The organism is Roseobacter sp. CCS2, assembly GCF_000169435.1.
Taxonomy (GTDB): domain Bacteria; phylum Pseudomonadota; class Alphaproteobacteria; order Rhodobacterales; family Rhodobacteraceae; genus Yoonia.
Window position 1 is genome coordinate 56,705 of sequence record NZ_AAYB01000006.1, and the last position, 98,848, is coordinate 155,552.

A 98,848-nucleotide genomic window follows, 5' to 3' on the forward strand; every position below is an offset into this window, starting at 1 on the left:
TCGGATCGACGCCACTGATCTCACTTGTGACCGTCGTGCTGGCAATCGAATACGGCTGCCCTTCACGCAGATTATACGTCACCAGATAAGCATCACGTTCACGCGTCAGTGACACATCGACGTTCTGGATCACGAAATCAATAAAACCACGCGAGCGATAAAAATCAGTCAGCACTTCCCGGTCCTGCGCCACACGCTCTGGCGAGAACGTATCGCGACCCACCAAGGCACGGAAGATACCCGCCTCTTTGGTTTCCAGCACGCGACGCAAGCGCCCTTCGGAATAAGTGCGGTTTCCGATAAACGTGATGCGTTCAATTTCGGTAACCGCAGATTCGACGACTTCAAAAACAAGATCGACGCGGTTTTCAGACTGCGGAATAATCCGTGGTGTGACGGTCGCGTTGATCCGGCCTTGCCGTGCATAGGCTTCTGTAATCGCGGCGGTATCAGCCTCGGCCTGCGCGGGCGTGAAAACCCGGCGGGGCTGTGATTGCACAAGGGACAACAATTCTGCATCGCGCAGACGTCTGTTGCCTTCGATGTTGATGCGGTTGATGGTCGGATATTCAACTACCCGGATCAGCAATGTGCGCCCTTGTGGCACCAGATCGACGCTTTCAAACAAACCGGATTCGCGAATGTTCTGCCCTGCGGCATTCAACGCGGCGGTTGATAACCCGGCACCGGGCTGCAACCCGCCAAATGTCAGGATCGTCCTATCGGCGACACGCTGATTGCCTTCGACGTTAAAGGTATTGAACGCGAAATTCTGCGCGTTTGCAGCACCTGCCGCCAAAACCACAATGCACAGCGCCATCCAAATCGACCGCACGCTTGCACCAAACTGCGCGAAATTGCGCCCCACACCTGTCTTCATTTTGACCGCCCGTGTTTATACCACCGTTGCGCATTTGAGTATCGGCAATGCGCGGGGATGTCAAAAAGACTGACGGTCTATTTTACCCTAGCGTCAATCTTATTTTACGGGCATAGAATTGTGTCATTCAGGATCGTGAACATCATCAACGACAGGATCAAAGACAGGCCCACAAACATAAAGACCTGCACCGCCCGGTCGCTAGGTTTGCGCCGCGTGACCGCCTCGTAGGCATAAAAGACAAGGTGACCACCATCCAAAACGGGAATCGGAAACAAATTTATCAGTCCAACCGCAGCCGATAACGCGCCGATAAACCAGATAAAGCTTTGCGCGCCCTGCTCTGCCATCGACCCGCTGGTTTCCGCGATCCCGACAGGTCCTGACAGGTTACAGGTTGAAATCTGACCGAACAAAATATGCTGCATCGCTGACAATGATGTGGTGACCGTATTCCACAGCCCTTCTGCACCCAGCCGGGTCGCCTCTACCACACCGACGCTGACTGTTTCTTCGTCAAAAAAGATTGTGCCGGTGATCCCAATCAACCAACGGGTTTCAAAGCCACCCTCCGGCGTTGGCAGATCAACGCGGCGCGGCGCGATTGTCTTGGTCAGCGTTTCACCATCGCGCCAGATTTCAAATTCCAGCGGCGCACCATCTGCGGCCAGAACAACCTCTTGCACCTGCGTGAACGCAAAAATGGTGTCCCCGTTGATCGCGGTGATCACATCATTGATCTTGATATCAGCATCATCCGCGGCCGACCGTGGACTGACACTCGCAACAGCCGCCGGGAAATAATACGGGCCCTTAATTGTCAGTTCGTCACCATCGCGCAGCACGGTGTAGTCCAGCCGCTCTTGCAGCGGCACGAAATCTGACATTTGCCCTTCGCGGTCAGGATCGTTGAACAGCACCCCTTCGACGGCAACCATGACGTCCCCCTGGCGCAGATCAGATGCATAGCTGGCAGGCAATGGTCGCGGCTCACCAAAGGTAAGTGGTTCTGCCGACCGGCCCTGATACATGATCGAGCCTGCAAAGATCGCAATCGCCAGAACAAAGTTAAAAACCGGGCCTGCGGCAACTGTTGCCGTCCGCGCCCAAAGTGGCGCACCCATCATTGTGCGGCGCATATCTACCTCGGACACGGCACCATCACTGCCGACACTGGCCGCGTTCGCATCGCCCATGAACTTGACGTAGCCACCCAAAGGCAGTGCTGCGATCTGCCATTTGGTGCCGCGCTTATCCATGCGGCTGTAGATCACGGGCCCAAAACCAAGCGAAAACACATCCGCGTGGATGCCGCACCAACGCCCGACGATGTAATGCCCATATTCATGAATCGCCACGATCACCGACAGCGCGACCACAAAGGCCACGATCATAAAGGCGAAATTGCCGAACATCGGCACAAACTGCATCAGATCCAAAGCGTTATCCCAATTGGCTAAAGGTTTCGGCGGCGTAAATGCGCGCCACCCTGTCTGTCTCTAATACGGTATCTAGGGTGATCTGCGCGTTTTGCAGCCCACCTTGTGATGACATTTTGTCGAGCGTCCTAGAAACCACCCGCGACATATCCAAGAACCCGATGTCACCGGCGATAAACCCATCCAATGCGCGTTCTTTGGCGGCATTAAACACGGCACCCGATAAACCGCCCTCTTCCATAACCCGTTTGGCGATGCCAAGGGCGGGATAGCGCGCGTTGTCAGGCGCTTCAAATGTCAGGCGCCCGATCTTGGCCAGATCAAGCCGTTCGACAGGCAGCGTCTTGCGTTCTGGCCAATGCAGCGCATACCCGATCGCATGACGCATATCAGGCGGGCCGACATGCGCCATCAAGGCACCATCGTTAAAGCCCACCATCGCGTGGATCAGGCTTTCGCGATGCACAAGCACCTCGATCATATCAGGCGGAACGTTGAAAAACTCTTTTGTTTCAATTAGTTCCATGGCCTTGTTGAACATCGACGCGCTATCAATCGTGATCCGCTGCCCCATATCCCAGTTGGGATGGCTTGATGCCTCGGCCAAGGTTGCGGTCGCCAGTTTTTCAATAGGCCAATCGCGGAACGCACCACCGCTAGCGGTAATGATGACGCGTTCAACCGCGGCCATATGTTCGCCCACAAGGGCCTGAAACACCGCCGAATGTTCACTATCGACCGGCAATACCGTCGCGCCATGCGCTTTGGCGCGGCCCAACAAAAGCGGGCCTGCGGTCACAAGCGATTCCTTGTTGGCCAATGCAAGCGTCGTGCCGTGCGACAAAGCCTCTAACCCCGGCACCAGCCCGGCCGCGCCGACAATCGCTGACAAGGCCCAATCCACCGGACGCGCAGCCGCCTGTGCAATCGCATCCGGCCCAGCGGCAACCTCTACATCCGTATCAGCGAGCAAGTCTTTCAGATCGTTGTAACATTCAGGATAGCAGGTCACAGCCAAATCGGCATTCAACCGGCGCGCATCAGCGGCCAGTTGCGCCAGGTTACGCCCCCCCGTCAGTGCCACGACATCATAGGCGTCATGGTCCCGCGCCACCAGATCAAGCGCACTTTGCCCGACAGACCCTGTCGCCCCGAAAACCGTGATCCGTCTCACCAAACGACCCCGGGCACATCAGCGATATCAGCGACAATAATTAGGAAAAGCGACGCCCCCAACAGTGCGTCAAACCGATCAAACAACCCACCATGGCCAGGGATCAGGGTTGAGCTGTCTTTGACACCCATGCGCCGTTTCAACGCGCTTTCTGCGATATCACCCATCTGGCCAGCAAAGCTAAGCACCATAGAAATCAGGATGATCCAGACACCGGCGTTTGTGAAAAGTGTGAACACAAAACCAACCAAAGCGGCGCCAACCCAGCCGGCAACTGTGCCGCTCCAGGTTTTTTTGGGGCTGATCTTGGGCCAGAACTTTGGACCACCAAAGGCCTTGCCAGCGAAATACCCAAAGATATCGGTCACAATCACAACAGACATCAGCCACAACAGCCAAAAGAACCCGAAATCCATGCGAAAATGCACCAAGCCCCAGCCGGCCAGCTGAATGCCCAGAGCGAAGATAAAGAACGTCTTTATCTCTGTTTTAAGTTGCGTCACCCCAATCACTGGCACGATCAAGAACAACAGCAACCCCAAGGCAGAGTCTTCGGCCAATTGCCCCGACATGACTGATGCCACCAACGCGGCAAGAAGCATGCCTTTGGTTGGTTCGTCGGGGCGGATCATCATCCACAATTCCCAGACCATCACTGCGGTGACGAAAACCACCATCATCTGAAACCAGACGCCACCAAGGATCACGCCGATTGCACCCACAAACACCATGGCAGCGCTTGAGATCAGGCGCACCGTCAGGTCGTCCCATTTTGCAGGTGGTGGTACGGGGGTATTCATCGTCAGGCTCGCACTGCTCCGAAACGACGTTCGCGCGTGCCATAGCTTTTCAGCACTTTTGCAAACTCCGCCGCCGTAAAGTCAGGCCAGAGCGTGTCAACGAATTCGTACTCGGCATAGGCTGATTGCCATAACAGAAAGTTGGAAATACGCGCTTCGCCACTTGTGCGGATCACCAAATCGGGGTCAGGCAGCACATGGGTATCAAGGAAACCGGCAAGAGTTTCGGCATCAACATCTTCATGGGTCAAACGCCCCTGTTCAACCTCATAGGCCAGACGTTTGGCCGCGCGCGTCACCTCATCCCGACCACCATAGTTCAGGGCAACGGTCAGGTGAACGCGGTCATTATCGGCGGTGCGCAACTCCAACTCGTCCATCAGCGACACCAGTTTATCATCAAGACGGATACGATCACCGATAAAGCGCACACAAACACCGCTTTCATGCAGCTCTTTCGCTTCACGCTCTAGATAACGCCGGAACAGCGCCATTAGTCCGGCAACTTCACTTTGGGTGCGCTTCCAGTTTTCGGTCGAAAAGGCAAAGATCGTCAGATACTTCACACCCAATTCGGGGCATGCTGTCAGCACATCGCGAACGCGCCGTGCGCCGGCATGATGGCCAAACAGGCGCGGACGTCCGCGTTGTTGGGCCCAACGTCCATTGCCGTCCATAATAATGGCAACGTGGCCCGGTGTGGTCTTGGCGTCTGCGTCTTTGGGCATGGGTGCCCTTTCCTGCTTGGCTTAGACCTGCATGATCTCTGCTTGTTTGCTCTCAATCGTTTCGTCAACGATTTTGATATGGGCGTCGGTCACTTCCTGTACCGTGCTTTCCCAGAACTTTTGGTCATCCTCGGACAGACCGTCGGTCTTGGCCTTCTTGATCTTGTCCATCCCGTCGCGACGCAGATTGCGGATCGAGACACGCGCGCTTTCACCATATTGCCCTGCAACTTTGGTCAATTCGCGGCGGCGTTCCTCGTTCAGTTCCGGGATCGGCAGCATGATGATCGTACCGTTGAGTTGAGGATTGATCCCTAACCCGCTTTCACGAATAGCTTTTTCAACTTTTCCGACCAGACCTTTGTCCCAGACATTGATCGTGACCATCCGCGGCTCTGGCACGTTGACGGTGCCAACCTGGTTGATGGGCGTCATGGATCCATAGGCATCCACCATCACCGGTTCCAGCATGGACCCAGATGCGCGGCCGGTTCGCAAAGACGCAAGTTCAACCCGCAGGTTTGCAATAGCGCCTTCCATGCGGCGGGTCAGATCATCGGTATCAAGTTCAAAATCGTCAGACATATTCTCTTTGCTCTTCCTCACCGCGATGAACCACGGTTTTCCCCGTTTTAGGCCATAGGGTTAACAATGTATAGTCGGGCAAATCTTAATGAGTCATGCAGATAATATGCAGAAACGCATTGCTGGGCTATAAGCGCCAGTATCGCAGCTGACGTGCCCTGATGTTCAGTCTTTCACGATTGTATACGTGCCCTCACCCGCCAAGATGCCTTGGAAACCACCCGGTTCATCCAGTGAAAAGACGATAATCGGCAGATCATTGTCGCGGGCCAATGCGATGGCGCTGGCATCCATCACACCCAGATGCTTTTGCAGGACCTCATCATAAGACACCGTGTCATACCGCACGGCATCGGCATGTTTGGCGGGGTCTTTGTCGTAGACACCGTCAACCTTGGTGCCTTTAAAGATCGCTTCGCAGTTCATTTCACTGGCACGCAGCGTGGCGGCGGTATCGGTCGTGAAATACGGGTTGCCGGTGCCTGCTGCAAAGATACAAACCCGCTTTTTCTCAAGGTGACGTACGGCGCGGCGACGGATATAGGGTTCAGCCACTTCGTTCATTGTGATGGCTGAAATAACACGGGTATGAATACCCAGTTCTTCCAAGGCCGACTGTACGGCCAATGCGTTCATCACCGTGGCCAGCATGCCCATATAATCGGCAGTTGTTCGCTCCATCCCTTGGGCAGAGCCTTGCAAGCCGCGAAAGATGTTGCCGCCGCCGATCACCATGCAAATCTCAACCCCAAGATCGTGGACCGATTTCACTTCGCGGGCGACACGTTGCACTGTCGGCGGGTGCAAACCGAATGAGGTGTCCCCCATCAGCGCCTCCCCCGAGATTTTGAGCATGACACGTTTATATGCTGTTTTCTCAGTCGCGCTCATGGCCCACCCTTTTGTATATATGAATTACGGCGCAATCTGTCTCAAATTGGTAATAGTTTCAATGCCACAATCGCCACAAACGGTCGGTTCGGCGTTGACCAGTACGAATGCCGCGCCCTATGGTCGCCGCAGCAGATTAACGAATTTTTAACCATTGCGCATCGCGCGCCAGATACCAGACCGAAGGAACGACCATGAATCGCGTGACAAAGACATCTCTTCTTCTAATTGGCACTATTGGCCTGGCCGGATGTGACGGCGCGTCCGAGGCTTTCGAATTTGACCCAACCTTCAATTCCTTTGCAGAGATTAATGCAGCCCTTGCACCTGATGTTTCAGCGGCCGCAGAAAAAGACGGCACGTTGACCAGCTTTGCCAACAGCAACATCTCTGACAGCGATGACTTTGACACGTTGACCACCGGATCCGTGACCTACAATGGCGCGATCATCGCAGAACAGACCAGTGATGCGGGCACGTTGATTGGGCAACTGCAAATCACCGCCGACCTAGACACAAATGCCCTTGATGGCATCGCAGGCAACTTCTTTCACAGCGAAGATGGCGAAGTCGGCGGTCGGATGTTCGGCAGTTCAACGTTCACACAGGATGTCGGCAGCGACGGCGACCACTTTGAAATGCAGCTATCAGGTAACCTGGAGCAAGGTGGAACCGCGTTTGATGCAACTGTCGATCTGACTGGTAATTTCTTTAATGATGGCGATTCCGTTGGTCAGGTTGCCGGTGATGCCGATTTCGAATTCGCCGGAGGTGGGCCAGAGTATGAACAAGGTGCCTTCCAAGGGTCGCGCTAAAACAACAGCGCGCCCACCCAGCCACCGGCGATGACCGGCAATGCGAAACCCCATGCGGCGGCGCACCTGCCGATCACACCTGACCGCCCGGTATTAATCGCCGGGCCAACGGCCAGCGGAAAATCGGCACTTGCGCTGCATATCGCACAGACCCAAGGCGGGGTGATTATCAACGCTGATGCGCTACAGGTCTTTGATGGCTGGCGCATTTTGACCGCCCGCCCTGATGACGCGGATCTGGCCATTGCGCGGCACGCGCTTTACGGGCATGTGCCGTTTGATGCTGACTACTCTGTCGGGCACTGGCTGCGCGACGTCACGCCCTACCTTGATGGCCAGCGACGGCCAATCATCGTGGGTGGCACCGGCTTGAACTTCAACGCCCTCACCCAAGGCTTGGCCGATATTCCGCCAACGCCAGACAGCATTCGCGCGTCGGCCAACGCCCTTAGCCTGTCAGAACTCCTTGCCGCTTTGGATGCGGACACGGCCAGTCGCATTGACCGGCAAAATCGCATGCGGGTCCAGCGCGCATGGGAGGTGCTGAAAACAACCGGGAAAAGCCTGGCTGCATGGCAGGACGACACCCCGCCGCCGTTGCTATCGACCACCGACGCGGCCTGCATCACCCTTGATGCACCCAAAGACTGGCTGAATGACAGGATCGCGCGTCGCTTTGACGTTATGCTGGACCACGGCGCGCTGGACGAAGCCCGCGCCATGCTGCCGCACTGGAACCCCAACCATCAGTCTTCAAAAGCAATCGGCGCACCCGAACTGATCGCCCATCTGCAAGGTGACATGACGCTCGCGGACGCACGCGACGCGGCCATCATCGCCTCGCGCCAATATGCCAAACGCCAGCGCACCTGGTTTCGGGCCCGGCAGAAGGATTGGCATCATATCCCTGCCGATTGCCCTGACTTATCTGCAACACTGCGATTCGCGGATTTGCCAGAGGCTTGATCTCAAACGGGTTTTTGCACAGGCTTGCTAAAAATCAACATTGAGGCAAGTTGATGAATATGATGACACCACAAGAACCAGCCCTTGCGCTGGCAACTGTCAGCTATTGCGGACCAGCCGCGCGATGGCGTACCGAGGCCATGCGCAGCCATGCAACCGGGCGGCTGATCCATATCACCAAAGGTCAAGGTCGGATCACCGTCGCCGGGCTGACCAATGGTTATGGGCCCAACAACCTGATCTATATTCCGCCCCACACGATGTTCGGCATCGAGGTCGGACCAACGGTTTTTGGCCAAACACTCACCTTGCCGGATGTGACCGGCTGGCCCGATACACCGTTTCACTTGCGGCTGCTGGACGTTGATCCACAAAAAGAACTGGTTACACTGATCGAGGCAATCGAACGCGAGCTTCAACCCAATGGTGATTTGCGCGCGGCGAATTGTCACTTCGGACTGCTGAGTATCTTCGTTGAACGGCAGTTGGGCAACCGTGATCCAGCCCAAGCCGATGCACGGCGTCAGACAGCCGCCGCACGACTGGTCGCAAAGTACACCGGCATGATTGCCAAAGATGTCAGGTCCGATCGCAGCGTTGCCAGCTATGCGACCGCTTTGGGTGTCACACCAACGCATTTGACGCGCAGCTGTCGCAAGACCTGTGGGCGTTCGGCCCTGTCTTTATTGAACGATCGGGTATATTTTGAGGCGTGCACCCTGCTGCGCGACACACAGATCCCTATTCAGGATATCGCCCTTCGTCTTGGCTTTGGTTCACCGGCTTACTTTACGCGTAGTTTTCAAGAAAAGTCGGGTCAGGCACCACGGGATTTTCGGCGCAAAAGTGCAAGTTTAACGCGGTCGTGATACGCCTTGAGTGCTGCGCCGCAGCATCAAAGCGCTTTGAATGTGACACGCGCCGATGTCGCTTTTTGGCGATCTTCATGTCGCAATTGTCATACGAATTGTGAAACGTCCGGTTGACCTCTGTCTAAAAATTGTGCCGAATGGCCCGCGGACAGGGGATGGTCTTGCACGTTAACGAACGATTGGCAGTGTTCACCCCTTTGCAACAACTAGTAATGTGTCACAGGGAGAAACGAATGACGCACTCACAAAAACCAATCCATCCGGCAGCGTTGATGTATGCTGAGGAAGCGAAAGCGGGCAAAATTGACCGCCGCGAATTCCTCGCACGCTCAACCGCGCTTGGTGTGACAGCGACCGTAGCCTATGGGCTGATCGGTGCTGCACAACCAGCACACGCCGCTGGGCACGCACAGCAAGGCGGCACAATCCGCATGCAGATGGAAGTGCGCGCACTGAAAGATCCACGCACCTATGACTGGACGCAGATTGCGTTCTTTTCGCATGGTTGGCTGGAATATCTTGTTGAATATAACAATGACGGTTCCTTCACACCCATGCTGCTATCCAGCTGGGACGTGAACGACGACGCGACAGTGTACACATTGAACGTCCGTCCGGGCGTGAAATGGAACAATGGCGACGACTTTACCGCTGCTGATGTGGCCCGCAATATTGAAGGCTGGTGTGACAAAAACATGGAAGGCAATTCCATGGCTGGCCGTTTCGCGATCCTGATCGACGACGCCACCGGCATGGCCGTCGAAGGCGGGATCGAAGTTGTTGACGACCTGACAGTCCGCCTGAACCTGCCGGGTTCCGACATCTCGCTGATTGCGGGTATGGCAGATTATCCTGCGGCCATCGTGCCTGCTGACTTTGATGCAGATAATATGACCGGCAATCCTGTTGGCACCGGCCCTTACCTGCCTGAAAGCCTTGAAGTGGGCGTTAAAGGTGTGCTGGTTCGTAACGAAGGGTTTGAGTGGTGGGGCTATGCCGAAAACCGCGGCGCCTTCCTCGACCGGATCGAATATATCGACTACGGCACAGACCCATCCGCTTGGGTGGCTGCTGCGGCGGCTGACGAAGTTGATATGTTCTATGAAACTGTTGGCGACTTTGTTGAAGTTGTGGAAAGCATCGGTTGGGAACGCTCTGAAATCGCATCGGCGGCCACAATTGCCATCCGTCCAAACCAACAGGCGGAAGTTGATGGTATGCAGCCATACGCCGACAAGCGCGTGCGCCAGGCCATTGCGATGGCCGTTGATAACGCTGTCTGTCTTGAACTGGGGTATTCCAATCTTGGTTCTGTTGCGCGTAACCAACACGTGGGCCCAATGCACCCTGCATGGGCAGATGTGCCGGGCATGCCATACGATCCAGAAGGCGCGCTTGCCCTGCTGACAGAGGCGGGCATGCAAGACTTTGAAATGGAAATCGTGTCGATTGACGATGACTGGCGCAAGAACACAACTGACGCTGTTGCCGCACAGTTGCGTGATGCGGGCTTTAACGTCAAGCGGACCATCATTCCCGGTTCGACCTTCTGGAACGACTGGACGAAGTATCCGTTCTCTTCCACCAACTGGAACCACCGTCCGCTGGACACCCAAATTCTGGGTCTGGCGTATCGGTCTGGCGAAGCTTGGAACGAAAGCGGCTTTTCAAATGCAGAGTTTGACGCGCTGCTGGCCGAAGCCAACTCAATCGCGGATGCAGATGCACGCCGCGAGGTGATGGCAAAGCTGCAAGCGATCATGACCGACGAAGGTGTGACGATCCAGCCATACTGGCGTTCGCTTTACCGCCACGCCAAGCCGGGCATCGTCGGCTGGGATATGCACATCGCATACTTGCCGCAGATGTATAAGGTCGCGCTCGCCGCCTAATCTGACACAACAAAGGGCCGCCCCGCTTGGGCGGCCCTTTTACTGCCGATGTGGACCACCGGAAAACCGGGGCCGCAATGTAAGTTTATAGTCAGGCAATGTCCTGACGCTGCTCACCAACAGGGGCCTTTATGGGACTGTTTATTTTGCGCCGCCTTGGGGTCATGCTCCTCACGGCACTTTGCCTGACATTTATCGTGTTTTGGCTGACGAACCTTGCACCGAACCTTGAAAAACTTGCCAAAACCCAAGGCAACGCCCGCATGTCGGACGAAGCTGTGGTCAGCTGGCTGGGAAACCGTGGTTATAGCCAAGCCTTGCCGATCAAATACGGCCAATGGCTCGGTGTTCTACCCGGTTATGTGATTGAAGGCACGGATGGCGAGGTCCGCGCACGTTGCGCAGAACCGGGTCAACCGATTGAAGAGGCATCCAGCTTTTGCGGCATTCTGCAAGGGGATTGGGGCTATTCCACGGTCTTTAAGGACGAGGTTGGCAGCATCATCGCCACCCGATTGGGCCTGACCGGCAAACTGATGTTCTGGGTTATGATGGTGATGGTCCCCGGCGCATTGATTATCGGCGTGCTGGCCGGCATGCGCGAAGGCTCCCGGACTGACCGCAGCCTGTCCACCGTGTCCATCGTATCCACCGCGACGCCCGAATACGTATCCGGTGTTGTCTTCATCTCGGTCTTCGCGACCGCGACCTTTGGCATGCAATGGTTCAAAGGCACGGCAACTGGTGCGATGGATGATGCAACGTTTGAGAATTTCTTTCTACCCGTCATCACCATCGCCCTTTACGGCATGGGGTATATCGCGCGGATGACGCGCGCCTCAATGACCGAGGTGATGACCGCGCAATACATCCGCACAGCCCGCCTGAAAGGTGTCAGCTTTCCCAAGATCGTCATGAAGCACGCCCTGCGCAACGCGCTGATTGCCCCGTTTACGGTGATCATGTTGCAGTTCCCGTGGCTGTTGAACGGTGTCGTCATCGTTGAGACCCTGTTCAACTACAAGGGCTTTGGCTGGGTGCTGGTGCAGGCCGCCGGCAATAACGACATCGAGCTTTTGCTGGGTGTTTCCATCGTTTCCGTCTTCGTGGTCCTTGTGACACAGCTGATATCCGACATCGGCTATGTGTTCCTGAACCCACGCATTCGCATTTCTTAAAGGGAGGCTGAACCTATGGAAGCTCTCACATGGACAGGCAGCCTCGGCACCATCCTCAATCCTGCGCTTATGGTACTGCTGGCCCTGCTGGCCGTCGCAATCGTGGCGCAACTTATTCTGGGGTTCTTCGCCCCGGCGCAAACATTGCAATCAAACCCTGACGGGACGATTGCAGCAACCACCGGGCCTTTGGGGCTGGCGGAAACAGGTGTGAAATACACCTTCTTTGGCGTGCTGGCGATTGTCATCGCCTATATCGTCGTTCCGCAGGTCATGCCCTATGGATCAGCCGGGATCGTCGGCGAAATCTCAAAACGGTTCCTGCCGGTCTGGATTTCGCTGATCGCGCTGTTTGCTGTTTCAATCATCTACAAACGCAAGCTGGGTCTTTACGGTAAACTGTTTGACAGCACTGTCGGCATGATCGGCTTTGGGCTGGTGATGTTTTGGGTGTTCACCGCATTCTTTGTCGCCGTTTTCGACATGATCGCGACGCATGATTATCTTACTGTTGTGTCCGGCCTCAAAAACAAAGGCCCCGGCGTGCCGGTTCCCGAAGGCACGGCAGGCTTGATCCCGCATTATCTGCTGGGTGGCGACAACCTTGCGCGTGATATCTTTAGCCGCGTTGTGCGCGGATCGGTCTTTGTGATTGCGATTGCGCCATTGGCCACGATCTTTGCCTTTATGGTGGGCATCACGCTGGGCCTGCCTGCGGGTTTTTATGGCGGTAAGCTGGATACGTTCCTGTCTTTTGTCGCGAACCTGATCCTCGCCTTTCCGGTCATCCTGCTGTTCTACCTGCTGGTCACGCCAGAGATTGTGGAAACAGGTATCCCGTCCTACATGGCTGCGTTCCTGTTCATCTTTCCGCTGATCTTCTTCGGTGTGCTGCTGAACTCACGCTACTATACGCAACCGGCCAAACGCACAGCGATCTTGGTGCCGGTGTTGGGTATTTTGGGCTGGCTCTATCTGTCGGTCATCAACCAAAGAGGCACGGTCATCGACTTTCTGCCCGCATGGATGGATTTGTTCGATATCTCGATCCTTGTGGTCTTCGTCTCGGTCGTCTTCGTCAACGCGCCGACCGTCTTTCGTATCGTGCGCGGCCTGACGCTGGATTTGCGCACCCGCGACTATGTTGCCGCCGCCCAAACCCGTGGCGAAGGCGCGTGGTACATCATGCTGTGGGAAATCCTGCCCAACGCACGCGGCCCGCTGATCGTCGATTTTTGCCTGCGCATTGGCTATACGACCATCTTGCTGGGCACCTTGGGCTTCTTCGGTCTGGGCCTTTCGTCAGAAAGCCCTGACTGGGGGTCAACCATCAACGAGGGCCGCAAGCTGTTGTTGATTTTCGCACACCCTGCCCTGCCACCAGCCGCTGCCTTGTTGAGCCTTGTCTTGGGTCTCAACCTGCTGGCCGATGGCCTGCGTGAAGAAAGCTTGAAGGATTAATTCGATGACTGACCAACCTATCCTTGAGATCGACAAGCTTTCGATTTCCTTCTTCACCCGGCTACGCGAAATCCCCGCCGTGATGGATTTTTCCGCCAACGTGATGCCGGGCGAGGCTTTGGGCCTTGTCGGCGAATCCGGGTGCGGTAAATCCACCGTCGCATTGGGGATCATGCAAGACCTTGGCGTCAATGGCCGCATCGTTGGCGGGTCCATCAAGTTCAAAGGCCGCGACCTGTGCACAATGACACCGGAGGAGTTGCGCGACATTCGCGGATCAGAAATCGCGATGATCTATCAGGAACCCATGGCGTCGCTGAACCCCGCGATGCGCATCGGCAAGCAACTGATGGAAGTGCCGATGATCCACGAAGGTGTGGGCGAAAAAGAAGCCTACGCGCGCGCGCTCGAAGTCGTCACAGACGTGAAGCTGCCCGACCCCGAACGGATGCTGCAAAGCTATCCGCACCAGCTCTCTGGCGGTCAACAACAGCGTATCGTCATCGCAATGGCGCTGATGTCAAAACCGTCTTTGTTGATCCTTGATGAACCGACAACAGCGCTTGACGTGACGGTCGAAGCCGCCGTCGTAGAACTGGTCAAAGACCTTGGCAAGAAATACGGCACCTCGATGCTGTTCATCAGCCACAACCTTGGGCTTGTGCTGGAAACCTGCGACCGCATCTGCGTGATGTATTCGGGCGAAGCGGTGGAACGGGGCAGCATCGAAGACGTCTTTGATGAAATGCAGCACCCTTACACGCAGGCCTTGTTCCGTTCGATCCCCCTGCCCGGCGCTGACAAAAACGCCCGGCCCTTGGTGGCCATTCCGGGCAACTTCCCCTTGCCGCATGAACGTCCGCAAGGGTGCAACTTCGGCCCCCGTTGCGACTATTTTGAGGTTGGGCGCTGCGACGCGGGCTTTATCCCGATGGAGGCCGTTCCCGGCAATGACCGCCATCAATCACGCTGCCTGAAATTCAAAGAAATCGACTGGCAGGCCCCGATCGACGCCGGGCCACAAACCGCCAAACCGGCACCCGGTCAGGTCGTTCTAAAAATGGACAACCTGAAAAAATATTACGAGGTGGCGGCGAATGCGCTGTTTGGTGGTGGCGACAAAAAGGTCGTCAAAGCCAACGAAACCCTTAGCTTTGAGGCGCGGGAAAGTGAGACGCTGGCGATTGTGGGGGAATCCGGTTGCGGGAAATCCACCTTCGCCAAGGTCCTGATGGGGTTAGAGACAGCGACCGAAGGTGAAATCCTGCTCGACAACAAATCCATCGGAAATACCGCGATTGAACAGCGCGACACCAAAACCGTCGCCGATATCCAGATGGTCTTTCAAAACCCCTTTGACACCCTGAACCCATCAATGACTGTGGGTCGCCAAATCATGCGCGCGCTTGAGATTTTTGGCATCGGCGAAAATGACTATGAACGGCGCGAGCGGATGCTCAACCTGCTTGACCTTGTCAAACTGCCGCGTGCTTTTGCCGACCGAATGCCACGGCAACTTTCTGGTGGTCAAAAGCAACGTGTCGGCATTGCGCGTGCCTTTGCGGGCGATGCGCGCATCGTTGTGGCCGATGAACCTGTTTCAGCGCTTGATGTATCTGTGCAGGCGGCGGTCACCGATCTGCTGATGGAAATCCAGCGCGAACATAAAACCACGCTGCTGTTCATCAGTCACGACCTGTCCATCGTTCGCTATCTGTCGGATCGCGTCATGGTTATGTATCTGGGGCATGTGGTTGAATTGGGCAGCACCGATCAGGTGTTCTCACCGCCTTATCATCCCTATACCGAAGCGCTGCTATCAGCCGTGCCCATCGCCGATACCAGTGTAAAGAAAAAGCACATCGTCCTAGAAGGTGATATCCCATCTGCGATGAACCCACCCAGTGGCTGCCCATTCCAGACGCGCTGTAACTGGAAATCAAAAGTGGCTGGCGGGCTTTGTGAAAAAGAGGTCCCACCGGTGCGCGTGCTGTCTGAGGGTCATCAAATCAAATGCCACCTTAGCGACGCAGACTTGGCCGATATGGAACCTGTTATTCAAATCGCAGCTGAATAGCGGAACCTTTTGGCGATGAAAGACTTTGTTCCGTAAGCAACACAGGAACAAAGCTGATGTCAAATAGCCGCTTGGATTGGGCCGTGCCCGTAATGCGTGCCGGTTATGCCGGTCGCGGTGTGACTTACACGACCATCGCGGCATTGTCGCTGTGGACGATATGGCAAGGCGGATCAGCACAAGGCACGTCAGAGGCGCTGAAAACGATTGAAACAACGCCCTTTGGCAGTCTTTTGCTTTGCATTATTGGTTTAGGTCTTTTGTTTTACATGCTGTGGCGGCTGCTGGACAGTATTGCCGATCTTGAGGACGAAGGCCGCGACGCAACCGGCCTGATCGCACGCATTGGCATGGCCGTGACCGGATTGCTTCATGGTGTGATCGGTGCTGCGGCATTGTTTCTTGCCTTCGGATCAAGCAGGCAAGACGGCGGCGAAAGCCATATCGTGTCCATCACGCAAACGGTGATGTCTGTACCATTTGGGGTTTTTGTTGTTGGACTGGCTGGTCTGGCAACAATAGGTGCCGGGCTATATTACTTGCACAAGGCCTGGTCGCAATCCTACCGCGAAAAGCTTGTCGCCAATCATTTTACAACGCATTGGAATGCGGCATTGCGGTTCGGCGTTGCAGCCCAAGGTGTTGTCGTGACCATCATTGGCATCTTCCTAAGCTATGCGGCGTGGACTGCAGAACCCGCAGAAGCAGGCGGCTTGGGGCAGACCTTTAGCTGGCTATCGCAACAAGTCTATGGGCAGATCTTTGTCACACTGCTGTGCGTGGGGCTGTTGAGCTTTGCACTCTTTCTTTTCGTCAACGCAGCTTACCGCGTTGTGCCACGACTGGCTGATCCTGGTATCAAGACGGTTGCTCAGAAACTTAGTTAGCGCCCCAGATTACCTGCACATAATTTTGCGTCTCGGCAAAAGGCGGCACACCGCTGTACCGTGCAACGGCCCCCGGCCCTGCGTTATAGGCAGCCAGTGCCAGCGGCCATGATCCAAATGCCTCGTACTGTGCGCGCAAATACCGTGCACCACCTTCAAGGTTCTGCACGGGATCCAGCGGATCAACACCCAAGGCACGTGCTGTCGCGGGCATCAGTTGCGCCAATCCCAACGCCCCTTTGACGGAACGCGCAGAGGCATTCCAGCCGCTTTCCTGCTCAACCAGTCGCAAAAATAACCCGGCAGGCACACCGTGCTTGGTTGCCGCCGTTTGCGCCAGCCGCATGAATGGGCCACGGTAGTTGCCGGTATAGGTTGGCGTCATGGTAAAGCCTTCGCCACGTGGCGGCTGCAAACGCACCGAATTTTGATATTGCGCGGCAGCACGCCCATCCAGAACCGACGTTTGGCTTTTCAACAGGCCTGACCGCGACATGGTTGAAACCTGTTCGTCCGCCAAGACAGGATGCGTGATAAGCGCGGCTGTCAAACTTGCTGTCAGGATCAATCTGGTCACGTCATGCTGCTTTCGCTTGTTATGATCCGTCATACTTAGGCCTTTTCTAACGATCCGCCAAGCCTGCCTCTGGAAACCTCCCGTTAACCTTGTTACGCCATGTATCGAGAGCCGATTAAACGGCAAAGTAGAATCGTCGGAGGTGCCATTATGGCCGGATCAGTGAACAAAGTTATCATTATCGGCAATCTGGGGGCCGACCCCGAAGTGCGGACATTCCAGAACGGTGGCAAGGTGGCCAACCTGCGCATCGCGACCTCTGAGAACTGGAAAGACAAGAACACCGGCGAGCGTCGGGAAAAAACCGAATGGCACACTGTCGCGATCTTTCAGGAAGGTCTTGTGCGTATCGCCGAACAATACCTCAAAAAAGGCTCCAAGGTTTATATCGAAGGCAAACTGCAAACCCGCAAATGGCAGGACCAGTCCGGCCAAGACCGCTATTCCACCGAAGTTGTGCTGAACGGCTATGATGGCACGCTGACCATGCTAGACAGCCGCAACGAAGGCGGCGGTGGCGGTGGCGGCAACTATGGCGGCGGCGGTGGTTATGGTGGCGGATCATCGGGCGGTGGTTACGGCGGCGGCGGCAGCAGCGGCGGTGGTGCGCCATCGGGCGGCGGTGGCGGCGGCGATATGGACGACGAAATCCCGTTCTAAGTGCGATGGTCGTTTCACCCGAAGCGCAAATCCTGATCCTGGTCGGCCTGATACTGGCCGTCACTTATCTGGGCATTTTTCCGACGCTTCGGGAAAAGACGCTGAACAAGTTGATGCTGATTGACTTTGGCTTGAATGTGCTCGCGCTGATCGTTGCGGGCGCATGGTTCTGGGGCACAGGCGTACAGTTCACCTTACTTTTTTATGAGACCAATTGGGCGATCTTCACAATCGTTTGCTACGCAGTCATCGAAATCCCGTTGTTTCTGCGATTTGCCAAGGCACATGGTATCCGGCTTGATGGCCGCGACGACGATGGCCCCGAATGACCGGCCGCGTTGCCATCAAACCGCTGTCGATCACTGACAGCAGCGCAGCTTTGACACTTTACAACGAGCTGACCTTTGGTCCAAAGTCACAAAACCAAGCTGCATTTGCCAGTGTGATTGCCCATTCCGGAACAACCATCTATGGCGCATTTGATCAAGATGCGTTGGTTGCCATGCTCACCCTGCATCTGTTGCCGAACGTCACATGGAATGCCCGGTCTTATGCATTGATCGAGAACGTGATCACAACCGCCACCCACCGCAAACGCGGCATAGGCAAGCAGTTGATGGAACACGCCATCGCACAGGCCTGGGCGGCAAATGCGTTCAAAATCATGCTGATGACGGGCCAAAAACGTGCGGCGACGGGTTTTTACGAATCCGTTGGTTTCAGCGCGGAGGACAAGACCGCAATGGTAATCAGGCGACCGGACACCTAAGCGCGCAAAGCGTCGTCCAGCACAGCCAACACCGCCTCTCTCGGCACGTCGGACGTCATAAACGCCTCGCCAATTCCCCGCGCCAGAACGAAACGCAACTTGCCATCAAGCACCTTTTTATCCTGTCCCATCAGGTCAAGCAGGCCTGCCGCATCTGGCAAATCGCCTTGGATATCCCGAATATCCACCTTCATGCCCATATCCCGCAAATGCGCACGCACGCGGCTTGGGTCCTCTTGGCTGCAAAGCCCCATACGTGCTGACAGCTCAAACGCCAGCGCACAGCCAATGGCCACACCTTCGCCATGCAACAGCCGGTCGGAATAACCAGTTGCGGCCTCTAGCGCGTGACAAAATGTATGGCCAAGATTCAAAAGCGCGCGGTCCCCCAGCTCAGTCTCATCGCGCTGCACAATATCTGCTTTCATCTGACACGATCGGGTCACGGCACGCACGCGGGCGTTCATATCACCGCCAGCCAAGGCGGGGCCTTCGGCCTCTAACCAGTCAAAGAAAGCGGCATCACCCAAAAGCCCGTATTTCACGACCTCACCATAACCCGACAGAAAATCGCGCGGTGTGAGCGTGGCCAAAAGCGCCGTATCGGCCAGCACAAGGCTGGGCTGATGAAACACACCAATCAGGTTCTTGCCTGATGGCGAATTGATCCCGGTCTTACCCCCAACAGAACTATCAACCTGCGCCAATAACGATGTCGGAATTTGTACAAACCGGACACCGCGGCGCAAAATCGCAGCGGCAAAGCCTGCCAGATCACCAATCACGCCGCCGCCAAAAGCGACAACAATATCACCGCGTTCAACCTTTTGCGTCAGCAACCATTCCACCGAACGTTCCAACTGCGCCCAGCATTTTGTGGCCTCGCCCATAGGCAAAGCCAGCGCGTCCGAGGTCAAGCCAGCATCTGAAAACGCGGTTTGCAACGGCGCCAAATGCAAAGCCGCCACATTTTCATCTGTCAGAATACAAATATGACGCCGCCCCCCCATGGCCGCGATATGTGTGCCCGCCTGCGCCAAAATATCGGGACCAATCAGGATATCATAGGCGCGCCCCGGCAGATCAACATGGACTTTTGCGGTCATCTATCTGGTCTCCAGAATATCGGGGCGGCTGGCAAGTTTATCGCGCACCATATGCATTGTTTGGTCAATGCTGGCGTGGTTTTTGACACCGATCTTAAGCCCGGCAAGGTTATAAACCGGCGTGCGTTCGTTATAAATCTTCATCAGCGTCGCCTTGGGGTCGTCTGTTTGCAGCAACGGGCGGGTATCTTTGTGCCTGACCCGGTCCCATAAAATCTCAATATCCGCGTCCAGCCAAACGGCCACGCCCATTTTTGCGATGGCGTCGCGGTTTGCCTCGGCCAGAAACGCGCCGCCACCGGTTGATACAATGCCCGGTGGCCCAGACAACAACCTGCGCAGCACTTCCGCCTCGCGTTTGCGAAAGAACTTTTCGCCGTCACGCGCGAAAATCTCGGCAATGGTTGCAGCGGCGGCTTCTTCTATCGCGGCGTCGCTGTCAAGAAACGGCACATCCAGCGCAGCCGCCAAGGCCCGCCCGATAGCGGTCTTGCCAGATCCCATCATGCCGACCAGCACAACGGTCCGCTTCAGGCGATATGGCTGCCCTTCGGCCATGAAAAACTGCCTTTCTATTCGGCCAACCAGCGCCGAACGCGAAAATTAATGAATGAATGCCGTGATCTTGCACGAAAGGCCATATATAATCCCTTCAACAAGTGGGAAATAACCCACATATTGAGGCTGAGATTTAAGGATTGGGGCAGGCTATGTGGCGGTTCATCAAGGCGCTATTGTTTTTGATTATACTCGCGGGGATAGGTCTTGTGGCTTATGCCTATGTCGGACCATTATTTTTCCCCGGCGACTTCGCCGCCCCCTCAGAAGAGGTAACGCGCCCTGTTACGCTGGAAACAAACTAAGGCACTTGGGGCCGCGCTTTGCTTAACGGGCACATTGGTGTCCGCGCAAAGCGAACCCCAAGGTGAACCACTGTCAGCGATCGACTGGCTATCGCGCAGCGTGGAAATGGCCCCGCTGTTTGAACCACCATCCGTGGGCAACGCAACGTCGCCGGATGTAACAGTCACACCGCTGGATCGCCCTTCCAAAGACCCTATTGGTTTGCTACCGCCCGAAGTCACCGGACTGCCGCGTGACATCTGGTCGGCCAGCGAAGAGGCCGTTCTTGTTGATTTGGTCCGCGCAGAACGCGTTGATACCCTGCCCGCGCTGCAAGAGTTCCTTAAAGTGCTGATGCTGGCCGAAGCGGATCCGCCGTTGGACGCAGCCGGTGAAGGGGCGCTATTTCTGGCCCGTGTGGACAAATTGCTGGACTTGGGCGCCTTGGAGCCAGCCCAATCTTTGATCGAACAGGCAGAGCCGGATACTGGCCCGCTGTTTCGCCGTTGGTTTGACGTGGCCCTGTTGACCGGCACCGAAGACAACGCATGCGAAGCAATGCGCGACACCCCTTCCATCGCCCCCACATTTTCGGCACGTATCTTTTGCCTTGCCCGCAACGGTGACTGGCCTGCGGCGGCACTTACCTTAAACACCCACCGGGTGTTGGGCGACATCACCCCGCAGGAAGAGGCGCTGTTGTCGCGCTTTCTTGATCCTGAACTTTACGAAGGTGAACCTGCCCTGACGCCCCCTGCCCGCGTCAGCCCCCTCACGTTCCGCATGCATGCCGCGATTGGTGAACCGCTGATCACGGCAAACCTGCCTTTGGCCTTTTCGCATGCCGACTTGCAATCAACTGCCGCATGGAAATCGCAGCTTGAAGCGACAGAGCGGTTGGCCCGCCATGGCGCGGTGTCGGAAAACGTTGTGCTGCGCAACTATACTGCGCGCACCCCCGCTGCCTCTGGCGGGATCTGGGACCGGGCCGAGGCGATCCAACGGTTTGATGTGGCCATGACGGCGGGTGACGCCGCAGGCGTTGCCCGGACATTGCCAGCCGCCTGGGCAGCAATGCAGCAAGCCCGCGCCGAAATTCAGTTTGCCAAACTATATGGGCAAGCCCTGCAAGACCTGCCGCTGTCAGGTGAGGCAGCGGTTATCGCCTTTGAAGTTGGGCTGTTGTCACCTGAATATGAGGCCGTTGCGATTGCCGCAGAAGATGCCAACGCAGGTTTCGATCCTTTCCTGATCGGCATTGCGCGTGGCACCCCTCAGAACCTTCCGGCCAATTCGCAACGCACACAGGCCATTCAAGAGGCATTCGACAGCACACCACCGCCGTCTGAGCTGCAGAATAAGGTCGAAGAAGGTAAACTCGGCGAAGCGTTGCTGCGCGCGCTGGCACTGTTTGAGGCTGGGTCAGACGGCGATTTGCGATCTGTCACAGACGCGCTCAAACTGTTGCGATCCGTCGGCCTAGAGGATGTGGCGCGGCGTGCCGCACTTCAACTGATGATCCTGGACCGGGCCACATGAGCCAGACCAATCAAACCATGGCCCGCTGGGTGCAGGTTTTTCTCGAAGCGCAAGCGGCTGAACTGGACGCCACGACAAACACGCAACTGGCCTATGCGCGCGACTTGCAAGATTTTGCGGGTTGGTTGGGCCCCAAGGGGCTGCATTTCAGCGATGCTTCGCGCGATCACGTGGAAAGTTATCTGATTGATTGTGAGGCCGAAGGGTTAGCCAAATCCACCCGCGCGCGGCGCTTGTCGGCGATCAAGCAACTGTATCGTTTTGCCTTTGAAGAAGGCTGGCGCGATGACAACCCTGCGATCCAGATCAAAGGGCCGGGGCGCGAACAACGGCTGCCTAAAACCTTATCTATAGAAGAAGTCGACCGTCTTCTGGACGCCGCCCGCAACACCCCAAAAGAGGCATTGCGCAACGCCTGTCTGATGGAATTGCTCTATGCCACAGGCATGCGCGTGACCGAATTGGTCAGCCTGCCGGTTTCAGCGGCCAGAGGTGATCCGCGTATGCTTTTGGTGCGCGGCAAAGGTGACAAGGAACGGCTGGTGCCACTTTCACCCCCTGCCCGCGCAGCGCTCGCAACTTACCTTACCGCCCGCGACAAGGCCGAGGACGCAGGCCGCAAAGACGGCAAGCCTGCCTCTAAGTTCCTCTTCCCTTCACGCGGCAAATCCGGGCATCTGACACGACACAGGTTTTTTGGGCTGATCAAGGAATTCGCAGTTGCTGGTGGTGTCTCGCCCGCCAAGGTCACGCCGCATACCTTGCGCCACGCCTTTGCCACGCATCTGCTGGCTGGCGGTGCCGATCTGCGGTCGATCCAGACGATGCTGGGCCATGCCGATGTGGCGACGACAGAAATCTATACGCATGTGCTTGATGAACGCCTGAAAGAGCTTGTGCTGGATCACCATCCCCTTGCAAAAGCAACCAAACCTTGAAGCTGACACTTAGACCCTACATAAAACGCATGATTTTGCCTGAAAGCACCTAATGGAAACCGCATCCCTCGACGCCGCATTCTGGGTAACCGCCGGCGCCATCTTAGTTCTCCTTGTCCTCTCGGCCTTCTTTTCCGGCTCTGAAACGGCGCTCACGGCTGCCTCCCGTGGCAAGTTGCGTTCCGCAGCAGACAAAGGGTCAAAAGGGGCAGATCGTGCGCTGACGATCACCGAAGACAACGAACGGCTGATTGGTTCGGTCCTGCTGGGCAACAACGTCGTCAATATTCTTGCGACATCACTGGCTACCGCAGTCCTGACCAAGCTTTTTGGTCAAAACGGCGTCGCCGCGGCCACGCTGATTATGACCTTGCTGGTTTTGATCTTTGCCGAGGTGCTGCCCAAAACACTTGCCATCACTTACCCTGAAACGGTCGCCTCTCGGGTGGCGCGCCCGATCGGGTTGGTTGTGATTTTCTTTTCACCGATTGTTGCGGCGGTGCGTTATCTTGTGCGCGGTGTTTTGTTCGTGTTCGGCGTCCGCACGGACCCTGACAGCAACATCCTTGCGGTGCGCGAAGAAATCGCCGGCGCGCTGTCGTTGGGCCATTCCGAAGGTATCGTTCAGAAAGAAGACCGCGACCGTATCCTGGGCGCGCTTGATCTGAATGAACGCACGGTCGAAGAAATCATGCTGCACCGTTCCGGGATCGAAATGGTTGATGCCGCCCTGCCCCCGCAGGACATCCTTGCCCAGATTTTGCAAAGCCCATATACACGCTTGCCGCTTTACAGCGATGATCAGGAAAACATCGTCGGTATGATCCATTCCAAGGATTTGCTGCGCGCGATGCATAAACTGCTTGGTGGTGGGCCGGAAGACGCACAGGGGCTTGCCGCCTTTGACGTCACCAAGGTGGCCATGCCGCCGTACTTTGTGCCTGAAACAACGACGCTTGATGATCAAATGCGCAACTTCCTGAAGCGTAAAACGCATTTTGCGCTGGTGGTGGATGAATATGGTGCACTGCAAGGTCTGATCACGCTCGAAGACATCCTCGAAGAAATCGTAGGCGAAATTGCCGATGAATTCGACACCCACGAAGAAGAACAGATCGCCGCGACCGAAGATGGTGCCTATATCGTTGACGGCGTGATGACGATCCGCGACCTGAACCGCGCGCATGACTGGAACCTGCCGGATGATGAAGCCAACACCGTTGCCGGTCTGGTGATCCACGAGGCGCAGTTGATCCCTATCGAAGGGCAGGTCTTTTCGTTCCATGGCTTCCGATTTGAAGTGATGTCAAAAGACGAAAACAGGATCGCGACCTTGAAGATCAGAAAGCTGTAAAGCCCGGTCTTGCGATGGATGCTGTTGAGCGGACGGAGATCGCCCGCCTCACACCGAACAGCCTGTGGTCAACCATCTATCAAAATTTACTCTTATTTTGGCCGCATTCATTCTTCAGACGAGAGACAATAAAGTCATGAAGCAAGCATTGATTTAATATTTCTCGGTCATGTGATCGACGATGCAAGCGTTTTCGAAAGAGGAAAAGAAATTGTTGGATTGGGTTAATACAAAGCGCATCTTTACCGGCGCGGTGATGGCGACACTGGCGCTATCGGTATCTGCGACGGCACAGGACGTCGTGCTTAAAATGGAAAACAATGCTGGCCCCGAATTGACCGGGACACTTCTTGAAGTGACTGAGACATCTTTCGTGATTGATTCAACACTGGGACCAATGCGCGTTTCACGTGATGTCTTCACTTGCGTTGGTGCGGTCTGCCCAGCAGAAGGTTCCACACAAATAAGCGCTGTTGGACCTATCGTTTGGGACGTTTCATTGTGGGGTAGCCGCCGGGCATTCACCGAACATGTTGAACGTCTGGCCGAATTGGTGGACGAAAAAACAAGCGGTGAGTTCACGCTGAATATCTCATATGGCGGTCTGTCACCAAGCCGCGAAAACCTTGACAACATCTCAATCGGCACTTTTGAGATGGCACAGTTTTGTTCAGGCTATCACCCCGAAAAAACGCCGATGCTGTCAGTGCTCGAATTGCCATTCTTGGGCGTTTCTTCGCTCGAGCAAGAACTGGAACTGTCGCTGGCCGTCTACGACCATCCCGCAGTGAAAGCGGATTTGGCCCGTTGGAATGCCACCTTGCTGATGCCGTCACCGCAGCCGCAAAACAACATTTTGGGCGTTGGCCAACCCCCCATGTCGCTTGGCTCTTTTCGTGACATGACCATCCGTTCAACTGGCGGGATCGGTCTGGCGATTGAAGCGCTGGGTGCTCAATCCATTACAATACCAGCCCCCCAAGTCAGCGAAGCACTGGCAGATGGCAGCGTTCAGGCTGTGGCGTTCGCACCGCACGCACATATGGCATTCAACACCGTCGAAAGTGGCGTCTGGTGGACATCCAACCTCAACCCCGGCACATCGAATTGTCCTGTGGTCGTGAACACCGACGCGCTGAACGGTTTATCAACACCCAACCGCGTTGCGTTGCTGTCGTCTGTGGATGAAGCGCTTGATCACTATATCAATCACTATAACGGTGTGACAATGGCAGCCTGGGGTCCCGCGTTGAAAGAGAACTTCATCATGGAACTGGATATCAATGATGAAATTCTTGCTGCAATCGACCAAGCTGTCGCTGCACCTGCCGCGCAAAACTGGATTGCACGTAACCGTGCAGAAGGGCGTCCGGCACAAGAAATCTATGATCTTGTGACATCAATCATCTCAGAATGATCAATCATCGCTTGGCCAGCAAAAGCTGGCCAAGTCAGACCTGTGTCGTGGCTAACCATTCACGGGTTAAATCCATTAAAATCAGCGTCCCTTAAAGAAGCTTCCCAGAATACCGCGCACCAGTCTGCGCCCGGTGGTCCCCTTCAACTCCTTAACAACAACGGATGCCAGCGCACCGCCAAAACCACCACCCGACGACTTGCGCGCGGTGGTCGTTCTGCGCGAACTACGGCCACCTTCATAACGGCGTGCGGCCTTAAATTCGCGCTCTTTTTCTTCTAAACGTTCTTCTTCGACCTCGGCCTCTTCTGCTGCTTTCGCCGCGGCCTCCGCCCGTTTCGTCAGCATCTCGAACGCGCTGTCGCGATCGAGCGTCTTGTCGTATTTACCTGCCATGTCAGAGGCGGACATGATCGCTTTGCGCGTGGGGCCATCAATGGGTCCCAGCTGTGATGATGGCGGGCGGATCAACGTCCGCTCAACAACCTGCGGAATGCCTTTACGATCAAGGAACGACGTCACCGCCTCACCGGTGCCGACCTCTTGAATGGCGGCGGCTGTGTCAAAGGCCGGGTTGTCACGATAAGTTTCGGCGGCGGTTTTCAACTCTTTACGGTCTTTGGCGGTAAACGCGCGTAACGCGTGCTGCACACGGTTGCCCAATTGGCCCAGCACATCATCAGGAATGTCGCCGGGATTTTGCGTTACAAAATAAACGCCCACCCCTTTTGATCGGATCAGGCGCGCGACCTGTTCGACCTTATCCACCAGCGCCTTTGGCGCATCGTCAAACAGCAGATGTGCCTCATCAAAGAAGAACACCAGCTTGGGTTTATCGGGGTTGCCGACCTCGGGCAGTTCTTCAAAAAGCTCTGATAAAAGCCACAGCAGGAAAGTCGCATAAAGACGCGGACTGCCCATCAGTTGATCCGCGGCCAGAATATTAATCTCGCCCCGCCCATCGCGGGTGCGCATCATATCGGCAAGGTCCATCGCAGGTTCACCAAACAGCGCTGTGCCACCTTGGTTTTCCAACACAAGCAACTGCCGCTGGATCGCGCCAATAGAGGATGACGCGACATTGCCGTAACGCAAAGACAATGCCTTGGCATTCTGGCCAACCCAAACCAGCAAGGCTTGCAGATCTTTAAGGTCCAACAGCGGCAGACCTTCTTCATCCGCCACGCGGAACGCCACGTTCAGCACACCTTCCTGCACATCCGTCAGATCCATCAGGCGTGACAGCAAAAGTGGGCCCATCTCGGCCACTGTGGCGCGGATCGGGTGACCCTTTTCGCCGAAAAGGTCCCAGAACGTGACCGGAAAGCTGTCGTATTGCAGATCAAGACCAATGGTTTCGGCACGCGACATGAACGGTTCATGTAGCTTGAAATCGGGTGATCCGCTGACTGCAAGACCAGAAAGGTCGCCCTTTACGTCGGACAAAAACACCGGCACGCCCGCAGCCGAAAATCCTTCGGCCATGATCTGCAAGGTAACGGTCTTACCTGTACCCGTCGCCCCGGCAATCAGCCCATGACGGTTCGCCTTGTCCAGCAAAAGGTTTTGCGCTGCGCCATAGCCTTCACCACCGCCGCCAATAAAGATATTCTCAGACATGAAACTGCCATCCCCCACACATATTTTCCAAGCAAAATACATTGTTAACCAGTTCATGCCACAATAAAGCGCGTCCAACCGCAGTCTTTGCCGCGGATGGGCATACGACCTCCCTGTTAGACTTGCCGTGCCTTCGGGCACGGTTTTTTTGCCGGAACGGCGTGGCCTGCATCACCAATTTGTCAAAGGTTTCCGGTTGACGCCTTGTTTGGCTTTGCGTAGCTTCCGTGAAAATAGTCGGCCAAGTCCGGCAGGGAGAACATGGAGAAGGGCCACTTGCGGGCCCTTCTTCGTTTTTTGACCCCCGCAAAAATGTGAGCGAAAGACAGCGCAAAGGCTGGTTTTTTGCGCTGACACACCCAGCCGCACATGGTAAGCCGCCGGAAAAGCCAAAAGGACAAGACCTATGCGCCGTATCCTCATCACCCTTTTTATCGTCGCCATGCTCGGCCAACCAACCGTCACGCTCGCTCAGGAAACGACGGAAGACACCGAAGCACCCGCAGCAACGGATGATCTTGCACTGGGGCAACCCGTCGGCCCGCAGGTGGGTGAACCTTATGTACGTGATGAGTTCGGGGACTGGGCCTTACGCTGCATCAAGGCAGAAGACGGCGTGCCTGACCCCTGCAATCTTTATCAACTTCTCAGCAACGCTGACGGCGTGGCCGTTGCCGAGTTTAACCTGTTTCCACTACCCGAAGGCCAGCAGCGTGCTGCGGCAGGTGCCACGATTGTTGTGCCGCTTGAAACCCTGTTGACCCAGCAATTGACCATTGCGGTTGATGGGCAGAATGCGCGCCGGTATCCGTTTACGTTCTGTAATCGTGCCGGATGCGTTGCCCGGCTTGGGTTCACACAAGAAGAAGTGGACGAATTGAAGCGCGGCAATGCAGCAACCATTCGTTTGGTGCCCGCAGCCGCCCCCGACGAAGAAGTTGTGCTAAATGTCTCTCTGACAGGGTTCACTGCTGGATTTACGGCGTCAACCGAAGCCGAAGCCGAGTGATTGGCGTTGGTGCTGCGCTTAATGTTTGCGCAGCGCCAAGACCGCATTCAAACCACCAAAGGCAAAAGCGTTTGACAACGCCACCTCAATATCCGCATCGCGCGCGATATTGGGAACAACATCAAGTGCGCATTCAGGGTCCGGTTCTTCGTATCCGATTGTGGGGGCCACGATGCCGTCTTTCAGCGCCATGATGCAGGCCAACAGCTCAACAGCGCCCGTCCCGCCGATCAGGTGGCCATGCATGGATTTGGTCGAGGATATCATCAAATTGTCCGCATGCGCACCAAAGACATCCGCCACGGCCGCACATTCGGTCTTGTCATTCGCGGCGGTGCCGGTGCCATGGGCATTCACATAGCCCACCGCCTCTTTCGGCAGTTTGGCATCGTTGATAGCGCCCGCAATCGCCCGCGCGGCCCCTTGTTTGGAAGGCATCACGATATCAGATGCGTCGGATGACATCGCGAACCCAACCACTTCGCACAATATCGCAGCCCCCCGCGCTTTGGCATGGGCGTAGTCTTCAAAGACAAAAACGCCCGCCCCTTCGCCTTGCACCATGCCATTGCGTGTGGCCGAAAACGGGCGGCACGCATCCTTGGACATCACGCGCAAGCCTTCCCAAGCCTTGATCCCGCCAAAACACAGCATTGCCTCTGATCCGCCGGTGACCATGACCTTTGCCATGCCACAGCGCACCATGTTAAAGGCTTGCCCCATTGCGTGATTAGACGACGCACAGGCCGTCGCCACAGTAAAGGTTGGCCCGCGCAGGTTCCATTCCATTGACACATGACTGGCGGCGGCATTGTTCATCAACTTGGGTACGATAAAAGGATGCACCCGGTTCTTACCGGCCTCATACACAGCGCGGTAGTTGTCATCTTGCGTGTTCAGACCGCCCCCGGACGTGCCAAGTACGACGCCGGATTTATCCGCCAACTCACCCGTGAACGTCAGCCCGGACTGCCCAACCGCCTCGCGTGCGGCCAGCAAGGTAAACTGCGTGAACCGATCGTAAAGCGCGATTTGCTGGCGGTTGAAATGTGTCTTCTCATCATAGTCTTTGACCTGTCCGCCGATCTGAATGGACAAGCGGTCAACATCCGCAATTTCCAACGGGCCGATCCCACAACGCCCGTCCTGCATGGCAGCAAAGGTCGCAGGCACATCCGCCCCCAGCGGATTGATCGTCCCTGCCCCAGTGATCACGACACGGTTCATTTATCCCGCCTGCTCGGCTTTGAGTTTCTCAACCGCCGCAACAATGGCCGCGATGGATGAAATGTCGAAATCGCTGGCTTGCGGGTCATTGGCATTGAAAGGCACGTTAATGTCGAAAGCCTCTTCAATCGCAAAGATACTTTCGACTAACCCAAGGCTGTCGATCCCGATGTCTTCCAACGTGTTGTCCATGGCTATGTCGCCGGGCTCTACCATGGCCTGGTCAGCAATAATCGCGATGACCTGATCTTTGATGCTCATCTCGTGACACTCATGTTGTTTGGCGTGGATGTAGTCACTCTGGCGGCAATTTGAAACAGACTATTGACGTTTCGCCATCTCACGCAGCATGCGTGGCAGACGGCGCAAGGCTTTGTACCCTTCGATATGCGTCTGCATCTTGGTCGCAGGATAGCCCATCATGACCCGGCCTTTGGGCACGTTGGACAGCACCACGCTACCGCCACCAAGGACAACATCGTCGCCAACAATCAGATTGTCAGCAACGCCAGCCTTGCCGCCGACAACAACACGATCACCGATCACAGTCGACCCGGCCACCCCGGCCTGCGCGCACAGCAAACAGTGTTCCCCCACGATCACGTTGTGGCCAACCTGCACAAGGCTGTCGATCTTTGTGCCAGCCCCGACACGCGTTGCCCGGATCGTGCCCGCGTCAACGCAGGAATTTGCCCCCACCTCAACATCATCGCCGATGGTCACGCCGCCCAGTGAATGAATGCGATGCCATGTGGGATCATCAGGGATTTCCATATCACCCTCACCCAGCGTTTCACGCGCTTTTTCCACGTTGGACGGTTCAGCCGTCACAAAAGAAAACCCATCGCCACCAATTGCTGCGTTGGGCTGCAAGATCACCCGCGCGCCAAGGCGCACGCCACGGCGCAATCGCACGCCCGCATGTATCTGACAGTCAGTACCAATTGCCACGCCTTCAGCAACACTGACCTGATCCGCAATCCAAGTATTGTTACCGATGATGGCGTCAGGGCCAACAACGGTAAACGCGCCAATGGTAACGTTCTTGCCGATGCGCGCCGATGGATCCACAGCCGCATGCGGGCTGATCCCGTCCCGTGGCAAATCCCGGTCCAACATCTGCGTTAGCCCCGCCATCGCCAATCGCGCACGCGGCGCAATGATGGCGGCCTCTAACCCCAAAGCCTGCCAATCCGCGCCGGGCCAGACAACAGCGGCACGTGCGTTGCCATCGCCCAAGGCGTCAGCATAAGCGGGGGTCATCGCCAAGGCCAGATCATCGCGCCCTGCTGTTGCAGGCTCTGCTGCGCCGTTCACCAAAAGATCAACGGCGCCAAAGGCCTTTGCCCCTAGCGCCGCTGCGATGTATTTGATCTGATGTGCCATTACTGCCCCCGGCGTTTAATCCGAGGTCAGATTTACCCGCGAACGGCGCGAAGAGCCACCCCTTCGCGCGCAAGCGCGTTCCAGATGCGACCGTCACGTCCGTAAACATCACGGCGGAATTGGACCTTACCATCGGCAGGCACAATGGCCGTCCGGTAAACAAGATGCACTGGCACCGGTGTCTCTAGATCGACGCGGCGTTCACGCCCGCTGCGCAAATGGCCCTGAAAGACCTCTTCAGGGTTGCCTACCTGTCTGGCCAGCAAAGCATATGCGAAATCAAATGGATCAGCGAGGCGCACACAGCCATGGCTATAGGCGCGTGTTTCACGGCCAAACAGACTTTTTGACGGCGTGTCGTGCAGATAGATATTATACCGATTAGGGAACATGAACTTGACCAGACCCAGCGCGTTGCCCTGGCTTGGCGGTTCGCGGAAGGAATATGGAAAGTTTGTCGGTGTGTATTGGCTGAAATCCGCAGTGCTGCGATCAACGACACGGCCATTGCGATCTGTGATCACCAGATTGCGCACCGCATTCGGGTTGGCTTGCAACTGTGGTAGGAATTCTTTGGTGATAATCGAACGCGGGACATACCAGCTTGGGTTGATGACCATAAACTCCATCACATCCGAAAACTCGGGCGTGACACGATCACGGTCGCGGGCACCGACGACTGAACGGGTCGAAAATGTCTCAACACCATTATCGTAAATCTTGGCGGTAAAATCTGTGATGTTCACCCAGACATGGCGTTCGCCCCGCGGACGGTTGATCCAACGCTCACGTTCCATTGCCACAATGATCGACCGCAGGCGGGCTTCTGGCTGAACGTTGATTTCGTCCAAGGTGCCAGCGCCAGCCGTGCCATCAATGGCCAGCCCGTGCGCTTGTTGAAAGCGCGTGATGGCGCCATAAATCGCGTCATCATAGGTTTGCGTATTGGTGCGCGGCAAATAGCCCATCGCGATCAAACGATTGCGCAACGCAACAACACCGGCACCACTGTCGCCCCGTTCATATTTGCGGCCAGGCACGGTTGGCCCCCAGCCGCCCTGCCCGATCAAACGCTCCATCCGCATCTTTTCAGACATCAGGCGGGTGTATTCCGGCGCGCTTGGCGCCAAGGCACGCATAAACGCTGACGGATTAGACTGCGCAAAGGCGCGCATGGTGCTAAGGCGCGACCGCACAGGCACCTGACGATGGATTGCTGAATCAATTCGCGACGGTGTCAGCAGGCCGGTCTGAATATCACGCGCGTAGTCAAGAAACTGGCGTGAAAGTTCGACTTCCAGACGCCCCTGCTCTTGCACGGTGGTGGCAGCCTGCAACTGTGCAATCAATCCTTCTGCATCATAGCCGTCACTTGGCAAACCGTGATTTCCCGCCTCGCTAAAGGCTGTCAGCAGCGCATTGCGACGATTGCGGTCGTTACGTGTGCTCCAGATGCCATCAAAGTTGCGTTCGCGGTAAAAGCTTAGCAGATCGGGATCGTTTGATGCCGCCTGTGCGACGGCCTGACGAAACTCTGTCACTTGCGCATGTGCTTGCGGCACGCTGAACAACAAAACAAACGCCGCCAAAATTGCGGGTATAAGGCGCATAAAATGATTTGACCGTACTAAATAAGCAGACATCACTGGGTTCCCTGAAGCTTGACAGACCATATCGCAGCAATATGGCATTGAAGAGTATGCTTATCCTTACCAAAACCGGTGTCTATTGACAAAAACGAGACAGGACATCCCGACGCAAGAGTGTTGCACCGTTGCAGCCCTAAGAAGTGTCATAGAGTCCTGATCGCCACATCTGCGCAAAAAATCGCCAATTTCTCACTTGTTAAGGGAATTCCCCTAAACAGGCCTTGGTCAACGATTCGAAATATGTCATATGTTCCCAACATCTGGGGAGATGTGGGCACAAAGCCGCTGTAAAGCGGCGGAAATCTAAGTCGAGCGACGGGACAGGCGCGAAACACATGACAGAAAAAAACTCCTCTGGGTTAACCCGGCGTGGATTGTTGGGCGCGTTTGCCGCAACAGCCGTTGCCGCCACACCAACATATTCAAATGCAGCAGGCTTTCTGCGCGGCGCAGGCGATATTCGCCGCATTGCATTGCATTCTGGCCGCACAGGTGAACGTCTGGAAACGATTTACTGGATCGAAGGCGAATATATCGCGGAGGCCGTGCGTGAGATTAACATGCATATGCGTGATTGGCGTACCGGCGAAGCTGTCCAAATGGATTTGCGCACCATCGACATTATGTCTGCGGCGCTGAACCTGATGGACACGACGGAGCCTTATTTGCTGTTGTCGGGCTATCGCTCACCACGCACCAACCAGATGCTAAGCTCAAACACCCGCGGCGTTGCACGCAATTCGCTGCACATGCGTGGGCAGGCAGCTGATTTGCGTTTGACAGGTCGGTCCACGGCACAGATGGCCAATGCGGCCCTTGCATGCCGTGCTGGTGGTGTCGGGCGCTACAACGGTTCAAACTTTGTCCATATGGATTGCGGCCCGGTCCGCAGTTGGCGCGGCTAAACCGACCCAGCTTCAGTCAAGGATCACAGGTGATTGACCCGTTTGCAGGTTTGCGCGGGCGGCATCCCTGATCACATCCGACAACCGCTCAAACATACCAGCATTGGCAGCCTTGCGCCAAACCAGCCCGATAGAACGCATCACCGTACTGCGCCGAAATGGGCGGACAACAACATTGCTGGACCGGCTATCAATCTCTGATCGCGCATAAAGCCGTGGCAACAAAGCCACCCCCATCCCCATGCCAACCATCTGCCGGATCGCATCAAGGCTGGTGCCCTCGTAATCGCGCGCCATGATGCCACCATGCTGCTGACAAAGGGCGGCAATCTGGGCATGCATTGCGTAATCAGGCCCCAATGAAAGGACATTCTGGTCGGCCAGGTCCGCCTCGGTCACCTGCTCTTTGTCTGCCAGCGGGTGGTCATCCGGCATCGCCAACAAAAAAGGTTCACGAAAAAGGCGTTGTGACGTCAGATCGGCCCCGCTTTCGGGAAATTGCGTCAGGATCACATCCAAACTGCCGGCCAGCAGATCCCCCCGCAGGTCGCGGGGGGCGACCTCGCGAATATAAAGCCGCAAATCAGGGTATTTCGCATGCAAGCGTTCAACGACGAACGGCATCAGGTAAGGGCCAATCGTGGGTGTTGTTCCCAGCCTGATCGTGCCCGTCAGCCCGGTTTGCAGTGATGCTGTCAAATCAACGATCCCACGCACCTCATCCATGATACGTGATGCCCGCGCGACAACTTCGCGCCCTTCTGGCGTCAGCGTCACAGGCCCCCGTCCCCGCTCGACCAAACGGGCCCCCAACAGGTCTTCCAAATTGCCAATCTGCAGGCTTAGCGAAGGTTGGCTGATCCCCATGGCTTCTGCCGCTTTGCGAAAATGGCGCGCCTCTGACAAGGCCACAATATAACGAAGCTGACGTATGCTTGGCAGATTGATCATCTTTTCCTCGCTTGATAGGTTTTTCCTATCAAAAAATCGTGTCTCATTGACTTCCCTATATCAATGAAGGTGCTACATCCAGTCGCAGGTTGGTAAAGAAAGACACGGCCTTGCAAAGACTTGCGCGTCGCGCATAAACAAAAGCAGGTTGGGGGCAAAAATGCAGCGAACAGAAAACCGTCAAACTGACGCTAATGGTAAACCCATACGATTATCTGTAGTGGTACCTGTGGATCAACCCGCGCCAAGATGGCTGATGATATCGCCCAACGCGTTTGTTGCCTGTGCCTTGAAAGACGCTAACTCACCTCTAAGCGTATAATTATTGCTGACCGGAATATCACTTTGGATACTTCAACGCCTACTCGCTGGATGACGCCCGCCGGCCTTATTCCTGTTATCATCGCTGGCAGTTTATTCATCTGGTTCGCCCAGATGATCCCGGTGATCGGCGGCGGTGATACGCTGCGCTATGTGTGGGAATGGGTGCCAAGCCTTGGGGTCAATGTCAGTATCTATATTGACGGGCTTAGCCTGACCTTTGCACTGTTGATCACCGGGATCGGCGCGCTGGTGATGCTATATTCCGCGCGTTATCTGGCTGGTCACGTCCATCAGGCCCGTTTCTCACTTTATCTAACAAGCTTTATGCTGGCCATGATCGGATTAGTTATATCCGATAACTTATTGGCACTGTTTGTTTTTTGGGAATTGACGACAATTACGTCCTACCTGCTGATCGGCTTTAGTCATGACACCGTCAAGGCGCGCCGCTCTGCCTTACAGGCTCTTATGATGACAGGCGTAGGCGGGCTGGCATTGCTGGCAGGCATCATCTTGATCGGCACCACCGCCGGCACGTTCGAGATGTCAGAGATTAACGCGATGGACGGTGTCCTGAAAGACAGCGTGATGTATCTGCCCATCGTGCTGTTGGTGCTGGCTGGTGCATTTACCAAATCGGCGCAGATGCCATTTCACTTTTGGCTGCCCAATGCCATGGCGGCACCTACCCCGGTCAGCGCCTATCTGCATTCCGCCACGATGGTAAAAGCGGGCGTCTATCTGATGGCACGCACGCATCCGTCACTGGCTGGTACTGATTTCTGGCTTTGGACGCTGACGGTTTTTGGCGCGATTACGATGGTTTTTGCGTCCGTCATGGCCCTGCGCCAAACCGATCTGAAACTGGCCTTAGCCTATACAACGCTCATGGCACTTGGCGCGCTGACGCTGCTGTTAGGCAACGAAAGCGGGTATACGATTACGGCCGCCGCGACCTTTCTTGTGGTGCATTCGCTTTATAAAGCAGCACTATTCCTTGTCGTTGGCATTCTGGATGCGCAGACAGGTACACGTGATGCCAATAGTCTTTTTGGGCTTGCCCGTGCCTTGCCAATCACCGCGACGGCTGCGGCGATCGCGGCGTTTTCGATGGCAGGCTTCCCACCCTTCTTGGGCTTCATCGGGAAAGAGCTGAAATATGCTGGCGCCATTGCGGTCGCATCAGAGCCGATCTTTGTGGCTGGCGCTGTTCTAATATCAAGCGCGCTGATGGTTACCATCGCCGGTATTGTGTCTTTCCGTCCCTTCTGGAGCAAGTCAGGCACACCCATTCCCAACGTCAAAGAAGCACCTTGGCCGATGCTTGTCGGCCCTGTGGTCCTTGCCATCTTGGGTGCATTTTTTGGGATTTTCCCTGAAACGCTGGCCACGACTTTGGTCAACCCAACCGTCGCGGCGATCATCGGCAATGCGGAGGATGCAAAAGAGTTGCAGCTTTGGGCGGGCGTGAATTTGCCGCTGTTCTTAAGTATCGCAACCTTTGTGCTGGGCTTCACGCTCTATTTCTACAAACAGAAACTACGCGAGATCCTGATCGGCATGACCACGCGCGGTCCAAGCTTTGATAATGGCTGGGACAAACTGATGGCGGGTATCGCCTCTGGTTCAAAGGCGCTGACGCGGATGATCCAGACAGGTGTTCTGTATCATTACATGGTTGTGACGTTCGGCACCGCACTTGTCGTCCTTGCCGTTACACTATGGTTCCGCAGCACTGGTATCCCGGCCATGGGTGTGCCGCAGGTGGAATTGTGGGATTGGCTGGTGTTTGTGCTGGTGCTTTTGGGGGCGATCCTGACCCTTGTGACCAATTCACGCATCACGGCCATCGCGGGTCTTGGTGTGGTTGGCATTGGCATGGCGATGATCTTTATCCTTTACAGCGCGCCTGACGTGGCGATTACCCAGCTGTTGGTCGAAACGCTTGTGGTTGTTCTTTTCGCGGCCGCGGCGCTGAAACTGCCGCATCTGACGCCAGAGCCGCTGCGCAAGCGCTGGTTGGACGCCCTGATCGCGATCGGTCTTGGTGTTGTCACAACCGTTATTTTGCTGAAAGTGACGACCGGCCCGATTGATCGTGAATTGACCACGTTCTTTGAAACTGCCAGCTGGCCCGAGGCATTTGGCCAGAACATCGTCAATGTGATCCTTGTCGATTTCCGCGCGCTGGACACCTTTGGCGAAATCGCGGTTGTCCTGATTGCCGCAATCAGCATTTTTGCCCTGCTCAAAGCCAAGCCTGAGGAGGAAGAACAATGAACTCTGTCATCCTGATCGCGGGCGCACGCCTGCAAGCGGTCCTTTTGTTGGTTTTCTCAGCTTACATGCTGCTGCGCGGGCATAATGCGCCCGGTGGCGGGTTTATCGGCGGGCTAATCGCCGCGACCGGGTTCGTTGTCTACGCGATTGCCTGCGGCACCGCTGACGCGCGCAAGGCGCTGCGGTTTGACCCCGGCAGCATTGCCGGTGCGGGGCTTGGCATTGCCTTGTTCGCGGGCCTTATGGCGGCGTTATGGGGTGACGCGCTGTTCACCGGGCAATGGCTGTTTATTGGCGAGACCGAGGATGACAAGGGTATCCCCCTGTCCACCGTTTTGATTTTTGACATCGGTGTGTATCTGGTGGTTTTGGGCGCAATCCTGTCGATTGCCTTTTCGCTAGAGGAGGCTGTCTGATGGAACAATTACTTTCTGTTTTGATCGGCATTCTGGTGGCCTCTGCGGTTTATCTGATGCTGGCCCGCAATCTGCTGCGGTTCCTGTTTGGCCTGATCTTGCTGTCGAATGCCGCCAACCTGACGATCTTTGTCGGTGGACGCCTGACACCGGGCGCCCCGCCATTGGTGCCCGATGGCATGGACGCGCCTATCGGTGACGTGGCGAACGCCCTGCCCCAGGCGCTGGTGCTAACTGCGATTGTTATCGGCTTTGGCCTTTTTGCCTTTGCCCTCATCCTTGCCTTCCGCGCTTACCAAAGCCTTGGCACCCTGAATACCGACGAGATGCGCGTCGCCGAACCTAAAGAAAACTAAGACATGAGCTGGTATCTTACCCTTCCTCTGGTCATTCCCTTTGTGGCGTCGATCATCGCGTATTTGCTGCGGTCCTCGCCGCTGGGCGCATGGGTGTCGATCATTGGATCGGGGCTTGGGCTGATTGCGTCCATCGCGCTGATGGCGGTGGTGCTGGACGCAGGTGTAATTGCAGGGCAAATGGGCAATTGGCCTGCACCTTTCGGCATTACCTTGGTGGCTGACCTGTTGTCGGCGGTCATGGTGCTGATCACGGCGATCACAGGCTTTGCGGTGGCGATTTACGCCTTGAGCGACATCACCGAACGGCAGGCAAAACTGGGCTATCATGCCCTGTTCCAAATCTTGTTGGCAGGGGTGACAGGCGCCTTCCTGACCGGCGATCTGTTCAACCTTTATGTCTGGTTTGAGGTGATGTTGATCGCCTCTTTCGGCCTGTTGATCCTCAATGGCGGGAAAGAACAAATTGACGGCGGCGTGAAATATGTGGCGCTCAACCTGATCTCAACAATTCTGTTCCTGACCGGTATCGGCCTGCTTTACGGCATGACCGGCACGCTGAACTTTGCCGATCTGGCCTTGAAGGTCGAAGAGGTCGAAAACCAAGGCTTACTGACGGTTGTGGCCATGATGTTCATGGTGGCCTTCGGTGTAAAGGCCGCCGTCTTCCCGCTCTTCTTCTGGCTACCCGCCGCTTATCACACGCCCAGTTTTGCGGTTTCAGCCGTCTTTGCGGGTCTGCTGACAAAGGTTGGCGTCTACGCTTTGATCCGCATGTTCACGATGGTTTTTGACCATGATATCGGGTTCACGCATACGGTACTTCTCTGGGTCGCCTGTTTTACCATGGTAATCGGCGTCTTGGGTGCCGCGGCACAATCTGATTTTCGCAAAATTCTGTCGTTCCACATCATCAGCCAGATCGGCTATATGATCCTTGGGCTGGCATTGATGACGCCACTCGCCTTGGTCGGCGCGGTCTTCTATCTGGTGCACCACATCATCGTGAAAGCGAACCTTTTCCTGATTGCGGGTATCGCAAAGCGACTGACAGGCGGCACGGAAGTTTACCAGATTGGCGGCCTTTACAAATCCGCCCCCTTCCTGGCCATCCTGTTCCTGATCCCCGCGTTTTCACTGGCAGGTTTCCCGCCACTGTCTGGGTTCTGGGCGAAATACATCATCGTCAAAGCAACGCTGGATGTTGAGATGTGGTTTGTGGCCTTCATCGCCCTTGCCGTGGGGCTGATGACGATTTATTCGATGACCAAAATCTGGGCCGAGGCGTTCTGGAAACCGCACCCCGATGGGATCGAACCAGATCTGAAAACGCTGCCCAACAAGCCCGCACAAATCATTCCTGTGGCGGGCCTTGCGATCCTTACGATCATCATCGGTCTGAACCCCGAACCTTTTGTGATCTTCGCTGAACGCACGACCGCACAACTGCTGGACCCAACCGCCTATATCACCACCGTATTGGGGGAAACGCCATGAACCTGTTTCTTCTTAACCTTCTGCTGGCTGTGGTCTGGGCCGGGTTCTGGGGCAGCTTTACACTGACACAAATTGCCTTTGGTTTTGTGATTGGGTTTCTAACGCTTTGGGTGGCACAACCACTTTTTGGCGGGCCTAGTGGATATTACCTGCGCGCTTACCGGATCGTGCGGCTGATCCTGTTCTTCATTTACGATCTTTGCGTGTCCAGTATCCGCGTCGCATATGACGTGCTGACGCCGACCGATCACAGCAACCCCGCGATTTTGGAAATGCCGCTGGATGTCAAATCAGATATTGAAATCCTGCTGGTCACCAATCTGATCTCGCTGACGCCCGGCACGCTAAGCCTTGATGTGACACCCGATCGCAAGACATTGATCGTACACGCAATGTTTGCAGACGATCCGCAAGAGGTGATCGACAGCCTGAAATCCGGCATGGAACGTATGGTGAAAGAGGTATTCGAAGCATGACACCCGCAGAAATCTTGGATTGGTCGATTTACGCGACCTTCGTGATGGTCATGCTATCACTCGCTATCGCTTTTATCCGCTTGGCGAAGGGCCCGACCCTTGCTGACCGCGTTGTCGCATTGGACATGATGACGATCCTGATCATCGCAGTATGTGGTGTGGTGGCCGTTGCCACCGGGGTCTTTGCCATGCTGGACGTGGCCCTTGTGCTGGCGCTGGTTGGTTTTCTGGCGACCGTGGCGCTGGCCCGCTATGCCGAACGTCGCGATGTGCGCCAGAACGGAGACGACGCATGACAGAGATCATCATCTCGATCTTTTTGCTACTGGGTGGTTTCTTTGCATTGATCGCAGCCATCGGCATATTGCGCCTGCCAGACGTGTTGATGCGGATGCACGCATCCACCAAAGCCGGCGTTCTTGGCAGTAGCCTGATCCTGATCGCGGGTGCGATTTTCCTGCAAGAAATGGAAATCACCGCCCGTGTTGTGGCGATCATCGTGTTCTTGATGCTGACATCACCGATTGGTGCACATATGATCGGGCGCGCATCGGTAAGTGATTTGAAAAAGACACACGATAAACCGGACAATAGCGCCTAAAGCGCTTGCGAAAGCGGTGATCTGGCGGGCAACATAAGGCAACCAACTATTCCTGCGGAGCCGTCACCATGTCCGATCCATTTGACCTGCTGATCACTGGCGGCCAGATTGTGACACCCACGGGCATCGTCACCGGCGATCTGGGCATCCGGGGTCAGGTGATTTCCGCAATTGGCCCGCAGCTTGGCGCAGCGACCCAGACCATTGATGCCACCGGCAAATTCGTCATGCCCGGCGGCGTCGACCCCCACGCACATATTGAACAAATGTCCGGCATGGGTGTGATGAACGCCGATACATTTGAAAGCGCAACACGCTCTGCCGCGATGGGTGGCACTACAAGCGTCATTTCGTTTGCAGCACAGGCCAAAGGGGCCAAGCTGTCTGACACGGTGGCAGACTATGCCGCGTTGGCAAAGCGCGGCGCGATGATTGACCATGCGTTTCATATGATTGTCAGCGATACCGACGTGCCCAACTTTGCGGATGATCTGGCAAACCTGATCAAAGCAGGCCACCGTTCGATCAAAGTCTTCACCACTTACAACATCCAACTCTCCGATGCAGAAATCCTGCGCACCATGCAAATCGCACGCGCGCAGGGCGCGTTGGTGTGTGTACACGCCGAAACCGACGCCATCATCGCAGAGGCAAAAGAAGCCCTGATCACCGCTGGCAAAACCGCACCGCATTATCATGCCGCATCCCATCCGCGCATGGCGGAAATCGAAGCGATTGAGCGCATGTGCCGCTTTGCCGAATACCTTGGGCAACCGGTGATGATCTTTCATGTCTCCACCACTGAAGGGGCCGCTGCCGTGCGTGCCGCCCGTGCGCGTGGCGCACCGATCTGGGCCGAAACCTGCCCCCATTATCTATTCATGACCGAAGACATCCTACATCAAGACGGGCTGGAGGGTGCTAAATGGATGTGCTCACCCCCGCAACGACAAGCAGCCGATCAAGAGGCCTTGTGGGATGCGCTGAACACAGGTGACCTGCAAGTCGTCTCTTCAGATCATGCGCCCTACCGCTATGATGAAACCGGCAAACTTTCGGCCGGGCCTGATGCCGCCTTTCAAGATATCGCCAACGGTTTACCGGGGCTGGAAACACGCCTGCCACTGATGTTCGATGCAATGGTCAGCCAAGGACGCGGCGGGCCAGAGGCATTCGCCAAACTCACAGCAACCGCGCCTGCCGAAATCTACGGGCTGCAAACAAAGGCCGCCTTGCTGTGGGCATGCATGCCGATATCACGCTTTGGGATCCCGAAAAATCGTCACCTATGGCGCGAATGATCTGCACGACAACGTCGGCTATAACCCGTGGGTTGGACGCAGGATTACCGGCTGGCCCACTGATGTCTGGCTGCGCGGCACGCAGATCGTTCAAAACTGTGCGTTCACCGCCAAACCCGGCAGCGGCGCCTGGATTGACCGCCCGACATTGGCCGCGCAACCCACTGAACCCCAACGCCAAGGATAGACATGCCCCGCCCCGACACACCAAACACCCTTGCCATCACCTTTCTCTATTACCGCGACCTGCCCACGGCGATGCGGTTTTATGAAGACGTGCTTGGCCTGCCTCTGGCCATTGATCAGGGCTGGTGCAAAATCTACGAAATCTGCCCCGGCGCGCATGTCGGCTTGGTTGATGAAACCCGCGGTATGAACAAATGGCAGCCGGTGAAAACGGTGCAGCTATGCATCCGCGTGCCGGATGTGGACGCGTGGTATTCCTACGCAAAGGAAGAAAACCTCGACGGTCTGTCAGAGCTTTTCATCAATGATGAAATCGGCATCCGCGCCTTTGTGTTCAACGATCCCGAAGGCTATCAGGTTGAAATCCAAACAGCGACGCGGGTCGGCGCATGAGTGGCGACACACTGATTGTTATCAACCCCAACTCCTCGCAGACCGTGACAGATGGGATCAAACTGGCCATCGACCCTTTGCGCAAATTCGGCACGCCCATCCGCTGTCTGACCCTGAAAGAGGGGCCACCGGGCATCGAAACCCAGCAACAAGGCGACATGACGATTGGCCCCATGCTGCGCCTTGCCGCCAGCCAAAAGGACGCGGCAGGTTACGTCATCGCATGCTTCGGCGATCCGGGGCTGCACGCACTGCGCGACCAAACGGCCTTGCCCGTCATCGGTATTCAGGAAGCCGCCGTGATGACCGCCCTCACACTTGGGCAGCGCTTTGGTGTGATTGCGATACGGCCCGCGTCGATCCCCCGCCATTTACGCGCCTTTGGCGCTATGGGCGTATTGGACAGGCTCGCCGGTGACCGCGCATTGGGCCTTTCGGTGGCCGACCTCGCTGACGCGGACAAAAGCCTTGGTGCGATGATTGCCACTGGCAAACGCCTGCGCGACGAAGACGGGGCCAATGTGCTGATTATGGGATGCGCTGGGATGGCGCACTATCGCCGTGCGCTGGAGATTGAAACCGGACTACCCATTGTCGAACCCTGCCAAGCGGCCGTCGCGATGGCGCTTGGCCAGATTGCCCTGAACCTCAGCCATAAAGGAACCAATGATGCTGGATGAAACCGCCAAAGGGGTCTTTACCATTGCAGTCACACCCTTCCTGCCCGATGAGTCTTTGGATTGGGACAGCGTCGATCGCATGGTTGATTTCTACATCGAGAAAGGCGCAACCGGCCTGACGATCCTTGGCATGATGGGTGAAGCTGGCAAATTGACAGCCGACGAATCCATCGCTGTGGTCAAACGTGTCACAGCACGCAGCACAGTGCCGATTGTCGTGGGCGTTTCGGCCCCAGGATTTGCGGCGATGAAAACACTCAGCGATGCGGCGATGGACCTTGGTGCGGCAGGCGTCATGGTCGCGCCCCCCGGCAGCCTGAAAACAGACGATCAGATACTGACCTATTATCACAACACTGCCGAGGTGCTGGGCGATGCCCCTTTCGTGTTGCAGGACTTTCCACTGGTCACGAATGTGGTGATCCCGACCAAAGTAATCCTGCAAATCGTGGCAGACTGCCCGACCTGTGTGATGCTCAAACATGAAGACTGGCCCGGTCTGGAAAAGATCAGCACGTTGCGCGCCGCCTCTGACGCTGGGGCCCGGCGCATTTCGATCCTGTGCGGAAACGGTGGACTTTATCTGCTGGAAGAGATGCTGCGCGGTGCGGACGGGGCGATGACCGGCTTTGCCTACCCCGAAATGATGGCGCAGGTCGTGCGCGCCTACAATGGCAAAGATCTGGATCACGCCCGCGACATCTTTGACGCCTATATGCCTATGGTGCGCTATGAGGCACAACCGGGGCTGGGGCTGGCGATCCGCAAATACACGCTGGCGCAACGCGGTGTCATTGCGCACGACAGCTTGCGCAAACCCGGCGCATCACTGAGTGCGGTAAGCAGATCAGAGGTTGATGCATTAGCACAGCGACAAATGGCGCGACTGAAAACACTCGGTCTATGAAATGGCGCACCCGAGAGGATTCGAACCTCTGGCCTCTGCCTTCGGAGGGCAGCGCTCTATCCAGCTGAGCTACGGGTGCTTAGATGTGTCTATAGCTGTGCGCCCTGCCCCTCGCAACGGCAATGACGCATCTTAGGCAAAAAGATCATGGCATAGTTCAAGCGCATCAATCAGCACATCAACCTCGTCGGTGGTGTTATACACGCCAAAAGACGCGCGGCAGGTCGCCCCCACGCCCATGCTTTCCATCAATGGCATTGCGCAATGGGTGCCTGCGCGGACCGCGACGCCCTTTTTGTCCAACACGGTTGAGATATCATGCGCATGTGCAGCACCATCCAGCGTGAACGAAAAGATCGCGCCCTTTGTGGCCGACTGCCCCTGCACATTCAGCCAATTTAGCCCATCAAGCCGGTCGCGGGCATAATCGCGCAAACTCTGTTCGTGCAGAGCGATCTGATCCATGCCGATATCCATCATGTATTCCAACGCCACACCCAGACCAATCGTCTGCACGATCCCCGGTGTGCCCGCCTCAAACTTCATCGGTGGATCATTCCATGTGACCGCATCGCGTGTCACATCGCGGATCATGTCACCACCCCCCATGAACGGACGCATTTCAGCCATACGTTCTTTGGTGACATAAATAGCACCAGAGCCGGATGGCCCATAAAGCTTGTGTCCCGTAATCGCGTAAAAATCACAGCCGATATCCGCCACATCAACGGGCATATGCACGGCCGATTGGCTGCCATCGACCAAGACAGGCACGCCTTTCGCATGGGCGCCTGCCGTAATTGCTTTGACGTCCACTACTGTGCCTAACACGTTGGACATATGAGTCACGCCCACCAGTTTGGTCTTTGGTCCAATCGCATCAATCACCTTCTGGGGATCCAGATCGCCATTGGCATCCACATCAACCCATTTGATCACAACGCCCATGCGTTCGCGCAGAAAATGCCACGGAACGATATTGGCGTGGTGTTCCATAATCGACAGGACGATTTCATCGCCGGCTTGCATACGCGGCATGGCCCAGCCATAGGCCACCATATTGATGCCTTCGGTGGTGCCGGAATTGATGATGATGTCATCTTCGGACGGCGCATTCAGAAAGCGCGCGATAATCCCGCGCACGCCTTCATAGCGTTCCGTGGACAGGTTGCTCAGGTAATGCAAACCGCGGTGCACATTGGCATATTCTTCGCCATAGCCACGCGTGACCGCATCAATCACCACCTGCGGTTTTTGGGCAGAGGCCCCATTGTCAAGGTAGACCAGCGGCTTGCCGTTCACCTCGCGCGACAGGATCGGAAAATCACTACGGATTTTTGCAATATCAAGGCTCATGCGACACCCCCTGCTGGGCCAATGCCCAAGATAGCCAATGCGATGCCCGCCAAAAGGGCTGTGCCGATCAATGCCAGAAAGACCGCGACAAGCGCCTTTCCAAGATTATTAAAGGCATGCAGCACATTGATAAAATTCATGAAACACCAGATCAAAGCGCCCAATGACAACAACCCAAAGATCGATGCAATCGCAGGGCTGATCAGAACAAGCACGACCTGAACCGCCTCAAGTGTCAGGCTGATAGATTGGAACCAGACAATGATGGTAAGCGAGCCATGCAAAGTGCCTGCCCCACCCATGATTTGGCCTGCGTAGAAAATGCCGAACACAAACATCACCAGAAAGATGCTGATGATCGCAACAAACCCGAAGGGCGACACGGCAAAAGCTTCTTCCTGAAAGGCCACCGGCGCAGGCGAGATCATTTGCAACAGCACCACAAGGATCACGTTGAGCACAGCAACAAGCGCCAAACCCGTCCATAACGCATCCCGTGGAACGTTCATTTCGATGACTTTGCGCGCGCTGTCAGACGGCTCCATGATGCTGATCCAGACGGCCCGCATCCATGTTTGAAAATCTAGTGTCATGCTTTGCTTTCAGCTTCGCGCAAGGTTTGAACCCATATGATAAGAAACACAACCGCACCAATCACACCAACAAGTGCGGCCTGACTGCCCGGCCCGATCAACCCACGCACCAGCCCGTAAAACAAGAAAAGCGGCGACGTCGCCAGCAACGTCCAAAACAATGCAAGACGTGCGCCGAACCAGCTGCCTTTGCCGCCAAAAACCTTTGCAATCAGGTGCGACAGGGCCGCGACGCCGTACATGAACAGCGGCAGAATAATAACCGCGCTGAAGAACGTATAGGTCATCATCCCCTCAAAGTTCATTTCTGGTGGCCATGGCGATGGCTCGTATCCATCGGCCACACGCCGCAGGCGCGGCCATTGCGCCACGAAGATCAGAAAACAACTGACCATAAGGTACATGATCGCACGGTCTTCACGCCGACCCTGCCCCAGCAAATCGCGCATCACGGCACGCGGCCTGCGCCAGGTCCGTACTATGTCGTTTGTGACAGGCATTAGCTGTGCCGTGACAGCCAGCCTTCCAGCCGGTCCCGCAGTTCTTCTGACAATCCTTCGTCTTCAATCTCGTCCAAAGCCTCGGCCAGGAACGACAAGGTCAGCAAATTGCGGGCGTCGTCATGCGACACACCGCGAGAGCGCAGATAAAACAAAGCAGTTTCATCAATCGCACCAGAGGTCGAGCCATGTGAACAGGCCACGTCATCGGCGTAGATTTCCAGCTCTGGCTTGGCAAGAAAGACACTGTCGTCATCCAGCAAAAGCGATTGGCTGATCTGATAGCCATCGGTTTTTTGCGCGCCGGCCTTGACCAAAATCTTACCTTGGAACACGCCTGTCGCCCCGTTGCGCAACACCTTTTTGAACACCTGACGGCTTTCGCCGTTCAACGCGTCATGGGTGATGAATACCGTATCGTCGTGATGAAAATCAGTGCCGTCGCCGACGCAAACGCCAGCCACATGCGCCACCGCATCATCGCCAACAATTTCCAAGACGCATTCATTACGTGTCAGCACACCGTTGAATGTCAGCGTAAAGGATTTGAACGTTGAATTGGCCGCAATTCTTGCAAAACAATGCGTTACAGCCCGGCGTTCATGATCGCGCCCTTGGGCACGGATATGGTGAAAGGTGCCGCCTTCGGCCACGTCAACCTCAAGCAGTTTTGAAAAACGCGCCGCAGCCGGGCCCGTTTCCAACAGCGTGACCTCGGCGCCCGCTTCAACCTTGACCATGTTGTGCAAAATCGCGTCGGACGACACGTTTTTATGCAGGTAGATAAAGTTGATCGGCTTGGTGGCCTTGCCTGTCACACGGATCACCACGCCATCAGTTGCAAGCGCTGTATTCAACGCCGCTAAGGGGCGGTCCACCGGCGTCTGCCCGCGGGATTCCAAAACGCCATAAAGGTCTTTGGCCCAATGAATATCGGTGGTCATTGCATCCGCAAGGCGGTCAATCTCAACCCCTTCCGCGCTTAGATCGTCCGAAGCTTCGGAATCAAAAACACCGTCGACAAAGACAATTTTCACTCGGTCAACGGCATCGAAAAGCGGGCCTTCGTCATTGCGAAAAAGGGCGGCTTCTGGCGCAGCCAGCGTCGTCAAAGACGTTGGATCGGTATATTTCCAATACTCATCACGCTTTGTCGGCAGGCCCATCTGGCGCACACGCGCCATCGCATCTGCCCGCGCCGCATTACCCCAAGCAGCGCCGTCCTGCGGCACCTCCACATCGGCCAATCGCGCCTCTGTGGTCTCTATTTTCAGCTTCGCCAACGCCATCAGGCCACCTCTGCCAAAATATCGGCATAGCCATTGTTTTCAACTTCAAGCGCCAGTTCCGGGCCGCCGGATTTCACGATGCGACCATCGGCCATGATATGCACGACATCAGGCTTAATATGGTCCAGCAGGCGCTGATAGTGTGTGATCACAAGGAAAGATCGGCCTTCAGAACGCAGGGCATTCACGCCTTCGGACACCAGTTTCATGGCGTCAACGTCCAGCCCGGAGTCCGTTTCATCCAAGATGCACATCTTTGGCTCTAGCATGGCCATCTGCAGGATTTCATTGCGCTTTTTCTCACCACCAGAGAAACCCACATTCACGGGGCGTTTCAGCATATCCGCATCAATTTTAAGGCTCTTTGCTTTGGCGCGAACTTCTTTCAGGAAATCAGCCGCGCTCATCTCATCTTCGCCACGCTCTTTGCGCTGCGCATTCACAGCCGTCCGCAGGAACGTCATGTTGCCCACGCCGGGGATTTCAACAGGATATTGGAATGCAAGGAAAAGACCCGCTGCCGCGCGCTCTTCGGGTTCCATACCCAGCAGGTCTTCACCCTCCAAGGCTGCAGAACCGCCCGTCACTTCATAGCCGTCCTTGCCAGACAGCACATAAGACAGCGTCGACTTGCCAGATCCATTCGGCCCCATGATTGCATGCACCGTACCGGGTTCGATTTTCAGATCGACACCCTTGAGGATCTGCTTGTCTTCTTCTTCCAGTTTGACCTCAAGGCCTTTGATGTTCAGCATGTCATGCTCCTTATATTTCTGCGGGCGGTACAACCGCGATGTTGTTTCAGGCGTCCGTCAAAAAGATCAGCCACCGGTCTTATTCCTTATTGGCCTGGCGGACCAGCAATGGTGTGCACATGCCGCAACGCCACCAAAAGGCGTTGCTTTGCAGCTTCTGCAATGTCCTCCAGGTCACTGTCCTGCAGGTGCGAAAATGATTTGGTACTACGTTTGATGAACCCATTTCCTTTGGCCATACGTGCCGCCAGCTTGGTCTTGAACACCTCTTTTTGCAGCACAGGATGAAAGACGCTGTCGCGAAGGTCAGGATCATTTTTGATGGCGTGGATCAAGATATTCGGATCGGTTTCAACCGAACCGTTGACAAACCATGCGGGGGCAAGCGGAACCAAATCACCAATCGTCAATTCCGGGTCAGCATGCGCATAAGTAAAAGTAAACAGCTCATCATTCGGAACATTGAACGCCCGCAGTTTTTGCTTTGATGTCTCTTGGCGCAGTGCAAACAACCGATCAAGGGCACGGCCCGAAAACCGCGTCAAGGCAAAGATCGCGCGATGCGGCTCAAGCGGTTTTAGGGCTTGGGTGAAACGGTGCAAAGGCTGGTTAAACGGCGACGGACTAACGCCAAGTATATCACAATGATCCGCTTCGGCTGCCCTAAACAGCGATGTCGGATCACCGGTAAACACGACATCCGGTTCGATCAGCCAATAGTTATCATATTTCGGAAAGGCCTGCCGCAGCGCATAGTAAAAATAATCGCCACACCGCCAACCCCAGTCCGGCGTAATCCGCAGGCCTTGCGCCTGCACCCAGTCGTCGTTGATGTCGATAATCGGCACATCAAGGTTCAACGCGTCGGTACGGTTGTGGAAAACAACAGCAACATCATCGCCAAAGACATGCTTCAGGCGCTCTAGCAGATCAATCTCTGCTTGCGTCCACATATTCGTGCGGATGGCGGCCATCACTTTCATGAGGCACCTCCACCGTCACAAACGGCTGCATCAGTGCTGGATTGCCCTAAAGGGTAAGTACGGCCGCACCCCAAACCAGGCTTAATTCTTCGGTCTGCTGCAAAACCTGCTGCACATGCGCGTCGGTGTAGATATACGCCATCTGCTCTGGCCACCGCCAGATCAGGTTGTGCCCGGCCACCATCATCGCACCGATACCCGCCAACTGGCCGATCCGATCGAAGATATGACGCTTGCGCAGCAATGTTGACAACAAAAGCATGGCCCAAAATGCCACAAAAAGCTCCAGCGCCAGCATGACGTCGCTGTCGAGGCTGAGGCCAAAGAACCGGATCCGTACCACCTGCGCGAACATCAGCGCCACGGCGCCGATGACCATAGCGACAATAAATTTGCCCAGATACGAATCCTCGTCGTGTTGCACCTTTTTCTTGATCTGGTCGCGCGGCACGCGTTTGGGGATATGCATCCCCAAGTCGGGATCGTAATACGACTTGTTGCGTGGGTTCTTGATCCGCTTTACCCGCGCGTTGAAGTCGTTGATATCCTGCTTCACCATGCCCATGCGCCACGATCCCATGAATTGCTTGTTCAATGCTTAATGGCATCGAACTAGGGCAAGAAATGGGCCGCGCCGTGACGGTGACGCGACAAATATCGTGGTTAACGTGTGGCATCACTAGCCGACAGAGCCTTCCAGCGAAATCGCGACCAGCGCCTGCGCTTCCATCGCAAATTCCATCGGCAGCGCTTGCAGCACTTCCTTACAGAACCCGTTCACGACCAAGGCGACGGCCTCTTCCTCGTCCATCCCGCGCGAGCGGCAATAGAACAGCTGATCGTCATCGACCTTAGATGTTGTCGCCTCATGTTCCACCCGGGACGAATTGTTCTTGACCTCGATGTAAGGCACCGTGTGCGCCCCGCATTTGTCGCCAATCAGCAGGCTGTCGCATTGGGTATAATTGCGCGACGCCTGCGCCTTGGGGTGCATCGACACCAAACCTCGATAGGTATTCTGCGCCTTACCCGCGCTGATGCCCTTGGACACAATCCGCGATTTCGTATTCTTGCCCAGATGCACCATCTTTGTGCCGGTATCGGCCTGCTGCATATTGTTGGCGATCGCGATGGAATAAAACTCGCCTTGGCTGTCGTCGCCGCGCAAAATGCAGCTTGGATACTTCCAAGTCACAGCTGACCCCGTTTCCACCTGCGTCCACATCACCTTGGACCGGTCACCGCGGCAATCTGCGCGTTTGGTCACAAAGTTATAGATACCGCCATTGCCATCCTCATCACCGGGATACCAGTTCTGGACGGTGGAATATTTCACCTCGGCATCTTCCTCGATGATAATTTCAACCACAGCCGCGTGCAGCTGGGCTGTATCACGCTTGGGCGCAGTACAGCCTTCAAGATAGGACACATATGACCCCTTATCGGCGATGATCAGCGTCCGCTCAAACTGGCCGGTGTTTTCGGCATTGATGCGGAAATAGGTGGACAACTCCATCGGGCAGCGCACACCCGGCGGAATGTAGACAAAGGACCCATCGGAAAAGACAGCCGAGTTCAACGTGGCATAAAAGTTGTCAGACGGCGGCACGACGGTGCCCAGATACTTCTTCACCAGCTCAGGGTGGTTCTCAATCGCCTCGGAGATCGAGCAAAAGATTACACCCGCTTTCTTCAGTTCAGCCTGAAAGGTCGTGCCCACAGACACACTATCAAACACCGCATCCACAGCGACCTTGCGGCCCTCGGCAGGCGCATCCTCGGCACCTTCAACACCCGCCAAAATCATCTGCTCTTTCAGTGGGATGCCCAGTTTTTCGTAGGTGGCGAGCAATTTCGGATCGACCTCATCCAAGGACTTCGGCTTTTCTTCCATGCTCTTGGGACGCGCATAGTAATAGATGTCCTGAAAGTCGATGTCAGGATAATTGACCATCGCCCATGTGGGTTCTTCGATTTTTTCCCAGCGTTCAAAGGCCGATAAACGCCATTCGGTCATCCACTCTGGTTCTTTATTCTTGGATGAAATCAGACGCACGATATCGGGGTTCACGCCCTTAGGCGCATACTCCATCTCGATCTCGGTTTCCCAGCCGTATTTATAATTGCCAGAGAGTTCCTTGACCGCATCCACGGTGTCCTGATCAACGCCTTCTTTGACCTCAACGGTATCCAAAGCTGTCATCTTGTCATCCTCTCAAGCGGCCCTGCGCCGCGCTCTTTTTTCGCTCCAGGCCTGCACAAATTGCATGACCTCATCTTCCGTCGTCTCGATGCCCAGTGACACGCGAATTGCGCTTGATGCCACCTCATCGCTCAATTCCAGTGCTTGTAGCACCCGGCTTGTCTTGACCTTGCCGCTGGAACAGGCAGAGCCTGCTGATACGGCAAAACCCGCCAGATCCATCGCCATCACTTGCGTTTCGCCTTTCCACCCCGGTGAGGCGAAACAACTGGTGTTCGGCAGACGATCCAACCCTTTCCCGACAAAAATAGTACTCTTTTCGGCGGCCTCAATGGCTGTTTCTAGAATATTTCTAAGTTTGGCAACCCGGTCCCATTTTCCTGCTGCCAAATCAGCCTGTGCAGCCGCCGCAGCAGCACCCATGCCAGCAATCGCAATCACGTTTTCGGTACCGGACCGGCGGCCCATTTCCTGCCCGCCCCCTTTGATTTGAACTGCAACATCAGTGCCTTGTGGAAAGATCAACGCGCCAACACCTTTGGGGCCACCAAACTTGTGGGCGGACAGAAAAACCATCCCGATGCCAGACCACGAAAACGCAAAGGGCACTTTGCCAAAGCCTTGGGTAATGTCGCTGACGGCCAATCCTCGCGGCAATGCCTGAACAATCCCTGTCTCAGAATTCGCCAATTGCACCGCAGACCCCGCCGGATCATCCACCTGCACCGCGCCATGCACAACCGGTAAACATGGATCAACCCAAGCATGCACCGCTTCATGTTCAATCGGGGCCGCATGCAATCCACGGCCCGCCAAAGCCAGCGCCGCCGCCTCGGTCGCTCCAGACGTAAACACCACATCCGCACCGGACGCGCCAACGGCATCGGCAATCTGCGCACGCGCCGTTTCAACAATCCCCTTCGCCGCACGCCCCTCAGCATGCACAGAAGACGGGTTGCCGACCACATCCATCGCCGCAATCATCGCCGCCCGCGCCTCTGCCCGCAAAGGCGTGGTCGCATTATGATCCAGATAGGTTCTCATATCTTCTCATGTTCAAAAATACCTCGGGGGAGGCCGAAGGCCGGGGGCAGCGCCCCTTATGTCACCTCATCAACCACTTCAAACAACGCTGGCACCGCCGGACACGGGGCCAATTCATTGCTCACCACATCGGACAACCGCGCCTGATGCAAAAACACATAAACATGCGCGCTTAATCCTTCCCACAACCGGTTCGTCATCGACTGCGCACGCGAACCGGAGGCCGCACCGGACGCCCCTGCCCCTTTATGCATGGCTGATACGGTTTCATCCACCGCACCCAAAATCTCAGACACCCGAATATCTGCGGCAGGCCGCGCCAAACGGTATCCACCACCCGGCCCCCGCACAGAATCTACCAATCCCGCACGGCGTAGCTTGACGAAAAGCTGCTCAAGATAGGGCAACGAAATATCCTGACGCTTCGAAATCTCGGTCAGATTCACCAGCGCATTGCCGTCTTGCAGCGCCAGATCAGCCAAAGCGACCATCGCATAGCGGCCTTTGGTGCTTAGTTTCATCAGCATCCCCCCGAAATACAGGCGTAATTTCATTGACGGCGCGGTGCTGCATCATTACTCCACCGTGACCACGACAATTAAGGCCATCGCCCTAGTTTAGAATCTTTCTAAGGTGTCCAAGCATTTTCGTCAAGAATGCGACAAGGACCAATAGCAGTAACGGAAAACACGTATGCCCGAAGTCATCTTTCCCGGACCCGAAGGTCGCCTTGAAGGCCGCTATCACCCGCAAAAAGACCGGGACGCGCCGATTGCGATCGTACTGCACCCGCACCCGCAGTTCGGCGGCACCATGAACAACCGTGTGGTCTATAATCTGCACTACGCATTCTACAACATGGGTTTCACCGTGCTGCGCTTCAACTTTCGTGGCGTAGGCCGCAGTCAGGGCGAATACGATCAAGGGGTCGGCGAATTGTCTGATGCGGCCTCTGCCCTCGATTATCTGCAGTCCATGAATAACAATGCCAAACATTGCTGGGTTGCAGGCTTTTCATTCGGCGCATGGATTGGGATGCAGCTGTTGATGCGCCGGCCAGAAATTACGGGCTTTATCTCGGTCAGCCCACCGGCCAATATGTACGACTTCAGCTTTCTGGCGCCCTGCCCGTCATCGGGTCTGATCATCAATGGGTCCAATGACCGGGTCGCCCCACCTGCCGATACCGTCAGCCTTGTGAACAAATTGCACGAACAAAAGGGTATCACGATTACACATGATGAAATGGAAGGCGCGGGACACTTCTTTGAGGATCCGCATATGGACCCTATGATCGACACTGTGCGCACCTACGTACGCCGCCGCCTGACAGAGAACACGCGCTAACCATGGCCGATAGCTACGTCCAAACTGTTGCTGGTGAACTTGCCGATTTGACCTTGGCGGATGCACGCATGTCCGGCGATGATCACATCGTGGACACCATCGGCGAAATTCTGGGCGCGTCATCACAAACCCTGCAAGAGGCATTTTTGACAGCCGTCCGCGTCCGCCGCGCCGAGGCACGGGCCCGCGAACTGCTGACACAACGATCCGGCAAATTCAAAGTCGGGTCCCATATGATCACTGACGGCCACCAAACCTTCGACGCAGAGGCGGTTGACGGCGACGCAATCGAAATGCCAGCCAGCGCGTCTGAACCAGCGCAAGCCACGGAACCGCAAACCGAAGAGGACGCCGCGTTCGCCGATGTGCTCAACACACTGGACGAGTTTCTGCAAACCGATGCCCCGGCCGATGATGAACCAAAACCCATCTCGCCCCAGAAACCATCCCGCCGCTAGGCGTGGCACACGCCCACAGCTCTTCAAACGGCTGACCTGATGCACAGCTGTGTCAAACGCAGCGGCACCCGCTATTTACACTATACAAACACGGACTACAGGCGTAGGGCGCAGGTCTGACGCCGCCAGAAAGCCTATTGATATGATCACGACCCTCGCCGATGCCCTTGCCAAACAAGGCTATACCGACCTGACACCTGTGCAGGAGGCCGTGACGGATGATGCGCTTGTTGGTCAGGATCTTTTAGTATCGGCACAAACCGGGTCAGGCAAAACCGTTGGTTTCGGACTGGCGATTGGGCCGACAATCTTGGCCGAGGACGGCACGTTTGGCCCTGCGGGTCGCCCGCATGCGCTGATCATCGCCCCAACCCGCGAATTGGCCCTACAGGTCAAACGCGAGCTTCAGTGGCTTTATGCAGGTGCAGGTGCTACCCTCGCGTCTTGCGTCGGCGGCATGGATTTCCGCGATGAACGGCGCAGCCTGGAACGTGGTGCGCATATCGTCGTGGCCACCCCGGGCCGCCTTCGCGACCACATCATGCGCGGCACGATTGATCTGTCCGATATCAAGGCCGTTGTGCTGGACGAAGCCGACGAGATGCTTGATCTGGGTTTCCGCGAAGACCTCGAATTCATTCTGGGCGAAGCACCACCCGAGCGCCGCACCCTGATGTTTTCGGCCACCGTGCCGCCGATGATCGCGACCCTTGCAAAATCCTACCAGCGCGACGCCGTGCGCATCGCGACCGCCACCAAGGAAAAGCAGCACAGCGATATTGAATACCGCGCGCTATCTGTCGCCAACCATGACACAGACGCAGCCATCATCAACGTCTTGCGCTATTATGATGCACCCAACGCCATCGTTTTTGCCAACACCCGTGCGATGGTCACACGGCTGACGACGCGGTTGTCGAACCGGGGTTTCTCGGTTGTGGCCCTGTCTGGCGAACTGACCCAATCCGAACGCTCCAACGCGCTGCAGGCCATGCGCGACGGCCGCGCCAAGGTCTGTGTGGCAACAGATGTCGCGGCACGTGGCATCGACCTGCCAAACCTAGAATTGGTCATTCACGCCGAATTGCCCACCAACGCAGAAACCCTGCTGCACCGCTCTGGCCGGACTGGCCGCGCAGGGCGCAAGGGGATTTCGGCGATGATCGTGCCTGCGAAAATGAAACGGCGCGGTGAAAACCTGCTGAAATGGGGCAAGCTGACGGCGACCTGGGCCACACCGCCCACAGCCGAAGAGGTGCAGGCCCGCGACGAAGAACGCCTACTGACGGATGAGGTATGGTCCGCCGATTTCACCGAAGACGAACAAGCCTTTGCCAAACGCCTGCTGGACCAGCACGACGCGGAAAAAATTGCCGCCGCCTACCTGCGCCTTTATGCAGGCAAGCAATCGGCACCTGAATTTATCTCAGAATACAAAGACGGCCCTGCCGCCAAGGAACGCAAACCGCGCGAGGCAAAATCCTTTGGCCCATCCAAATGGTTCAGCATCGACATCGGACGCGAAGGCAAGGCCGAGGCGCGCTGGCTATTGCCGATGATCTGCAAGGCCGGGGGCATTACCAAGAACGAAATTGGCGCGATCCGCATTCAGCCCAATGAAGCCTTCATCGAAATTTCTGCCCCCGCCGTCCCGGGTTTCCTGAAATCCGTGGGCAGCGACATGAAGTTGGAAAATCAAGGCACGCTCAAAGCGCTGGATGGCGCGCCGCAACTGGGCGAACGCGGCCCGCGCAAAACCAAACGCGACTATGATGACAGGCCCAAGCAAGGCGGCAAACCAAAGCGTGACTACGGTGACAAACCCAAACGAAACGCGCCGCGCGATCAGGCCCCGCCACCGCCATCGCAACAAGATGATGTTGCTGCAATTCAACCGATCCCCGGTGCGGCTGACGACTATAAAGGGCGCAAGCCACGCCACAAGCCAGCCCGCCGTGATCACGGCGAAGCACTGACCGAAAAGCGCGGCAAGCCACCTTACAAAGGCAAATCCGACGGCAAGAAACCGGGCCCAAAGGGCAAATCCGGTTACAACTCTGACACAAAACCCCGTGGGGGCGGTGGCGGAAAGCCAGGCGGCAAACCTGCCGGTAACGCCAAAGATACCTCAAAAAGGTTCGTTCCACCGGGCGGAAAAGCCAAGCCGCGCAAGGGCTTAGGCAAAGGTGGCAACGCAGCCCCCCGGCGCGGAAAGTCCTAAAACCTGACCCATTGGTCACATTTTTGTCACGTCACAAGCATGTTGCGGGCCAACCCTCTCGTCAGATTGCAACTACGTTCAGTAGTGTAAAGTCACGCATAAGCTTAAGGACCAGACAAATGGCCACAGCAAAACCCAATACGCCGCCTGCCCCTGCAGCGCCGAAACCCGCGACCCCGGCACCGCAGATGCAAGGCAAACCGCAGACACCCGTTTATACCGATTTCGCGAGTATCTAAGGTTTACGAGACGTCTTTGGCCGGTGAGGCCGCTGCCGCAGGATCGCCCTCCCCGATCCACCGCTGACCTCACTGGCCTTTTTTCCCAGTCCCGATACAATCGGGGCATGGCAGCGCTGACATCCATCAAAAATATCGGCCCCGCGTTTGAGGCGTCGTTGAAATCCGCAGGCATCACCACAGCAGAGGAATTGCGCGCGCTTGGCGCAGATGCGGCCTATACCAAGATGCTTGAAGCTGGATCGAAGCCTCATTTCATCGGCTACTACGTCTTGCATATGGCGCTGCAAGGGCGCCCATGGAATGACTGCAAGGGCGATGAGAAAAAGGCGCTGCGTATACGTTTTGACAAGATCAAGGCTGGGAGCTTTGATGAAACGCGGTCTGAGTTAGAACGGATTTTGAACCAGATCGGGGTGGTTGAAGTTGACCCGTAGGGCAGATTGAAACGGCGGCTTTGCGGACTTAGTGAGCTTTCGCTGCGTCTGCGCCAATGACCGCTTTTCAAGAAGATGTGGCTGGTCGCATCCCAGTTGAACCCCTAATGTCCGGCTAAACAAATTCAAAACGAGCAGGTAACGGACATGCTAAGAAGAACGGCTATTCGAAAACTCTGTGGATTTTCTTTGTTGCTGGGGCTTGGTGTTTTTCTGACCGCCTGCAACGAGGACGATAGCGGGCCAGTATCCAGTGTCCCAGCCGTTCCGGTCTCAACAAGCCCATCTCGCGTTGCCATTACCGTTGACGATCTTCCCTACGTTACGTTTGGAGGGGCAAGTCCCGAAGACGGCCTGCGATATTCGGAGAGCATTGTATCAGCCCTTGGAGAACACGGGATCGTGGCAACCGGTTTCGTCATAGGGCGGAATATCAATGCAGAAACGCGTCCTGCGCTACAAGCGTTTGCCGACGCTGGCCACATGATCGGGAACCATAGCTGGTCCCACCCGGATTATGGTAATCTTACCCCTGATGAATTTCTTGAGGAAACGCGCCAGACGGATGAGGTCTTGGCAGAGTGGATTGATGGGCCAAAATACTATCGATTTCCCTACCTGCGCCAAGGCGAAACTGCCGCCAAGAGAGAGGCCGCGATAGAAATCCTGACCAATCTTGGCTATCAGAATGTGCCAGTCACCATCGACAACGATGAATGGCAGTTTAATGCTGATTATACGGAGGCTATGGCCGATGGCGACACCGATGCCGCCGCGATCATCGGCCAAAACTACCTTGCCCACATGCAGGAACGCACGTCCCACTTCCAAACACTTGCCGTTGATGAGCTTGGCGGAGATGTCGATCATATCCTACTTGTTCATCTCAATCAGATCAACGCGGATCACCTAGGAACGCTCCTTGATTGGTATGAAGCTCAGGGCTGGACGTTCATTACGGTTGACGAAGCCTTGGCTCACCCAGTGTTTTCTCGCGCTGAACTCTATGAAGGCCCTCGTGGCCTATCACAGATTGAAAGAATTCTCGGTGGTCAACGAGAGCAATAAACAACGTGTCGCTTCCCAAAAGCCGTCATTTATCTAAACCGCAGCATCACGCACTTTGAGCTCAAACCAGACATTTGCTGCATTCTTAAACGGCCGGGCAAACCTCGGTTATCTCTGCGTTGATATCACCCTACAGGCCTGACATCTTTTTCCCTACTACAGCCCCATCCTCATACCCAAAAGTAAATACCCTTCACATACACCTTCGAATCGTGTATGTTAATAGCATGAACATAGAACAAAACATTGATTTCGAACTCGCCCGCCTGCGCAAAGTCGCGTGGCGCATGGACGCATTATTCTACATCCCGCGGACCAATATTTCGGTGGGTCTGGATAACATTGTCGGTTTGGTCCCTGTTGTGGGTGACGCGTTGACTGCGCTGCCATCGCTGTGGCTGATCAACGAGGCGCGCAAACTGGGCGCATCGCCCGGCACGTTGGCCTATATGACACTGAACACGGTGCTGGACTTTTTCGTCGGCATGGTGCCTGTGATTGGTGATATCTTCGACGTCATCTACAACGCAAACATCCGCAATTACCGTGCGTTAGAGCGTAATCTTAACAAAAAAGCCGCCCACGCCAAATCGGTGCGGGCAGCTCAAATATCTTACGCATAAACCGGGGCCTGCCCCGGCGTTTTACTTAACCAACCAGTTCAAGCCCGGAGAAGAAGAACGCGATCTCTTCTGCCGCTGTTTCTGGCGCGTCGGACCCGTGCACGGAGTTTTCGCCGATGGACAGTGCGAATTCCTTGCGGATTGTGCCCGGTGCGGCGTCGGCTGGGTTGGTTGCACCCATGACTTCGCGGTTCTTTGCAATCGCGTCTTCGCCTTCGAGAACCTGAACAACGATTGGCTCGGAAATCATGAATTCGCACAGCTCATCAAAGAACGGACGTTCCGCATGCACACCGTAGAACTGCTGCGCCTGTGCCAATGTCAGCTGGATGCGCTTGGAGGCCACGATGCGCAGACCTGCGTCTTCGAATTTGGCCGCGATCTGGCCTGTCAGATTACGCTTTGTGGCGTCGGGTTTGATGATGGAAAAAGTACGCTGAATAGCCATGTGGAGCCTCTTGGTTTTAAGGGCGGGACGCGTCCCGATGCATTGATGGCTGCGCCCTACCACGCAGATTTCCACATGAAAAGCCGTGATTTGCCGATGATACGCGTCATCGTATAGCCTGCTTGCATGTGGGCCCTGATCAAACACCCCGTCTTTGGCCGCCTTTTTGCCGCACAGGTCGTGGCATTGCTGGGCACCGGGTTGCTTACCGTGGCGCTTGGCCTTTTGGCGTTTGATCTGGCGGGTGCGGCGGCGGGCGCTGTCCTTGGCACGGCTTACGCCATCAAGATGCTCGCCTATGTCGGCCTGTCCCCCATTGTGGGCGCAATGGTTGGGCACCTGCCGCGCAGACCTGTGTTGATTGCAGCAGATATCGTGCGCGCCGCGGTCGCCTTATCCCTGCCTTTCATCACCGACATCTGGCAGATTTATGTGGCGATCTTCCTGCTGCAAACCGCCTCTGCCACTTTCACGCCAACGTTCCAAGCCACAATCCCCGATGTCTTACCGGATGAGGACGATTATTCACGTGCTTTGTCGCTGTCCCGCCTCGCCTATGATTTTGAAAACCTGATCAGCCCGGCGCTGGCGGGTCTTTTGCTTTTGGTGATCAGCTATCACTGGCTGTTTGGTGGCACGGTCATCGGTTTCCTTTTCTCAGCACTGCTGATCACAGGCATCACATTCCCCAGCCGCAAACCCGGCAAAGCCCGCCCATTTCGCAGCCGCCTGACGCGGGGTATTCGCATTTATCTGGCGACACCGCGCTTGCGCGGTCTGCTTGCTCTCACGCTTACCGGGGCCGCCGCAAGCGCGTTCATCATCGTGAACACGGTGGTTGTGGTGCGTAGTGGCTTTGGCGGTACTGACGGGGATGTCGCGATCGCGCTCGCCTGTTTTGGCGGTGGCTCCATGCTTGCCGCCCTTGCCTTGCCCGGTTTGCTCAAACGGCTTAGCGACCGGCCTGTAATGCTTTTTGGTGCGTCCCTGCTGACTGTCCTGATGCTGACCCAAGCGGTTATCACCCCGGGCTGGTCCACCTTCCTGATCCTTTGGGCGCTGACCGGCATCGGCTATTCCGCAACGCTGACCCCCCAAGGGCGCCTTCTGCGCCGGTCCGCCCATGCCGACGACAGACCGGCCGCCTTTACCGCGCAATTTGCCTTGTCACATGCCTGCTGGCTGATCACCTACCCGCTGGCGGGGCAAGCGATGACCGCATGGGGCATGGGTCCGACGTTTGGCATTCTTGGCATCTTGGGTGCCATCGGCGTGGCGCTCGCCCTCAAGCTCTGGCCGGAAGGCGACCCTGTCGTGATCCCGCACACCCACAAGGACCTGCCGCCTGATCATCCTCATCTAAAGGAAACTGGCCGCAACCATGCCCATGCCTTTGTAATTGATGATGAACATCATGCTTGGCCCACCAACGGCTAGTGCGCGCGCCTGTCACGGTCGGGCAAGAACTCCAAAACACCGGCGACAAGCACAAGAGACCCGCCAATCAACTCGGTCACCGAAAAAAGCTCGCCTGCGATCACGGCTGCCGAAAGCACGCTGACCAGCACCTCTGACATCAATAAAATGCCCAGCCTTGCTGGCTCCAGCTTGGTCGTGGCCCACAGCAGGCCAACAATCGACACTGCCCACCACACCACACCGGTGATGATCACCCAAAGCACCATAGTACCGGGTCTGGCCAGCCCAGCCACATCGGGCAGTGGTGCAAGTGCCGGGGCCAAAATCAGCCCACCTAGCAACGCCCCAACGGCAAACAGAAACGTGCTTTCCGCCGGGCCTGCCGTGGCTTTGACCTTGATCCCGATGGACGCAACCGCCCATGCAAACCCGCTTGCCAGACCCAGCCATTCCCCCAATCCGCGCGGGAACGGCACCTCACCATCCGCGCCCAGCATCAATATCAACCCGATCAGGCCTGCCAACAAGGCCGCAACCCGTGCCCGCGTGATCGGCCAACCGCACAGATAGCGGCCAATTATCGTGCTCCAGATTGGTGTGAGGTAGAACAAGATGACAATGATCGCGACACGACCATAAAGCAGACCCAGCGAATAAAACATCAGCGAACAGCCACCCAGGATCAGCGAAGCAATTGCCATGGGATGCGACGCAAAAAGCGCATGCCGCCCGCGCCACCCCCATGGCAGCAGCACAACAACCGCAACCAATATGATCGCAATCGTCCCCCAAGGTCCTGTCAGCCCCAGCGCCGCGATCTGGCGCAGCGGCAGCCAATAAATCCCCCACAAAACGCCAAACCAGACAACGATCAGACTGGCCCAAAATATGCTGCGTGCGTTGTCCATGCAGGGTGCTTAGCAACCCCATTGTACAAGCGCCATCCACCCATCACGCACCTTGGATGAAAACCGGTGATTGACCCCGCCCAAACGATCAAGCATAGCCGCCCCATGCTCAAGATTTCAGATATCACATACTCCGTTGAAGGCCGCACGCTGGTTGAACACGCGACAGTCACAATTCCCACCGGCCACAAGGTCGGGCTTGTAGGGCGCAATGGGTCTGGCAAGACCACGCTTTTCCGGATCATCCGGGGCGAAATGGTGCTGGACACGGGCACTGTGAATATCCCCAAAGGCTGGAAAATTGGCGGCGTCAGCCAAGAGGTGCCGGGCAATGAAGTTTCGTTGATCAATACGGTGCTGCGTGCCGACACCGAACGCGAAGCCTTGTTGGCCGAGGCCGAAACCGCCACAGACCCCGCCCGCATTGCAGAGGTGCAAACGCGGCTGGCCGATATCGAAGCATGGTCGGCAGAGGCCCGCGCCGCCACCATCCTGCGCGGCCTTGGCTTTACCCATGAAGAACAACAAATGCCCTGCTCTGCCTTTTCGGGCGGCTGGCGGATGCGCGTGGCCCTCGCCGCAGTCTTGTTCTCTGAGCCCGACCTGCTGCTACTGGACGAACCGACCAACTACCTCGACCTTGAAGGTGCGCTTTGGCTTGAGGCGTATCTGGTCAAATACCCCCACACCGTACTGATCGTCAGCCATGATCGCGAACTGCTGAACCGGTCCGTCGGCGGCATTCTGCATCTCGAAGACAAAGGGCTGATCTACTACACGGGCCCTTACGACACCTTCGCCAAACAACGCGCGGCCAACCGCGCGGTGCAAGCGGCGGCAGCCAAGAAACAAACCGCGCAGCGCGAGCACCTGCAAGCCTTCGTGTACCGCTTCAAAGCCAAGGCATCAAAAGCCAAACAAGCGCAATCGCGCGTCAAAATGCTGGAAAAGATGGAAACCATCCGCGCGCCCGAAGATGCCGCGCGCACCGTTTTCACCTTCCCCGAACCCGAAGAACTGTCGCCGCCCATCATTGCCACCGAAGGCGCAGCGGTGGGCTATGGCAACAACATCGTTCTGCATGACCTGAACTTGCGGATCGACCAGGATGACCGGATCGCGCTGCTGGGCCGCAACGGCGAAGGCAAGTCAACGCTGTCGAAAATGCTGTCTGACAGGTTGCCCATCGCGCGCGGCAAGATGACGACATCTAATAAACTGCGCATCGGCTTTTTCGCGCAGCATCAGGTGGATGAATTGCGGATCGACGAAACCCCGCTTGATCACCTGTTCCGCGAACGCCCGAACGAAGGGCAAGCCAAACTGCGCGCGCGCCTTGCCGGTTTCGGGCTGGGCGCAGACCAGGCCGATACGGAAGTCGGGCGTCTTTCAGGCGGGCAAAAAGCCCGCCTATCGCTGCTGCTGGCCACCCTGCCCGCCCCGCACCTGCTGATCCTTGACGAACCCACAAACCACCTTGATATCGAAAGCCGCGAAGCGCTGGTCGAAGCGCTGACCGCCTATTCCGGCGCCGTTATCCTTGTCAGCCACGACATGCACCTGCTGTCGATGGTGGCCGACCGGCTATGGCTGGTCAAAGACGGGCATGTGAACCCCTATGACGAAGACCTGCAAGCGTACCGCAAGATGCTACTGACCCCGGAAAAGCCACGCGAGAAAGACAAGCCAACCCCGGTCAAAACCGCAAAACCATCCCGCGAAGCGCTGATGGCCTTGCGATCAGACGTGCGCAAAAACGAAGAGCGGGTTAAAAAGATCAACGACATGCGCGATAAACTCGCCAAAAAGCTGGCCGATCCGGTTCTTTACGAGGATGGCAAAGCAGGCGAACTTGCGACATGGAACAAGAAATACGCCGAAGTTATGGATGGTCTGGAACGGGCCGAAACCATGTGGATGGCAGCACTTGAAAAGCTTGAAAAAGCCCAAAATAGCTAATCCTCCGTTTTCTTCGCCCCTTCAAACTTTTGCCACAGGCTTCACAACGCTTGCGTCCCAGCGCCAGCATCTGTCAGACAGAACACCATGACCGAACTCCCTGCTCTTATCGCAGCCTTCACAACGCTGTTCATCATTATCGACCCGCCGGGTCTGGCGCCTGTCTTCATCGCGCTGACCCAAGGCATGGACGCCGCGCAAAGACGCGCGATTGCGATCCGCGCCTTCCTTGTGGCCAGCAGCCTGATGATGGTCTTCCTGTTTCTGGGCGAAGCGGTGCTGGGCTTCATCGGTATCTCAATGGATGCGTTCCGGATCGCAGGTGGCATCCTCCTATTCCTCACAGCCCTTGATATGCTGTTCCAACGCCGCCAGGCCCGACGCGAAGACAACGCCGCCGAAGGGCAAGCCGAACACGAAGATGATCCTTCGGTCTTTCCCCTTGCCCTGCCACTGATCGTGGGACCCGGGGCGATCACCACAGTGATCTTGCTGGCAGGCGAAGCACAGGGGGCCGCAGATATGGCCGCCATCGCCGGGATCATCATTGGGGTGTTGTTGATCGTGCTGATCGCCTTTCTTGTTGCCCCCGCAATTGAACGGGCTTTGGGCAAGACCGGGCTGAACATCGTAACCCGCGTCTTGGGCATGTTGCTGGCCGCCCTTGCTGTGCAATTCGTGCTTGATGGCCTCAGGGGTTTTGGGATCGGCGGTTAATGCCTATATCAATGTCATGAGCACAGACCAAATCATGCAATTGACCTATCTGGTCCTTCTGGGTGCGGCCATTGGCGGCAGCGCCATCGTGGCGGGCCGCAGCAATATGGGCAAAATGGCGCAACAAGCCGCCATATGGGCGCTGATCTTTATCGGCGTGATCGGGGCCTACGGGCTGTGGGAAGACATCAGCGGTGACGTCAACCCACGCCAGGCAATCATCGACGACAGCACCGTCGCGGTGCCACGCGGCAACGACGGGCATTATCACCTGACACTGGACATTGACGGCACCCCTGTTGCGTTCGTGGTCGATACAGGTGCCAGCCAAGTTGTTCTGTCACAGCAAGATGCCAGACGGATCGGCATTGACCTTGCCGCGCTCAACTACTCTAGCAGCGCAAATACCGCCAATGGCGTTGTGCGCACCGCCCCCGTCATGCTGGACGAAGTTGTTTTGGGCGGCATCACCGACCGTAATATTCCGGCGGTGGTCAACGGCGGCGCGATGGATGCATCATTGCTGGGCATGACCTATCTGGGGCTGTATGACCGGATCGAAATCTCAAATGGCGAATTGGTGTTAAACAGATGATCCGCGCGATTGCACTGCTTTTGGGCCTTGCGGCCTGCACCCCGCAACCCACAGAACTGCCCGAAGATTTTGACCCCAGCTTTGCGTTTTTTCTGCCCCACAACATGTCAGGCGATTAAGTCTGACCAAATCGCCTTATTGCGCGCCGCGAAAGGCGCGATATGGCCAACCTCAGTCAAACCATATGCGGCTGGATCAACAACCAACTGTGATCGTGTCGCACCCTGATGATAATCCATCAAACGCCACACGGCATGCGGCGGCACCAACACGTCGTCCTTGATCGCAACGACCTTCAATGGTGCCTTTAACCCGGTACCATCCGGCAGCGGCAATGTCCGGCCCATCTCTGCTGCAAAAAAGCTGCGCGATGTACACCAACGCCGCCACTGCCAGAACACACCCGCCGGGATGTCTGTCCCAAGCCGCAAACGTTTGCCCGGCATGTAACCCGCAATAGCCGTCGCAGGTGGCCCAACCAAAAACCAATAGGCCGCAGCAGTAAACCGATACGGAAACGGATGATCAGTAATATGCACGGGGCCCGAGGCCACGGTGATGACGCGGTCAATACGATCAAGATCCTTTTGAAACTGCATCAGCAAGCCACCCAGCGAATGTCCAATGACCCAAAGCGGTGTTTGGGGAAACATCTCTGCCAGATGGTCACGGGCGGCCTGTTGATCATGCAACCCCCAATCAACCATTGTCGCGTCTGACGCCTTCATACTGCGCCGGGCCGATGTGCCGAAGTCGCGATAGTCGAAGGTCATACAAACGATATTCTGCGTCTTGGCCAACCACCGGGCGAAATCCGCGTAATAGCGTTGCGGCACACCGGTCGCCCCATTGAGAACCGCAACAGCGCGCGGGGGCTCTGCCGTTAGAAAGACACGCGCCGACAACCTGCGGCCACCGGAATAGAACCACTGCTCTTTGCACTCTATTTCAACATGCATATTCATCTGCGCTCTCCCTATAGGAATAGACCGGTCGGTCTATATTTAGAAGGGATAGACCAAACGGTCTATTCATGCAATACCACGTTTTATGACAGACACGCGCAGCAGATTGGTGATTGAAGCAGGGTATCTGTTCCAGCAAAAAGGCTATCACGGCGTTGGCCTGTCGCAGATACTGGAACGGGCTGGCGTGCCAAAAGGATCGCTCTATCACTACTTTCCAAACGGCAAAGCCGACCTGGCACTTGCTGCCGCTGACGTCGCCGCGACCGAGGTTTTACGGATTATAGACGCCTCTTTTGAAACGGCAAAGGATTACCAGGAAGGTGTGACAACCTTCTGCTACAAACTGGCCAAGTATTTCGACATTCACGAAGGCAAGATCGGATGCCCGGTCTCTGCCACCTTGCTGGGCGGGCCCGACGACGCGGCGTTTCGCGATGCGCTCAAGGGCATATTCGAAAAATGGATGGCCCGGATCACGGCCCACGCTGTGCGTCTGGGCCAACCCGCACCAGACGCGGCACTGAACGCGCAACGCCTGTTTTTGTCATTGGAAGGATCATGGACACTTGCACGGGCGCAGCGCAACGCTGATGTGATCCGTAACTTGCCCAGCTTGGTCTGTTAAGGTCAGGACCCTTTTTCCGCTTTCTTTGTCCAGCGCCCGCCATCCTGCGCCCAGTATTGCGCAGCGCATCCCGCATCGGTCAGCGTCTTCCATTGCCCGCGCGCGTGTTCCAACGCAGCATCGTCATGCCCGGCAAACAAGATACAGGCCCGCTCTAAGGCGTTCACTTCATCGGCTGTGACATCCGCACCCGCCACGCTCATTACACAGCCAAACCCATCGCTTGGCACATCACCCAGCAAAATAGGCTGATCGGCATCATGCGGCCCACCAGCCATGCCATGCGGCTGAAACCCATCTTCGGGGCCTTGCCACAACACATCATCCAGCAGTCTCAACAGGGCCTCATCGCGCCCGCGCACCAGAACACGCCAGCCCGCACCGCGTGCCTTGCCAATCAGCATTGGCAAGGTCGCCTCCAACGGGCTATCGGTCAGATGATAGAAAAACACAGCGCCCATCAAACGCCACCCCGTCTGATCGTCGCCAACACCCAACTTCTCATGTTCGAAAATACCTTCGGGGGGCCCGGCACGGGCGGGGGCAGACAGCCCCCTCTGCCCTGTCCACAGGCACCCACATCACTGTTCATACTGATCCGCAATCAACCGGTTCAACGCCATCACACCCCAACCCGTGGCCCCCGCAGGTGCAAGCCCGGTTTCTTTTTTCACGCTGGCCGTGCCCGCAATATCCAAATGCGCCCACGGCACATCCTCTTTCACAAAGCGCTGCAAAAACTGCGCCGCCGTGATCGACCCGGCCATACGCCCACCGACGTTTTTCATATCCGCAATCCGCGATTTCAGCAGATCATCATAAGCCGGGGCCATGGGCATCCGCCACGCGCCCTCGCCTTCGGCTTTGGCTGCTTTCAGGAATGCATCGCTCAACTCATCCGAGTTTGAAAACAGCCCCGCATTCTCGTGCCCCAGCGCCACCAAGATCGCCCCCGTCAACGTCGCCAGATTGATCATACCCACAGGCTTGAACCGCTCTTGCGCGTACCACAGCACATCCGCCAGCACCAAACGCCCTTCGGCGTCGGTATTGATAATCTCAACCGTGTCGCCTTTCATGGACTTGACCACATCTCCGGGGCGGGTCGCGTTGCCAGACGGCATATTCTCAACCAAGCCGACGAGCCCCACGACATTGGCCTTGGCCTTGCGCAGCGCCAAGGTGCGCATCACGCCGGCCACAACGCCCGCACCGCCCATATCCATTGTCATGTCTTCCATGCCTGCGGGTGGTTTTAGGCTGATGCCCCCGGTATCAAAAACGACACCTTTACCAACCAAGGCAAACGGCGCTTCCTTCCCGCCACCATTCCAAGACATCACAACCACTTTGGACGGGCTGACAGAACCTTGTCCGACGCTCAAAAGCGTGCGCATGCCAAGCTTGGCCAGTTCATCCTCTTCCAGGATTTCAACGTCCAATCCAAGCTCTTGCATCGCGGCAAGCCGGGCTGCAAAATCATCTGTTGTCAGGATATTGGCAGGTTCATTGGTCAAATCACGGGTAAAGAACACACCTTCCGCAATCGCAGCCATCGGTGCGGCTGATTTGGCCACCTCTTCAGGCTTTGACACCATGAAAGTCACGCCGCCTGCAGGCGTGCTGTCCGCGGTTTTATGCGCGTCAAATTTATACCCACGCAGCGCCAGCCCAAGGGCAATTTCATCCGCACGCGCAATGGTGCCCGCCATGACCAGCAAATCCTTGCCGCCTTGTGACTTGGCCAGTTGCGCGCCTGCTTTGCGCGCCTCTTGGCTGCTGGGGCGACGCCCCAGCTTGACCACACAAACAGCCGCCGCATCCATTCCAGCGGGATAGCCCAGCGATGATACATCCCCTGCCGACATTTTTTCAAACGCCGCACTGTCCAAAAACCGGGCCAGCGCCTTGCGCGTCAGCGTGTTCACCTTGCGCGCGCCAGCATCCAGTTTTCCGTCGGCATCAACAAAGACAACCACCTTGCCGGGGGCATCGGCCACCGCATCTAAATCAACCTCTTTGAACTGGATTTCGGCAGGTGTGGTCATGGTCGCTCCTATCGGCATGAGTGTCTGTCGCACAATAGGTAGCCCGCACCCGCCCTCTTGACCAGATAGCTGTTGGGTCCCCCGCCGGGTTAGGCTAGTTTGCACGCAAAGAAACGTACAGGCACCACAAAGGACACCCCCAATTGGCGCGATTTGACAGATATATGTTGTCGCAACTGATGGTGCTTTTCGGCTTTTTCAGTCTGGTGCTGATCCTGATATACTGGATCAACCGGGCCGTGGTGCTGTTTGACCAGTTGATCGCGGATGGGCAATCGGCAGGTGTGTTCCTTGAATTTACAGCCCTTTCCCTGCCGTCTGTCATGCGGCTGGCCTTGCCGCTGGCAGCCTTTGCCGCCGCTGTCTATGTTACCAACCGCATGTCAACTGAATCGGAACTGACCGTCGTGCAGGCGACGGGTTATTCGCCGTTCCGCTTGGCACGGCCGGTTTTGTATTTTGGGATCATTGTTGCGCTGATGATGTCGGCTTTGATGCATTTTCTGGTTCCGATGAGCGCGGCACGCCTTGCCGACCGGCAGGCCGAGATTGCGCAAAACATCACCGCCCGCCTATTGACCGAAGGGCAGTTTCTGGAACCTATCAACGGTGTCACCTTTTACATCCGCGATATTACGCCTGCCGGTGAATTGCAGGATATCTTTCTATCCGACACCCGCTCTGACGCAGAGCAGGTCACATACACCGCGACGAAGGCATTCTTGGTGCGTGATAACGACACCATCCAACTGGTGATGCTTGATGGCATGGTGCAGACCTTGCGCACCGAAAATCAACGCCTGTTCACAACGACATTTGACGATTTTGCCTATAACATCAGCGACCTGATCCGCCAGCCGCGCAATCGTGGGCGCAGAGACGCGTATCTATTCACATGGGAATTGCTGAACCCAACCCCTGCGCTAGAAGCGGAAACGGGGCGCGATGCCGCTCGCCTGATTTCGCTTGGGCATGACCGGTTCAGCCAGTCCATCTTGGGGATTGTCGCAGCCCTGCTTGGCTTTTCGGCGCTGATGGTCGGCGGGTACAGCCGCTTTGGTGTGTGGAAACAGATCATCGGTGCGATTTTCCTGATCATTGTCGTCAAAGCCGTCGAAACCACCGGCCTGCGCATTGCGCGCAGTGACCCGCAACTGTGGATGGTGGCATATCTGCAAAGTGCGGTTGGTTTCGTCATGATCTGGTTTCTGCTGTTCTGGGCCGGCCGGCCATACCTGTTCAAGCGCCGCATCAAAGAGGTGGCCGCGCCATGATCCTGCACCGCTATTTTGCCAGCCGGTTTCTGCGCAGCTTTCTGGGTGTGGGGATGGTGTTTTTTCTGATCATGCTTTTTGTGGATTTGGTCGATCAACTGCGCCGCTTTGGCAGCAAAGATGCGACATTTGTCGATCTGTTGATGCTCAGCCTGCTGAACATTCCGCAGGCTTTCTATGCGATTTTGCCACTGATCATGATCCTCGCAACGATTGCACTCTTCCTCAGCCTGTCACGATCGTCAGAAATGGTCGTCACACGGGCGGCAGGGCGTTCGGCGCTGCATTCCCTGCTTGCGCCCTTGACCGTTGCCTTGCTTGTGGGGATTTTCGCCGTTGGCGTGATGAACCCCATCGTTGCAGGGACATCGAAAGAATTCGAGGCGCGCAGCGACGCCCTGCGCGGTGACAGCTCGGTCCTGTCTTTTGGGTCATCAGGGCTTTGGTTGCGTCAGGGTAACGCCACCGGGCAAACGGTGATCCGCGCGCAAAGCGCCAATCTTGACGGCACGCTGCTGACAGACGTGACATTTCTGACCTTCGCCCCCGATGGCAACCCGATCACACGGATCAGCGCGGCTTCTGCCGAATTGACAACCGGCGCTTGGGTCTTGCGCGACGCAAAGTCCTGGCAACTGGCCGGTGTCACAACACCAGAAGCCAGCGCGCAGCTAGACGCCGAACGCACAGTCCAGTCCACCCTGACCCCCGACCAGATCAGAGACAGCTTCGGCACACCGTCATCCATCCCGATCTGGGAATTGCCCGCATTTATCGACCGATTGCAAACGGCTGGCTTTTCCGCGCAACGCCATCTGGTGTGGTTTCACACCGAACTGGCATTGCCGATCTTTCTGGTCTCAATGGTGCTGATCGGGGCCAGCTTTACGCTACGCCACCAGCGCGGCGGGCGCACTGGTATGATGGTGATGTTTGCCGTTCTTTTGGCTTTCGTGACCTATTTTATCCGCAACTTCGCGCAGGTCCTGGGCGAAAACGGTCAATTGCCCGTCCTGTTGGCCGCATGGGCACCGCCCTTTGCGGCGATCGGGATTTCAATGGGATTCCTGCTGCACCACGAGGACGGGTAATGCGCGTTCTTTTCGTATTGTTTTTGCTGTTTGGCCCGGTGATGGCCAGCGCCCAAGGGGCCGCGACCCTTGTGGCCGACAATGTGACGCTGAACGGTGAGGATCAACTGATCGCCAGCGGCAATGTCGAAGTTCTGTTCGACGGCAGCCGCCTGACCGCCAGTCAAATCACCTATGACCAGCCCAGCGATACCTTACGCGTTGTGGGTCCGATTGTCATTCAGGCCAGCGACGGCACAATCCTGACCGCAAGCAGCGCAACGCTTGACCCCCGCCTTGAAAACGGGATCTTGCAAAGCGCGCGGATTGTGCTGGATCAACAATTGCAACTGGCGGCAAATCAAATCGACCAGCGCGATGGGCGGTTTTCGCAACTTTACAAAACAACGGCCACGTCGTGCCGGGTCTGCGGCACCGGCCCACCCTTGTGGGACATTCGCGCCGAACGGGTCGTTTATGACGCGCAAGATCAGCAGATTTATTTCCGCAACGCAACCTTCCGTGTGCGCGGCGTGCCTGTGTTGTGGCTGCCATATATGCGTCTGCCTGATCCCGCACTTGAACGATCAACCGGGTTGTTGTTTCCAGAGCAACGCAACACCACACAGCTTGGCTTTGGCCTGAAGCTTCCGTATTTCATCACCTTGGGCGATCACCGTGATCTGACGGTGACGCCCTATGTATCGCCCGAAACCACCACGTTGGAACTGCGGTACAGGCAGGCCTTTACCAACGGACGGATCACGGCCGAAGGCGCTGTCAGCGATGACACGCTGGTTGCAGGCGACCGCTCTTACCTGTTTGCAGATGGCCGGTTTGAACTGCGCGACAGTTATCAGCTGATTTTTGATATCGAAACGGTCAGCGACAAGGCTTATCTGCTTGACTATGGCTATGCTGACAAAGACCGCCTTGATAGTGCGATCCAGCTTCTGCGGGTCAACGATACGGCCCTTTATAATGCGCGGCTGACCTATTACCAAACCCTGCGCGATGATGAAACAAACGCATCATTGCCACCCTTCATTGCAGATGTGGCCTATGAAGACAGCTTTGCGCCGGTCTTTGGCGGTCTGATACATTATGGCACCAGTTTTGATATGGCCTATCGCACCAGCAACACGGATGGTGACACAGGGCGCGATGTCAGCAGATTGGGCGCAAAAGGGGATTGGTCCGACAGTCGGGTCCTTCCCTACGGCATTATTGCAGATACGCAGATCGGTCTGCGCGCGGATCTTTATGTCGTGAATGACGACACCGCCTTCGCGCAAGAAGACCTGCGCGTGGCCCCATCAACGGGGGTGACCCTGCGCTGGCCGTTAGCGCGGGTCGGCAGCAATGGCACATCTCATCTGCTGGAACCCGTTATCAGCTTGACCTGGTCAAAAAGCTTTGGCGGCACACACCCCAATGAAGACGGCCTGCGCACAGAACTAGACCGGGCGAACCTGACGGCTGTGTCGCGCTTTGCGGGCGAAGATCGCATTGAAACCGGCGCGCAAGCCGCCGCAGGGCTGACCTGGACCCGTTTTGGCGCTGGCGGGGTCACATCAACGCTCAGCTTTGGGCGCGTGATCCGGCAGGAAACACAAGACGGGTTCACAGCAACATCCGGTCTGAACGGGCAGCAATCGGACTGGCTGGTCGCAGCACAGGTCACCGCCCCGGGTGGTTTCCTGATTGATGCGCGCAGCCTGTGGGATGACAACGACGGGCTGACCGTCGCTGACAGCCGGGTCGCTTGGCAAAATGACCGTGTGGCGTTGGGGGCAAATTACGTCTGGCTCAGCCCTGACGCAGGCGAAGACCGCGACAGCACAATTTCAGAATGGACCGTCGATGCAGCCTTTGTGCTGAACGACGCATGGACCTTTGAAATTGATGGACGCTATGATGTTGCCGCAGATGAACCTTCGCGCGCCGGTGTTGGCCTGCAATGGCAAAACGAATGCGTGACAGTGAACGTTTCGGCCTCGCGCCGCTTTACGTCTTCCAGTACGGTTGATGCGACAACGACTTTTGGGATAACCGGCTCTATCGGCAGCTTTGCTTCAGGGCAAACCGCCGGTAGCCCCGCAACAGGATGCGGAAATTGAGACGAATGAAGAGTTTTGGGATGCATAAGAGACGAATAACCGCCGCAATCGCAGCGCTATGCATAAGCTTGGGGTTGGGCAACGGCGTGATGGCGCAAGGCCAGCTTGCACCTGTGATCACGGTCAATGATCGGGTGATCACCCAATATGAACTTAGCCAACGCATCCGCCTGCTAGAGGTGTTCCGCACCCCCGGGGACCTGAACGAAGCCGCCCGTAATGCGCTGATTGAAGACAGGCTCAAGCAGCAGGAACTGGCGCGTTTTGGCGTATCAGTACCTGAAGATGCCCTGCAGCAAGCCATGGAAGAATTCGCCGGTCGCGCAAATATGTCGTTGCCGCAATTCACCCGTGTGCTTGCCCAGGACGGCATCGATATCAGCACACTGCGCGACTTTGTCGAGGTGGGGATCCTGTGGCGTGACTTCATCCGCTCGCGGTTTAACCGTCAGATCACGATCACGGATGCCGATGTCGAACGAGCCATCGTGCAACAAGGCAATACGACATCCCAGCTTGAGGTTTTGTTAAACGAAATCATCATCGCCCCACCACCGGGCCGCGAGGCCGCAGCGGCCCAAGCGGCCGATCAAATCTCGCGCATGCGGTCCTTTGCTGAATTTGAGGCCGCAGCCCGGCAGGTTTCTGCCCTGCCATCGCGCGAAAATGGTGGACGGCTGGATTGGACCCCGGTGAGCAATTTTCCACCACAAATTCGCAGTATCATTCTTGATCTGGACCGTGGTGAGGTGACCGACCCTATCGAAATACCCAACGCTATCGCCTTGTTCCAATTGCGCGGCACACGCGAAGCTGTGCTGCCTGCCGCCGCACCGCTTAGTATCGAATACGCCGCTTATTATATCCCTGGCGGACGTACCGATGCAGGTCTGGCGCAAGCCGCCGCAGTGCGCGATCAGGTTGACACTTGCGACGACCTTTACGGTGTCGCCCGCAACCAGCCAGCCGAAACGCTGGACCGCCTGACCGAAGCACCTTCTGCAATTTCCAATGATGTGGCCCTCGAACTGGCCCGTCTTGATCCCGGCGAGGTGTCTTACAACCTGACCCGCAACAACGGCGAAACGCTGGTGTTCCTGATGCTCTGCGCCCGTAACAGCGCGGGGGCCGGCACGACGGACCGTAACGCCATCCGCAACCAAATCCGCAGCCAACGTTTGAACGCACTTGCTGATGCGCTGCTGGAAGATCTGCGGGCCTCTGCGGTCATCCGCCCCTGATGCAACCCATTGCGATCAGTTGTGGTGAACCGGCAGGGATCGGGCCAGAAATTGCGGTGGCCGCGTGGCAGGCCCTGAAAAACGAGGTCCCGCTTTTGTGGTTGGGTGATCCGCAGCATCTGCCCGAAGGCACAGACTATCACGCGGCCACTGATCCGGCCGATATTCACCCGTTCAAACTGACCGTCCTTGCGCGCGATTTCGCAAGCCCCGCCGTACCGGGCCAGCCAAACCCGTCTCATGCGGCGGGCGTCATTTCGGCCATCGCAGATGGTGTCGCTTTGGTGCAATCCGGCGCTGCGCGTGCGCTGTGCACAGCCCCCATTCATAAGGCTGCCCTGATCGACGGCGCTGATTTCGCCTACCCCGGTCATACGGAATACCTGGCCGCATTGGCGGGCACCGATCAGGTTGTCATGATGTTGGCCTGCGACGCGTTGCGCGTTGTCCCGACAACGATCCACATCGCACTGGCAGAGGTGCGCAACACACTCACTGCCAGTCTGCTAACCGATACGCTGCTAATCACCCACGCCGCCCTGCGCCGTGACTTTGGCATCGCCAAACCGCGCATCGCGGTGGCAGGGCTGAACCCGCACGCAGGCGAAGATGGCAAAATGGGAAACGAAGAGACCCGGATGATCACCCCCGTCCTCGATGCTTTGCGCGCGCAAGGTATGGATATCAGCGGACCCCAATCTGCCGACACGATGTTCCACGCAGGCGCACGCGCGCACTATGACGTGGCCGTCTGCATGTACCACGACCAAGCATTGATCCCGATCAAGACCCTCGATTTTTCGGGCGGTGTAAACATCACATTGGGTCTGCCGTTCATCCGCACATCACCCGACCACGGCACCGCCTTTGATATCGCAGGCAAAGGCATAGCTGACGCCACATCCATGATCGCCGCCATCCGCATGGCCGCGCAAATGGCCGACGCGCGGTGATTGACGACCTGCCACCCCTGCGCGAGGTCATCGCCACGCATGACCTCGCTGCCAAGAAATCGCTTGGCCAAAACTTCTTGCTTGATCTCAACCTCACGGCCAAAATTGCGCGGCTTGCTGGTGACCTTTCAGGCGCGGATGTGCTGGAAATTGGGCCCGGTCCGGGTGGTCTGACACGCGGGCTGCTGGCCGAAGGCGCACGCCGTGTTCTTGCGATCGAAAAAGACCCGCGCTGCATGCCCGCCTTGGCCGACATCGCCGCCCGCTATCCCGGTCGCTTGCAAACGATCAACGGCGATGCGCTTACCGTGAACCCGCTGGAACACCTTAGCCAACCCATCAAGATCGCAGCCAACCTGCCCTACAACGTTGGTACCGAACTGCTGGTCCGCTGGCTGACCCCACCAGAATGGCCACCTTTCTGGGACTGCCTGACATTGATGTTCCAACGCGAAGTCGCCCAACGGATCGTGGCCACACCGGGCAGCAAGGCCTACGGGCGGCTTGCCCTACTGGCGCAATGGCGGACCGATCCGAAAATCGTGATGGACCTGCCGCCAGAGGCGTTCAGCCCACCACCCAAGGTGAATTCCGCAGTCGTCCACCTGACAGCCCTGCCCGCGCCACGGTTTGCAGCCGATCCCGGCACGCTGAATAAAGTGGTCGCCGCGGCCTTCAATCAAAGGCGCAAAATGCTGCGTTCCGCGCTCAAATCCGTCAGCCCGGATATCGAGGACCACCTGATCGCCACCGGGATCAAACCCACCGAACGGGCCGAACAGGTGGGATTAGAGGCGTTCTGCGCCTTGGCCCGTCAGTTAAACGCGCACTGAACAACAGACGTTCGTCATTCAGTCAAACACCCGCCGAAGGTATCGGCACCTGACAATTAAAAAAGCCCCCCGAAATCGGAGGGCTTTAAAATCACTCTGCGGCCTCTGGCGTGTTTCCCTCATCAGGGTTTGTCCTTGGCTTGCGTGGCCTGCGCGGGCGGCGCGGTTTTTCTTCGGGGGTATCCACCAGGCCACTTTCCGGCTCACCAGCAGCGTCAACCACATCGGGTTGATCGGACTGGGACGGATCGTTTGCCGCGGCCTCTTGTGCCTTCAGGCGATCCTGACGCTCGCGGTCACGTTCGGCCTGACGTTGGCGGTTTTGTTCTTCCTGCTCTTCACGCTTGGCCTCAACCTCGCGCTGCGCTTCGGCCAGCAAACGGGTATAATGCTCTGCGTGCTGGGCAAAGTTTTCCGCATCCACCCTGTCGCCCGATAAAACGGCGTCGCGGTGAAGCTGGTTGTATTTTTCAATAATCTGCTGCGGCGTGCCGCGCACCTTGCCATCCGGGCCCGAGCTGTCAAACACCCGGTTGATGATATTCCCGCCCGAGGGCCGGTTATTGCGGTTTTTGTTCCGCGACCGTGACTTCGATGATCTCATGTAATTGCTTTCAAGCCTTTGGCTGTCGTTACGCTGGGCCATGTCGCGCTATTCTCGCGCGGTTCAAATCTAAGGGCCTTGCAATGTTTGGCGACTAATCGGGGGGAGGTCAGTGGCGAGCCTCTTCCCGTCCGATGTCATTGAATAAGCATGTGGGCGGGCCCAAGACAAGACCAAACTACGAAAAAAGCGTTATTTCGCCTGTTATCGTGGTGTATCTTGGTCAAAATCCGCCATCTGACACGTTACAACGCGGTCGCGCCCATCAAGGTCGGGAATCACACCGACGTGGCGCAGACCGGCACGGATCATCAACTCTGCCACCGCATGCCCCTGGGTAGAGCCAATTTCGCACATCAAACGCCCACCCGGTATCAGCGCATCGCCTGCCTGTTTTATAATGGTGCGATAAGCAGACAGGCCGTCCGCTTCATCTGTTAACGCCATACGCGGTTCCCACTCGCGCACGTCGCGCGACAGCCCTGCCATTTCGTCTGCGGCAATATAGGGCGGGTTCGCCACAATCAAATCAAAGCGCCGTTTGATCGCTGCCATCCAATCGCTTTGCACAAATGTCGCGCGGTCATCGACACCATGGCGTTGGGCATTGCGCAGCGCCACCGTCAACGCCACAGCCGACGCATCACCGCCAACACCAACAGCCTTTGGGTTCTCGGCAAGCAATGTCACCAGAATGCAACCCGATCCCGTGCCAAGGTCGAGCACCCGCGCGAATGGATCACGCAACGCCGCCTCGATCAGGGTTTCCGTTTCGGGCCGCGGATCAAGAACATCTTTCGTAACCTCAAAGTCCCGCCCATAAAACGCACGTGTTCCCGTTAAATGTGAAACCGGCTCAAACCGGGACCGGCGCGCGATAAGCGCGTCGAACCGCGTTTTCACGGCATCATTCACAGGCTCTGGCAAGATCAGCGTCAGTCGGCCAGCCGCCACGCCTGATGCAAAAGCAAACAGCTTGCGCGCATCCCGCGCCGCATCAGGCACACCGGCTTTGGTCAATGTCTTCGACGCAGCAGCCAGTAATTGGCTGCCCGTCACTTGGTCGCTCACGCGCCCATTTCCGCCAGCAGCGTCGCCTGCGCATCCGCCTGCAACGCGTTCACGATCTCTTCCAGATCGCCCTGCATGACTTGGTTCAGCGAATAAAGCGTCAGGTTAATCCGGTGGTCCGTCATACGGCCTTGGGGGAAGTTGTAGGTGCGAATGCGCTCCGACCGATCACCCGACCCCACTTGCGCCTTGCGATCAGCGGACCGTTCATCGTCAACCTTCTGCCGTTCCAGATCAAACAATCGCGTTTTCAGCACCTGCATCGCAATCTCGCGGTTGCGGTGCTGCGATTTCTCGGAACTGACGACAATCATACCTGTTGGGATATGCAAAATTCGCACAGCTGAATCCGTGGTATTGACGTGCTGCCCACCGGATCCAGACGCGCGCATCGTATCAATGCGCAGATCGTTGGCGTTGATCTCAATATCCACATCCTCGGCCTCTGGCAGCACCGCAACGGTCGCAGCAGACGTATGAATGCGCCCACCGCTCTCGGTCTCGGGTACACGCTGCACCCGGTGCACGCCGCTTTCGTATTTCATCTTCGCAAAAACACCATCACCCACAATGCGCGCGACAACCTCTTTCACGCCACCCAATTCACTCAGGCTTTCTTCCAATATCTCAAACCGCCACCCCTGCCCTTCGGCATAGCGTTGGTACATGCGCAGCAGATCAGCGGCAAACAATCCCGCCTCATCACCGCCTGTCCCCGGTCTGATCTCCAACAACGCAGGACGCGCGTCAGCGGCATCTTTTGGCAAAAGCGCCAGCTGCACGTCATGCTCGGATGCTGCCAAAGCCGCCTTTAAATCAGGCAGCTCGGCCTCTGCCAGTTCTTTCATTTCGGGGTCGGCCAGCATCGCTTCGGCTTCATCAATCTGCTGCACCAAGTCCTTGTATGCTGTCACCGTTTCGACCACCGGTCGCAGATCTGCGTATTCCTTGCCCAGGGCGGCGATTTCATTGCCAGCCGACCCATCCGCCATCTTCGCCTCCAGAAACTGGAACCGGTCGATAAGTTGTTCTATGCGGTCTGCTGCAATCATGGGATGTGCCCTGACCTATCAAAGCGGTTCGGTCAAGGGGCCAAGCGTTTCCAGCCAGCTTTCAATGCGGGCCTTGTTCACGCCCATATCAGACCGGCCAAAGCGCAGACGGCCATAGATCACCAGCGTGTCATTATAGACTGCAACAGTCGTATAATCAGGAAATCCCATAACCCGTGATCGGGTCATAAAGGTGATCATACCTTCATCAACACTGCCTGCGATAACCTGTGTGCGCGGCGTCGCCAACGCGCGGCTTTCAACAGCGGCCAAGACCTCGGGTGCCGGTGCTGCAATCTTACGTTCAACCAGAAAACCACCCTCCTCAGGGTAATCCCCAGGCGCGGTTAACATCAGTGGCTGATGCCAGCGTGCTGCATCCGTGGGCGCGAACCGGACATAGGCCATCAGACCAAGGATCAGAACGACAAGAACGGTCAATATGCGCAAAGTGGGTCTCCAACTTTCGTCTGTATCGCGTATGTACAGGGTGTGTACGCAATGTGTACGCTATCTGTACGGCACACCGGGCAGGATCGAGAGCATCTCGAACATCAAATTCGCCCCCGTCAACGCCGTGTTGCCCGAGCTATCATAAGGGGGCGAAACTTCAACCAGATCACAGCCCACAATGTTCACCCCGCGCAACCCCCGGATCAATTCCATCGCTTGCGGCGTGGTCAGCCCACCGATTTCCGGCGTGCCTGTACCGGGGGCATAGGCAGGATCAAGGCTGTCGATGTCATAGGTGATATAACACGGCTGATCGCCAATTTTCGCTTTGATATCAGCGGCTAAAGGCGACAATGATTTATGCCACAGGTCAGGTGCCAGATACTGATTAAACCCCCATCCAGCGGCTTCGGTAAAGTCATCTGCAGTATATCCCGTGCCCCGCAGCCCAATCTGAAACACCTTGTCCGGGCTGATAATCTTTTCTTCATAGGCGCGGCGGAAAACAGTGCCATGGGTTTCACGCATCCCAAACATCTCATCATTCACATCGGCATGGGCATCGACATGCACCAGCGCCACCGGCCCATGCTTGGCCGCAACTGCGCGCAAGACCGGCAGCGTTAGCGTATGATCGCCGCCAAGGGTCATCGGGATGACATTATGCTTGAGGTGTGTTGCGTAAGTCTTTGTAATAATGTCAATACTATCGCTTAGCGAAAACGTATTGATCGGCACATCACCAAGGTCGGCGCACTGCAACGCATCGAAAGGCGCTGCCCCGGTTTGAATGTTATAAGGTCGGATCATTGCCGATTGTTCGCGCAACTGCTTGGGGCCCATCCTGGTGCCCGACCGCCAAGATGTGCCAATGTCCATGGGGATACCAATGAACCCTACATCCAGGCCTTCGGCAGTCGCAGCCTCTGGCAGCCGCATAAAGGATTGCGGTCCTGAAAACCGCGCCAGATCATTGCCAGAAATCGGCTGGTTCGGCATCACTTTTTCCTTTTGTTCCAAAGCGCAAGGCAACACAGCTCCATCGCGACATGGGCGCCCGCAATCGCTGTCGCGCCCGTGGTGTCATAAGGCGGCGATACCTCAACCACATCACCACCAATCATGTTGATCCCCGCCATATCCCGCAGCATCGCGGCCGCCTGCCACGAAGCCAAGCCACCCCACACCGGTGTGCCAGTGCCCGGCGCGAAAGCAGGGTCCAGCGCATCAATATCGAAAGTGACATAGGTCGGATGATCGCCCACACGTGCCTTAATCTGCTCTGTCACCCAAATGCTGCCTTTCTCATGGCAGGTGCGGGCATCAATATAAGGCATGCCCAGATAATCATCGCATTCCGTCCGAATACCAATCTGGATTGAGCGTGTCACATCCACGATCCCAAGCTTGACCGCCTTGTACATCATGGTGCCATGATCAATGCGGGCCATGTCGTCGTCCGGCCAAAGATCAGAATGGGCATCGAACTGGACCACCGACAAAGCCCCGTATTTTTCGGCATAAGCGCGCAAAATCGGCAGTGTGATAAAGTGATCGCCGCCCAGTGTGATCGCGCCACACCCCTGCGCCAGAATACCTGCAATATGGGCCTGCAACAGGTCTGGCACGCCGGGTACATCGGCGTAATCAAAGGCCATATCGCCATAGTCTGCGATGGCAAATTCACTCAGCGGATCAAATCCATCCCAGCCATAAGGAGGATCAAAAGGCTGTAGGCTGGATGCTTCGCGGATCGCACGCGGCCCAAAACGGGTGCCGGGGCGGTGGGTGACGGCCTGATCAAACGGCACGCCGGTCACGGCCAGATCAAACTCGCCCAGATCCTTGGTATAGGTCCGGCGCAGAAATGAGGTCGCACCGCCAAAGGCGTTTTCGTAAGCCAATCCGCGACGATCCTTGGCCGTAAACGCGCCGTCCACCGCCTCTTTTGCTTTATCCAACGTCACACAGCCACCTCTTTCTTCGTCCACTCAAACTTTTGCCAAAGGCCTTTGAATTTTGATCATCCCACCGGCAACGCACGCTCGACCAATCGCGCAAAATACGATGCACCCGCAGGTGCGGCACCATCTGCAAAATCATAGCGTGGGTGATGCAGTCCTGCACTGTCCCCATTGCCCACATAGACATAAGCACCCGGACGTTCATTCAGCATATACGAAAAATCCTCTGCCCCCATTTCGTATTGACGCGCATCATCAACCTGAGGCGCAATTTCGCGGGCCACATCGGCGGCAAAAGCTGTCTTCGCCGCATCATTGATCGTCGCGGGATAGCCGTATTCATAATCAAGCTCTGCCTGTACGTTATACGCCGCCGCATGGCCGGCGACGATCTCGGACAACCGCTTGTGCACCATGGCCTGCGTGTCCTTGGACATCGTGCGGACTGTGCCGTTGATATAGGCTTTCTCGGGGATGATATTATCGGCCGACCCGGTGTGGATTTGCGTTATGGACACAACCAGATCGTCGTAAGGCTTGTGATTACGGCTGACGATGGTCTGGATCGCATTCACCATTCCAACCGCCGCGACAATCGGATCAGCCGTTTCGTAAGGATACGCGCCGTGACCACCGACCCCGGTGATGTGAATATGAATGGTATCCACTGCGGCCAGAATAGGCCCCGGTGTGGTGTAGAATGATCCGACAGCATCGCCAGGACCACTGTGTAAGGCGTAGACTTCCTTGATATCAAAGCGGTCAAGCACGCCCTCTTGCACCATGACCGCACCGCCACCCCCGCCTTCTTCGGCGGGTTGAAAGATCAGTGCGACACGGCCTGCGAAATTACGGGTTTCCGCCAGATAGCGGGCCGCACCCAACAGCATAGTTGTATGTCCGTCATGCCCACAGGCATGCATTCTGCCGGGGATGGTCGAGGCATGGGGCAGCCCCGTTTCCTCTTGCATCGGCAGCGCGTCCATATCGGCGCGCAAACCAATGGTCGGCCCATCCAAGCGGCCATTGATGATCGCCACAACACCCGAAGTGGCAATGCCTTCGTGGATTTCATCCACACCAAAGGCGCGCAGTTTTTCGGTGACAAACTTGGCTGTTTCAAAGCATTCGAACTGCAATTCAGGGTGCATATGCAAATGCTTGCGCCAAGCGATCATGTCATCGGCATAGTCAGCGATGCGGTTGATAATGGGCATGGCGGCTCCGTGGCGTGTCGGGTTGCAAAGACAGTTGACTGCAAGGCGCGTGCGCGCGCAATGGCTGATCGCACCGGCAGGTCCAAAATAAATTTACGTTTTCTTAAGAATTTTCTGGGCGGCCCGCGCGTAGCCCTTAAGGGACAGCATTTTTTTGGCTGTTCAGCAATAAATCTAAGGAACAACACACATGCCAACATTACAAACGGCTCACTCAAAATTTCAAGCATTGCTGAAGCACACAATGCTAGGCGCGCTGCTTTTGTCGCCAACAGTCGCCTTAGCGGACTGGAGCGGCGCTTATGCCGGTGCGCAATTGGACGTCCTGACAGGTGACGAGGTATCGCTCGGTTTCGCAGCGCAGTCATTCGAAGATGTGATCGAGACAGATACTATTATATCCGGGTTTGCCGGATACCAGCTTCAGCAAGGTGATTTTGTCATCGGCGGTGAATTATCACTTGGGCAGGCCAATGGTGTGCGCTTTGAAGATGTTGACGGTTTGGACACGGATGTTCGTCTTGTCGATGTCAAAGCCCGCGTTGGTTATGATCTAGGCGATGCGCTGGTTTATGGCGTTGCCGGGTTTTCGCAATCGCGCCTGCTTGATATTGATGAAGACGATCTTGAAGGCCTCGACCTCGAGACCTCAACCGGTGTTAACTATGGTTTTGGTGTTGATTACCGGGTGACCGAACAATTCACTGTGGGGGCAGAGTATCTGATCCGTGAGTTGACCGCTGAAGACGATGTGAATGAGTTCTTCAACGCACGCGTTGACACCCAATTCGAAACATTCGGCGTCCGTGCCGCCTTTAACTTCTAAAACACCTCTTGCACCTTGGCGCGACGCCCGCAATTCGCTAGCGTCGCGCCAATCCGTGCGAGGTGACATGACTGACGACCCCCTGATCCAAGACCCTGACGGCGGTATGCCGCGCCTGTTGGAAATTATGCGCCGGTTGCGCGACCCTGACACGGGTTGCCCCTGGGATATCGAACAGGATTTCAACACGATCGCCCCCTATACCATTGAAGAGGCTTATGAAGTCGCTGATGCCATCGCCCGCGGTGATTGGAATGATTTGGAGGGCGAATTGGGTGATCTGCTGTTGCAGACGGTCTATCACACGCAGATGGGCGCTGAGGCGGGTCATTTTACGTTTGAAAGCGTTGTGAAGGCGGTCAGCGATAAGATGGTCGCGCGCCATCCGCATGTATTTGGCGACGAACAGCGCGATAAGTCGACTGAGCAGCAGGTGGCCGATTGGGAAAAGATCAAAGCGGCAGAGCGCGCTGATAAAGCGCAAACGCGGACGTTGGATGGGGTGGCAACAGGTCTGCCCGCCCTGACGCGCGCGGTGAAGCTGCAAAAGCGTGCCGCACGGGTTGGCTTTGACTGGCCCGATATGACCCATGTTATTGATAAGATTGTTGAAGAAGCCGGCGAATTGGTCGAGGCCCGTGATCATATGACCCAAGTAGAGGTCGAAGATGAATTCGGTGACCTGTTGTTCGTCGTGGCCAACCTTGCCCGTCATTTGGACATAGATCCGGAGGCTGCGTTGCGTGGCACGAATGCGAAATTCAGCCGCCGGTTTGCCGGTGTTGAGGATGCGTTGGAAGCCAAAGGCAAAACACCTGCCCAAAGTGATTTGGCGGAAATGGATGCGCTGTGGGATCAGGTGAAAGCCGCTGAGAAACATGCGTGAGGGGTGTCTTGAGGGGGCTGTCTGCCCCCGCCCTGACGGGCCCCCCGAAGGTATTTTGGAACATGAGAAGATGAGGGTGTCGTGCAGATAAGTGACGTTGTGGCCGTAATTACAGGCGGTGCATCAGGTTTGGGCGCTGCGACGGCGCAGGCTTTTGTGGCCGCAGGTGCGCAGGTGACGATCTTTGATCGTGATCCGGCAGGAGCCGCGTTTGCAGCACAGATCGGTGCGGGGTTTGCGCAGGTTGACGTCACCGATGAAGCCAGTGTTGCTGCGGGGCTGGATCAGGCGGGTGCCGTCAATGTTGCGATCAATTGCGCGGGCATCGCAACTGCGGAAAAAACGCTGGGGCGCGATGGTCCGCACAGGCAGGATAGTTTTACGCGCACCGTCGATATCAATCTGAACGGTACGTTCAACGTGTCCCGGCTTGCTGCGGCGCGGATGAAGGATGGCGGTGTCATCATCAACACGGCCTCGGTCGCGGCCTTTGACGGGCAGAAGGGACAGACCGCCTATGCCGCGTCCAAAGCCGGGATCGCGGGGCTGTCGCTGCCAATGGCCCGCGATCTGGCCCGCAATGGCATTCGTGTCATGGCGATTGCACCGGGCATTTTTCGCACACCCATGCTGGAAAGCCTTGGACAAGAGGTGATGGATGGGCTGGCAGAGGATGTGGTCTACCCTGCCCGTCTGGGCGACCCGGCAGAGTTTGCCGCACTTGCCCGCTTCATCGTGGAATGCGACTATTTGAATGGGACAACCATCCGGTTGGATGGGGCGTTGCGGATGCCTTAAGGCAATGCGCAGGCCGTGCGATGCCGATCAGAGGCGGACACAAGTTGATCATCATCAAAAATTGCATGCACAAACTTTGAGTCAATAGCCTCGTCATAAATGTAGGACCGACACAGCCGATCATCATCTGCTGATGCCCGGCTTTCGAACTGGTGCTGGCCAATGATCCGTCCGACCTGCGCTGGCGTCATGCCGACCTCTAGCCGATTGGCCAGACTGTCGGAGGTCCCGTTTATGGGCCCCGCTTCGCAAGCTGCCAGAAAGATGGCTGTCAGGGCGAAACCGATTTTGGGGAAAGACATTTGCGCGCACCTTTGGCTGTTTGAACCTTCGGCCAGATTAGCCTGCCTTGTCCAAAAGGATCAACCATTCGTCTTCCGCGTCAGACAGTGCTGTTTGTCGCGCCACCAACGCATCTGTCGCCTTTTGGAATTTGACCGGTTGCTGGGTAAACAGTTCCGGATCAGCCAGCAGTTCTTCCAGTTTTGCGATCTCTGCCGTGATCTTGTCGATCACGTCGGGCAGTTCGTCCAAGCGGTGCTTTTCAGTAAAGGACAGGCCCGGGGCCGTTTTCTTTTGGGCCTGCCTTTCCTTCTTCGCCAAAGGCTTGCTTGCTTCTTTTGCCTCAACAAAGTCACCGCCGCGTTGCGCGCGATAATCGGACCAGCCGCCCGCATAGACCACCGCCTGCCCGTTGCCTTCCATTGCAATCGTGGTGGTCGCGACCCGGTCAAGAAAGTCGCGGTCGTGACTGACCAACAACACTGTGCCGTCATAATCGCCCAAGATGTCCTGCAACAAATCCAGCGTTTCGATATCCAGATCATTGGTCGGTTCGTCCAGCACCAAAAGGTTGCTTTCCCGCGCCATCAACCGCGCCAGCAACAGCCGCGCCTTTTCACCACCAGAGAGCGACCGCACCGGCGCACGCGCTTGCGCTTCGTTAAACAGAAATTCCTTCAGGTAGCCGACAACATGTTTGGGGTTGCCCCGCACCATGACCTGATCAGACTTGCCTGACACACCCAGTTCAGGATCGTTGGCGAGGTTTTCCCACAGCGTCATATCTTCATTCAGTGCCGCACGCGTTTGATCAAAGACCGCGATATCAAGGTTTGTGCCCAGTTTCACGGACCCTTCATCAGGTGCCTCTTGCCCCAGCAGCATTTTGATAAGGGTCGTTTTGCCCACACCGTTTGGGCCCACAAAGGCGATCCGGTCACCACGTTGCACCGTTAGATCGAAGTTTTTGACGATGGATTTGTCGTCAAAGGCCTTGGTCAGTCCAAACGCCTCCATCACTTTTTTGCCAGAGGTCGACCCACCCTCAAAGGCCATCGCTGCCGTGCCTTGCCGCGTGATCTGTGCGGCGCGTTGCGCGCGTAATTCCTGCAAGGCACGCACCCGGCCTTGATTACGTTTGCGCCGGGCAGAGATACCTTCGACGGCCCACCGCGCCTCGGCCTTGATCTTGCGGTTCAGTTTGTGGCGTTGCTGGTCTTCTTCTTCCCACAGTTTATCGCGCCATGCCTCGAAGTGTTCGAACCCTTGTTCAGCCCGGCGTACTTGGCCACGGTCGATCCACAGCGTCGCACGGGTCAGCGCGCGCAGGAAGGCGCGGTCGTGGCTGATCAGCACAAAGCCCGCACGGGTTGTTTTCAGTTCATCTTCCAACCAGGCAATCGCTTCGATATCCAAATGGTTTGTCGGCTCGTCCAGCAGCATAAGTTCGGGCGCTTCGGCCATCAATTTGGCCAAGGCGGCGCGCCTGCGCTCTCCTCCGGATGCGGTGTTCACATCACCTGCGGGATCGAACTTTAGCCCTTCGGCCACCATGTCGACCTTATAGGTCTCATCAATATCCAGCCCGCTGGCGGCATAATCGCCCAAGGTGGCAAACCCTGCCATTGTGGGGTCTTGTTCCATATAGCCAACCTGCACACCGGGCGCCGCCACGCGCGTGCCGCTGTCAGGCTGCACAAGGCCTGCCATCACCTTCATCAACGTCGATTTGCCTGATCCATTGCGCCCGACCAATGCAACCCGGTCGCCCGGTTGCACGACCAAAGACAGGTCTTCAAATACAGGATCGCCGCCGAAGGTCAGCGCGATATCAGAAACTTGGAGTAAGGGTGTTTTGGCCATGTCCGCGTGGCTATGACAGTGACGTGATAAGCGCAAGTCCACGGCTTGGCGATTGGGGCCAGTCGCCCTAGATAAGGTGTAACAAAGGCTGCATTAAAGGTGAACTACATGGATAAGGTCGTAAAATCAGATGCCGAATGGCGCGCGCAACTCTCAGACATGGCTTATAAGGTCACGCGCAAACATGGGACCGAAAGGGCGGGCACCCATGAAGATTTTCCAGCAGGTGCAGGCACTTACATGTGTGTCTGCTGTAGCGCGCCATTGTTTGATCAGGATGCCAAGTTTGAAAGCGGCACAGGCTGGCCATCTTTTTATCAACCAGTCGATGCAGAAATGGTTGGCGAAAAAGTGGACCGTAGCTTCTTTATGAAACGGACCGAGGTCCATTGTAACCGCTGCGATGCACATTTGGGCCATGTCTTCCCTGATGGCCCACAGCCAACGGGGCTGCGGTATTGTATCAATGGGGTAGCGTTGGCGTTTGAGCCGGAGGAATAGGGCAGTCATGCTGGTGTGACGTGTCGATATTGATCTGATTGGCATTTATGGCGGGAGCTGCGCGGTGAATTTCTAGTCAAAGGCACGTAAAAATTCATGCGGCAGCGCGTAGGCCTGAACCTTCCAGCGTTTAAGTATCGTCCGAAGGTGCCGCACCCAACAACTGTTCTGCATTGATGCGCCCAAACGACCCCAGCAATTGCGCAAGGAACGTGATGTCGTTGATCCCGTCCTCGGTGACGCGGCGGTCTAGGACGACGACCCTCCCGTCTTCCAATGTGTAGCGCGAGATATTGCGGATGCGATCGTTGCCGTCAAAATCAATGGCCAGCACCTGTCTGTCGATTTCTTCAGGGGCAAAGGGGCCAAACCGGCGGAATTGGCTGGACGCGTAATAGACTGTGTTGTTTTGCAGTCCGCGTTCTGACCGGGGTGGTCCGAAAAGTGCGATCACCTCTGCCTTCGTAGTTGACCCGACGTTCAGCGTTGCCAGTTCTTCTTCCGGCGGGATGAAGCCGTGAAAACGGTCTAACTGCGTGCAGCCTGACGCAATAGCCAGCACAGAAACAAGCCCCATTACTTTGACTGTTTTGCGCAGTTTGCTTGTCATCACACTCATACCCGTCGCCTCTTGCCTTGGCGCCGCGCGCCTTTTATCCCCGATACATCACACCCCGCCACTGTTCAAGAATCGAAAGTAGCAATGCCTCAGTTACCGAAATCACATCTGCGTTTGACCGATCTTGGCACAAGGAAGCCAACCACCTTTGAACTGACGCCCACGGCGGATGAACGCAAGGCGATTGCGGCAGAACTGGATATTGTCGCTGTCAAAAAGCTGCGGTTTTCAGGCGCGTTGTCGCCGCAGGGCCGCCAGGATTGGACGTTAAGCGCTGAATTGGGCGCAACTGTGGTGCAAGACTGTGTCGTGACGTTGGACCCGGTCACGACCCGCATTGATGAGGCGGTCACCCGCAGCTATGTCTCTGACATTCCTGAAATCGAGGCCTCTGAGGTGGAGATGCCGGAAGATGACACTGTCGAAGCCCTGCCAGAGACGCTGGATCTGGCACACGTGATGATCGAGGCGTTGGCGCTGGCCCTGCCGCCTTATCCGCGCGCAGCAGGCGCAGATCTTTCGCAGGCCGTTTTCACCGAACCCGGGATAAAGCCGATGTCAGATGATGACGCCAAGCCCTTTGCGGGGCTGGGTGCACTGCGCGAAAGCCTTGAAAAGAAAGATAAATAGCGCCCCTTAAAACAAGGGCGAAAAAGGGTTGCACAAAGCACAAATCGCAGTATGTTCGCGGCCTCTTTTACATCGTGTCTCGACAGGGCTGCCGCAATGGCGTAGGACCCGGCCAGACGCAAAGAAATCTGGGGCAGCGCCCCTTTATATCATAGGGTTGAGACATGGCTGTCCAGCAGAATAAAGTATCCAAATCACGCCGCAACAACCGGCGCGCCCACGACTCATTGGTTGCGGCAAACCCCAACGAATGCGACAACTGTGGTGAGCTGAAGCGCCCGCATCACGTGTGCCCGTCCTGCGGCCACTATGCGACACGCGAAGTGATCGCAGATACCACCGAAATCGACCTCGACGACGACGCTGCATAAAGTAGCGTAAAGGCACAATGGCATGACAACACCCCAGACGGACACCGCTCCGATGCAGGGACATGCTGCCAACGATGTGCTTTCCGTTGACGCCATGGGCGGAGATCAAGGGCCTGCAACTGTTGTTGCGGGCCTTTCCAAGTTTCTAAGCGACAAAAGCCAGGCGCGCGCCATTCTGCACGGCCCCAAAGCCGAACTTGAAACGCTGGTGGCCAAGAACGGCATTGCGGATCGGGTCACAATCCACGACGCCAGTGACATTGTGAAAATGACCGACAAGCCCAGCCATGTGCTGCGCAACGGCAAGAAAACCTCTATGTGGTCCGCGATTGAAGCGGTCCGCGAGCGGCAAGCCGCCGTTGCCATCAGTTGTGGCAACACAGGCGGATTGATGGCCATGTCGATGCTGCGCCTGCGCAAGGCCGAGGGCGTGAACCGCCCCGCCATCGCGTGCCTTTGGCCGTCGCGCAATCCGTCAGGTTTCAATGTCATGCTCGACGCCGGTGCCGATATCCGCGCCGATCAGGATGATCTGCTGACCTATGCGCTGATGGGGGCGTCTTACGCGCGCAACGGTCTGGATATCGCCCGCCCGCGTGTCGGCCTGCTGAACGTTGGCACCGAAGAACATAAGGGCCGCGCCGAGTTGAAGGTCGCCCATGAACTTATTGGAAATGCTGCGGTAATTGGCGATTTCGATTATGTAGGTTTTATCGAAGGCGGTGATCTGCCCTCTGACAAAGTTGATGTAATCGTTACCGATGGGTTTACCGGCAACGTCGCCCTCAAGACCGGCGAAGGCACTGCAACGCTGATCAGTGAACTGTTGCGCGGTGCGCTTACCAAGACGCCATGGTCGGCCTTGGGTGCGGTGCTTGCGCGTGGTTCACTAAGCAGTCTGCGTAAACGAATTGACCCGCGTCGGGTGAACGGCGGCGTGTTTTTGGGGCTGAACCAAACGGTGATCAAAAGCCATGGATCAGCCGATGCAACAGGCGTTGCCGCCGCCCTGCACCTGGCTTATCGCCTCGCGCAAAGTGGTTTTTCAGATAAACTTGCCGCAAGGGTTGCGTCCGCGGCATCCCTTGCCCAAGATGCCGGAATAGAAAGTGAGACGGACAGTCTCAATACAAAGACAGGCAAATAGGCATGACGCGTCGCGCAGTGGTCAAAGGGGTTGGTCATTACCTGCCCGAACGAGTGGTCCCCAACGCAGAATTCGAAAAAACGCTCGATACCTCGGATGAATGGATCAAGACACGCTCTGGAATTGAGCGGCGGCATTTTGCAGCCGAAGGGCAGACAACATCCGACCTTGCCATCAAGGCCGCCAAAGCCGCACTCGCAAATGCGCATATGGACGGCGATGACATTGACGCCATCGTTCTGGCGACATCAACAGCCGATCTGACCTTTCCGTCCGCTGCCACCATGGTGCAGACCGCGATTGGAAACACATCAGGCTATGCCTTTGATGTACAGGCGGTTTGCGCAGGCTTTGTTTATGCGCTGTCCAATGCAAATGCGCTGATCGCATCCGGTCAGGCCGACCGCGTTCTTGTAATCGGGGCTGAAACCTTTAGCCGGATCATGGATTGGACAGATCGCGCCACTTGCGTCCTTTTTGGCGATGGTGCCGGGGCCTTGATCCTTGAGGCTGAAGAAGGGACCGGTGAAACCAGTGATCGCGGTATCTTGTCTGTCGATCTGAATTCTGACGGGCGCTACAAAGACCTGCTTTATGTCGATGGGGGTGTGTCGACCCAGAACACCGGCATGTTGCGCATGAAAGGCAGTGAGCTGTTTCGCCATGCGGTCGAGAAACTGGCGCAGACCGCTGATAGCGCGCTACAAAAGGCCGGGCTTTCTGCCGATGACGTCAACTGGGTTGTCCCTCATCAGGCCAATATACGCATCATTCAATCGACAGCGAAAAAGCTGGGCGTTGGCATGGACCGGGTTGTCGTGACGGTTCAGGACCATGGCAATACGTCAGCTGCATCGATTCCCCTTGCTTTGTCCGTGGGCGTTGCAAATGGCCAGATTAAACAAGGTGATCTTGTCGTGACCGAGGCCATTGGCGGCGGTTTGGCATGGGGTGCGGTGGTCATCCGCTGGTAAATCCGATCTGGTCCGCGGAAACGCACTGTTAACCACGATTGCCAAGCCGTTGTTATTGACTCTGAATTTGCCGCGCGCCTATGCTCAGTGATAAATTGTGAGAGGGTGTATAATGACCGATAAGACTTTGACACGGATGGATTTGGCAGACGCGGTACATAGCCAGGTTGGTCTTTCTCGCAATGACAGTGCCGATCTTGTTGAAAGCGTACTGTCGCATGTTTCTGATAGTCTGGTGTCTGGCGAAACGGTCAAGATTTCATCCTTTGGCACATTCTCGGTGCGTGACAAGGCCGCTCGCGTCGGCCGCAACCCCAAAACCGGCGAAGAGGTTCCGATCCATCCCCGCCGCGTTCTGACATTCCGCCCGTCGCATCTGATGAAAGATCGCGTGGCGGCAGGCAACAAAAGCTAACCCATGGCCAAAGCCAAAGATGCCTTTCGGACGATCAGCGAAGTGGCTGAGTGGTTGGACACTCCCACCCATGTGCTGCGCTTTTGGGAAAGCAAGTTCAGCCAGATCAAACCGGTCAAAGGGGCCGGTGGACGGCGGTACTATCGCCCCACCGATATGGACCTGTTGGGCGGCATAAAAAAACTGCTGCACGAGGATGGGTTGACCATCAAAGGCACGCAGAAACTGCTGCGCGAACAGGGCGTCAAACATGTCGCAGGTCTGGGGCAGTCCATGACCGCACCCGCACCCAAAGCCAAACCAGCGGTTGCTGCGGTCAAGCCGACGCCGAAGCCCCCTACCCCCGCCCCACAGCAAGATGCGTTTCCGTTCGACATGCCAGCACCTGCGGCAGCCCCTTCTGCATTAACCATCGATTTGCCAAAACCGCCAAAGGGATTGCCAGCGGCGGCCCCGCGTCTGATTGGCCGCGCGCCCGCTGATCCATCCATACTGCAGGCGCGGGCGGCACAGATTGCACCGCTCTTGGCCCGGTTGGATGCGGTTCGCGAACGGATGCGCGGCTGACACATGTTTTTCGGGCTTGCCCTTGCACCGTTTTGGGGTATGAACGCTGCCAGTCGGGCTATGGCGCAGCCTGGTAGCGCGTCCGTCTGGGGGACGGAAGGTCGCAGGTTCGAGTCCTGCTAGCCCGACCAATCATAACCGCCCGCCTGTGCGTCCGCACGGCGGGCGTTTTGACATCCGAATGGGGGATAAGATGACACAGACGGGCGTTCTGGCCGACCACCAAATCCGCGACATGATCGCCGCTGGCAGCATTGCCGCTGAGGCCGCAATCGAAGATGGCCAAATTCAACCGGCCTCGCTTGATCTGCGCCTTGGCCAAACCGCTTACCGCGTGCGTGCATCTTTCTTGGCTGGTCGCCAGCGCACTGTGAAAGAGCGTCTGGAAGATTTCCAGATGCATGCGGTTGAATTGGAAGGCGGCGCTGTGCTGGAAAAGGGCTGCGTTTATGTTGTCCCGCTCATGGAACGGCTTACCCTGCCCCAAGGCATGACGGCAGCCGCCAGCGCCAAATCCTCCATCGGGCGGCTTGACCTGCTGACGCGGATCATTACCGATCATGGGATCGAGTTCGACCGCGTGCCCGAAGGCTACGATGGCCCTTTGTATGTCGAGATTTGCCCCCGCTCTTTTTCGGTCGTTGCACAACCCGGTCAGATGCTGAACCAGATCATCTTTCGCCAGGGTAAGACCTTGATGTCAGACGATGATCTGCGCGGCTTGCACGCGCAGACGCCCATTGTTTCGGGCGAGCCTGTTATTTCCGACGGCTTGGGGTTTTCTGTCGATCTGCGGCCCAATGACGGCACATTGGTTGGCTACCGTGCAAAGCCGCATACGGGTGTTGTCGACCTTTCAAAGCTCAACCACTACGACCCGGCAGAGTTCTGGGAAGAGGTGCATACCAAAGACGGCTGGATCATTCTTGATCCCGGCGCGTTCTACATCCTCGTCAGCCGCGAAGCGATTGTGATCCCGCCCATGCAAGCCGCTGAAATGGCCCCCTATCTGGCGATGGTCGGCGAATTCCGGGTGCACTACGCAGGCTTCTTCGATCCGGGGTTCGGCTATGCTGACGCAGGCGGATCAGGGTCACGCGGGGTGCTGGAAGTGCGTTGCCATGAAGCGCCATTTGTGCTGGAGCACGGACAGGTCGTGGGGCGTTTGGTGTATGAGCATATGGCAGCGATGCCAGCGGCACTCTACGGGCGCGAAATCAAGTCGAATTACCAAGGGCAAGGGTTGAAACTGTCGAAGCATTTTCGGGGGTGAGATTTGAAGAAACGTCGGCCAAGGATCAAGTCGCGGACAAACCTGATCTTTTTCATTTCGGACTTAACGGTAGGTTTACACGCAATGTGGACTGTCATTCCAATATGCTATCCTTGAGTGATGCGACAGATGACGCACGACCGACTTTTCAGGATTGAACCAAGATAGCTTACGGCCAAATATTATGGCCCAACTTCAGGTTAGAAGCATTATAACGGTCATTCTACTGTGAGCTTTGCGCGCGCCGCTTCTAGCAGATGAAAACGAAATTCCGTACTACAATCCTACTTTTCACTTTCAGCCGGTGTCGATCCCAAAGTGGCACTTGGCACAATGTGTTTGTGTCAACTACCAAACGCAATACTCCCGTAACATCCGTGTGCGCAGAAGCGGGTGGTAGGCTACGCAAACTGCACCATGTCACGTTCAAGTTATTGCGTAACCAGCGCCAAACGCTCTCACTGGCAAGACGTTGTCGTTGAATTACGCCAGACTGACCGAATTTCCCGGGGGTTTCTGTCATCCAAATAGATGACCTGCGGCAAAGGCGTCAGGACTTGCTTCGTTCCGGCATCAAAGAGGCGTGCAGTTCAATGATTTGTTCAATGCTTTCATCAGCTTTGAAGCCCATCTGTTCTGCGCGAGGCGTCCGTATCTCACCGGGCCAACTGCGCACGATTTGCGCGACCTTCGTATCATGTTGCTCTATCACGCGTCCGACGGCATCATCGCCGCCGATTTTTTGCAGGGCCTCAAGCATTTCGGCCACGGTCACCGATACTCCTGGCAAAGTGATTGTGGTTTCTGCGTGCAATGCATCCTGTGGCAACGCGATTGCGGTCAATGTGTTTGAACAGGCCCGTTCAGGGGACGCCAGATGCAAGCGGAGATCTTTGCCAACAGGCAGTACAGCTTGCCGGCCCGCCAACGGTTCACGAATGATACCGCTGGCAAAGCTCGAGGCCGCAGCGTTTGGTTTGCCGGGACGGACTGAAATCGTTGGAAAGCGTAGCGTGCGGCCACGGATCATCCCTTTGCGCGAGGCGTCCCGCACCATAAGCTCGCCAATCAATTTTTGCGTGCCATAAGACGACATGGGACGCGGCAGCGTGTCTTCGTCAATGGTGTCATTGTCAGCACAAGAAAACACGGCGACGGAGGACGAGAAGACGAAAAGAGGTGCTGCATTGAACTGACGGGCAACGTCAATCAGTCCAATTGTTGCATTCACATTGACGTCGACCCCAAGCCGAAAATCCGCTTCTGCAGCACTGCTGACGACAGCCGCCAGATGTACGATCACCTTGGGTTGCGCCGCCGCGATTTGGTGCAGGATGTCTTTATCGGCAAGTGACCCGCTGATCAGCCTGATCCGTGGATCATGGTCCGCCAAATCCAACAGCGCGTCTGTCGACAGATCAAGCGCCAGAATATTGCCGATCGTTTGCGGCGCACCATCCATGTCGATTTGATCTTTGGACGAGAGTTCGGTCAGGACGGCCTTTCCGATAAAGCCAGCGGCACCTGTAATTAGGATGTCTGTGGTCATGTTCGGGCATTGTCCTTCTTCCAGGTGAGAATAGTGTTGACCAAGGGCCATAACAGCCCGACCGCCGTGACGGCCAAAAGGACGGCCGCAATGGGATGGCCATCAAAAAACGCCAAGAATGAACCATCGGTGATGATCAGGCCTTGCCGCAAGCTCAACTCGAACGCGGGGCCAAGAACCATACCGATGATCAGTGGCGCCATCGGATATCCGGCACGGCGCAAAAACAGACCGGCCACACCGGCGCCGAACATGATCAAAAGATCAAACGGGTTGCCGCGTACATAGTAGACGCCCAGCACGCAAAGCACGCCAATCGCGCTGAGAAGAAGCGGCTCACGGATGCGCAAAATGGGTGCTGCGACCTTGGACAGCGCCAGCCCAAGCGGCAGCAACAGAATGTTAATAATGAAAAAGCCCAGAAAGATCGCTGACATCAGGACAGGGTTGTCCTCCATCAGCCGCACGCCCGGGGTTATCCCATGCAATGTGAAGGTGGCGAGCATGACAGCGGTAATGACGTCGCCTGGAATACCCAGCGCCATTGTCGGCACAAGCGCCCCCCCGGTCACGGCATTATTCGCGCTTTCGGCGGCAATGATCCCGTCAGGTTCGCCCTTGCCGAAATTGTTACTGTTGGGAGAGGATCGTTTCGCCTCTGCATATGATATAAATGCGGCTGTGGCGCTACCGGTACCCGGCAAAACGCCGACGCCGGACCCTATTGCTATAGATTTGATCAGGCCCTTGATCCGTCCTTTCCACTGCCGCAACCGTGGCAAAACGATGCCATCGAATTTGACATTGGTGCCACCATCTGACGCGCCATCTGAAATGCGGATCAGGATTTCGGAAAATGCGAAAACACCGATGACGACGGCCAGCAGATTGAACCCTGCGATCAGCTGGTAATGCCCAAAGGTAAAGCGGACTTCACCTGTGATCGGATCACCGCCAACCGTGCTAAGGAAGATGCCAAGTGCGCCCGCAACCAACCCCTTCGGGACCGATCCTTTAGACACGGTCACGATGCAGGTCATCCCAAGGCAAATCAGCGCAAATGTTTCAACCGGACCAAACCGCAATGCGAAAGCAGCCAGTTGCGGGGCGGCAAAAAGCAAAAGCACCGCAGAGAAAAGCCCACCCGCAACAGACGCTATTGTGGCCCATCCCAATGCCTGCCCCGCTTTGCCCGCCTGCGCCATTGGCGTTCCATCCAGCACTGTGGCGGCCCCGGCTGGCGTGCCGGGCGTGTTGATCAGAATGGCCGAGATCGAGCCGCCATAGACCGAACCCGCATAGACGGCCAATAAAAGCAGTATCGCTGGGGCTTGTTCCATCGACAAAGTGAACGGCAGCACCAAGGCAACAGCGACTGTCGATCCAATGCCCGGCATCGCCCCCAGAATAATCCCAAGGGCTGTCCCGATGACAAGCACGGTCATTCCTTGAAACGTGAGGAGCAGTCCAAGTGCTGCAGGCAGGGCATCAAGCATTAAAACAGATACGAAAATGGTGAGGTGGGCAGCGGCAATCCCAGCACATGGTGAAACAAAATGAACAATACGCCGGGGACAGTGACAGAATAACAGATCACCAAGACCGGGTTGCGCACGCGCAGGATAAGAAGTGTTGCCAAGATGAACCCGATACTACTGAGCAGGAAGCCCAACCGCGTGGTCGCATAGACGAACAGACCCATCGCAAGCATGACGCCAACAATCTGAAACCATCTTTTGGCAGATGTTTTGTTTGCGACTGCAACGGCGGTGCGCAGTTCAATGATCAGCGTAAGGGCAGCGACCCCGATCCAGCCCCACAGGACAGAAACCGGGAAGAACATCGGCGAAAATGCACCGCCAAGTGATGCAAACTCAGCACTGCTCGACACCAGCAAAAGTGCTACTGGCACGAGCAGAAGGAGCCCAGCGACGACGACACGTTCATTCAATCCGATCGTCATTGGGCCCCCGGCTGTGGTTTAGGTTGCTTTGCACCGCTGTTTCAGAGACCAGATGCTTCGATCAAGGTGCTGTTTGCATCCCATTGCTGGCGGAAAAAAGCGTCAAATTCGCTTGGTCCACGATAGTTGATGACAGTGCCGGTGTTGTCCGCAAATTCCTGAAATGCATCTGACTGCACGGCGACTTCGCAAGCCGCGGCCAGCGTTTCGGCAACCTCAGGATCAAGGCCTGCTGGTGCGAATAGGCCGCCCCACAGATACAATTCGTTCAGCGGCGCGGGAATGCCCGCCTCTGTTGCGGTTGGCACATCGGGCAGCGATGCAATCCGTTCATCGGCGAACACAGCCAGCGGTTTCAGGTCGTAGCGGGACATCATGACTTCGGTATCACCAAAGAACTGGATGACGCCGCTGGCCATGGATTGCATCGCAGGGCCAGAGCCTTGATGCGGCAGGTGCTTGACCTGATCCATCACGCCCATGCCGTTCATCGCGGCAACCATCGTCAGATGCGTGATCGCACCCGGCCCGGACGAGCCAAAGATCAACGCATTTGGGTTCGCTTCAATGTCTGCCTTGACGTCAGCGAGGCTGTTGTATTCGCTGTCGCTGTTCACAAAAAACATGGTGGGCGAGGCCGCGACGGAACAAATCGGTGTCCAGCTTTCGCGGTCGTAAGGCACGTCTTTGATCTGCGGCTGGATTGTCGAAACAGTAATCGACAAGTAGCCCAGCGTGTACCCATCAGGGTCAAGCCCCGCGAGATGCGACGCCGCGACAGTACCCGACCCACCGGCCATGTTTTGCACGACGGCATTACCGCCAAGCGCCTCTGCAAAGGGTTCCTGAAAGCCCCGCAGTAGCAGGTCTGTGCCGCCGCCTGCGTTGAATGGCGCAATTAACGTCACCGGTTTTTCGGGAAAGTCTGCAATAGCCGGTCCGGCCAAGGCGATGATTGCTGCGCTGCACGCTGATTTGAGTTTCATTTTGTTTCCTCCCAGAGTTTGTCATTCTTTGGAATCTGACATTGCAGATCCTGACTGACCCAGCGTAACTGGTATGATGTGTTGGTGTCCATACCAAGTTCATAGACTTTAGGGTATAGTCGAATGCTGCGCGATATTGTTGGAATCACATTCCTTTACGATGAAGCGTGTAACAGTTGCGTGGTTGACTGATCATATCAGTTCAACGAACCTTTATTCCGAATACCGCGCAAGGATTGGGATTAGTCGATGCACATACATGTCGAAACATGCGGGTCCGGTCAGCCGCTTTTGTTTCTTGGCGGGTCGTCATGGGATTTGCGATTTGACCGTGTGGCGTTTGATTGGGCGCCCCACGCAGGTGTGACGACCTTTGATCAGCGGGGCCTTGGCCAGACGGACACACCGAACGCGGCCTGGACCATGGCCGATTATGTCGCAGATGCAGCGCGTGTCATGGCCGGGTATGACCGGTTCGATGTGGTTGGATATTCGTTCGGAAGCATGGTTGCCCAACATCTGGCCGCAAAA

Annotated in this window: 104 protein-coding genes and 2 tRNA genes (1 of these 106 only partly in view); 60 read left to right on the forward strand and 46 right to left on the reverse strand. The window is 56.4% G+C overall.

What is annotated here, in order from left to right; genetic code table 11:
• From bamA to pyrH, 7 genes are all read right to left on the reverse strand, one after another.
• A protein-coding gene (gene bamA, locus RCCS2_RS15385) for an outer membrane protein assembly factor BamA (RefSeq protein WP_008235907.1) crosses the window boundary here: on the reverse strand, positions 1–880 show its 5' portion. It extends 1,427 nt beyond the left edge of the window; 880 of the gene's 2,307 nt are visible here — the first part of the coding sequence; it begins with the start codon at positions 878–880; its stop codon lies beyond the left edge, outside the window.
• A 104-nt stretch (positions 881–984) separates the two neighbouring features.
• Positions 985–2,319, reverse strand: coding sequence for an RIP metalloprotease RseP (gene rseP / locus RCCS2_RS15390; protein WP_037294326.1), 1,335 nt, complete (start codon positions 2,317–2,319; stop codon positions 985–987).
• 4 nt (positions 2,320–2,323) lie between these two features.
• A complete protein-coding gene (dxr, locus tag RCCS2_RS15395; RefSeq protein WP_008235910.1) occupies positions 2,324–3,493 on the reverse strand; it encodes a 1-deoxy-D-xylulose-5-phosphate reductoisomerase in 1,170 nt (389 codons plus the stop codon).
• Positions 3,490–4,293: a phosphatidate cytidylyltransferase gene (locus RCCS2_RS15400; RefSeq protein WP_008235912.1), complete on the reverse strand. Its 804-nt coding sequence runs from the start codon at positions 4,291–4,293 to the stop codon at positions 3,490–3,492. Before RCCS2_RS15400 ends, dxr begins: the two co-directional genes overlap by 4 nt.
• A gap of 2 nt (positions 4,294–4,295) precedes the next feature.
• Positions 4,296–5,021 (reverse strand): polyprenyl diphosphate synthase, encoded by a 726-nt coding sequence (gene uppS, locus RCCS2_RS15405; RefSeq protein WP_008235918.1) that lies wholly within the window; start codon positions 5,019–5,021, stop codon positions 4,296–4,298.
• 21 nt (positions 5,022–5,042) lie between these two features.
• A complete protein-coding gene (gene frr, locus RCCS2_RS15410; RefSeq protein ID WP_008235920.1) occupies positions 5,043–5,606 on the reverse strand; it encodes a ribosome recycling factor in 564 nt (187 codons plus the stop codon).
• A gap of 165 nt (positions 5,607–5,771) precedes the next feature.
• Positions 5,772–6,497: a UMP kinase gene (gene pyrH, locus RCCS2_RS15415; RefSeq protein WP_008235921.1), complete on the reverse strand. Its 726-nt coding sequence runs from the start codon at positions 6,495–6,497 to the stop codon at positions 5,772–5,774.
• A 194-nt stretch (positions 6,498–6,691) separates the two neighbouring features.
• On the opposite strand from pyrH, the gene RCCS2_RS15420 reads away from it, so the two are divergent.
• From RCCS2_RS15420 to RCCS2_RS15455, 8 genes are all read left to right on the forward strand, one after another.
• Entirely contained in the window at positions 6,692–7,312 is a 621-nt protein-coding gene (locus RCCS2_RS15420) for a hypothetical protein (protein WP_008235922.1), read from the forward strand.
• A gap of 30 nt (positions 7,313–7,342) precedes the next feature.
• Positions 7,343–8,278, forward strand: coding sequence for a tRNA (adenosine(37)-N6)-dimethylallyltransferase MiaA (gene miaA / locus RCCS2_RS15425; RefSeq protein ID WP_008235923.1), 936 nt, complete (start codon positions 7,343–7,345; stop codon positions 8,276–8,278).
• A gap of 59 nt (positions 8,279–8,337) precedes the next feature.
• The gene (locus tag RCCS2_RS15430; RefSeq protein WP_156788581.1) at positions 8,338–9,147 is read left to right on the forward strand and encodes a helix-turn-helix domain-containing protein; all 810 of its coding nucleotides are present in this window, start codon (positions 8,338–8,340) and stop codon (positions 9,145–9,147) included.
• 236 nt (positions 9,148–9,383) lie between these two features.
• Positions 9,384–11,042 carry an ABC transporter substrate-binding protein gene (locus RCCS2_RS15435; RefSeq protein WP_008235925.1) on the forward strand — a complete coding sequence of 553 codons (1,659 nt, stop codon included), beginning with the start codon at positions 9,384–9,386 and terminating at the stop codon, positions 11,040–11,042.
• A 131-nt stretch (positions 11,043–11,173) separates the two neighbouring features.
• Positions 11,174–12,220, forward strand: a complete 1,047-nt coding sequence (locus RCCS2_RS15440) for an ABC transporter permease (RefSeq protein WP_008235926.1) — start codon at positions 11,174–11,176, stop codon at positions 12,218–12,220.
• A 15-nt stretch (positions 12,221–12,235) separates the two neighbouring features.
• A complete protein-coding gene (locus RCCS2_RS15445; RefSeq protein ID WP_008235927.1) occupies positions 12,236–13,681 on the forward strand; it encodes an ABC transporter permease in 1,446 nt (481 codons plus the stop codon).
• A gap of 4 nt (positions 13,682–13,685) precedes the next feature.
• Positions 13,686–15,758 (forward strand): dipeptide ABC transporter ATP-binding protein, encoded by a 2,073-nt coding sequence (locus tag RCCS2_RS15450; RefSeq protein WP_008235929.1) that lies wholly within the window; start codon positions 13,686–13,688, stop codon positions 15,756–15,758.
• A gap of 56 nt (positions 15,759–15,814) precedes the next feature.
• Positions 15,815–16,645 carry a DUF1206 domain-containing protein gene (locus tag RCCS2_RS15455; protein WP_008235931.1) on the forward strand — a complete coding sequence of 277 codons (831 nt, stop codon included), beginning with the start codon at positions 15,815–15,817 and terminating at the stop codon, positions 16,643–16,645.
• Here the strand turns inward: RCCS2_RS15455 and RCCS2_RS15460 are convergent.
• Positions 16,638–17,255 carry a lytic transglycosylase domain-containing protein gene (locus tag RCCS2_RS15460; RefSeq protein ID WP_008235940.1) on the reverse strand — a complete coding sequence of 206 codons (618 nt, stop codon included), beginning with the start codon at positions 17,253–17,255 and terminating at the stop codon, positions 16,638–16,640. The two genes, RCCS2_RS15455 and RCCS2_RS15460, sit on opposite strands and share 8 nt — an antisense overlap.
• Positions 17,256–17,372: 117 nt before the next feature.
• Here RCCS2_RS15460 and ssb point away from each other — a divergent pair, with 117 nt between their 5' ends.
• The 3 genes from ssb to RCCS2_RS15475 are packed head-to-tail and all read left to right on the forward strand — an operon-like array spanning position 17,373 to position 18,651.
• Positions 17,373–17,882 carry a single-stranded DNA-binding protein gene (ssb, locus tag RCCS2_RS15465; RefSeq protein ID WP_008235941.1) on the forward strand — a complete coding sequence of 170 codons (510 nt, stop codon included), beginning with the start codon at positions 17,373–17,375 and terminating at the stop codon, positions 17,880–17,882.
• Between the two features lie 5 nt (positions 17,883–17,887).
• Entirely contained in the window at positions 17,888–18,211 is a 324-nt protein-coding gene (locus RCCS2_RS15470; protein WP_008235943.1) for a hypothetical protein, read from the forward strand.
• Positions 18,208–18,651 (forward strand): GNAT family N-acetyltransferase, encoded by a 444-nt coding sequence (locus RCCS2_RS15475; protein WP_008235945.1) that lies wholly within the window; start codon positions 18,208–18,210, stop codon positions 18,649–18,651. Before RCCS2_RS15470 ends, RCCS2_RS15475 begins: the two co-directional genes overlap by 4 nt.
• Here the strand turns inward: RCCS2_RS15475 and aroB are convergent.
• Positions 18,648–19,757: a 3-dehydroquinate synthase gene (aroB, locus tag RCCS2_RS15480; protein ID WP_008235946.1), complete on the reverse strand. Its 1,110-nt coding sequence runs from the start codon at positions 19,755–19,757 to the stop codon at positions 18,648–18,650. The two genes, RCCS2_RS15475 and aroB, sit on opposite strands and share 4 nt — an antisense overlap.
• Positions 19,758–20,315 (reverse strand): shikimate kinase, encoded by a 558-nt coding sequence (locus RCCS2_RS15485; RefSeq protein WP_008235947.1) that lies wholly within the window; start codon positions 20,313–20,315, stop codon positions 19,758–19,760. It abuts the gene before it with no gap.
• A gap of 342 nt (positions 20,316–20,657) precedes the next feature.
• On the opposite strand from RCCS2_RS15485, the gene RCCS2_RS15490 reads away from it, so the two are divergent.
• The 4 genes from RCCS2_RS15490 to RCCS2_RS15505 all read left to right on the forward strand — a co-directional run bounded on the left by RCCS2_RS15490 (position 20,658) and on the right by RCCS2_RS15505 (position 25,848).
• Positions 20,658–22,139 carry a hypothetical protein gene (locus tag RCCS2_RS15490; protein WP_232204289.1) on the forward strand — a complete coding sequence of 494 codons (1,482 nt, stop codon included), beginning with the start codon at positions 20,658–20,660 and terminating at the stop codon, positions 22,137–22,139.
• The gene (locus tag RCCS2_RS15495) at positions 22,136–23,077 is read left to right on the forward strand and encodes a site-specific tyrosine recombinase XerD (RefSeq protein ID WP_008235954.1); all 942 of its coding nucleotides are present in this window, start codon (positions 22,136–22,138) and stop codon (positions 23,075–23,077) included. The genes RCCS2_RS15490 and RCCS2_RS15495 overlap by 4 nt, the downstream gene beginning before the upstream one ends.
• 52 nt (positions 23,078–23,129) lie before the next feature.
• Positions 23,130–24,431 (forward strand): HlyC/CorC family transporter, encoded by a 1,302-nt coding sequence (locus tag RCCS2_RS15500; protein ID WP_008235956.1) that lies wholly within the window; start codon positions 23,130–23,132, stop codon positions 24,429–24,431.
• Positions 24,432–24,612: 181 nt separating this feature from the next.
• Positions 24,613–25,848: a C4-dicarboxylate TRAP transporter substrate-binding protein gene (locus RCCS2_RS15505; protein ID WP_008235958.1), complete on the forward strand. Its 1,236-nt coding sequence runs from the start codon at positions 24,613–24,615 to the stop codon at positions 25,846–25,848.
• A gap of 81 nt (positions 25,849–25,929) precedes the next feature.
• Here the strand turns inward: RCCS2_RS15505 and RCCS2_RS15510 are convergent, their stop codons facing one another.
• Positions 25,930–27,468, reverse strand: a complete 1,539-nt coding sequence (locus RCCS2_RS15510; protein WP_008235960.1) for a helicase HerA-like domain-containing protein — start codon at positions 27,466–27,468, stop codon at positions 25,930–25,932.
• Positions 27,469–27,874: 406 nt separating this feature from the next.
• On the opposite strand from RCCS2_RS15510, the gene RCCS2_RS15515 reads away from it, so the two are divergent.
• The gene (locus RCCS2_RS15515) at positions 27,875–28,477 is read left to right on the forward strand and encodes an invasion associated locus B family protein (protein ID WP_008235961.1); all 603 of its coding nucleotides are present in this window, start codon (positions 27,875–27,877) and stop codon (positions 28,475–28,477) included.
• A gap of 18 nt (positions 28,478–28,495) precedes the next feature.
• On the opposite strand, the gene RCCS2_RS15520 is transcribed toward RCCS2_RS15515, so the two are convergent.
• Genes RCCS2_RS15520 through RCCS2_RS15535 form a run of 4 tightly spaced genes read right to left on the reverse strand, consistent with a single transcriptional unit; the run spans position 28,496 to position 32,700 of the window.
• Positions 28,496–29,704, reverse strand: a complete 1,209-nt coding sequence (locus RCCS2_RS15520; protein WP_008235962.1) for a beta-ketoacyl-[acyl-carrier-protein] synthase family protein — start codon at positions 29,702–29,704, stop codon at positions 28,496–28,498.
• Positions 29,705–29,995: an acyl carrier protein gene (locus RCCS2_RS15525; RefSeq protein ID WP_442852266.1), complete on the reverse strand. Its 291-nt coding sequence runs from the start codon at positions 29,993–29,995 to the stop codon at positions 29,705–29,707.
• Between the two features lie 30 nt (positions 29,996–30,025).
• Positions 30,026–31,090, reverse strand: a complete 1,065-nt coding sequence (gene lpxD / locus RCCS2_RS15530) for a UDP-3-O-(3-hydroxymyristoyl)glucosamine N-acyltransferase (protein WP_008235964.1) — start codon at positions 31,088–31,090, stop codon at positions 30,026–30,028.
• Positions 31,091–31,122: 32 nt separating this feature from the next.
• The gene (locus RCCS2_RS15535; protein ID WP_156788582.1) at positions 31,123–32,700 is read right to left on the reverse strand and encodes a L,D-transpeptidase family protein; all 1,578 of its coding nucleotides are present in this window, start codon (positions 32,698–32,700) and stop codon (positions 31,123–31,125) included.
• 374 nt (positions 32,701–33,074) lie between these two features.
• On the opposite strand from RCCS2_RS15535, the gene RCCS2_RS15540 reads away from it, so the two are divergent.
• A complete protein-coding gene (locus RCCS2_RS15540) occupies positions 33,075–33,644 on the forward strand; it encodes a YcbK family protein (protein WP_008235968.1) in 570 nt (189 codons plus the stop codon).
• A 12-nt stretch (positions 33,645–33,656) separates the two neighbouring features.
• Here the strand turns inward: RCCS2_RS15540 and RCCS2_RS15545 are convergent, their stop codons facing one another.
• Positions 33,657–34,595 (reverse strand): hydrogen peroxide-inducible genes activator, encoded by a 939-nt coding sequence (locus RCCS2_RS15545; RefSeq protein WP_008235970.1) that lies wholly within the window; start codon positions 34,593–34,595, stop codon positions 33,657–33,659.
• Between the two features lie 372 nt (positions 34,596–34,967).
• Between RCCS2_RS15545 and mbhE the strand changes: the two genes are divergently transcribed.
• From mbhE to RCCS2_RS15600, 12 genes are all read left to right on the forward strand, one after another.
• Positions 34,968–37,199, forward strand: coding sequence for a hydrogen gas-evolving membrane-bound hydrogenase subunit E (gene mbhE / locus RCCS2_RS15550; protein ID WP_008235972.1), 2,232 nt, complete (start codon positions 34,968–34,970; stop codon positions 37,197–37,199).
• Entirely contained in the window at positions 37,196–37,615 is a 420-nt protein-coding gene (locus RCCS2_RS15555) for a Na+/H+ antiporter subunit B (RefSeq protein ID WP_008235974.1), read from the forward strand. The genes mbhE and RCCS2_RS15555 overlap by 4 nt, the downstream gene beginning before the upstream one ends.
• Complete coding sequence (locus RCCS2_RS15560) at positions 37,615–37,971, forward strand: Na+/H+ antiporter subunit C (protein WP_008235975.1); 357 nt, start codon at positions 37,615–37,617, stop codon at positions 37,969–37,971. Before RCCS2_RS15555 ends, RCCS2_RS15560 begins: the two co-directional genes overlap by 1 nt.
• A 3-nt stretch (positions 37,972–37,974) precedes the next feature.
• Positions 37,975–39,468: a Na+/H+ antiporter subunit D gene (locus RCCS2_RS15565; protein ID WP_008235977.1), complete on the forward strand. Its 1,494-nt coding sequence runs from the start codon at positions 37,975–37,977 to the stop codon at positions 39,466–39,468.
• Entirely contained in the window at positions 39,465–39,944 is a 480-nt protein-coding gene (locus RCCS2_RS15570; protein ID WP_008235979.1) for a Na+/H+ antiporter subunit E, read from the forward strand. Before RCCS2_RS15565 ends, RCCS2_RS15570 begins: the two co-directional genes overlap by 4 nt.
• On the forward strand, positions 39,941–40,240 hold the full coding sequence (locus RCCS2_RS15575; RefSeq protein ID WP_008235981.1) for a monovalent cation/H+ antiporter complex subunit F: 300 nt from the start codon (positions 39,941–39,943) through the stop codon (positions 40,238–40,240). Before RCCS2_RS15570 ends, RCCS2_RS15575 begins: the two co-directional genes overlap by 4 nt.
• Positions 40,237–40,545: a monovalent cation/H(+) antiporter subunit G gene (gene mnhG, locus RCCS2_RS15580; protein WP_008235982.1), complete on the forward strand. Its 309-nt coding sequence runs from the start codon at positions 40,237–40,239 to the stop codon at positions 40,543–40,545. The genes RCCS2_RS15575 and mnhG overlap by 4 nt, the downstream gene beginning before the upstream one ends.
• 68 nt (positions 40,546–40,613) lie before the next feature.
• A complete protein-coding gene (hydA, locus tag RCCS2_RS15585) occupies positions 40,614–41,846 on the forward strand; it encodes a dihydropyrimidinase (RefSeq protein ID WP_008235984.1) in 1,233 nt (410 codons plus the stop codon).
• Positions 41,809–42,033 (forward strand): D-hydantoinase, encoded by a 225-nt coding sequence (locus tag RCCS2_RS18730; RefSeq protein WP_008235986.1) that lies wholly within the window; start codon positions 41,809–41,811, stop codon positions 42,031–42,033. The genes hydA and RCCS2_RS18730 overlap by 38 nt, the downstream gene beginning before the upstream one ends.
• A 2-nt stretch (positions 42,034–42,035) precedes the next feature.
• Positions 42,036–42,425, forward strand: coding sequence for a VOC family protein (locus tag RCCS2_RS15590; RefSeq protein WP_008235988.1), 390 nt, complete (start codon positions 42,036–42,038; stop codon positions 42,423–42,425).
• Complete coding sequence (locus RCCS2_RS15595) at positions 42,422–43,105, forward strand: aspartate/glutamate racemase family protein (RefSeq protein ID WP_008235990.1); 684 nt, start codon at positions 42,422–42,424, stop codon at positions 43,103–43,105. Before RCCS2_RS15590 ends, RCCS2_RS15595 begins: the two co-directional genes overlap by 4 nt.
• A complete protein-coding gene (locus RCCS2_RS15600; RefSeq protein ID WP_008235991.1) occupies positions 43,092–44,012 on the forward strand; it encodes a dihydrodipicolinate synthase family protein in 921 nt (306 codons plus the stop codon). The genes RCCS2_RS15595 and RCCS2_RS15600 overlap by 14 nt, the downstream gene beginning before the upstream one ends.
• Positions 44,013–44,014: 2 nt before the next feature.
• On the opposite strand, the gene RCCS2_RS15605 is transcribed toward RCCS2_RS15600, so the two are convergent.
• The 11 genes from RCCS2_RS15605 to RCCS2_RS15655 form a co-directional block, all read right to left on the reverse strand.
• Positions 44,015–44,091, reverse strand: a tRNA-Arg gene (locus RCCS2_RS15605).
• Between the two features lie 53 nt (positions 44,092–44,144).
• The gene (locus tag RCCS2_RS15610; RefSeq protein WP_008235992.1) at positions 44,145–45,368 is read right to left on the reverse strand and encodes a cysteine desulfurase; all 1,224 of its coding nucleotides are present in this window, start codon (positions 45,366–45,368) and stop codon (positions 44,145–44,147) included.
• A complete protein-coding gene (locus RCCS2_RS15615) occupies positions 45,365–45,961 on the reverse strand; it encodes a YIP1 family protein (RefSeq protein ID WP_008235993.1) in 597 nt (198 codons plus the stop codon). Before RCCS2_RS15615 ends, RCCS2_RS15610 begins: the two co-directional genes overlap by 4 nt.
• Positions 45,958–46,461: a YIP1 family protein gene (locus RCCS2_RS15620; protein ID WP_008235994.1), complete on the reverse strand. Its 504-nt coding sequence runs from the start codon at positions 46,459–46,461 to the stop codon at positions 45,958–45,960. The genes RCCS2_RS15615 and RCCS2_RS15620 overlap by 4 nt, the downstream gene beginning before the upstream one ends.
• Complete coding sequence (locus RCCS2_RS15625) at positions 46,461–47,750, reverse strand: SufB/SufD family protein (protein WP_008235995.1); 1,290 nt, start codon at positions 47,748–47,750, stop codon at positions 46,461–46,463. The genes RCCS2_RS15620 and RCCS2_RS15625 overlap by 1 nt, the downstream gene beginning before the upstream one ends.
• Positions 47,750–48,505: a Fe-S cluster assembly ATPase SufC gene (gene sufC, locus RCCS2_RS15630; RefSeq protein ID WP_008235996.1), complete on the reverse strand. Its 756-nt coding sequence runs from the start codon at positions 48,503–48,505 to the stop codon at positions 47,750–47,752. Before sufC ends, RCCS2_RS15625 begins: the two co-directional genes overlap by 1 nt.
• Before the next feature lie 86 nt (positions 48,506–48,591).
• A complete protein-coding gene (locus RCCS2_RS15635) occupies positions 48,592–49,488 on the reverse strand; it encodes a hypothetical protein (protein ID WP_008235997.1) in 897 nt (298 codons plus the stop codon).
• A gap of 46 nt (positions 49,489–49,534) precedes the next feature.
• On the reverse strand, positions 49,535–50,047 hold the full coding sequence (locus tag RCCS2_RS15640) for a hypothetical protein (protein WP_198007057.1): 513 nt from the start codon (positions 50,045–50,047) through the stop codon (positions 49,535–49,537).
• 120 nt (positions 50,048–50,167) lie between these two features.
• Complete coding sequence (gene sufB, locus RCCS2_RS15645) at positions 50,168–51,691, reverse strand: Fe-S cluster assembly protein SufB (RefSeq protein ID WP_008235999.1); 1,524 nt, start codon at positions 51,689–51,691, stop codon at positions 50,168–50,170.
• A gap of 12 nt (positions 51,692–51,703) precedes the next feature.
• Positions 51,704–52,735 (reverse strand): cysteine desulfurase family protein, encoded by a 1,032-nt coding sequence (locus tag RCCS2_RS15650; RefSeq protein WP_008236000.1) that lies wholly within the window; start codon positions 52,733–52,735, stop codon positions 51,704–51,706.
• A gap of 56 nt (positions 52,736–52,791) precedes the next feature.
• A complete protein-coding gene (locus tag RCCS2_RS15655; protein WP_008236001.1) occupies positions 52,792–53,256 on the reverse strand; it encodes an Rrf2 family transcriptional regulator in 465 nt (154 codons plus the stop codon).
• Between the two features lie 172 nt (positions 53,257–53,428).
• Here RCCS2_RS15655 and RCCS2_RS15660 point away from each other — a divergent pair, with 172 nt between their 5' ends.
• The 6 genes from RCCS2_RS15660 to RCCS2_RS15685 all read left to right on the forward strand — a co-directional run bounded on the left by RCCS2_RS15660 (position 53,429) and on the right by RCCS2_RS15685 (position 59,128).
• On the forward strand, positions 53,429–54,082 hold the full coding sequence (locus tag RCCS2_RS15660) for an alpha/beta hydrolase (protein WP_008236002.1): 654 nt from the start codon (positions 53,429–53,431) through the stop codon (positions 54,080–54,082).
• Positions 54,083–54,084: 2 nt separating this feature from the next.
• The gene (locus RCCS2_RS18735) at positions 54,085–54,540 is read left to right on the forward strand and encodes a hypothetical protein (protein WP_008236004.1); all 456 of its coding nucleotides are present in this window, start codon (positions 54,085–54,087) and stop codon (positions 54,538–54,540) included.
• A 142-nt stretch (positions 54,541–54,682) separates the two neighbouring features.
• On the forward strand, positions 54,683–56,761 hold the full coding sequence (locus RCCS2_RS15670) for a DEAD/DEAH box helicase (RefSeq protein ID WP_008236022.1): 2,079 nt from the start codon (positions 54,683–54,685) through the stop codon (positions 56,759–56,761).
• Positions 56,762–57,107: 346 nt separating this feature from the next.
• Complete coding sequence (locus RCCS2_RS15675) at positions 57,108–57,437, forward strand: TfoX/Sxy family protein (protein ID WP_008236032.1); 330 nt, start codon at positions 57,108–57,110, stop codon at positions 57,435–57,437.
• A 147-nt stretch (positions 57,438–57,584) separates the two neighbouring features.
• Entirely contained in the window at positions 57,585–58,505 is a 921-nt protein-coding gene (locus RCCS2_RS15680; protein ID WP_037294335.1) for a polysaccharide deacetylase family protein, read from the forward strand.
• A 227-nt stretch (positions 58,506–58,732) separates the two neighbouring features.
• Entirely contained in the window at positions 58,733–59,128 is a 396-nt protein-coding gene (locus RCCS2_RS15685; protein ID WP_008236035.1) for a DUF4112 domain-containing protein, read from the forward strand.
• Positions 59,129–59,153: 25 nt separating this feature from the next.
• Here RCCS2_RS15685 and ndk read toward each other — a convergent pair whose 3' ends face one another.
• Positions 59,154–59,576, reverse strand: a complete 423-nt coding sequence (gene ndk, locus RCCS2_RS15690; protein WP_008236037.1) for a nucleoside-diphosphate kinase — start codon at positions 59,574–59,576, stop codon at positions 59,154–59,156.
• A gap of 126 nt (positions 59,577–59,702) precedes the next feature.
• Between ndk and RCCS2_RS15695 the strand changes: the two genes are divergently transcribed.
• Positions 59,703–61,013 carry an MFS transporter gene (locus tag RCCS2_RS15695; protein WP_008236042.1) on the forward strand — a complete coding sequence of 437 codons (1,311 nt, stop codon included), beginning with the start codon at positions 59,703–59,705 and terminating at the stop codon, positions 61,011–61,013.
• Here the strand turns inward: RCCS2_RS15695 and RCCS2_RS15700 are convergent.
• Positions 61,010–61,903, reverse strand: a complete 894-nt coding sequence (locus tag RCCS2_RS15700) for a DMT family transporter (RefSeq protein ID WP_008236043.1) — start codon at positions 61,901–61,903, stop codon at positions 61,010–61,012. The genes RCCS2_RS15695 and RCCS2_RS15700 overlap by 4 nt on opposite strands.
• Before the next feature lie 105 nt (positions 61,904–62,008).
• On the opposite strand from RCCS2_RS15700, the gene RCCS2_RS15705 reads away from it, so the two are divergent.
• The 4 genes from RCCS2_RS15705 (at position 62,009) to RCCS2_RS15720 (ending at position 65,293) form a co-directional block, all read left to right on the forward strand.
• Positions 62,009–63,862 (forward strand): ABC-F family ATP-binding cassette domain-containing protein, encoded by a 1,854-nt coding sequence (locus RCCS2_RS15705; protein ID WP_037294336.1) that lies wholly within the window; start codon positions 62,009–62,011, stop codon positions 63,860–63,862.
• 87 nt (positions 63,863–63,949) lie between these two features.
• Complete coding sequence (locus RCCS2_RS15710; RefSeq protein WP_008236045.1) at positions 63,950–64,579, forward strand: MarC family protein; 630 nt, start codon at positions 63,950–63,952, stop codon at positions 64,577–64,579.
• A gap of 16 nt (positions 64,580–64,595) precedes the next feature.
• Positions 64,596–65,174 carry a retropepsin-like aspartic protease family protein gene (locus RCCS2_RS15715; RefSeq protein WP_037294337.1) on the forward strand — a complete coding sequence of 193 codons (579 nt, stop codon included), beginning with the start codon at positions 64,596–64,598 and terminating at the stop codon, positions 65,172–65,174.
• Positions 65,171–65,293, forward strand: a complete 123-nt coding sequence (locus RCCS2_RS15720; protein ID WP_008236047.1) for a hypothetical protein — start codon at positions 65,171–65,173, stop codon at positions 65,291–65,293. The genes RCCS2_RS15715 and RCCS2_RS15720 overlap by 4 nt, the downstream gene beginning before the upstream one ends.
• Here the strand turns inward: RCCS2_RS15720 and RCCS2_RS15725 are convergent.
• Positions 65,282–66,139, reverse strand: a complete 858-nt coding sequence (locus tag RCCS2_RS15725) for an alpha/beta hydrolase family protein (RefSeq protein WP_008236048.1) — start codon at positions 66,137–66,139, stop codon at positions 65,282–65,284. The genes RCCS2_RS15720 and RCCS2_RS15725 overlap by 12 nt on opposite strands.
• Before the next feature lie 85 nt (positions 66,140–66,224).
• On the opposite strand from RCCS2_RS15725, the gene RCCS2_RS15730 reads away from it, so the two are divergent.
• Entirely contained in the window at positions 66,225–66,767 is a 543-nt protein-coding gene (locus tag RCCS2_RS15730) for a TetR/AcrR family transcriptional regulator (protein ID WP_008236049.1), read from the forward strand.
• Positions 66,768–66,769: 2 nt separating this feature from the next.
• Here the strand turns inward: RCCS2_RS15730 and RCCS2_RS15735 are convergent, their stop codons facing one another.
• Positions 66,770–67,228 (reverse strand): DNA polymerase III subunit chi, encoded by a 459-nt coding sequence (locus RCCS2_RS15735; RefSeq protein WP_037294360.1) that lies wholly within the window; start codon positions 67,226–67,228, stop codon positions 66,770–66,772.
• A 120-nt stretch (positions 67,229–67,348) separates the two neighbouring features.
• The gene (locus RCCS2_RS15740; protein ID WP_008236051.1) at positions 67,349–68,815 is read right to left on the reverse strand and encodes a leucyl aminopeptidase; all 1,467 of its coding nucleotides are present in this window, start codon (positions 68,813–68,815) and stop codon (positions 67,349–67,351) included.
• Between the two features lie 164 nt (positions 68,816–68,979).
• Here RCCS2_RS15740 and lptF point away from each other — a divergent pair, with 164 nt between their 5' ends.
• From lptF to rsmA, 6 genes are all read left to right on the forward strand, one after another.
• Entirely contained in the window at positions 68,980–70,089 is a 1,110-nt protein-coding gene (lptF, locus tag RCCS2_RS15745; protein ID WP_008236060.1) for an LPS export ABC transporter permease LptF, read from the forward strand.
• Positions 70,086–71,180 carry an LPS export ABC transporter permease LptG gene (gene lptG, locus RCCS2_RS15750; RefSeq protein ID WP_008236062.1) on the forward strand — a complete coding sequence of 365 codons (1,095 nt, stop codon included), beginning with the start codon at positions 70,086–70,088 and terminating at the stop codon, positions 71,178–71,180. The genes lptF and lptG overlap by 4 nt, the downstream gene beginning before the upstream one ends.
• On the forward strand, positions 71,180–73,279 hold the full coding sequence (locus RCCS2_RS15755; RefSeq protein ID WP_008236065.1) for an LPS-assembly protein LptD: 2,100 nt from the start codon (positions 71,180–71,182) through the stop codon (positions 73,277–73,279). The genes lptG and RCCS2_RS15755 overlap by 1 nt, the downstream gene beginning before the upstream one ends.
• Before the next feature lie 89 nt (positions 73,280–73,368).
• Positions 73,369–74,520, forward strand: a complete 1,152-nt coding sequence (locus RCCS2_RS15760) for a peptidylprolyl isomerase (RefSeq protein ID WP_008236067.1) — start codon at positions 73,369–73,371, stop codon at positions 74,518–74,520.
• Positions 74,520–75,473 (forward strand): 4-hydroxythreonine-4-phosphate dehydrogenase PdxA, encoded by a 954-nt coding sequence (pdxA, locus tag RCCS2_RS15765; RefSeq protein ID WP_008236069.1) that lies wholly within the window; start codon positions 74,520–74,522, stop codon positions 75,471–75,473. Before RCCS2_RS15760 ends, pdxA begins: the two co-directional genes overlap by 1 nt.
• A complete protein-coding gene (gene rsmA, locus RCCS2_RS15770; RefSeq protein ID WP_008236071.1) occupies positions 75,470–76,306 on the forward strand; it encodes a 16S rRNA (adenine(1518)-N(6)/adenine(1519)-N(6))-dimethyltransferase RsmA in 837 nt (278 codons plus the stop codon). The genes pdxA and rsmA overlap by 4 nt, the downstream gene beginning before the upstream one ends.
• Positions 76,307–76,397: 91 nt before the next feature.
• On the opposite strand, the gene RCCS2_RS15775 is transcribed toward rsmA, so the two are convergent.
• The 7 genes from RCCS2_RS15775 to RCCS2_RS15805 all read right to left on the reverse strand — a co-directional run bounded on the left by RCCS2_RS15775 (position 76,398) and on the right by RCCS2_RS15805 (position 82,667).
• The gene (locus RCCS2_RS15775) at positions 76,398–76,910 is read right to left on the reverse strand and encodes a DUF4167 domain-containing protein (RefSeq protein ID WP_037294339.1); all 513 of its coding nucleotides are present in this window, start codon (positions 76,908–76,910) and stop codon (positions 76,398–76,400) included.
• A 204-nt stretch (positions 76,911–77,114) separates the two neighbouring features.
• Positions 77,115–77,981, reverse strand: coding sequence for a peptide chain release factor N(5)-glutamine methyltransferase (gene prmC, locus RCCS2_RS15780; RefSeq protein WP_008236077.1), 867 nt, complete (start codon positions 77,979–77,981; stop codon positions 77,115–77,117).
• Positions 77,978–79,033 carry a peptide chain release factor 1 gene (gene prfA, locus RCCS2_RS15785; protein ID WP_008236081.1) on the reverse strand — a complete coding sequence of 352 codons (1,056 nt, stop codon included), beginning with the start codon at positions 79,031–79,033 and terminating at the stop codon, positions 77,978–77,980. The genes prmC and prfA overlap by 4 nt, the downstream gene beginning before the upstream one ends.
• A gap of 18 nt (positions 79,034–79,051) precedes the next feature.
• Positions 79,052–79,474 carry a DUF1499 domain-containing protein gene (locus RCCS2_RS15790; RefSeq protein WP_008236083.1) on the reverse strand — a complete coding sequence of 141 codons (423 nt, stop codon included), beginning with the start codon at positions 79,472–79,474 and terminating at the stop codon, positions 79,052–79,054.
• Positions 79,475–79,543: 69 nt separating this feature from the next.
• Entirely contained in the window at positions 79,544–80,485 is a 942-nt protein-coding gene (gene speB / locus RCCS2_RS15795; protein ID WP_008236086.1) for an agmatinase, read from the reverse strand.
• Positions 80,485–81,453 carry an agmatinase gene (gene speB / locus RCCS2_RS15800; RefSeq protein ID WP_037294341.1) on the reverse strand — a complete coding sequence of 323 codons (969 nt, stop codon included), beginning with the start codon at positions 81,451–81,453 and terminating at the stop codon, positions 80,485–80,487. The genes speB (RCCS2_RS15795) and speB (RCCS2_RS15800) overlap by 1 nt, the downstream gene beginning before the upstream one ends.
• A 56-nt stretch (positions 81,454–81,509) precedes the next feature.
• Positions 81,510–82,667 (reverse strand): M20 aminoacylase family protein, encoded by a 1,158-nt coding sequence (locus RCCS2_RS15805; RefSeq protein WP_008236088.1) that lies wholly within the window; start codon positions 82,665–82,667, stop codon positions 81,510–81,512.
• Positions 82,668–82,857: 190 nt separating this feature from the next.
• Here RCCS2_RS15805 and RCCS2_RS18010 point away from each other — a divergent pair, with 190 nt between their 5' ends.
• The 3 genes from RCCS2_RS18010 to RCCS2_RS15820 all read left to right on the forward strand — a co-directional run bounded on the left by RCCS2_RS18010 (position 82,858) and on the right by RCCS2_RS15820 (position 85,177).
• Positions 82,858–83,493, forward strand: a complete 636-nt coding sequence (locus RCCS2_RS18010; RefSeq protein ID WP_008236089.1) for an outer membrane protein — start codon at positions 82,858–82,860, stop codon at positions 83,491–83,493.
• 67 nt (positions 83,494–83,560) lie between these two features.
• Entirely contained in the window at positions 83,561–84,379 is an 819-nt protein-coding gene (mazG, locus tag RCCS2_RS15815; protein WP_008236090.1) for a nucleoside triphosphate pyrophosphohydrolase, read from the forward strand.
• Between the two features lie 81 nt (positions 84,380–84,460).
• Positions 84,461–85,177 carry an SDR family NAD(P)-dependent oxidoreductase gene (locus tag RCCS2_RS15820; RefSeq protein WP_037294342.1) on the forward strand — a complete coding sequence of 239 codons (717 nt, stop codon included), beginning with the start codon at positions 84,461–84,463 and terminating at the stop codon, positions 85,175–85,177.
• On the opposite strand, the gene RCCS2_RS15825 is transcribed toward RCCS2_RS15820, so the two are convergent.
• Both RCCS2_RS15825 and RCCS2_RS15830 read right to left on the reverse strand, forming a co-directional pair.
• Positions 85,174–85,479 carry a hypothetical protein gene (locus RCCS2_RS15825; RefSeq protein ID WP_008236092.1) on the reverse strand — a complete coding sequence of 102 codons (306 nt, stop codon included), beginning with the start codon at positions 85,477–85,479 and terminating at the stop codon, positions 85,174–85,176. The two genes, RCCS2_RS15820 and RCCS2_RS15825, sit on opposite strands and share 4 nt — an antisense overlap.
• A gap of 37 nt (positions 85,480–85,516) precedes the next feature.
• On the reverse strand, positions 85,517–87,322 hold the full coding sequence (locus RCCS2_RS15830) for an ABC-F family ATP-binding cassette domain-containing protein (RefSeq protein WP_008236093.1): 1,806 nt from the start codon (positions 87,320–87,322) through the stop codon (positions 85,517–85,519).
• Between the two features lie 108 nt (positions 87,323–87,430).
• Between RCCS2_RS15830 and msrB the strand changes: the two genes are divergently transcribed.
• Positions 87,431–87,823, forward strand: a complete 393-nt coding sequence (msrB, locus tag RCCS2_RS15835) for a peptide-methionine (R)-S-oxide reductase MsrB (RefSeq protein ID WP_008236094.1) — start codon at positions 87,431–87,433, stop codon at positions 87,821–87,823.
• Positions 87,824–87,953: 130 nt separating this feature from the next.
• Here the strand turns inward: msrB and RCCS2_RS15840 are convergent, their stop codons facing one another.
• Positions 87,954–88,442: an outer membrane protein assembly factor BamE gene (locus RCCS2_RS15840; RefSeq protein WP_008236097.1), complete on the reverse strand. Its 489-nt coding sequence runs from the start codon at positions 88,440–88,442 to the stop codon at positions 87,954–87,956.
• 84 nt (positions 88,443–88,526) lie between these two features.
• Between RCCS2_RS15840 and RCCS2_RS15845 the strand changes: the two genes are divergently transcribed.
• The 8 genes from RCCS2_RS15845 (at position 88,527) to RCCS2_RS15880 (ending at position 93,819) form a co-directional block, all read left to right on the forward strand.
• Complete coding sequence (locus RCCS2_RS15845) at positions 88,527–89,072, forward strand: YceD family protein (protein ID WP_037294343.1); 546 nt, start codon at positions 88,527–88,529, stop codon at positions 89,070–89,072.
• A gap of 164 nt (positions 89,073–89,236) precedes the next feature.
• Positions 89,237–89,443, forward strand: a complete 207-nt coding sequence (rpmF, locus tag RCCS2_RS15850; RefSeq protein ID WP_008236104.1) for a 50S ribosomal protein L32 — start codon at positions 89,237–89,239, stop codon at positions 89,441–89,443.
• 22 nt (positions 89,444–89,465) lie between these two features.
• The gene (gene plsX / locus RCCS2_RS15855) at positions 89,466–90,590 is read left to right on the forward strand and encodes a phosphate acyltransferase PlsX (protein ID WP_037294344.1); all 1,125 of its coding nucleotides are present in this window, start codon (positions 89,466–89,468) and stop codon (positions 90,588–90,590) included.
• Positions 90,591–90,592: 2 nt separating this feature from the next.
• On the forward strand, positions 90,593–91,564 hold the full coding sequence (locus tag RCCS2_RS15860; RefSeq protein WP_008236106.1) for a beta-ketoacyl-ACP synthase III: 972 nt from the start codon (positions 90,593–90,595) through the stop codon (positions 91,562–91,564).
• A gap of 112 nt (positions 91,565–91,676) precedes the next feature.
• Positions 91,677–91,979 carry an integration host factor subunit alpha gene (gene ihfA / locus RCCS2_RS15865; RefSeq protein ID WP_008236107.1) on the forward strand — a complete coding sequence of 101 codons (303 nt, stop codon included), beginning with the start codon at positions 91,677–91,679 and terminating at the stop codon, positions 91,977–91,979.
• Positions 91,980–91,982: 3 nt separating this feature from the next.
• The gene (locus RCCS2_RS15870; RefSeq protein WP_008236108.1) at positions 91,983–92,546 is read left to right on the forward strand and encodes a MerR family transcriptional regulator; all 564 of its coding nucleotides are present in this window, start codon (positions 91,983–91,985) and stop codon (positions 92,544–92,546) included.
• Between the two features lie 54 nt (positions 92,547–92,600).
• A tRNA-Pro gene (locus tag RCCS2_RS15875) sits at positions 92,601–92,677 on the forward strand.
• Positions 92,678–92,739: 62 nt separating this feature from the next.
• Entirely contained in the window at positions 92,740–93,819 is a 1,080-nt protein-coding gene (locus tag RCCS2_RS15880) for a 2'-deoxycytidine 5'-triphosphate deaminase (RefSeq protein ID WP_156788585.1), read from the forward strand.
• Positions 93,820–94,369: 550 nt separating this feature from the next.
• Here the strand turns inward: RCCS2_RS15880 and denD are convergent.
• Genes denD through RCCS2_RS15900 form a run of 4 tightly spaced genes read right to left on the reverse strand, consistent with a single transcriptional unit; the run spans position 94,370 to position 98,317 of the window.
• On the reverse strand, positions 94,370–95,368 hold the full coding sequence (gene denD / locus RCCS2_RS15885) for a D-erythronate dehydrogenase (RefSeq protein WP_008236110.1): 999 nt from the start codon (positions 95,366–95,368) through the stop codon (positions 94,370–94,372).
• Positions 95,365–96,813, reverse strand: coding sequence for a tripartite tricarboxylate transporter permease (locus tag RCCS2_RS15890; protein ID WP_232204290.1), 1,449 nt, complete (start codon positions 96,811–96,813; stop codon positions 95,365–95,367). Before RCCS2_RS15890 ends, denD begins: the two co-directional genes overlap by 4 nt.
• Positions 96,814–96,863: 50 nt before the next feature.
• Positions 96,864–97,331, reverse strand: coding sequence for a tripartite tricarboxylate transporter TctB family protein (locus tag RCCS2_RS15895; protein ID WP_008236114.1), 468 nt, complete (start codon positions 97,329–97,331; stop codon positions 96,864–96,866).
• Between the two features lie 41 nt (positions 97,332–97,372).
• On the reverse strand, positions 97,373–98,317 hold the full coding sequence (locus RCCS2_RS15900; RefSeq protein ID WP_008236123.1) for a Bug family tripartite tricarboxylate transporter substrate binding protein: 945 nt from the start codon (positions 98,315–98,317) through the stop codon (positions 97,373–97,375).
• A gap of 249 nt (positions 98,318–98,566) precedes the next feature.
• On the opposite strand from RCCS2_RS15900, the gene RCCS2_RS15905 reads away from it, so the two are divergent.
• Positions 98,567–98,848: alpha/beta fold hydrolase (locus tag RCCS2_RS15905; protein ID WP_008236125.1), on the forward strand; the 282-nt coding region annotated here is incomplete at its 3' end.

What these genes read in the sequence shown, in the direction of transcription:
- RCCS2_RS15400 (WP_008235912.1), bottom strand. Translation starts at nt 4,293, where the DNA reads ATGAATACCCCCGTACCACCACCTGCAAAATGGGACGACCTGACGGTG.
- uppS (WP_008235918.1), bottom strand. Translation starts at nt 5,021, where the DNA reads ATGCCCAAAGACGCAGACGCCAAGACCACACCGGGCCACGTTGCCATT.
- frr (WP_008235920.1), bottom strand. Translation starts at nt 5,606, where the DNA reads ATGTCTGACGATTTTGAACTTGATACCGATGATCTGACCCGCCGCATG.
- pyrH (WP_008235921.1), bottom strand. Translation starts at nt 6,497, where the DNA reads ATGAGCGCGACTGAGAAAACAGCATATAAACGTGTCATGCTCAAAATC.
- RCCS2_RS15420 (WP_008235922.1), top strand. Translation starts at nt 6,692, where the DNA reads ATGAATCGCGTGACAAAGACATCTCTTCTTCTAATTGGCACTATTGGC.
- miaA (WP_008235923.1), top strand. Translation starts at nt 7,343, where the DNA reads ATGACCGGCAATGCGAAACCCCATGCGGCGGCGCACCTGCCGATCACA.
- RCCS2_RS15430 (WP_156788581.1), top strand. Translation starts at nt 8,338, where the DNA reads ATGATGACACCACAAGAACCAGCCCTTGCGCTGGCAACTGTCAGCTAT.
- RCCS2_RS15435 (WP_008235925.1), top strand. Translation starts at nt 9,384, where the DNA reads ATGACGCACTCACAAAAACCAATCCATCCGGCAGCGTTGATGTATGCT.
- RCCS2_RS15440 (WP_008235926.1), top strand. Translation starts at nt 11,174, where the DNA reads ATGGGACTGTTTATTTTGCGCCGCCTTGGGGTCATGCTCCTCACGGCA.
- RCCS2_RS15445 (WP_008235927.1), top strand. Translation starts at nt 12,236, where the DNA reads ATGGAAGCTCTCACATGGACAGGCAGCCTCGGCACCATCCTCAATCCT.
- RCCS2_RS15450 (WP_008235929.1), top strand. Translation starts at nt 13,686, where the DNA reads ATGACTGACCAACCTATCCTTGAGATCGACAAGCTTTCGATTTCCTTC.
- RCCS2_RS15455 (WP_008235931.1), top strand. Translation starts at nt 15,815, where the DNA reads ATGTCAAATAGCCGCTTGGATTGGGCCGTGCCCGTAATGCGTGCCGGT.
- RCCS2_RS15460 (WP_008235940.1), bottom strand. Translation starts at nt 17,255, where the DNA reads ATGACGGATCATAACAAGCGAAAGCAGCATGACGTGACCAGATTGATC.
- ssb (WP_008235941.1), top strand. Translation starts at nt 17,373, where the DNA reads ATGGCCGGATCAGTGAACAAAGTTATCATTATCGGCAATCTGGGGGCC.
- RCCS2_RS15470 (WP_008235943.1), top strand. Translation starts at nt 17,888, where the DNA reads ATGGTCGTTTCACCCGAAGCGCAAATCCTGATCCTGGTCGGCCTGATA.
- RCCS2_RS15475 (WP_008235945.1), top strand. Translation starts at nt 18,208, where the DNA reads ATGACCGGCCGCGTTGCCATCAAACCGCTGTCGATCACTGACAGCAGC.
- aroB (WP_008235946.1), bottom strand. Translation starts at nt 19,757, where the DNA reads ATGACCGCAAAAGTCCATGTTGATCTGCCGGGGCGCGCCTATGATATC.
- RCCS2_RS15485 (WP_008235947.1), bottom strand. Translation starts at nt 20,315, where the DNA reads ATGGCCGAAGGGCAGCCATATCGCCTGAAGCGGACCGTTGTGCTGGTC.
- RCCS2_RS15495 (WP_008235954.1), top strand. Translation starts at nt 22,136, where the DNA reads ATGAGCCAGACCAATCAAACCATGGCCCGCTGGGTGCAGGTTTTTCTC.
- RCCS2_RS15500 (WP_008235956.1), top strand. Translation starts at nt 23,130, where the DNA reads ATGGAAACCGCATCCCTCGACGCCGCATTCTGGGTAACCGCCGGCGCC.
- RCCS2_RS15505 (WP_008235958.1), top strand. Translation starts at nt 24,613, where the DNA reads ATGCAAGCGTTTTCGAAAGAGGAAAAGAAATTGTTGGATTGGGTTAAT.
- RCCS2_RS15510 (WP_008235960.1), bottom strand. Translation starts at nt 27,468, where the DNA reads ATGTCTGAGAATATCTTTATTGGCGGCGGTGGTGAAGGCTATGGCGCA.
- RCCS2_RS15515 (WP_008235961.1), top strand. Translation starts at nt 27,875, where the DNA reads ATGCGCCGTATCCTCATCACCCTTTTTATCGTCGCCATGCTCGGCCAA.
- RCCS2_RS15520 (WP_008235962.1), bottom strand. Translation starts at nt 29,704, where the DNA reads ATGAACCGTGTCGTGATCACTGGGGCAGGGACGATCAATCCGCTGGGG.
- lpxD (WP_008235964.1), bottom strand. Translation starts at nt 31,090, where the DNA reads ATGGCACATCAGATCAAATACATCGCAGCGGCGCTAGGGGCAAAGGCC.
- RCCS2_RS15535 (WP_156788582.1), bottom strand. Translation starts at nt 32,700, where the DNA reads ATGCGCCTTATACCCGCAATTTTGGCGGCGTTTGTTTTGTTGTTCAGC.
- RCCS2_RS15540 (WP_008235968.1), top strand. Translation starts at nt 33,075, where the DNA reads ATGACAGAAAAAAACTCCTCTGGGTTAACCCGGCGTGGATTGTTGGGC.
- RCCS2_RS15545 (WP_008235970.1), bottom strand. Translation starts at nt 34,595, where the DNA reads ATGATCAATCTGCCAAGCATACGTCAGCTTCGTTATATTGTGGCCTTG.
- mbhE (WP_008235972.1), top strand. Translation starts at nt 34,968, where the DNA reads ATGACGCCCGCCGGCCTTATTCCTGTTATCATCGCTGGCAGTTTATTC.
- RCCS2_RS15555 (WP_008235974.1), top strand. Translation starts at nt 37,196, where the DNA reads ATGAACTCTGTCATCCTGATCGCGGGCGCACGCCTGCAAGCGGTCCTT.
- RCCS2_RS15560 (WP_008235975.1), top strand. Translation starts at nt 37,615, where the DNA reads ATGGAACAATTACTTTCTGTTTTGATCGGCATTCTGGTGGCCTCTGCG.
- RCCS2_RS15565 (WP_008235977.1), top strand. Translation starts at nt 37,975, where the DNA reads ATGAGCTGGTATCTTACCCTTCCTCTGGTCATTCCCTTTGTGGCGTCG.
- RCCS2_RS15570 (WP_008235979.1), top strand. Translation starts at nt 39,465, where the DNA reads ATGAACCTGTTTCTTCTTAACCTTCTGCTGGCTGTGGTCTGGGCCGGG.
- RCCS2_RS15575 (WP_008235981.1), top strand. Translation starts at nt 39,941, where the DNA reads ATGACACCCGCAGAAATCTTGGATTGGTCGATTTACGCGACCTTCGTG.
- mnhG (WP_008235982.1), top strand. Translation starts at nt 40,237, where the DNA reads ATGACAGAGATCATCATCTCGATCTTTTTGCTACTGGGTGGTTTCTTT.
- hydA (WP_008235984.1), top strand. Translation starts at nt 40,614, where the DNA reads ATGTCCGATCCATTTGACCTGCTGATCACTGGCGGCCAGATTGTGACA.
- RCCS2_RS15590 (WP_008235988.1), top strand. Translation starts at nt 42,036, where the DNA reads ATGCCCCGCCCCGACACACCAAACACCCTTGCCATCACCTTTCTCTAT.
- RCCS2_RS15595 (WP_008235990.1), top strand. Translation starts at nt 42,422, where the DNA reads ATGAGTGGCGACACACTGATTGTTATCAACCCCAACTCCTCGCAGACC.
- RCCS2_RS15600 (WP_008235991.1), top strand. Translation starts at nt 43,092, where the DNA reads ATGATGCTGGATGAAACCGCCAAAGGGGTCTTTACCATTGCAGTCACA.
- RCCS2_RS15610 (WP_008235992.1), bottom strand. Translation starts at nt 45,368, where the DNA reads ATGAGCCTTGATATTGCAAAAATCCGTAGTGATTTTCCGATCCTGTCG.
- RCCS2_RS15615 (WP_008235993.1), bottom strand. Translation starts at nt 45,961, where the DNA reads ATGACACTAGATTTTCAAACATGGATGCGGGCCGTCTGGATCAGCATC.
- RCCS2_RS15620 (WP_008235994.1), bottom strand. Translation starts at nt 46,461, where the DNA reads ATGCCTGTCACAAACGACATAGTACGGACCTGGCGCAGGCCGCGTGCC.
- RCCS2_RS15625 (WP_008235995.1), bottom strand. Translation starts at nt 47,750, where the DNA reads ATGGCGTTGGCGAAGCTGAAAATAGAGACCACAGAGGCGCGATTGGCC.
- sufC (WP_008235996.1), bottom strand. Translation starts at nt 48,505, where the DNA reads ATGCTGAACATCAAAGGCCTTGAGGTCAAACTGGAAGAAGAAGACAAG.
- RCCS2_RS15635 (WP_008235997.1), bottom strand. Translation starts at nt 49,488, where the DNA reads ATGAAAGTGATGGCCGCCATCCGCACGAATATGTGGACGCAAGCAGAG.
- RCCS2_RS15640 (WP_198007057.1), bottom strand. Translation starts at nt 50,047, where the DNA reads ATGGTGAAGCAGGATATCAACGACTTCAACGCGCGGGTAAAGCGGATC.
- sufB (WP_008235999.1), bottom strand. Translation starts at nt 51,691, where the DNA reads ATGACAGCTTTGGATACCGTTGAGGTCAAAGAAGGCGTTGATCAGGAC.
- RCCS2_RS15650 (WP_008236000.1), bottom strand. Translation starts at nt 52,735, where the DNA reads ATGAGAACCTATCTGGATCATAATGCGACCACGCCTTTGCGGGCAGAG.
- RCCS2_RS15655 (WP_008236001.1), bottom strand. Translation starts at nt 53,256, where the DNA reads ATGAAACTAAGCACCAAAGGCCGCTATGCGATGGTCGCTTTGGCTGAT.
- RCCS2_RS15660 (WP_008236002.1), top strand. Translation starts at nt 53,429, where the DNA reads ATGCCCGAAGTCATCTTTCCCGGACCCGAAGGTCGCCTTGAAGGCCGC.
- RCCS2_RS18735 (WP_008236004.1), top strand. Translation starts at nt 54,085, where the DNA reads ATGGCCGATAGCTACGTCCAAACTGTTGCTGGTGAACTTGCCGATTTG.
- RCCS2_RS15670 (WP_008236022.1), top strand. Translation starts at nt 54,683, where the DNA reads ATGATCACGACCCTCGCCGATGCCCTTGCCAAACAAGGCTATACCGAC.
- RCCS2_RS15675 (WP_008236032.1), top strand. Translation starts at nt 57,108, where the DNA reads ATGGCAGCGCTGACATCCATCAAAAATATCGGCCCCGCGTTTGAGGCG.
- RCCS2_RS15680 (WP_037294335.1), top strand. Translation starts at nt 57,585, where the DNA reads ATGCTAAGAAGAACGGCTATTCGAAAACTCTGTGGATTTTCTTTGTTG.
- RCCS2_RS15685 (WP_008236035.1), top strand. Translation starts at nt 58,733, where the DNA reads ATGAACATAGAACAAAACATTGATTTCGAACTCGCCCGCCTGCGCAAA.
- ndk (WP_008236037.1), bottom strand. Translation starts at nt 59,576, where the DNA reads ATGGCTATTCAGCGTACTTTTTCCATCATCAAACCCGACGCCACAAAG.
- RCCS2_RS15695 (WP_008236042.1), top strand. Translation starts at nt 59,703, where the DNA reads ATGTGGGCCCTGATCAAACACCCCGTCTTTGGCCGCCTTTTTGCCGCA.
- RCCS2_RS15700 (WP_008236043.1), bottom strand. Translation starts at nt 61,903, where the DNA reads ATGGACAACGCACGCAGCATATTTTGGGCCAGTCTGATCGTTGTCTGG.
- RCCS2_RS15705 (WP_037294336.1), top strand. Translation starts at nt 62,009, where the DNA reads ATGCTCAAGATTTCAGATATCACATACTCCGTTGAAGGCCGCACGCTG.
- RCCS2_RS15710 (WP_008236045.1), top strand. Translation starts at nt 63,950, where the DNA reads ATGACCGAACTCCCTGCTCTTATCGCAGCCTTCACAACGCTGTTCATC.
- RCCS2_RS15715 (WP_037294337.1), top strand. Translation starts at nt 64,596, where the DNA reads ATGAGCACAGACCAAATCATGCAATTGACCTATCTGGTCCTTCTGGGT.
- RCCS2_RS15720 (WP_008236047.1), top strand. Translation starts at nt 65,171, where the DNA reads ATGATCCGCGCGATTGCACTGCTTTTGGGCCTTGCGGCCTGCACCCCG.
- RCCS2_RS15725 (WP_008236048.1), bottom strand. Translation starts at nt 66,139, where the DNA reads ATGAATATGCATGTTGAAATAGAGTGCAAAGAGCAGTGGTTCTATTCC.
- RCCS2_RS15730 (WP_008236049.1), top strand. Translation starts at nt 66,225, where the DNA reads ATGACAGACACGCGCAGCAGATTGGTGATTGAAGCAGGGTATCTGTTC.
- RCCS2_RS15735 (WP_037294360.1), bottom strand. Translation starts at nt 67,228, where the DNA reads ATGGGCGCTGTGTTTTTCTATCATCTGACCGATAGCCCGTTGGAGGCG.
- RCCS2_RS15740 (WP_008236051.1), bottom strand. Translation starts at nt 68,815, where the DNA reads ATGACCACACCTGCCGAAATCCAGTTCAAAGAGGTTGATTTAGATGCG.
- lptF (WP_008236060.1), top strand. Translation starts at nt 68,980, where the DNA reads ATGTTGTCGCAACTGATGGTGCTTTTCGGCTTTTTCAGTCTGGTGCTG.
- lptG (WP_008236062.1), top strand. Translation starts at nt 70,086, where the DNA reads ATGATCCTGCACCGCTATTTTGCCAGCCGGTTTCTGCGCAGCTTTCTG.
- RCCS2_RS15755 (WP_008236065.1), top strand. Translation starts at nt 71,180, where the DNA reads ATGCGCGTTCTTTTCGTATTGTTTTTGCTGTTTGGCCCGGTGATGGCC.
- RCCS2_RS15760 (WP_008236067.1), top strand. Translation starts at nt 73,369, where the DNA reads ATGGCGCAAGGCCAGCTTGCACCTGTGATCACGGTCAATGATCGGGTG.
- pdxA (WP_008236069.1), top strand. Translation starts at nt 74,520, where the DNA reads ATGCAACCCATTGCGATCAGTTGTGGTGAACCGGCAGGGATCGGGCCA.
- RCCS2_RS15775 (WP_037294339.1), bottom strand. Translation starts at nt 76,910, where the DNA reads ATGAGATCATCGAAGTCACGGTCGCGGAACAAAAACCGCAATAACCGG.
- prfA (WP_008236081.1), bottom strand. Translation starts at nt 79,033, where the DNA reads ATGATTGCAGCAGACCGCATAGAACAACTTATCGACCGGTTCCAGTTT.
- speB (WP_008236086.1), bottom strand. Translation starts at nt 80,485, where the DNA reads ATGCCGAACCAGCCGATTTCTGGCAATGATCTGGCGCGGTTTTCAGGA.
- RCCS2_RS15805 (WP_008236088.1), bottom strand. Translation starts at nt 82,667, where the DNA reads ATGCCCATTATCAACCGCATCGCTGACTATGCCGATGACATGATCGCT.
- RCCS2_RS18010 (WP_008236089.1), top strand. Translation starts at nt 82,858, where the DNA reads ATGCCAACATTACAAACGGCTCACTCAAAATTTCAAGCATTGCTGAAG.
- mazG (WP_008236090.1), top strand. Translation starts at nt 83,561, where the DNA reads ATGACTGACGACCCCCTGATCCAAGACCCTGACGGCGGTATGCCGCGC.
- RCCS2_RS15825 (WP_008236092.1), bottom strand. Translation starts at nt 85,479, where the DNA reads ATGTCTTTCCCCAAAATCGGTTTCGCCCTGACAGCCATCTTTCTGGCA.
- RCCS2_RS15830 (WP_008236093.1), bottom strand. Translation starts at nt 87,322, where the DNA reads ATGGCCAAAACACCCTTACTCCAAGTTTCTGATATCGCGCTGACCTTC.
- msrB (WP_008236094.1), top strand. Translation starts at nt 87,431, where the DNA reads ATGGATAAGGTCGTAAAATCAGATGCCGAATGGCGCGCGCAACTCTCA.
- RCCS2_RS15840 (WP_008236097.1), bottom strand. Translation starts at nt 88,442, where the DNA reads ATGAGTGTGATGACAAGCAAACTGCGCAAAACAGTCAAAGTAATGGGG.
- RCCS2_RS15845 (WP_037294343.1), top strand. Translation starts at nt 88,527, where the DNA reads ATGCCTCAGTTACCGAAATCACATCTGCGTTTGACCGATCTTGGCACA.
- rpmF (WP_008236104.1), top strand. Translation starts at nt 89,237, where the DNA reads ATGGCTGTCCAGCAGAATAAAGTATCCAAATCACGCCGCAACAACCGG.
- plsX (WP_037294344.1), top strand. Translation starts at nt 89,466, where the DNA reads ATGACAACACCCCAGACGGACACCGCTCCGATGCAGGGACATGCTGCC.
- RCCS2_RS15860 (WP_008236106.1), top strand. Translation starts at nt 90,593, where the DNA reads ATGACGCGTCGCGCAGTGGTCAAAGGGGTTGGTCATTACCTGCCCGAA.
- ihfA (WP_008236107.1), top strand. Translation starts at nt 91,677, where the DNA reads ATGACCGATAAGACTTTGACACGGATGGATTTGGCAGACGCGGTACAT.
- RCCS2_RS15870 (WP_008236108.1), top strand. Translation starts at nt 91,983, where the DNA reads ATGGCCAAAGCCAAAGATGCCTTTCGGACGATCAGCGAAGTGGCTGAG.
- RCCS2_RS15880 (WP_156788585.1), top strand. Translation starts at nt 92,740, where the DNA reads ATGACACAGACGGGCGTTCTGGCCGACCACCAAATCCGCGACATGATC.
- denD (WP_008236110.1), bottom strand. Translation starts at nt 95,368, where the DNA reads ATGACCACAGACATCCTAATTACAGGTGCCGCTGGCTTTATCGGAAAG.
- RCCS2_RS15890 (WP_232204290.1), bottom strand. Translation starts at nt 96,813, where the DNA reads ATGACCGTGCTTGTCATCGGGACAGCCCTTGGGATTATTCTGGGGGCG.
- RCCS2_RS15895 (WP_008236114.1), bottom strand. Translation starts at nt 97,331, where the DNA reads ATGACGATCGGATTGAATGAACGTGTCGTCGTCGCTGGGCTCCTTCTG.
- RCCS2_RS15900 (WP_008236123.1), bottom strand. Translation starts at nt 98,317, where the DNA reads ATGAAACTCAAATCAGCGTGCAGCGCAGCAATCATCGCCTTGGCCGGA.